This window comes from Limnohabitans sp. 2KL-3 (assembly GCF_001269405.1).
Lineage (GTDB): Bacteria > Pseudomonadota > Gammaproteobacteria > Burkholderiales > Burkholderiaceae_C > Limnohabitans_A.
Map to the genome: position 1 here is coordinate 55,211 of NZ_CXON01000002.1, position 113,799 is coordinate 169,009.

Sequence of the window (113,799 nt, forward strand, 5' to 3'; positions counted from 1 at the left end):
CTGGCCCAACTGCGCGAGTTTGCCTGGGTCCCGAATTGATGCCTTACATCATCATGCTGAGCTGAAACACCGAGTTCGGCGCACGGGGCATGACCGGGGCAGGCAGGGGTTTGAGTCGGAACTGACCCATCATCGAGGTCACACGCGCATCCCGTGGCATGAAGGGCACGGCCACATCGGACAGACTTTGCGCCTGCAGCAAGGACTGCATGGTGCTTTGAATGTCAGATTCCAGGTTTTTCATGGGATGCCCCCCTTGCGGGTAAAGCGCATCGAAGCTGTGCACCTCTTCAAAATGCTTGACCACATCCCACAAACTGATGTCTTCAGGATTGCCCCGAATCTGGTAACCGCCCCCTGGGCCTCGGTGGGCGCGGATCAAACCAGCTTCACGCAGCTCTTTCAAAATGGATTCGGTGTACGAAGACGACAAAGACAAGCCACTGGCAATCTCTTCAGTGGTCACGGGCTTGACCACCGCACGCGACGTGATGAACACAGCAATATCAAGGGCTTTGACTGTTTTCTTGAGGATCATGACGTTCTCCGTTAACGATGAGATATTCTATGACCACACAGTCACAAAACAACTCTTAATTTTCAAATCAATTGAAATTAGCCGAAAATGACTTATTTGATATTCACAAAATGGGCTGATTTTCTTTGTTACCTGCATCAAGCCCCCCTTTGCACAGCGCATTTGAGCGGGGGTGAACTCGCATGAAACGGCATGTCGGTGCTGTGCTTGTTGTGCTCACCAGCTTGTTGGTGATCGACAGCCATGTGGACTGGGTCCAACAGGACAGCCGAGGCTTGCTGGAGGTGAATGGCTTGCGCTTCGATGTGCGTGGATGGGGGGCAGATCAGATGCTGCAATGGCGTCGTGATTGCACCGACGTTCGCGCCTTGTCAACAGAGGACCCCACCGCCCATGCGGTGCTGAAAGTGATCCGGCAACACAGCCCGCCCGACTCGCAAAGTGCACGCGCTTTGCAGTTGCAACAATGGGGGGAATGGACTGTGGCCGAGGTGGCCTTTGACACGCTCCACCCCAGTCTGGTGGTCTTGCGCCTGAAGGGCGGTCAGTGGCAGGTACAAGACCAAGCGGTGTGGAGCGGATCGACCGCCCCTTGGCACAGCGGTGACCTGGTGCGCCGCTACCTGCGCCAACAAGCGCCCGATCTGCCGTCTGAATTGCTCTCGTGTGTGACTGTCGATTCAACGCGTTACGGCACGGGGCCAAGCGGACTGGGACCGGGGCATTCCATCCAGAACAGCCAGCCATGACATACCGGGTGGTCTGGTTCAAACGCGACCTGCGCCTGCACGACCATGCGGCGCTGGCGCATGCCGCCACGCAAGGGCCGGTGCTGTGCCTGTACATCGTCGAGCCGGGTCTGTGGGCGCAGCCCGATGCGGCTTTGCAGCACTTTGAATTTGTGCGCGAATCATTGACAGAGCTGCACCAAGACTTGCAGGCGCTGGGCGGCAGCTTGCAGGTGCGCGTGGGCCCTGCAGTGCAGGTGCTGGCGACCCTGCACGCACAAGCGCCGTTTGCCGAACTGGTGGCGCACCAAGAAACCGGCAACGCCTTCACCTACGAGCGCGATCTGCAGGTGGGCGCGTGGTGCCGCAGTGAGGGCGTGGGCTGGACCGAGTTGCCTCAGTTTGGCGTGGTGCGACGCCTGAAAAGCCGCAACACCTGGCAAGCCCGCTGGGAAGCGCACATGGCCGCGCCACAAGCGGTCTTGCCCAGGTTGCACTTTTTTCACGCGCCTGGAAATTTTGGCCCCGAAGTGATGACACCGCCACCCGGCCTGCAGCACAACCCCGGCCAGCGCCAGCGCGGTGGGCGTCGCCTGGGTTTGGAGACCTTGCACAGCTTTCTGGATGTGCGGGCGCTGGGTTACCGAGGTGGCATCTCATCGCCGTTGAGTTCGCCCACCGCCTGTTCACGCATTTCGGCCTATTTGGCCTGGGGCTGCATCAGCATGCGCGAGGTCGTGCAGGCCACCCGCGCGGCGCTCGATGCCTTGCCGCCGCAAGCGAGCAGGCACCGGGCGGGTCTGGTCGGGTTCATCAGCCGTTTGTATTGGCATTGCCACTTCATCCAAAAGCTCGAAAGCGAGCCCGAAATCGAATGGCGCAACATGCATCGGGGTTACGACGGCCTGCGCGAAGACGGCTGGAACGATGCGCACTTTGCGGCCCTGACCTCGGCCCGGACCGGCTGGCCCATGGTGGACGCTTGTGTGGTCATGCTGCACCAGACCGGCTGGCTGAACTTTCGCATGCGGGCCATGCTGGTGTCGGTGGCAGCCTACCCGCTGTGGCTGGACTGGCGGCCCGTGGGCCATTGGCTGGCCACGCAGTTTCTGGACTACGAACCCGGCATCCATTGGAGCCAGTTGCAAATGCAGTCGGGCACCACCGGCATCAACACCACACGGGTGTACAACCCCATCAAACAAGCGCAAGACCACGACCCCAAAGGCATTTTTGTGCGCCGCTGGCTGCCCCACATGCGCCGCGTGCCCGACACCTGGTTGTTTGAGCCTTGGCTCATGCCCCCCGAGGTGTTGCGCCACTGCGGCCTGACGGTGGGCAGCGGGCCAGACGCCGACATTCCCCTGCCCGTGGTGGATTTGGCCGAAGCCACGCGCAGCGCCAAAGCCGCACTGCACGCCCGACGGGCCGAACCCGGTGTGAAAGCGGGCAAAAAAGCCATCGTTGAAAAACACGCTTCACGCAAACACGGCAGCGGCGCTCAACGTGATGTGTTCACCCGAGACCGTGACAGCGATAGCCCCAAGACCACCCGCCGAAAAACGCGTCCGTCATCCGATGTCAACACCCCACCCAGCAAGCAGCTGGGCTTTGATTTTTAAAACCATGCACACCACCCTTTTCTGGTTTCGAAACGACTTGCGCTTGCACGACCAACATGCACTCCAGAAAGCAGTTGAGCACGCCCAGGCCCATGGTCAAGCCCTGCTGCTGGTGTATGTGCACGAACCCGTGCAAGACGCGCCCACCGCTTGGGGCTTTCGCCGCATGGGCGTGCACCGCAGGCGCTTTGTGGCCGACACACTGCAAGACCTGCAAACTTCATTACAGGCACTGAATCAGCAACTGGTCTTGCTGCATGGCCCCGTGGCCGATGTGCTGCCCGCCTGCGCCCGCCATGTTGGCGCGGACACCGTGTTTTGCGAAGACATCGCTGCGCCCGAAGAAGAAGCCCAGGTGCAGGCCCTGCTCAACGTGGGCCTCACGGTCAAAACACTGTGGCAGTCCAGCCTGATCGAACCCGACGCCCTGCCCTTTGCGGCCGAAAACATGCCGCAAGTGTTCACCGAGTTTCGCCAACGCATCGAATCGGCGCGGCTCAAGCCCTTGACACCACTGCCCTCGCCAACGCACTTGCCCGCACCACCGAGTGACAACTTGACCACCCTGACCGGCTGGACCGATAACCCCTTCACGCTGCTGCAAGCCCACACCGGGGGCGACACGCATCCACGCTCGAATTTTCCCTACACACAAGCCACCTGCCGGGGCGGCGAGGCCAGCGCCTTGGCCCACCTTCAAAGCTACTTCACCCCGCCTTGGCCCGACCGCTACAAACAAACCCGCAACGCCCTGCAAGGCCAGCACACCAGCAGCCACTGGTCACCCTGGCTGGCCACGGGCGCGGTGTCAGCCCGCCGCATCTGGGCAGCGCTGCAGGCCTACGAAAAGCAGCACGGCAGCAACGAGGGCACCTATTGGCTGTGGTTTGAGCTGCTGTGGCGTGACAACTTCCGCATGCTGCACCGGCAACACGGCCCGCAACTTTATGCGGCACGGGGCTTGTCGAACTTGCCCCAACCCTCGCACTTCCCCAAAGACTTTGCACGCTGGTGCAACGGGCAAACCGGCGAGCCCATCGTGGACGCGGGCATGCGCGAGCTGGCGGCCACGGGCTTCACCTCCAACCGCATGCGCCAGATCGTGGCGAGCTTTCTGGTGCACGACCTGTCTTGCGACTGGCGTGCGGGCGCGGCCTGGTTCGAATCGCAATTGGTGGACTTTGACGTGTGCAGCAACCAAGGCAACTGGTTGTACGTGAGCGGCCGAGGCACCGACCCGCGTGTGGGCAGACGCTTCAATCCAGCCAAACAAACCCAGGACCACGACGCGCAAGGGCGCTATCGTCAAGTGTGGCTCTAAAATTTGTCGGGGCTGAAGCCGCCGACCTACAAAAAGCCGCGTCCCTGTAGGTCGGCAGCTTCAGCTCCGACATGGCCCGATCCGGCGCAATGACATGTCGGGGCTGAAGCCGCCGACCTACAAAAGCCGCGTCCCTGTAGGTCGGCAGCTTCAGCTCCGACATGGCCAGATCCGGCGCAATGACATGTCGGGGCTGAAGCCGCCGACCTACAAAAAGCCGCGTCTCTGTAGGTCGGCACCTTCAGGTCCGACGCTTTGGGTTTCGATGCAGCAACATCGATAATCCCCAACATGTACGGAATTCAATCTTGGGGAGACACCCTTCGCCTGCTGGTCGAGCTGTCGGCCACCGCCGCCTTTGCCCTCTCGGGCCTGATGGAAGCGGCGCGTAAACGGCTGGACGCGGTGGGCGTGTGTGTGGTCGCTTTTTTGGCGGCATTTGGCGGCGGCACACTGCGCGACTTGCTGCTGGACCAACGCCCTTTCTTCTGGGTGCAACACACCGAAATGCTTTGGGGTGTGTTGGCCCTGTGTGTACTCGCCATGGCCTTCATGCGCCAGCGCCACTTTGAAGTCACCGAAAAAGCCATCCTCTGGCCTGACGCGCTGGGCCTGGGCCTGTTCACCGCCACCGGCGTACACCAAGCACTGCAGGCCCTCATGCCAACGGTGGTGGCCGTGCTCATGGGCCTGATCACCGGCGTGTTTGGCGGCGTGCTGCGCGACATGGTGTGCAACGAAATCCCTACCGCCTTCAAAGACCACCGCCCCTACGCAGTCTGCGCCTTTGCGGGCGGCTGGACTTATGTGGGTTTGTGGTTCACCGACGCGCCCGGGTGGGTGGCTTTGCTGGGCTGCCTGGTGGTCACGGTGGGTTTGCGCGCGCTGGCGCTTTGGCGCAACTGGCAACTGCCGGCTTGGCGGGCTTAAACCGTTTTACACCCAAGGTGCTCAACACAATCCAGCGTGTGCCGCCGCCCTTTGACAACACCCACTGTGCACTCTGAAACACGGCTCAAGGCCGAAATGACAAAGCACAAGGCTTGGTAGATCAAAATTTTGTGTCCAAGGTTTCCGGACCTGCGTAGATCGAGCCCCCCACGCGCAAAGCAGAATGTTCACGCTTGGACTGCAACACCGGGTAGAGCATCTGGTGGTACCAACGCTCTTGCCCAAACAACTTGTCGTCGATCAATCCAACACGCGCAGGGTATTGGCGTGTGATGTGGGCGCTGCCAAAAATGATGTCCCACAAAAACAGCAAGTTGCCAAAGTTACCTTTGTAATGACCCACACCGTCTTCATTGGTGATGGCGTGGTGTGCCCAATGCGTGGCCGGGGTCGAAATGGTGCGCTCCAACACCCACATGAGGGGGTGCAGGGCCCGCACCCGGTACAGCGGCTCGTCCCAACGCCACGCGCAGTGCGCACCCAGGATGACCAGCAACTTCACCGCGATGTAAAGCGCATACACCATGCCGCCAAAGCCCAAGTACAACAGAGCACCGGCAGCCCACAAGCCCGGCATCATCAGGTAATAGAAAAAGTTGTTGCGGAAAGTGACACGAATGCTCATGTACTCGGCCGAGTGGTGCGCCCGGTGCAAAGGCCACAACAAAGGCGAATGCGACAAACGGTGCCACCAATACTGCGTCATGTCATCGGCCACCAACAAAATACCGACCATGCCCCACCAAGGCAAATCGGCCAAAGCGTTTTTGTAGTCTGGAAACCAAGCGTGCCCCAGCTTGGACGTGACAAAAATCGCCAAGGGCTGGGTGATCGCCAGCACGCTCAGGAACATGAACACCTCCAGCTTGGTGTCGTTGCCCGTGGCGGTCACCGTATTTTTGTAACGTCGGCTCACATATTCCATCGTTGCAAAACCCATGATGGTGCACAGCACCAAGATGTTTTGCCATTGCGTTGCGGTCATTCCCTGTCTCCGTTTTTCTCAAATCCCAAACACCCAGCCACTCTCACATGGCGACATCGAAGATACCCATGCCAAGCCGCCCTCACCATGGGTGTTTTCCCCTTGTTCGGGAACAACGCTGAACAGCCCCATTGAAGTACGGGTCTTCGAGGCGATAAGCTGATCAACAAACCAGCGCCCAGGCATGCCCAGACTCAGTCCGATAATCCAAGCCATGATGAAATACCAAAGACCGATTGAAGGCTCACCCACCACGAGACACCGCCCATGCTGAGTGGCATCCTGTTTTCCTTGGCCGCTGGTCTCATGTGGGGTTTGGTGTTTGTGGGGCCGCTCATGCTGCCCGACTACCCCGCCGCCCTGCACACCTTTGGCCGGTATCTGGCCTTTGGCCTGATTGCGCTGCCCTTGGCATTCATGGACCGCACCGAGATCCGGCGACTGACACGCAGCGACTGGTTGGCCGCCCTCAAACTGGCGGCCATCGGCAACGTCTTGTATTACCTGTTTTTGGCCAGCGCCATCCAGCGTGCGGGCGGTGCCTTGCCCACCATGATCATCGGCACACTGCCGGTGGTGATCGCCGTTGCGGCCAACCTGCTCAACCACCAGCGCGACGGCCGTTTTCCTTGGCTCAAGTTGGCGCCACCGCTGGCCCTCATCTTGTTGGGCATCGCCTGCGTCAACCATGTGGAATGGACCGCACTGGTGCAGAATCCGGCAGCCGACACCACGCGCTACATCACCGGGGCCGCACTGGCCGTGGGGGCGGTGGTCTGCTGGACCTGGTACCCGCTTAAAAACGCCGATTGGCTGCGTGGCCACCCCGATCGCAATCCACGCGTCTGGGCCACAGCACAAGGCATGGCCACCTTGCCACTGGCTTTGCTGGGCTATGCCGCGTTTTGGCTCTGGACCCTCGCCACAAACGACCCCATGCCCATGCCACTGGGCCCACGCCCCCTCGAATTCATTGGCCTCATGATGGCCATCGGCCTGTTCGCCTCCTGGCTGGGCACCTTGTGCTGGAACGCCGCCAGCCAACGATTGCCCACCGCACTGGCCGGGCAGCTCATTGTGTTTGAAACCCTGGCCGCGCTCAGCTACGCGTTTATGCTGCGCGGCCAATGGCCAGAACCACTCACCCTGGCGGGCATTGCATTGCTGGTAGCGGGGGTGATTGGTGGGGTGCGGGTCAAGGCGACTTGATTCGTTTTTCGAATATTTGGAATTTATTCGATTTGCGGGTATATTGTTTTTATTCGCTTCACGGATACAAATGCCATGCCGCATACCCTCGTCACCCCCATACAAATGGGGCAAATTCTCAAAACCGCCCGCAAAACCAGCCAGCTCAGCCAAACCAAACTGGCGTCCCGGGTGGGGCTAAGTCAAAGCCGCATTTCTGCTTTTGAGCAACAGCCCGAGAACATCGGTCTGGGGCAGCTGCTGTCTGTGCTAAATGTCCTGGGTCTGGAGCTCACCATTCAACCGCGTCAGAACACCGCACCGCAAGCCCAGCTTGCGCGGGACAGCGACGCGCCGGAGTGGTGACATGGGTCGACCCGCCCAGACCCAGGCACTGTCCATCTGGACGAACGACGTGCGCGTGGGCACTTGGCGCATGGGTGGCCGCGCCGGCATGTCCTTGCAATACGACACCGACTGGATGCGTGCCCCCGCTGGCAGGCCGCTTTCACTGTCGTTGCCCTTTGGCATGGACAACAGCCCGCTCAAGGGTCCAGCGGTCGCGCATTTTTTCGACAACCTGCTGCCCGACAACGAGGCCATCCGCCGTCGGCTGGCGACACGGTTCAAAACCGCCTCGACCGATGCGTTTGATTTGCTGCGCGCCATCGGCCGCGACTGCGTGGGTGCTGTGCAATTGCTGGGAGAGGACGAAACGCCACACAACGTGACCCAAATCGAAGGCACCCGCATGAGCGAGTCCGACGTTGAACAACACCTGCTGCGCGTGGTCAACCCCTCCGGGGCTTTGGGCAGCCCCAACAGCGATGACGATCTGCGCATCTCCTTGGCTGGCGCACAGGAAAAAACAGCGCTGCTCTGGCATCAAGGCCAGTGGATGCGACCCCAAGGCACCACACCCACCACCCACATCCTCAAAATGCCACTGGGCTTGGTCGGCAACCAGAAAGTGGACCTAAGCAGCTCGGTCGACAACGAATGGCTGTGCCTGACGCTGCTGCGTGAATTCGGTCTGCCCGTGGCACGTTGCGCCGTTCTCAGCTTTGGCACGCAACGCGTGTTGGCCGTCGAGCGCTTTGACCGGCAACTGCATTCATCCGGTCAATGGTGGATGCGGCTGCCGCAAGAAGATTTTTGTCAGGCCCTAGGCCTGCCATCGCACCTCAAATACGAAGCCGATGGTGGCCCTGGTGTGCGAGACATTGCCCAAGTCCTGATGCGCTCAACACAAGCCCAGACCGATTTGCGCCACTTCATGAAAAGCCAGATTTTGTTCTGGCTGCTGGCCGCACCCGATGGCCACGCCAAAAACTTCAGCATCCAGATCTTGCCGCAAGGCCAATTTAAACTGGCTCCGCTGTACGACGTCATGTCCATCTGGCCCATTGAAGGACCCGGCCCCCACCAATGGTCCCTGCACAAGCTCAAATTGGCCATGGCTTTTTTGGGAAAAAACAAGCATTACCTGCACAAAGAAGTGCAGCCACGCCACTTGGTCAGCACCGCCAAAATCTGCGGCCTCCAAGCCGATGTGGACGCCATGATCGAAGAAATCGTGACCCAAGCACCGCAAGCCATCGCCAACACCCAAGCCCAACTGCCACACGGGTTCAAGGCAGCCGTACTTGATAAAACCTTGGCGGGCTTGCAAGCCACTTTGGCCAGACTTGGCTAAAGGCGGGCACCAAAAACGAGCGGTGCCCGTGGACTATGGCCTGCGTTCTACATCTGGGCCACACGCGCCCGCGCCGCATGCAGTTTTTTGTAGCTGTCAAGCAAGCGCTGGTGGCGGTCCAAGCCCTCCAGCTGCAAGCTGGTGGGCGTGAGGCCATGAAAGCGCACGCTGCCGTCCACACAGCCAGTGGCCGCATCCATGCGCTCGTTGCCAAACATGCGCCGGAAGTTGACGGCGTAATCTGCCAAATCCAACTCCTCGTCCAGCGTGACTTCCAGCACCACGTTCAGGGCTTGGTAAAACAAGCGGCGCTCTACGGTGTTGTCGTTGTATTGCAAGAAAGCGCCCACCAGCTCGTGGGCTTCTTCCAGCTGCTGCAACGCCAAGTGAATCAAGAGCTTGAGCTCCATCACCGTCAACTGGCCCCACACCGTGTTGTCGTCAAACTCGATGCCGATCAGGGTAGCGATGTCGAGGTAATCGTCGAGCTCGTTGTTCTCCAAGCGGTCGAGTAAGGCCTCCAAGGCTTCGTCATCCAAGCGGTGCAGATTCAGCACATCCGCGCGGAACAACAGCGCTTTGTTGGTGTTGTCCCAAATCAGGTCGTCGACCGGGTACACCTCGGAATAGCCCGGCACCAAGATGCGGCAGGCGGTGGCACCGAGTTGGTCGTGCACCGTGACATAGGCTTCTTTGCCCATGGCCTGCAAGATGCCGAACAGCGTGGCGGCTTCTTGGGCAGTGGCGTCCTCGCCCTGCGCAGAAAAGTCCCACTCCACAAAATCGTGATCGGCCTGTGCGCTGAAAAACCGCCACGACACGATGCCGCTGGAGTCAATGAAGTGCTCCACAAAGTTGTTGGGCTCGGTCACGGCGTTGGTGATGAAGGTGGGCGCGGGCAAGTCGTTCAGACCTTCAAAACTGCGGCCCTGCAGCAGCTCGGTCAGGCTGCGCTCCAGCGCCACCTCCAAACGCGGGTGTGCGCCAAACGACGCGAACACACCGCCCGTGCGCGGATTCATCAGGGTCACGCACATCACCGGGTACACCCCGCCCAGCGATGCGTCTTTGACCAAGACTGGAAAGCCCTGGGCTTCCAAAGCCTCGATGCCGGCCACGATGCCGGGGTACTTGGCGAGCACGTCCTGCGGCACATCGGGCAAGGCCATTTCGCCTTCCAGGATCTCGCGCTTCACGGCCCGCTCAAAAATTTCTGACAGGCACTGCACCTGCGCTTCGACCAGCGTGTTGCCCGCGCTCATGCCGTTGCTCACAAACAGGTTTTCCACCAGGTTGGACGGGAAGTACACCACCTCACCATCGGACTGGCGCACATAGGGCAGCGCACAAATGCCGCGCGAGGGGTTGCCCGAGTTGGTATCAAACAGGTGCGAGGCCTTGAGCTCGCCGTCGGGGTTGTAAATGGCCAAGCAATGCTTGTCCAACAAGCCTTTGGGCAGCGCGTCGCGCTTGCCAGGTTGGAACCAACGCTCGCGGGGGTCGTGCACGAAGTCGGCCTGCGCCAGGTCTTCGCCAAAAAACACGCCCGCGTAAAAGTGGTTGTTGTTCAGGCGCTCGATGTATTCACCCAAGGCTGAGGCCAAGGCGCTCTCTTTGCTCGAACCCTTGCCGTTGGTGAAACACATGGGCGAATGCGCGTCGCGGATGTGCAGCGACCACACATTGGGCACCAGGTTGCGCCACGACGCGATCTCGATCTTGATGCCCAAATTGGCCAACACCGCCGTCATGTTGGCGATGGTCTGCTCCAGCGGCAAGTCCTTGCCCGCAATCAAGGTCTGCGACTGCGCATCGGGGCTCAGGGAGAGCAAGGCCTGCGCGTCGGCGTCGAGGTTGTCCACCGCCTCAACGATGAACGTGGGGCCCGCTTGAATCGCCTTTTTGACCGTGCAACGGTCGATGGAACGCAAGATGCCTTGGCGGTCTTTGTCGGACATGTCAGCCGGCAACTCCACCTGGATCTTGATGGTCTGCAGGTAGCGGTTGTCGGGGTCCACGATGTTGTTTTGCGACAGGCGGATGTGCTCGGTAGAGATGCCCCGCGTCTCGCAATACAGCTTCACAAAATACGCCGCACACAAAGCCGAAGACGCCAAAAAATAATCAAACGGCCCCGGTGCCGAGCCATCGCCCTTGTAGCGAATCGGCTGATCGGCCAGCACAGTGAAGTCGTCAAACTTGGCCTCCAAGCGCAGTTTGTCGAGAAAGTTGACTTTAATTTCCATGCACAGCTTCCAAAAAAACAAACGCCCACAACGGGGCGAATGGTGTGTGATATGCCCAAGCCAAGACGACTGGCCCGGCGCAGGGGCCTCACCCCCAGAGCTTTTTAACCCGCGCGTCCCGCCCGCAACTCAAGCGATAGTAGCTGTAGCGCAGCTCGTTCTTCTTGTAGTAGTCCTGGTGGTACTCCTCGGCCAAATAAAACACTGAGCTGGGGGCCAGCTCAGTGTGAATGATGCTGAACCGGCCGCTGCGGATCAAGTCGTCACGGCTGGCTTCGGCGATGGCGCGTTCGGCCTCATTTTGCCAATAGATCCCGCTGCGGTATTGCGGGCCTACATCACAAAACTGCTGGTCTTTGACGGTCGGGTCGATGTGCCGCCAAAAATAGTCGACCAACTGCGCATAACCGACTTGGCTCGGGTCGTACAGCACCCGCACCGCCTCGGTGTGACCCGTGTGGCCGGCGCTGACTTGTTCGTAGGTGGGCTGGGGCGTTTGGCCGGCGGTGTAGCCCGACTCAACGGCCACCACACCGGCCAGTTTTTCAAAGTCGGCCTCGATGCACCAGAAACAACCACCGGCAAACAGGGCGTAAGCCATGGGCTTGCCGTTGACCACGGGCGCGGCCACCACCTCGGTGGGCGTGGTCTGGGCCACAGGGGCTTGGCCCGCGCTGGAAGACTGGCTGGGCGTGCAAGCCGTCAACAAGAACGCGGCAGCGGCACATGCCATGGCCAAGCAACGCAGGGGCCTCGAAACAGTCATGCGGTTCATGCTCATGTCCTCAATTCGGGAAGAGTTTGGCCTTCGGGCACAAACGCCAAAGCCACACCGTTGTTGCAAAAGCGCTTGCCCGTGGGTTTGGGCCCGTCATCAAACACATGCCCGTGGTGACCGCCACAGCGCGAACAGTGGTATTCGGTGCGCGGGTAGATGAGCTTGAAATCGGTGGTGGTGCCCAAAGCGCCCGGCAAGGCTTGGAAAAAACTGGGCCAACCCGTGCCGCTCTCGTATTTGTGGGCCGAGCTGAACAAGGGCAAGTTGCAGGCCACACACACAAAAGTCCCGGGCCGCTTCTCGGCATTGAGTGGGCTGCTGCCCGCGCGCTCGGTGCCGTGCTCAAACAGCACCGTATACGCAGCTGGCGCAAGCAACTTGCGCCACTCGGCTTTGGTTTTCTTCAGTGGAAAAGCGGCCGCCGCCGCGCTCAAGGGCAGCGTTGCGCTGGCCAGGCAGGCCGATAAGAATTTGATCATGTGGCGTCGTTTCATGGGAGTGACCTGGTGGGTTGCTGAAACACGGGGCTTCATGACCCAGTTCGTTGGGGAAGGCCAAAAGTTACAGGGTTGTCAGCATAGGCTGGTGGATTGTCATGTTTTTTGAAGCCGCAAGCTCAGCAGCCCGAATGCGGGGTATGGCCGCCCCCTAAAATGCAAACCTATGTTCGAACAAACCTTTAAAAATATCGATGACATCCTGCACAAAGACGCGGGGTGCACCAGCGAGCTGGACTACACCGAGCAAACCAGTTGGCTGCTGTTTTTAAAGTACCTCGACGCCCTCGAAGCCGACAAGGCCACCGAGGCGGTGCTGGAGGGGCGTGACTACCAGTTCATCTTGAGCGAGCCATACCGCTGGGCCGCATGGGCTGCGCCCAAAGCTGCCGACGGCAAGATCGACCACAACGCCGCCATGACGGGCGACGACCTCAAAGGCTTTGTCAACGGCAAACTGTTCCCGTATCTGGCAGGCTTCAAGCAACGCGCCAGCGGGCCGCAGACCATCGAATACAAAATCGGCGAAGTCTTTGGCGAGATCACCAACAAAATCCAGAGTGGCTACAACCTGCGCGACGTGATCGACCGCATCGACGAACTTCGCTTTGGCAGCCAGGCGCAAAAGCACGAACTGTCGCACCTGTACGAAGCCAAGATCAAAAACATGGGCAATGCCGGGCGCAACGGCGGCGAGTACTACACACCCCGCCCACTCATCCGCGCCATGATCGAGGTGATGCAGCCCCAAATTGGCGAACGCATTTACGACGCAGCCTGCGGGTCAGCCGGCTTCTTGTGCGAAGCCTTTGCGTACCTGAGCCCCAAAGCCACCAAGGCCGACGACCTAGAGACGCTGCAAAAACGCACCTTCTACGGTAAAGAGAAAAAGAGCCTTGCGTATGTGATCGGCATCATGAACATGATCCTGCACGGCATCGAGGCGCCCAACATCGTGCACACCAACACGCTGGGCGAAAACATCAACGACATCCAAGAGCGCGACCGCTACGACGTGATCCTGGCCAACCCGCCCTTTGGCGGCAAAGAGCGCAAAGAGGTGCAGCAAAACTTCCCCATCAAAACCGGGGAAACCGCCTTCTTGTTCATGCAGCACTTCATCAAAAGCCTACGTGCCGGGGGCCGTGCGGCGGTGGTCATCAAAAACACGTTTCTCAGCAACACCGACAACGCCAGCGTGGCCCTGCGCAAACAGCTGCTGACCGACTGCAACCTGCACACCGTGCTCGACTGCCCCGGCGGCACCTTTCAGGGTGCGGGTGTGAAGACTGTGGTGCTGTTCTTCACCAAAGGAGAACCGACAAGCAAGACTTGGTTCTACCAACTGGACCCCGGCCGCAACATGGGCAAAACCAACCCGCTGAACGACGCGGACCTGGTGGAGTTTGTGCAGCTGCAAAAGTCCATTGCCGACTCGCCCAAGAGCTGGAGCGTGGCCGCAGGCAGCGTAGACCTCGACACGTTTGACCTGTCGGTGAAAAACCCGAACGGCGGCGAAGCAGTGGTGCATCGCAGCCCAGCGGACATACTGGACGAAATCGCGGCGCTGGACGCTGAGGCGGCAGAGGTGTTGGGGAATATTCGGGGGTTGTTGGCGTGAAGGCGGGTTGGCAAATCAAGCCGCTAGGCGAACTCTGCGACATTCTTGACAACAGACGCAAGCCAGTCACAAAAAGTGATCGGATTGCTGGACCTTATCCATATTACGGCGCTACTGGAATCCAAGACTTCGTAAGTGACTTCATCTTTGATGAACCCTTGGTGCTTGTCGGCGAAGATGGCGCCAAATGGGAATCAGGTGAAAACACGGCATTTCCAATTGAGGGGAAGTGTTGGGTCAATAACCATGCTCATGTGCTGCGCCCAATCCGAGAACGGCTAATCGACAACTGGCTGATTTACTTCTTGAATCATTCAGATCTCACAGAGTACGTTTCTGGTCTGACGGTTCCAAAGTTGAATCAAGGCAGCCTGCGTGAAATCCGCATACCTCTAGCACCGATGGAAGAGCAACGCCGCATCGTCACCCTCCTCGACGAAGCCTTTGCCGACATTGCCACCGCCAAAGCCAACGCCGAAAAGAACCTCCAAAACGCCCGCGAGTTGTTCACACGAATCAGCGGCAGCGTGCTCGCGCAATACGCGAAAACCAGCCAAGAGATCACGCTTGAAGCCCTAGTCGAGCCAGATTGCAGTTTGTCTTACGGCATCGTTCAACCTGGTGACGAAGTGGCAGATGGACTTCACATCGTGCGCCCCGTGGACATGACCACCGATGTGGTCATGCTGGATGGATTGAAAAGAATCGATCCCGCCCTTGCCAATTCTTATGCCCGAACCACGCTCAAAGGTAACGACATTCTGCTGTGTGTTCGAGGCACGACCGGCACCGTAGCACTCGCACACAGCGAATTGGCCGGAGCGAACGTCACACGCGGCATAGTGCCCATCCGCTTTGACCCAGCGAAACTTTCACAGCAGTTTGGTTACTACTTGCTGCGATCTGAGCCCGCCCAATTGCAAATTCAAGCCAAGACCTATGGCACCGCATTGCAACAAATCAACATCCGCGATTTGAGGCAGTTGACCTTGCCTGTCCCTGCCCCACAAGATCAAGAAGTCATAGTTCAGCGCCTGAGTGCATTGGAAGAGGAAACAAAGCAGCTGACAGCGGCATACGAAAACAAACTCACCGCCCTCGACGACCTCAAAAAATCCCTGCTGCACCAAGCCTTCAGCGGGCAGTTGACGCAGTAGGTTCAAATTTACGCACACTGTCACCCGCAGAAAATCCACGCCTGTCCAAATAAATTAGGATGACGCCCATGGCCAAAAGCAATGTGTTAAGGACCCAAGACGTCACTTTTCTGGACTTGATCGCTAACGGCAAGAAATACCGCGCACCTTCGTTTCAACGCGACTACGCTTGGGAAGAGGAACAGTGGGAAGACCTGTGGAACGACCTACAAGAACTTTTGCATGCGCCCGACACAAAGCATTACATGGGCGCTTTAGTGGTCAAGTCGCTGAGCGAACGTGAATTTGAAATCATTGATGGTCAACAACGCATTGCCACACTCAGCGTCTTGGTGTTGTCGGTCATCCACAGCCTGCTCAACTTGCCTGGCGACGAAGCCACGCGAAATGCCAACACCGAACGCGCCATGGGTCTGCGCCAAGACTTCATTGGCAAAAAAGATACCGCTTCCCTGCTTCATAGCAGCAAGCTTTTTTTGAACGCCACCAACGACGGCTTTTATCAAGACTATCTGGTGCAACTGCGCAAACCCAGTAATCCACGCGGTTTGTCCAAATCCAACCAACTGTTGTGGCAATGTTTCAACTGGTTTGGCAAGCGCTTGACCGAGTCTGGGCTTGTTGGCGAGTCTCTGGCACGCTTGGTTTCCGACACCCTGGCTTGGCAACTGCAGTTCATTCGGATCACGGTTGAAGATGACTTCAGCGCTTACACCGTTTTTGAAACACTCAATGCACGCGGTCTTGAACTGTCCTCCACCGATTTGCTGAAAAACTATATGTTTTCGCTGGTGCCCACGCCGACCGACTTGGACGCGTTGCAACGTCGCTGGCAGCACTTGATGGGCACCATCAAGCACGAGCGATTTCCGGACTTTTTGCGTTACCACTTGCTGTGCCAGTCTCCACAGATTCGCAAACAGCGCCTGTTCAAGAAGGTGCGCGAAGAGGTCAAAACATCGGCAGATGTGTTTGCCTTGATGGATGCACTGGAGCAACGCGCCGACTTGTTCGCGGCCATGGACGACACCTCGCACGAGTATTGGGTGGAACGTCCTGGCGCTAAACCTTACGTGCGCGACTTGCAGTTGTTTGGGGTGCGCCAGCACATGCCCTTGGTGTTTGCCGCTTGGGAGCGAATGAGCGCGGACGACTTCACCCGCGTTCTCAAGCTGCTGTGCGTGCTGTCGGTGCGCTACACCGTGATTGGCAGCCTGAACACCAACGAGCTGGAACCTGTCTATCACCGGGCCGCCAAGGCCTTGCTGGATGGGGCTGTCCGCACGCCTGCAGAAGTGTTTGCGCAGCTGCGCAGCATGTACGTGGACGATGAAAAATTTGTCCGCGACTTTTCGCATAAAGAGATGGACACCACCGGTCGACGCAAGAAAGTGGTCAAGTACCTGCTGTGCGAACTGGAAAGCGACGCATCGGGCAAGCATCACGATTGGGAAAGCGACACCGGCACCATCGAGCACATCCTGCCCGAGAACCCCTCTGCTCAATGGGACGAACCCTTCAACCCAGATCGCCAGAAAGACTTCATCTACCGTTTGGGCAACCTGATGCTGCTGGAGCAAACCATCAACCGCCAATGCCAAAACGGCAGTTTTGATGACAAACGAACCGAGTACGGGCGAAGTAGTTATGCCACCGCCAACGCGTTGGGGCTAAGCGATCAGGTCGATTGGTCACCCGCCACCCTGGCACTGCGCCAAGAACGCATGGCCCAGCGGGCAGCGCATGTGTGGCGCTCGGACTTTATTTGAGTGTTTGTGACTCACCCGCGAGTCACAAACCCATTTGCGGCTCATCCCACTGGCTTTTTTGAGACACAAATTTCTTGATCGGGTTTTGATCAACTCCCATCCCATTGACTCCTGGAAAATTGATTTTTCATAAAAATCAATAACTTGGGACGCTCTTAAACACCCAAATTTTTTTAACTGGGTTTTGATTACCCCACCAAAATCACCGCCCTCGACGCCTTCAGACACCCCCTGCTGCACCAAGCCTTCAGCGGACAGCTTTGAACACGGCGTCTCTGGGGTCAAACTCTGTTGTTGAATTGACTACGATGATGTATATTCGACAACATCGTTGTCAATTCAACATCAAACCATGAACGAAGCCCAGCTCATCGAGGTTTTTGGCGGTCAAGCCCGATTCAAAGTGCTGCAAGCACTGTTTGCCGAACCGGGTCGGGGCTTTGGTCCGCGTGAGCTGGCTGCAGCCTCAAGCATCGACCCCGGCAACACGGCGCGGCTGCTCAAGCGCTGGACAGAGGCGGGCCTGGTACAGCGCCGCCAGCAAGATGGCCTGCCCCGCTATTACGCCAGTACAGACCCGCAGCTGGCACCACTGGTGACCCTCATGCAGCAAGACAGCGCGCTGGTCCGCACGCTGCGTGAAACCCTTGAGAAACTGGATGGGATCGAGGTGGCCTTGGTGTTTGGCTCAGTGGCCCGGGGCCAAGCCACCGCCAACAGCGATGTCGATGTGCTGATACTGGGTGCAGCTTCTGAACTCAAGGTCAACGCCGCACTCAGGCCTGCAGGTCGCCAATTGGGCCGAAAGGTGCACGCCACTGCGTGTACGATAGAAGAATTCAAAAAACAGGTGATAGACCGTGAAAGCTTTGCCCAAGAAGTCGTCCAAAGCCCTCGCATCCCGCTGATTGGACATTTTGATGCTGCGATCTTTTCAGCGCCTGGCCAGTGAACCAGATGCCCCCGTCAAACAGCAAGCGACCAACGCCAAGGACGCAGTGGCCTGGCTCCAGAGTGCGCAGGTCAAGTTGACGGATGCTCAACAAACCAGCGTGTCATCCGGCACCCGCATGGACGCGGACGGATGGCTTCAACCATGAACGAAGCCGAAACCTGCGCCGAATACATCGACCCCGGTCGGAGCGACTGCGAAACGCGCGCAACATGCAGCTATCGGTTGGGTGCCCCTATAGAGGATGTCCTCTATATGGTCCTAATCAGCATAAGCATTTGAGGGCTGGGTCATGAACATTTCAGCAGCGCAATTCGACGGCAAAGACATTCGTCGCGTTTATGACGAAGCCAGTGAAACGTGGTGGTTCTCGGTGGTAGACGTCGTGCAGGTTCTGACTGATAGCAGCAACGCTCGTCGCTACTGGTCGGATCTCAAGCGCAAACTGGCACAAGAAGCGGGTTCCGAGCAACTGTACGAGAAAATCGTACAGTTGAAATTGGCCTCAACAGACGGGCGTTTGCGTGAAACAGACTGTGCAGAAGCAACTACGCTGCTTCGCTTGGTGCAGTCCATCCCAAGTCCCAAAGCAGAACCCATCAAACTCTGGCTCGCTAAGGTGGGCTACGAGCGTATGCAGGAAATGGCCGACCCCGCCCTGTCGCTCAACCGCGCCCGCGAGACGTGGCAACAGCATGGCCGCAGCGACAAGTGGATTCAGCAGCGCATGACGGGACAGGAAACCCGCAACAAACTGACCGACTATTGGCGCGAACACGATGTAAAAAGCGGCGACGAATTCGCTTTTCTCACCAACATCATTCACCAAGAGTGGTCGGGCGTGAGTGTCAAAGAACACAAGAACATCAAGGGCCTGAAAACCCACAACCTGCGCGACCACATGAGTGAGGCCGAACTGATCTTCACAGCCTTGGCTGAACTCTCAACCCGACAAGTGGCGGAAACGCAGCAAGCCACGGGCTTACAAGAGAACAAAGGGGCTGCAGTGGTGGGTGGGCGCATTGCCAAACAGGCACGCCAACAGCTGGAGCAGAAAACAGGCCGGTCTGTGGTGACAGGAGACAACTATCTGACACCACCCGCCAAGCGCAAAGCCATTGCTGCCAAAAAGAATTCAAGCAAATGAACGAAGCCGAAACCCGCGCTGAACACATCGACCCGGCCCTGGCCGCCGCAGGCTGGGGCCAGGTGGATGGCAGCCGCGTTTTGCGGGAGCACAACATCACGGCGGGCAGACTTCAAGGCGCGGGCAAGCGGGCGCGGGCAGACATTGCCGACTATGTTCTGGTGTACCGCAACACCAAGTTGGCCGTGGTGGAGGCCAAGTCTTGGGCCAAGCCGCTGACCGAGGGCGTGGGCCAGGCCAAGAGCTACGCGGCCAAGCTGTCGATTCGCCACACCTACGCCACCAACGGCCAAGGCATTTACGGCATCGACATGCACACGGGGGCCGAAGGCGAAGTGGCTCGCTACCCCACGCCTGACGAGCTGTGGGACATGGCTTTTGGCGAGAGCGAAGCGCAAGCTGCCGCCTGGCGCAAACGCTTTGCCGCCGTGCCGCTCGAAGACAAAGGCGGCACCTGGATGGGCCGCTATTACCAAGAGAGCGCCATCACCCGCGTGCTGGAGGCGATGGCCAACGGCAAAGACCGTGTGCTGCTGACGCTGGCCACAGGCACGGGCAAGACCTTCATCGCGTTTCAGCTTGCATGGAAACTGTTTCACAGCCGCTGGAACCTCAAGGACTGGAAAGACGGCACAGAGCCCAGCCGCCGCCCACGCATCTTGTTTTTGGCAGACCGCAACATCTTGGCCGATCAGGCGTTCACCGCGTTCTCGCCCTTCCCCGAAGATGCGGTGGTGCGCATCGACCCCAGCGACATCAAGAAGAAAGGCCGCGTGCCCAAGAACGGCAGCGTGTTCTTCACGATCTTCCAGACCTTCATGAGCGGGCCGGGGGAGACCCCCTACTTTGGCGAATACCCACCGGACTTCTTTGACTTCATCATCATCGACGAGTGCCACCGGGGCGGCGCGAATGACGAAGGCAGCTGGCGGGCCATCCTTGAATACTTCAGCCCCGCCGTGCAGCTGGGCCTGACGGCCACACCCAAGCGCACGATCAACGCGGACACCTATGGTTATTTTGGTGACCCGGTTTACACCTACTCGCTCAAGGACGGCATCAACGATGGTTTTTTGACGCCGTTTCGCGTCAAGCAGATCGTGACCACGCTGGACGACTACGTCTACACCGCCGACGACATGGTGCTGGACGGCGAAGTGCAGCAAGGCAAGCGCTACGAAGAAAAAGACTTCAACCGCAGCATCGAGATCAAAGAGCGCGAGGCCTACCGCGTCAAGCTGTTCATGGACAGCATCGACCAGCGCGAAAAGAGCATTGTGTTTTGCGCCACCCAGCAACACGCCCTGTTGGTACGCGACCTGATCAACCAGATGAAAACCAGCACCGCGCCCGACTACTGCGTGCGCGTGACGGCCAACGACGGCAAGCTGGGTGAGCAGCACCTGAGCCAGTTTCAGGACAACGAAAAATCGCTGCCCACCATCCTGACCACGTCGCAAAAACTCTCCACAGGCGTGGACGCCCGCAACGTGCGCAACATCGTGCTGATGCGGCCTGTGAATTCGATGATCGAGTTCAAGCAAATCATCGGGCGCGGCACGCGCCTGTATGACGGCAAAGACTACTTCACGATTTATGACTTTGTGAAGGCGCACCACCTGTTCAGCGACCCGGAATGGGACGGCGAACCCGTGGAGCCCGAACCGCCGACCGAACAGCCTTTGCCCCCGAGCTGGCAACCGCAAGACCCGACCGAGCCACCCAAGGTGCGCGAGCCGGGCGAAGAGCGCCCGGCCAAACTGGTGGTCAAACTGGCCGATGGCAAAACCCGCACCATTCAGCACATCACCTCCACCAGCTACTGGGGGCCAGACGGCAAGCCGCTGTCACCCGCGCAGTTTTTGGAAAGCCTGTTTGGCGCCCTGCCTGAATTTTTCAAAAACGAAGACGAACTGCGCACCCTGTGGGCCGACCCGACCACGCGCAAAGCGCTACTGGGCGGCCTGGAGGGCATTGGCTTTGGCCGCGACCCACTGCGCGAAATGCAACGCATCATCGAAGCCGAAAAAAGCGATCTCTTCGACGTGCTGGCATATGTGGCCTTTGCCCTGCCCACCGAGACCCGAGCCACCCGTGCAGATCGCGCCAAGGCGCACAACGCAGTGACGTATGGGGAAAAGCAACAAGCCTTCTTGGCCTTTGTGCTCGACCAATATGTGACTCAAGGCGTAGACCAACTCGACGCCGACAAACTCACCCCGTTGCTCAAGCTGCGCTACAACGCGCTGAATGACGCGATGGCGGAATTGGGGGATGCGGTGCAGGTCAGGCAGGCGTTTGTGGGGATGCAGCGGTATTTATATACGTGAGGATTTGATGATCAGCTTGAAAAATTTGGAATTTGTCCTACTTCTTTTGGCCAACATCGGAACCATTCTTTCACTTTTGCCCTACGCAGCACTTGAGTTCAGTGTAGAAAAAGTTGTGGATCGCGCTGGAACGTTGCACAACGTCGACACAAAAAAGTATCGCTCATGGAGCAAAACTGGTCGATCTCGCACTGTCGTTGACTTTGTTATGCGACATCAATCAGTGTTCTATTTAATCACCGTCATCGGGCTAGCCGGTCAAGTGTTACTTGCACTTTTCAAGAGCAACTAAATTGAAGGCCTCAATGATTCAACTGCCCCCAAGCCTTCTTCAGCCGCTTGATGCTAAAGGGCTGCGGGGTGCGCAGCTCTTGCGCGAAGAAGCTCACACACAGTTCTTCCAGTAGCCAGCGGAACTCCAGCATGCGGGCGTCTTGGGCGCTCTGCGTTTGGCCGCCAATCAGGTCATGAGTCGACTTGAAATATTGCATATTGCTGGTATTTATTGACAACTACCAACTTTATGAAATAATTTAGCCATGTCACCAACCCCAGCCTCCCTCGCAGCTCTTGCCCAAGGCAAGGCACTGCTGCGGCCCAGTGATGCCGTGGCACAGGGTCGCTCGCGTCTGTATCTTGCGCAACTGGCCCGCCGGGGGCTGATTCTCAAGCTCAGTCGGGGGCTGTATGCACTGCCCCAGCGCCAAGCCTCCGAGTTCGCTGGCTTGGCCGAAGTGGCGAGCAAACGCCCGCAAGTGTTGGTGTGTTTGCTGTCTGCACTGGCTTTTCACGGACTGACGACGCAAGCACCCTTTGAGGTGTGGGTGGCTGTGGACAACAAAGCCCGCGCACCACAGCTGAATTACCCGCCCCTGCGCGTCGCGCGTTTCAGTGGCTCAGCGCTGACCGAGGGCGTGGCGCTACACGACATTGAAGGCGTTTCAGTCAAAGTGACGTGCGTGGCCAAAACCATCGCGGACTGCTTCAAGTTCCGAAACAAAATCGGCCTGGACGTGGCACTGGAAGCGCTGAAAGAAGCATGGCACGCCAAGCGGGTCACGATGGATGAGCTTTGGCACTTCGGGCAGATTTGCCGCGTGCAAAACGTGATGCGGCCTTACCTGGAAGGGCTGACTGCATGATCAACAAGCCTGCGTCGGTCAGGGCCAGACTGCTCAACAAGGCCAAAGCCGACCAGCTGGATTTCTCGCTGGTTTTGACCCGTTACGGCTTGGAGCGTCTGCTTTACCGTTTGAGTGTTTCATCCAACAAAGACCATTTTTTGCTCAAGGGCGCATTGCTGTTTGACATGTGGTTCGATGTTCCGCATCGGCCCACCCGTGACATTGACCTGCTGGGTTTTGGATTGGCAGAAGAACCCGTTGTGCATGAGGTGTTTCGCGAAATTTGCGGTATTGAATGCGATGACGCCATTGTGTTTGACTCAGGCAGCATTCAAGTCACCGAGATTCGCAAGGATGCCAACTACTCGGGGTTGCGCGTCACACTGCAAGGTCAGCTCGACGGTGCACGCTGCCCGGTGCAAATCGACATTGGCTATGGTGATGCCGTCACACCAGCGCCGGAGCTGGCCGACTATCCGGTGATGCTGGCGGACCTGCCTGCGCCCAGGATCAGGGTCTATCCGCGTTACACCGTGGTGGCCGAGAAGTTCGAAGCCATCGTTTCGTTGGGCATGGCCAACACCCGCCTCAAGGACTACTTTGATCTGTGGGTCTTACTCTCGACCCAAGCGCTCGATCCTGAAATGATGCAAACGGCCATCGCGGCCACGCTTGAACGGCGTCAAACACCCATGCCGACATCGACGCCCATTGGTTTTTCACCAGTCTTTGGTCACGATCCGCAGAAAAGCAAGCAATGGCATGCCTTCCTTCAAAAGAACCAGCTTCAGGCGCCACCGCTCAATTCGGTCATTGAACTGTTGCGCGAAAAGCTGGTTTCCAGATAGCCACAACCATGTTTTGACTGGCATCCAGCCTTCAATACACCGGCTGGTGCTGCTTCAAACTCGCGATCACTTCCGCCGTCAGCGCAAAGCCCGCCCCATACAACGCCGCCAGTTCAGCACAACGCTTGGCAAACGCATCCACCCCCTGGCCATAGATGAATTGCAGCGCCCCACCCGTCCAAGCCGGAAAGCCGATGCCGAAGATCGAGCCGATGTTGCCGTCGTGCACCGAGGTCAGCACGCCTTCTTGCAGGCAGCGGGCGGTCTCCACGGCTTGGCGGTACAGCAGGCGGTCTTTGATGTCTTGCTGGCTGTAGGCCACGTCGGCTTTTTCAAAGCGGGTTTTGAGTTCAGGCCACAGCACTTTTTTCTGGCCAGCGGGGTAGTCGTAAAAACCACCGCCTGCGGCGCGGCCGGGGCGTTGGAGTTCTTTGACCATGCGCTCAACCAACAGCTCGCCGGGCGTGGTGGTGTGGGTTTTGCCTTCTTTCGCAAAGTCTTCGCGGGTTTGGTCCAGCACATGCACCGACAGCGACAGCGCCGTTTCGTCCAGCACCGCCAACGGGCCGACGGGCATGCCCACTTGCATGGCCAGGTTCTCGATCACGGGGGCAGGAATGCCCTCGCCCAGCATGGCCGCGCCTTCCATGACAAAGGTGCCGAAGGTGCGGCTGGTGTAAAACCCGCGCGAGTCGTTCACCACAATCGGCAGCTTGCCCAGCGCCTGCACGTAGTCGTATGCGCGGGCAATCGTCTCGTCGTCGGTCTGTGCACCGCGAATGATCTCCACCAGCTGCATCTTGTCGACGGGGCTGAAGAAGTGGATGCCCACGAATTTCTCGGGCTTGGCGCTGGCGGTGGCCAGGCCGCTGATGGGCAAGGTGGAGGTGTTGCTGGCAAAGAAACCGCCTTCGGCCAACATAGGCTCGGCCTCTTGCGTGACACGGGCTTTGAGTTCGCGGTTTTCAAACACGGCTTCGATGATCAGGTCGCAACCCTTCATGTCTGCGGCGCTGGCCGTGGGCTGGATCAATGACAACAAAGCCGCTTGTTTATCCGCAGTCATGCGGCCTTTGTCCACGCGCTTTTGCGTGAGCTTGTGGCTGTAGGCCTTGCCTTTTTCTGCGGCTTCTTGGCTCACGTCTTTGAGCACCGTGGTAATGCCCCGGCTGGCTTGTGAATACGCAATGCCCGAGCCCATCATGCCCGCGCCCAAGATGCCTACTTTTTGCGGCTTGTAGCGCGGTGCAGCCTTGGGGCGGCTTTGGCCGCCCTTGATGCTGTTCATGTTGAAGAAGAAGGTGTTGATCATGTTGCGCGCCACCTGGCTGGTCATCAAACCTGCGAGGTAACGGCTTTCGATGCGCATGGCGGTGTCAAAGTCCACCATCGCGCCTTCGACCATGGCGGCCAGCGCCGCTTCGGGTGCGGGGTACAGACCGCGTGTTTTTTGTTTGAGCACTGCAGGGGCCACGCTCAGCATGCCCGCGATCTTGGGGTTGCTCGGCGTGCCGCCGGGCATTTTGTAGTCCTTGCGGTCCCACAGGTGTTGGGCCGCTTCGGGTTGGCCTTGGGCTGCCGCAATGTGCGCCAGAGCGCGGGGGCGTAGCTGGTCGTCGCTGGCCACAATCTCGTGCACCAGGCCCAGCTTTTGCGCTTCTTCAGGGCCAAAGAGCTTGCTCTCCAGCACATAGGGCTGCGCGGCCAGCAGGCCCAGCTGGCGCGTCATTTTGGTGATGCCGCCGCCACCGGGAATCAAGCCCAGCGTGACTTCGGGCAGACCAAACTGCGTTTTGGGGTTGGCGGTGGCGATACGGTGGTGGCCAATCAGCGCCACTTCCCAGCCGCCGCCCAGCGCCGTGCCGTTGAGGCAGCTGACCACGGGCACACCCAAAGTTTCGATGGTGCGAAAAGCTTTCTTGATGCCTTCGATCTCGACAAAGACACGCGGGCCGTCCGAGGCTTGCGAGCGCATGACGCCCTTGAGGTCGGCCCCTGCAAAAAAGGTGGACTTGGCCGAGGCCAGGATGATCCCTTTTAAAGATGCCTTGTCTTTGGCCACCTGCTCAGCCGCCTGAGTCAGGTCAGCCTGCCATTGCAGGCACATGGTGTTGACCGGCGAGCCCTGCTCGTCAAAGGTGATGGTGGCGATGCCGTCCGCCAGTTCATAGCGCAGTGTTTTCAAAATCATGATGGTGTCTCCCCAATCAAACGCGTTCAACGATGGTGGCGATGCCCATGCCGCCGCCCACACACAAAGTGGCCAAACCGTAGCGCAGTTGGCGGCGGTGCAGCTCGTCGATCAGGATGCCCAAAATCATCGCACCCGTGGCCCCGAGCGGATGGCCCATGGCGATCGCGCCACCGTTCACGTTCACTTTGTCGTGCGACACACCCATCTCTTGCATGAACTTCATCGGCACAGCGGCAAAGGCTTCGTTCACCTCGAACAAATCAATCTGGTCAATCGTCAGGCCCGCCTTGTCCAGCGCCTTGCGGGCCGCTGGCATGGGGCCAGTGAGCATGATGGTCGGATCGGCCCCCGACAAGGCCACCGACACGATGCGCGCACGCGGCGTGAGGCCGTGGGTTTTGCCTGCGGCTTCCGAGCCAATCAGCACCGCCGCTGCGCCGTCCACTATGCCCGACGAGTTGCCTGCGTGGTGCACATGGTGGATGCGCTCGACTTGCGGGTAACGCTGCAAGGCCACCGCATCAAAGCCCATCGCGCCCAGTTGCTCAAAAGAGGCTTTCAGGCCGCCCAGCGTTTCCACCGTGGTGCTGGGTTTGATGAATTCGTCTTGCGCCAGGATGACCTGGCCGAGCTTGTCTTTGACGGGCACCACCGAGCCATCGAAGTAACCCGCCGCACGCGCTGCCGTGGCGCGCTTTTGCGATTCGACCGCAAAGGCGTCCACATCGTGGCGGCTGAAGCCACTCATGGTGGCGATCAAGTCGGCGCCAATGCCTTGGGGCACAAACAGCGTGGCGCTGTTGGTTTCGGGGTCTTGCGCCCAAGCGCCGCCGTCGGAGCCAATTGGCACGCGGCTCATGCTTTCCAGGCCACCGGCCACGACCAGGTCTTCCCAGCCACTGCGCACTTTCATGGCGGCCATGTTGACCGCCTCCAGGCCCGAGGCGCAAAAGCGGTTGAGCTGCACGCCCGAACAGCGCCAGTCCCAGCCTGCGGCCAGGGCTGCCACTTTGGGGATGACCGAGCCTTGCTCGCCAATGGGCGAGACCACGCCCATGACCACATCGTCCACCGCAGCGGTGTCGAACTGGTTGCGGCTTTGCAGCTCGCGCAGCACGCCGCTCAAAAGACTGATGGGCTTGACCTCGTGCAGGCTGCCGTCTTTTTTGCCTTTGCCACGCGGGGTGCGTATGGCGTCGTAAACAAATGCTTCGCTCATGAATGTCTCCTGGGGGTCATCAAGGGGTTTGCCCTGAGTTGTGGGTTTCAGCAATCAGTATAGACTTTTACCAAGCAACCGCTTTGTATAAATAAAACCCCAAGTCCTGAAGGTGACACCATGATCGAACGCACTCTCTTTACCCCCGACCACGAAGCCTTTCGCGACAGCTTTCGCCGCTTCATGGACAAGGAAATCGCTCCCCACCACGAGGCCTGGGAAGAGCAGGGCTACGTAGACCGCGCCGTGTGGGACAAGGCCGGTGAAAACGGCTTTTTGTGCATGACCCTGCCCGAGGCCTATGGCGGCTCAGACGCGGACAAGCTCTATTCGGTGGTGCAAATGGAGGAACTCGCACGCGCCGGTTTCAGTGGCATTGGTTACGGCCTGCACAGCGAGATCGTGGCCCCTTACATCTTGCATTACGGCACCGAAGCGCAAAAGCAAAAGTACCTGCCCAAGCTGGCCAGCGGCGAGATGGTGGGTGCGATTGCCATGAGCGAACCCGCAGCGGGCTCGGACCTCCAGGGCGTCAAAACCACGGCCATGCTGCAGCCCGATGGCACTTACCTGATCAACGGCAGCAAGACCTTCATCACGAACGGCTGGCATGCCGACTTGGTGATTTTGGTGGCCAAAACCGACCCAGCAGCCGGGGCCAAGGGCACCAGCTTGTTCCTCATTGAGCGCGGCATGCCGGGCTTTGAAAAAGGCAAGCGCCTCAAAAAGCTGGGCCTCAAAGCGCAAGACACGTCCGAACTGTTTTTTGACAACGTGAAGGTCAGCGTCGACCAGTTGCTGGGTGGCACGGCCATGCAGGGCAAGGGCTTCATTTGCCTGATGGAACAGCTGCCTTGGGAGCGCCTGCAGATTGCGATTGGCGGCATCGCGGCGGCGCAAGCAGCCATCGACTGGACAGTGCAGTACGTGAAAGACCGCAAGGTGTTTGGCCAGGCCGTGGGCAACTACCAAAACACCCGCTACACCCTGGCCGAGTTGCAGACCGAGGTGCAGGTGGCGCGTGTGTTTGTGGACAAGTGCAGCGAATTGCTGCTGCAAGACAAACTCGACACGGCGACTGCCAGCATGGCCAAGTACTGGTGCTCGGATTTGCAGTGCAAGGTGATGGACGAGTGTGTGCAGCTGCATGGCGGCTACGGCTACATGTGGGAATACCCGATCACCCGCGCCTATGCCGATGCGCGTGTGCAACGCATTTATGGCGGCACCAACGAGATCATGAAAGAAGTGATCTCGCGCAGCATGGGTTTGGCGGGGCGCTGAATGCCCGCCATCCCTGCCAACTTTTGGGAGCAAAGTGCTCTGTGGGAACAATGCTCTCTGTGGGAACAAAGTGCTCTGTGGGAGCGACGCCCTCGTCGCGAAGGTTTTCTGCCATGACCGAACTGGCCGAGCCCAAACGCGCACGCGGCCGCCCCCGCAAGACCGAGGACGAGCGCGACGATGGCAATCGGCGCCAAGCGCTCATCTCGGCGGCGGCGAAGCTGTTTCACCGCAAGGGTTACGACGCCACCAGCACCCGCGAGATCGCGGCGCAAGTGGGCATGCAGCCGGGCTCGCCGTTTTATCACTTCGGCAACAAACAAGACCTGTTGTTGGCGGTGATGGTGGAAGGCATGAAGCAAGCCAGCCAACGGCAAACGGCAGCTTGTGCGGGTCTGGCCGATGACTTGCCCCCTCGCGCACAACTGCGAGCCCTGATCCGCAATCAGTTCGATGTGCTGCTGGGACCGGACAGCGACTTCATCCCGGTGATGCTTTACGAATGGCGCTCGCTGAGCGCCGAACAGCGCCAAACCATCACGAAAATCAAAGACGACTACGAAGCCGCCTGGACGCCCGTGTTGCAAGCGCTGCATGACAGCGGGCAACTGCAAGCCCCCGTGGGTTTGGCCCGGCTGATGATTTTTGGCGCTTTGAACTGGGCGGTGCAGTGGTACCAGCCAACCGGCCAGAACTTGACGCCAACTGGGGCCAAGCACTCGGTTAAACGCTCAAACCAAACAGCGGCGAAAGCGCCAGCACCCAGTGCCCCACGCGCCTCCCTGGACGATTTGACCGAGGCCGCCCTGGCCTTGTTTTTGAGAGACCCCGCATGAAACCCGCCACACCTTACCAATCCGTCTTTGCGCCCGGCATGCTCCAAGGGCAGGTCATCCTGGTCACCGGTGGCGGCTCAGGCATTGGCCGCTGCACCGCGCACGAACTGGCCAGCTTGGGCGCACACGTCGTTTTGGTGGGCCGCAACCCCGACAAGCTGAGCGCCACAGCGCAAGAGATCACGGGTGACGGCGGCCAGGCGAGCTGGCACAGCTGCGACATCCGGCGCGAGGACGATGTCAAAGCCCTGGTCGCGCAGGTGGTGCAGCAGCACGGGCGCATTCACGGCTTGGTCAACAACGCGGGCGGGCAATACATCTCGCCCTTGGCCAAGACCAGTGCCAAAGGCTGGCAAGCCGTCATCGACACCAACCTCACCGGTGGCTTTTTGGTGGCGCGTGAGTGCTTCAACCAGAGCATGCAAGCGCACGGCGGCGCGGTGGTCAATATCGTGGCCGACATGTGGGGCTCGATGCCGGGCATGGGCCACAGCGGCGCAGCGCGGGCGGGCATGGTCAGCTTTACAGAGACCGCCGCGCTCGAATGGGCGGCACAGGGCGTGCGTGTGAATGCCGTTGCCCCGGGCTACATCGCCAGCAGCGGCATGGACCACTACCCGCCCGAGGCTGGGCCCATGCTGCGCGAAATGCGCAACACGGTGCCACAAGGCCGCTTTGGCACCGAGGCCGAGACCTCGGCCGCGATTGTGTTTTTGCTCTCACCCGCCGCCAGCTTCATCAGCGGCACCGTGCTGCGTGTGGACGGTGCCCGCCCCCAGATGCGCATGGGCTGGCAGCAAGCTGTGGCCACACCCGATGTGCAACAACGCGATGCCGTCAAACCCTTTGACGGCTTTCACCGCGCCGTCACCCCCAAGGTATTCCAATGAATTTCGAATCCACCTGGAACCCGCACAGCCCTGTGGCGCAGCAAAGGCGTGAAGCTGCGCTGGCCCGCCTGGCGCAGTGGCAAGCCTTGCAAGAGCGGGCCGCAAAGGCCTCGGCCCAGTCCAAACCCGTGTTTGACAAACGCGGGCAGTTGCTGCCGCGTGAGCGCGTGGCCTTGCTGCTGGACCCTGGCGCACCTTTCTTGCCGCTGTGCGCGCTGGCGGGCTTCATGCAAGACACACCCGATCCGGCCAAGTCGGTGCCCGGCGGCGGCATGATCGCGGGCATTGGCTTCATCAGTGGTGTGCGCTGTATGGTGGTGGCGAGCGACTCGGGCATCGAGGCCGGGGCCATCCAGGCGCGGGGCCTGGAAAAGATTTTGCGCGTGCAAGAACTTGCGCTCGAAAACAAACTGCCTTTTGTGCACCTGGTCGAAAGCGCCGGGGCCAACCTGATGCAGTACAAGGTCGAGGGCTTTGTACTGGGCGGCAGCCTGTTCCGCAACCTGGCACGCATGTCAGCGGCGGGCTTGCCGGTGCTCACGGTGCAACACGGCTCAGGCACCGCAGGCGGGGCTTACATGCCGGGGCTGAGTGACACGGTGATCATGGTGCGCGGCAGGTCGCGGGCCTTTCTGGCCGGGCCGCCTTTGCTCAAAGCCGCCACAGGCGAAGTGGCCACCGAAGAAGAACTGGGCGGCGCCGAGATGCACACCAGCGTGTCAGGCTTGGGCGAGTACCTGTGCGAAGACGACCGCCACGCGCTGGGCACCGCCCGCGATGTGGTGGCGCGTTGGGACTGGGCTGCACACACCACACACCGGCAAGCCAAGCCCCCGCGCTTAGACGCCGAAGAACTGCTGGGCCTGATGCCCGCCCACCACCGCGAACCCATCGACATGCGCGAAGTCATCTTGCGGCTGGTGGACGACTCGGATTTTCTGGAATTCAAACCTTTGTTCGGTGCGGCCACCGTGTGCGCACAGGCGCGCATCGGCGGGCATGCGGTGGGCATCATCAGCAACAACGGACCGATTGATGTGGCCGGGGCCAATAAGGCCACGCACTTCATCCAGTGGATGTGCCAGCTGGGCCACCCCATCGTTTATTTGCAAAACACCACCGGCTACATGGTGGGCAAAGACAGCGAACAAGGCGGCATGATCAAACACGGCTCCAAGATGATCCAGGCCGTGACCAGCGCCACCGTGCCGCAGATCACCATCCAGTGCGGGGCCTCGTTTGGCGCGGGCAACTACGGCATGTGTGGGCGGGGTTATGCACCACGCTTTTTGTTCAGCTGGCCCGGGGCCAAAACAGCGGTGATGGGCGGCGAGCAAGCCGCCCGCACCATGCAGATCGTGGCCGAAGCCGGCATGGCCCGCAAAGGCATCACGCCCGACCCCGAGAAAATGCAGGCCCAGTTCGACAAAATCGTGGCCCTGTTTGAAGCGCAGGCCGACGCCTTCTACACCAGTGGCTTGGTGCTCGACGACGGTGTGATCGACCCGCGCGACACCCGCAGCGTGCTGAGCTTTTGCCTCGACACCTGTGCCGAGAGTGCAGCACGCCAACCCCGCGCCAGCACGTTTGGCGTGGCGCGCATGTGAAGGCCCTGTCATGGCCACCGATTTGAAGCAGATGCTCTCGCTGGACGCTGCCCACCAGTTGGGTGAGCAGCTGGCTGCAGCCGGGGCCACAGTGCATCGGGGCCAATGGCAAAAGGCCATGGGGGCCGACTTTGAGGCACTGGGTCTGATGGACCGTGGCCGCCGCCTGGCCCAAGTGATGGCGATATTTTTGCCGCCTGACTTTGTAGAGGCCGCCCCTTTGCTGGTGGGTGCCATGGGTCACCCCATGGGGCTGGACAAACACGGCGAGCCCACCGCCAGTGGCGATGTGCCCAGCAGCTTCTTTTATCTGCCGCACAGCATGTACATCGCCAGCCATGGCCTGCAGCATCTGCCCGAAGCCCTGCACGCTCAACACGCCCTGACCCAGCGCTTCACCGCCGAATTCAGTCTGCGTCCGTTTTTGCAGCAACACACCCAGGCCACCTTGGCCCATCTGGCGCAGTGGGTTCATGATGACAGTGCGCATGTGCGCCGCGCCGTCAGTGAAGCCACACGCCCACGCTTGCCTTGGGCCGCGCGTTTGCCCGATTTTTTGCGTGACCCCACGCCGGTGCTGCCTTTGTTGGCCCGCTTGCGCGACGACCCCTCGGCGTATGTGCGCCGCTCGGTGGCCAACCACCTGAACGACATCGGCAAAGACCACCCGGAGCTGCTCACTGGCTTGGCCCGCCAATGGCTGGACGATGCACCAGTGCCTGCCATGCGGCAAAGCTTGTTGCGCCATGCGCTGCGCACCGCCATCAAACGGGGTGATGCGCAGGCCCTGGCCTTGTTTGGCCACGGGCAAGTGAGCCCCTTGCAGGTTCAAAGCGCGAGCATCACACCGCCCACAGCCCGCATTGGCGACAGCGTGACTTTGCGCTGCCAATTGCACAACCCCACGGCACAGACGGCCAGCGCCTTGGCCGATTGGCGGGTGTTTTACGTCAAGGCCAACGGCACGCTCAGCCCCAAGGTTTTCAAAGGCAGCACCGTGCAGATTGATGCTCACGGCCATGGCGTGCTCGAAAAAACACTGTCGCTGCGCCAAATGAGCACCCGCACCCACCACCCGGGCCGCCACACCGTCGAGATCGTCCTCAATGGACACGCGCACAGCATTGGCCAATTCGATCTGCACCCCTGAACCCACCCCACGGAGACACACCATGCAATACACCCACGAACACCGCGAAATCCAGAACACGCTCAAGCGCTTCATCGAAGCCGAGATCAACCCCCATGTGGACGAGTGGGAAGCGGCCGAGATCTTTCCTGCGCATGAGGTCTTCAAGAAAATGGGCAACTTGGGCCTCTTGGGCCTGACCAAGCCCGAAGCCTTTGGCGGTGCGGGCTTGGATTATTCATACAGCATGGCCATGGCCGAGGCACTGGGGCACATCGACTGCGGCGGCATCCCCATGGCCATTGGCGTACAGACCGACATGGCCACACCCGCCTTGGCGCGTTTTGGCAGTGACGAATTGCGTGCCCAATTTTTGGCCCCGGCGATTGCGGGCGACATGGTGGGCTGCATTGGCGTGAGCGAGCCGGGTGCGGGCAGCGATGTGGCGGGCATCAAAACCGTGGCCCGCAAGGACGGCGACGACTACGTGATCAGCGGGCAAAAAATGTGGATCACCAACAGCCTTCAGGCCGACTGGATGTGCATGCTGGTCAACACGGGGGAAGGCCCGATCCATAAAAACAAGAGTCTCGTCATGGTGCCCATGCGCGAGAACGGCAAGCTGCTGCCCGGCATCGAGGTGGGCAAAAAGATCAAAAAGATCGGCATGAACAGCAGCGACACGGGCTTGATTTATTTCGACGAAGTGCGCGTACCCCAGCGCTACCGCATCGGGGCCGAGGGCCAGGGCTTCATCTACCAGATGCAGCAGTTTCAGGAAGAGCGCCTGTGGTGCGCAGCCAGCACGCTGCAGTCGCTCACCAACTGCATCCAGTGGACGGTGGAGTGGGCGCAAGAGCGCAAGCTGTTTGGCAGCACCTTGGCTGACCAGCAGTGGGTGCAGTTCAAGCTGGCCGAACTCAAAGCCGATGTGGAGTGTCTGCGCGCCCTGACCTACCAAGCCTGCGAACACTACATCGCGGGCGAAGACGTGACCGAGTGGGCCACCATGGCCAAGCTCAAAGCGGGCCGTTTGAACCGCACCGTGCCCGACACCTGCTTGCAGTTCTGGGGCGGCATGGGCTTCACCTGGGAGAATAAGGTCTCGCGCATGTACCGCGATGGGCGTCTGGCCTCGATCGGTGGCGGGGCGGACGAGGTGATGTTGGGCATCCTGGCCAAGATGATGGGCATTGCCAAGCGGCCTCAGAAATGAGCAGCACTTTGTTGATCGAACGCCAGGGCGCAGTCGAGACCTGGACGCTGAACGACCCGGCCACCCGCAACGCCTTGAGCGATGCGGTGGTGGACGGCATGCTGCAAGCCTGCACTCGGGCTGCAGCGGACCCCACACTGCGCATCGTGGTGCTGACCGGCGCAGGTGGTGCTTTTTGTGCGGGCGGCAGTTTGGGCGGGTTTGCCAGCCTGATCGGCCAACCCCTGCAAGACGGACAAACCGACCCGCTGCTGGCCATGAACCGGGGATTCGGTGACCTGCTGTATGCCCTTTGCGCCCTGCCCCAACTCTTGGTGTGCCGGGTCGATGGTGCGGCCATGGGCGGCGGTTTTGGCCTGGTGTGCTGTGCCGACCATGTGGTGGCCACAAAACGTTCGGTGCTGGGCACGCCCGAAGTCACGCTGGGCTTGCCGCCTGCGCAGATCGCACCTTTTGTGTGGCAACGTTTGGGCGAGAGTGCGGCACGCCAGTGTCTGTTGCAAGGCCTGAGTTACAACGCGGATCAAGCAATGCAAGTGGGGCTGGTCAACGAGGTGATTGAAGAGGACAGCGATGCAGCCTGGCAACAAACACTGACGCGCATGATGCGCGCTGCGCCCGGCGCGGTGGCCAGCACCAAACAACTGCTGCGCAGCTTGCGCAGCCCTGTGCCCGACTTGCGCGATGCCGCTGCACACGCTTTTGCTCAAGGCTTGCGCAGCGCCGAAGCCGCGCAAGGACTGGCCTCGTTTGCACGCAAAAAGCCTGCGCCCTGGACACTTTCTGGCAAGGAGCCTGCATGACATCGACCTTGCCCACACAAGTCACCCGCCTGCTGATCGCCAACCGGGGCGAAATCGCCCGCCGCGTGATCCGCACCGCCCGCCCGATGGGCATCCAGACGGTGGCCGTTTATTCAGATACCGACCGCGATGCCTTGCATGTGCACGAAGCCGATACCTCGTTCGCCTTGGGCGGGACGCTCTCGGCCGATTCGTATTTGCGCATCGACAAACTGCTGTCAGCAGCGCAAGCCACCGGGGCTGACGCTGTGCACCCGGGCTATGGCTTTTTGAGCGAGAACGCCGAATTTGCCCAAGCGGTCATCGATGCGGGCCTGACCTGGGTCGGGCCACCGCCCGGGGCCATCCGCGCCCTGGGCAGCAAGTCGGCCGCCAAAGCACTGGCCCTGCAGCACGGTGTACCTTGCTTGCCGGGCTACTTTGGCGCGGACCAGAGCGATGCCACCTTCACCGCACAAGCAGAGCAGCTGGGCTTGCCGCTCATGGTGAAAGCCGTGGCCGGGGGTGGCGGGCGCGGCATGCGCCTGGTCACCGACATGGCGCAACTGCTGCCCGCCTTGCACAGCGCCCGCTCCGAAGCGCTGGCCGGTTTTGGCAACGGCGACTTGCTGATGGAACGCGCCTTGCTGCGCCCCCGCCACATCGAGGTGCAGATCATGGCCGATGCCCAAGGCCACTGCATCCACTTGGGTGAGCGCGATTGCTCGGTGCAGCGTCGTCACCAAAAGATCATCGAAGAATCGCCCAGCCCGGCGGTGAGCGCTGCGCTGCGCAAGGAACTCGGGCAAGCGGCCATTGCCCTCGCACAATCGGCGGGCTACGTGGGCGCGGGCACGGTGGAGTTTTTGCTGGACGAGGCACAGGCCGACAAACCTTTCTATTTGATGGAGATGAACACCCGGCTGCAGGTAGAGCACCCGGTGACCGAGATGCTCACGGGGCTCGACTTGGTCGAGTGGCAGCTGCGCATCGCACGCGGTGAAGCGCTGCCCCTGGCGCAAGCCGATGTGCGCCTGCAAGGCCACGCCATCGAGGTGCGGCTGTGCGCCGAAGACGAGCACTTCACCCCGCAAACCGGCACGGTGCAAGCCTTTGCAGCGCCTGAGGGCTTGCGCTTTGACCATGCGCTGCACGCGGGCGCAGTCGTGACGCCCAACTACGACGCCATGCTGGGCAAGCTGATTGCCCACGCGCCCACCCGCGCTGAAGCCATCGACCGCCTGCGCACGGGCTTGGACCAGACCGCTGTGCTGGGCCTGCCCACCAACCGCGCCTTTTTGGCTGCGTGCTTGCAGCACCCGATGTTCCGTGCGGGTGAAGCCTTGATCCCTTTCCTGGCCGAACAGGCCGATGCGGTGCGCCAAAGCTTGCAAGCCACGAACGAAGCCCGCACCGTGGCAGCGCTGGCCGTGCTGTATGCCAACCAAGCCCCTGCAAACGCCATGCCCAACCCCTTCACGCGACCGGTGCGCTTGGGGCTGGGCGCAGACACCCTCACGCTGAACTTGCAGGAACTGGGCCAAGGCCGTGTGCGCATACAAACAGGCGAGGCCACACACGAAGCCAGAATTCAGCATATCGCCGAACAGCTGCACATCGACTTGAACGGCAGCCGCTGGCACGCCCGCGCCGTGGCATGCCGAGGCACCACCAACGCTGTGCAGTGGCATGTTCAGCTGCAAGGCCCCGAATGTTTTGAGCTGTGGCTCACCGACCAAAGCCACAGCGCGCCCAGCACAGGCGCCAGCGCCCAAGCCGCGCAGTCTTTGCGCGCTCCCTTCAACGGCAAGCTGATCGCGCTGCATCTGCAAGAAGGCCAATCGGTCCAACAAGGTGATGCCGTGCTGGTGATCGAGTCGATGAAGCTTGAACACATTTTGTGTGCTCCCCGCGATGCGGTGGTGCACAGCATTTCGGCCAGCGTAGGCCAACAAGTGAGCCCCGGCCAGGTGCTGGTGCAATGGAAGGACGCTGCATGAGCACCGCTGGATTCACCACCGATTTCACCACCGAAGATCTGCAAAGCCTGCAGGCCACGGTGGAGCGCTTTGCCCGTCAGGCCATCGCCCCGCAGGTGCCCGCTTGGGAAGAAGCCGGTCAGTTTGACCGATCGCTTTACACCCAGGCCGCACAACTGGGCCTGCTGGGCCTGGGCTACCCCGAGCATTTGGGCGGCACACCCGCACCCTGGCGTGCGCGCAACCTGCTGTCGCAAACCCTGGCGCGATACGGCGGTAGCGGCGGCGTGATGGCCAGCCTGTTTTCGCTCAACATTGGTTTGCCGCCGGTCATGGCGCATGGCAGCGCCGAGCTACAAGCCGAAGTCGTGCCCCCCGTGCTGCGTGGCGAGCGCATCGCGGCGCTGGCCATCACCGAGCCCGGCGGCGGCTCGGACGTGGCCGGCCTGCGCACCACCGCACGCGCAGACGGCGCGGACTACGTGATCGACGGCGAAAAAGTCTTCATCACCTCGGGCCTGCGCGCCGACTGGATCACGCTGGCCGTGCGCACCCACCCGGCCAGCAAAGGGGCCAGCGGCATCTCGATGGTGGTGGTGCCCGGCGACACACCCGGCATCTCGCGCACACGCCTGCACAAAATGGGCTGGCACAGCTCGGACACGGCGCAGCTGCGTTTTGACGGCGTGCGCGTGCCCCAGCATTACCGGCTGGGTGACGAAGGCGCGGGCTTCAAGATGATCATGGGCAACTTCAACGGCGAGCGCCTGGCCATGTCGGCCATGGCGCTGGGTTTTGCTGAGGCTTGTTTTGACGAAGCGCTGGACTGGGCACGCCAGCGCCAGACCTTTGGCGCGGCCTTGATCGAGCGGCAAGCGATCCGCCACAAACTGATGGACATGCAAATGCGCATCTCCTCCACCCAAGCCTGGGTGGATGCCGTGACGCAGCAAGCCGATGCGGGCCAGACCGGTGCCGAGTGGGTGGCCCAGGTGTGCCTGCTCAAAAACCACGCCACCCAAACCATGCAGTTTTGCGCCGATGCCGCCGTGCAACTGCTGGGCGGCATGGGCTACATGCGCGGCACGGTGAGCGAGCGGGTTTACCGCGAAGTGAAAGTGATGATGATCGGCGGCGGTGCCGAAGAGATCATGAAAGAGCTGGCGGCCAAGCAGTTGGGGATTTAAACCGCGTGTCCGAGGCCGGGGGACTCGCCTTATTGGATCCAGTGAAGGGCGCGTTCCACGCCCCATCGCCCACAGGGTGGGCTCCTACAAGAGTCTTCCCCTTGCCACCGCGCAGGACCTCATGCTGGGGATCGAGGCAACAGCGCTTTGAGTTTCAAACAAGGTTTTTCGACCGCATACCAGCTGAGCAAACCGGCCAGCACCGAACTGCAAAACACCAGCAGCACCAGTGCGGCCAGGTTCATTTCTGGAAAGTACCAGAGCCATATTTTGTTCAATGGCCAAGCGTAAAGGTACACGCCATAAGAAATGTCAGGCCAACGATGAAACCCTAAAACAGTGGGGCCGGACTTGGCAAAGTGCAAGATGGCGTAGCCGCCCAACAGGCACAAGGCTGGCTGCGCCGTCATCGGAAAAAACAACAGCACAGCCATCAGCAAAAGACCCCAGCCAGCCAAAGAAGAACGCCAAGGCAATGCGTTTTCATACAAGTAAAAACACCCGCCATACGCAAACGCCATGAGCAAGCGAATCGTCAAATCAGAGGGCAGATTGGCCCATCCAGAGCGGTTGATGACGTGCACCACTGTGCAAAAAATGGCCAAGGCCAGCCACACGTTTCTCTTTTTCAAGCCCCCCAGCAAGCCAAACACCAAGGCGATGAAATAGCACTTGAATTCATAAGAGATCGACCACATCGACCCATTGACTGCCGCGTAGTGGCTGCCCGCAAACACCTCCGGAATGGCCGGCTGCTTGAGGAACAACAAGGATTTGAGGTAGTCGCCCATTTTGAACTGGGCCCAGTAATCGCTGGCACCAAACACAGGCGCTATCAGCAAAGCACACACCAAAGAGGCCGCCACAAAACCCGGGTAAATGCGCAAAATTCGGTGAGTCAAAAACACCGCCACCTGTGGCCGCTCTTGCCAGCTTTTGACAATCAAATAGCCACTGATGAGCAAGAAGCATTGCACCGCCATCTCACCAAAAGAAATCGTGCCAAAAATTTGCGTCAAAACTTCACGGCTTCTGTCACCGTCCTGAAGCTCCGGCGCATGCGACAAGATCACCAGACTGGCAAACAAAAAGCGCAAGGCATTGAAGTTGTTGCTTCTACCGTGGGGATGGCTCATGGCGGGTATGAAAGGGATGCACCTGGGAGCCATGAATTGCCGACTTCATCGACAAGCGCTCCTATGCATCAAAATTATTTAAATGTTATTTTTTATTTTATTTTAAATAATTAAATTTTTTTAACTTTCACTTGGCCAAAAAAATGAAAGTTAGGCGCTTGCCACAGAGTGGAAGCACCCCAACATGTGCGTGAGCCTCGCCCTCAAAACCACGATGAGGGCTCGCTCTCTCAATCTCTCGCATCTCAAGCGAGCGATTCGACCTCAAGCCACTTGGATCACGCCAATCTGGGTTGCCCAGGTGGCAGTTCGGCCTTCAAAGCAAAGGCCATTTGCACCATGCCAGCCAACAAACCCACACACACGCCGACTTGCACGGCGCGGTTGTAAGAGCCCATGGCATCGAATACCAGACCACCACCCAATGCGCCCATGAAACTGCCCACTTGGTGACTCATGAAAGCGATCCCCCCCAGCATGGCTTGCCATTTCAAGCCGAAAGTTTCGCCAATGTAACCCGTGACCAAGGGAGCCACACCCAGCCACAGGAAACCCATGATGGCGGCAAAAACCAAGGTGTTTTCCGGCGTGGGCACCGCCAAAAAATACCATGCCAGTCCCATGGATCGCAGCACATAAATGCCGCCCAACAACAAGAGCTTGTTGTAACGCCCGCCAGCCCATCCAAAAAACAGACTGCCCAAAACGTTGAAGCCACCAATCATGCCCAAGGCTTGGGCGCTGAGCATGGGGTCCAGGCCACACAGGTCAAGGTAAGAAGGCAGGTGCGTGGTTAAAAAAACCAATTGCATGCCGCACACAAAATAGGCCACCGTCATGACTGCAAACGGCGGGTGCTTGAGCGCAAACACCGCCATGTCCCGGGCATTGTCTTTTTCTCCTGCGGGCGATGGCGGCACAGGCAAGGCATCAACTCGACCCGCAAACCATGCGGCCGGCAAAATGATCAAGGCCAACACCACAAACCCGGCCACCCCAACGCGCCAGCCATGGGCTTGCGCGAGCATTTGCCCCATGGGGGCCGCCATCAAAGCGCCCAGTGACCCGGCCGCCGAGACGATGCCCAACACCGTGCTGCGCAAGGCAGGCGAGACCGGACGCGAGGCCACAGCCATGGCGATGGCCGAACCATTGCACGCCATGGCAGCGCCAATGGCGAGCCCTGCCCCAAAGGTCACCCCCCAAAGACCTTGTGCCATCCAAAGCGTGCCCATGCCTGTGACGTACAAGGCCGCCCCCGCCATCATCAACGGTCGGTAACCTATGCGCACCGCCAAGGCCCCGGCAAAGGGCTGCAAAAAACCCCAAGCCAGGTTTTGCACCGCAATGGCCAAGGTGAACTGCGAGACCGAAATCCCCAAGTCTTTGGTCAAGGCCGGCATGAAGACCCCCAGACTTTGGCGCAGACCCATGCTGACAGACAGCATCAGCGCCGCGCCAAGCAAAATGGGAAGGGCCGGGCGAAGTGCGCTCAGGAGGTTCATGGAATGGCCTGTGAAAGTTCAATTGGCAATTTAACCGTTCACAGTCCACTTGCTTGGCTTTTGTGCGACAGGTGCAGTGGCCTGTGAATGTGCATGAAAAAACTGATAATCATTCGATCAAACCCCTGATTCATCGACCATGAGAACCACCTTCAACTACAAGCATCTGTACTATTTTTGGGTGGTCGCCAAGGAAGGGGGCATCACCCGAGCGGCCGACAAGCTGGACATGGCGGTGCAAACCGTCAGTGCCCAGGTGCGCGAGCTCGAGCGCTCTTTGGGTTACGCCTTGCTTAAACCCGCTGGCCGAGGATTGGTACTGACCGATGCAGGCGTGGCCGCCATGCAACAAGCCGACCAAATTTTTCAGCTGGGTGAAAATTTGCCCGCCAAAGTGCGCGATGCGGTGAGTTCCCCCACTGTACGTCTGGCCGTGGGCATTTCAGACGGTTTGCCCAAGCTGGTGGTGCGACGCCTGTTGCAACCCGTTTTGGCAGAACCCCATTTGCGCCTGCTGTGCCATGAAGGCGAGTTTGACGAACTCTTGGGCGACTTGGCGCTGCACCGACTGGATGTGGTGCTGTCAGACCGTCCAGCCCCAAGCAACGCCAACATCAAGCTCTACAACCATGCGCTGGGCTCATCGGCAGTGTCTTGGTACGGCAGTGCAGCACTCGTCAAATCGGCTAAAAAGAAGTTTCCAAGCAGCTTGGCCGATGTGCCGGTGCTGCTGCCCACGGGCCACACGGCCGTGCGAACCCGACTGGACCACTGGTTTGAGCACCACAGCGTCACGCCGCGCATTGTGGGTGAGTTTGAAGACAGCGCCTTGCTCAAGACCTTTGGTGAAAGCGGCATGGGCGTTTTTCCAGCGGCCGAATGGGTGCACGACGAATTGTTGGCCCACTACGAGGTGCAGCGCCTGGGGCCTTGTGAGGGCGTCAAAGAAAACTTTTTTGCCATCGGCACCGAAAAGAAAGTGCAACACCCGCTGGTGCAGCGTCTCTTGCAGGCCAGCGTTTCGGCCCATTAAAGCGCCTCAGCGGCAGACGTGAAAAAGCCCCCAGGGCTTGTGACCCTGGAGGCTTGTTCACAAACGCAGCGCGTCAGGTTTTGGCCGAGCGCACACTCAGCAGCATGGTCGCGGCCAGAATGCCCACCACCACACCCAGCGAGACACCCACCGGAATCTTGAACACATCGATCAAGCACATCTTGGTGCCAATGAACACCAGGATCACAGCCAAACCGTAGTTGAGCAAGTGGAACTTGTTGGCCACAGCGGCCAGCAGGAAGTACATGGCACGCAAACCCAAGATGGCGAACACGTTGCTGGTCAAGACAATGAACGGGTCTGAGGTGATCGCAAAAATCGCCGGGATGGAGTCCACCGCAAAGATCACATCGGTCAAGGCGATCAGGCAGATCACCATGAACAGCGGTGTGGCGATCTTCTTGCCGTTTTCCACGGTCCAGAATTTTTCACCATCGTAGTTTTTGCTGACCGGCAACACCTTGCGCAGCAACTTGAGTGCGGGGTTGTCTTCCAGATCAGGCTCTTTGCCTGCAGCCCACCACATCTTCACACCGGTGAGGATCAGGAAAACCCCGAACACATACAGCACCCAGTGGAACTCGGCCAACAACCAGCCCCCCACCAAAATCATCACCGTGCGCAGCACGATGGCACCAATGATGCCGATCATGAGCACACGTTTCTGGAAATTAGTGGGCACCGCAAAGTAGGTGAAGATCATCAGGAAGACAAAAATGTTGTCCACTGCGAGTGATTTTTCAATCAGGTAACCGGTGAGGAACTCCAAGGATTTGGTGTTGGCCATTTCCACCGAACCCGTGGTGTCCTTGATGGCCCACCAAAACAAGCCATTGAACAAAAAGCTCAGCGCGATCCAGATCAGGGACCAGTTCAGTGCCTCTTTGACGCCAATGTCATGGGCACCCTGCTTTTTGAGCACCACAAAATCCACAAACAGCGACACCAACACAATGGCCACAAACGTGGCCCAAAGCCACAGGGGGGCAATGGTTTCCATAAAACACCTCTTTGTTATTAAAGACAATTCATCAGCCAGAAAGTCCGGCCACATGGCGTGAGGATGATTCCTGACGCCGGGTCGCTTGCAACGACTGAAGGACTTTATTTTTACTGAATTATTGGAATTAACATTCCTTAAAAACAAGAGTGTTGCACTGGAATTCAGTGCTGTTTGCGGGCCCTGGCCACGGGCACAGAGGTAGAACATCTGTCGACGGCATGAGTAATTTTTTTCTTCGATCCATCCGGGGGTCTGTGCAAAAAACCATACCGCCTCGCGAATACCTTGTGCAGCACGCTGGGCCAACCCTTCTTTCAATGCCGGATGCAGCCGTGTTGACCATGCACACCCAGCCATTCATCTTGAGATTTTGGCTCTGAGTGACCAGGTCCTTGAGCCAATTTTCTCCAGGTACCAAGGTCACAACAGAAAACGTCCCTGTTGGGGGGTGGTCCAACAACGTGCAGAAATTCACTGGCCCCTTTTACAGGGTTTGGTTATTGTCAGAGCAGGTGGGCTTTTTGATCGAGTGTGCTGCACAAACGCCGCTGGCATCTGCGGGTGGTGTACAAACGGCGTCGCTCCAAGGCAGGCGTATCCAGGCACCGATTGTTCACAAAAAAACCGCCAGGCGCTTGCGAGCGCTGGCGGTTTTTGTCATGCAGCGATCGCTGCAGGCTTTACTTCTTGTCGCTGAAGTAGCCCGAGGTCACTTTCCAGCGGCCGTCGGTGATCTGCGACATGCGCGAGGCATTGCTGCCCAAACGCTTGGTGGCGGTGAAGGTCATCTCGCCTGTGCCGAAAATATCGGGTGGGATCACCATGGTGTCCATGGCCTTGATGATGCTTTCGGTGGTCACGTTGGCACCCGACTTTTCAATGGCGCGCATGAACGAGTCGATGGCGTTGTAGCCGTAAACCGAGAACACGGTGGGATCTTCGTTGAACTTGGTCTTGTACTTGTTGGCCCAGAAACGGATGGGCTGTGCCGCCTCGTCCAGGTAGGGGTGCTGGGTCGACATGGTGGCGTAGAAACCATTCATGGCGGGGCCACCGAGCTTGTGGATCAGGTCGGTGTAGGCTGCGCTTGAACCCAGGAAGGTCGGGTTGAAGCCCAAGCGGCGAGCCGTGGCAATGCCGCCAATGGTTTCACGGATGATGGTGCCCATGACCACGAAGTCGCACTTGGACGAGGCCAGCTTTTGCATCTGGGAGGCAAAGTCGGTCGCGCCGCGTTTGTAGGTAGTGACTTCGGCGAACTGCATGCCCATGGTCTTCAGACCTGCTTCGGCACCACGGAAAACTTCCAGACCGAATTCATCATCCTGGTGCATGGCACAGATTTGCTTGGCGTTCTTTTCCTTCACCAGAATCGGCACACCCAAACGCATCTGGTCGTAGTAGGTGGCAGCAAACGAATACTTGAGCTTGTGGAAGGGCTCGTACATTTCGCGCGCGGCCGTGACGGGGAAGAAGTTGATCACGTTCTTTTGGAACTGCACAGGCATCGCGGCCATGTTTTGCGCCGTGCCGATGTGGCCAATCATGGCAAAAATCTTGTCCTGGTTGACCAGCTTTTGCGCGGCCAGCACGGCGCGGCGGGGGTCATAGGCCGAGTCTTCGACCAGCAGCTTGAACTTGCGGCCATTGATGCCGCCTTGCTCGTTGGCCTCGTCCACGCGCAGCATCATGCCCAGGCGCACCTGCTTGCCAAAGCCGGCCAGTGGGCCCGACAAATCCTGGATGGAGCCGAGCGTGATTTCGGTTTTGGACACGCCTTGCGTCTGGGCCATGGCCGCGCCAGCGGTCAAGGCCATCGCAGCGGCGACGAGGCTGAGTTTGAGTTTCATGTTGCAGGTCTCCTGTGGGTGATGGGTAAAAATCAGCGGTACATCGCATCGATCTGGGGCGCGTATTTGTTCTCGACCAGTTTGCGCTTGAGCTTCATGGTCGGGGTCAGTTCTTCGTCTTCGGCCGTCAGTTGGGTGTCGAGCAGCCAGAATTTCTTGATCTGCTCCACGCGGGCAAACTTCTTGTTGACGCGGTCCACTTCGGCTTGGATCAAACCCTGCACTTCGGCGCTGTGCGTCAAGCTGGCGTAGTTGGAGAAGGGCACGTCATTGTCCTGCGCGTATTTCTCCACGTTTTCCTGGTCGATCATGATGATCACGGTCAAATAAGGTCGCTTGTCGCCAATCACCACCGCGTCGGTGACGTAGGGCGAGAATTTCAGTTCATTTTCCAGCTCGCTCGGGGTGATGTTCTTGCCCCCGGCTGTGATGATGATGTCTTTCATCCGGTCCGTGATGCGGAAAAACCCTTCCTCGTCCACCACGCCCACGTCGCCCGTGTGCAGCCAGCCGTCGGCATCGATGGTCTCGGCGGTTTTTTCGGGCAGGTTCAGGTAACCCATGAACACGTTGGGGCCACGCACCAAAATCTCGCTGGTGACCGGGTCCAGACGCATTTCGTTGTACTCGGCCGCTGGGCCGATCGAGCCGGGTTTGATGCGGTCAGCGGGCACGCCCGTGGCGGCACCGCAGGTCTCGGTCATGCCCCAGACTTCGAGCATGGGCAAGCCCAGCGCCAAATACCAGCGCACCAAATCGGGGGAAATCGGGGCTGCACCCGTGACCAAGAATCGCGCGCGGTGGATGCCGATCATCTTGCGCACATTGTTGAGGGCCAACAAACGCGCCACATGAAAGCGCAGCTTGAGGCTGGTGGGCACCGGCTTTTTCGCCAACACCAAATCGGCCACCTGCTGGCCCACGCCAATCGACCAGCCGTACACCGCTTGCTGCAAGCCGCCCGCTTCTTTCAGCGCGATCATCACGCCCGAATAGAACTTTTCCCACACACGGGGCACGGCGGTGAACACGGTGGGCGCGATTTCGCGCACGTTTTCGGGCACCGTCTCGGGGTTTTCGACAAAGTTGAGTTTGGCCCCGGTGTACATCGAGAAGTACTCGCCGCCCATGCGCTCGGCGATGTGGCACAGCGGCAAGAAGCACATGCATTCGTCACGCTCGTCGCGGGCGATCAAAGTGTTGTAGCCGCGCACGGTGTAGACCAGCCCGTGGTGGCTGTGCATGCCGCCCTTGGGCTTGCCGGTGGTGCCCGAGGTGTAGACCAAGATGGCCAAATCTTCCGGTTTGCAGGCAGCGCTGCGCTGCGTGAGCATGTCGGGGTGCTGCTGGGCATGTTCGCGGCCCAAGGCTTGCAGCTGTTTGAGGCTGATGACCATGGGGTCATGGAAGTCGCGCAAACCGTCCATGTCGAACACCACGATCTTTTGCAACAAAGGCAAGGTGTCGCGCACGGCCAGGGCCTTGTCGAGCTGCTCGTCGTCTTCGACAAACAGCACGCGGGTGCCCGAGTCTTCACACAGGTAGTGCACCTGCTCGGCCGCGTCGGTCGGGTAAATGCCGTTGGACACGCCACCGGCACTGAGCACGGCCAGGTCGCACAGCACCCATTCGATGTTGGTGTTGGACAAGATGGAGGCGGTGTGCCGAGCCTCAAAACCCAGCGCCATCAGGCCGTGGCCGATTTCGCGCACGGCTTGCGCGGTCTCATTCCAGGTCCAGCTGCGCCAGATGCCCAGGTCTTTTTGGCGCATCCAAACATTCGGCCCGCGTGCGGCCACCGCGTTCCAGAAAATGGCGGGGATGGTCTCGCCCACCATGACGACATTTTTTTGCGGCGCGATGCCGGAGGTGTCCCAGAGTTGGCTCATGTCTTATCTCCAGGTTTTCTTCTTTTTCCAGCGGCGGTCAGCGCGCACGCCTTCTTCCTTCATGCCCAAGTAGAACTCCTTGATGTCGTCCTTTTCACGCAAGCGGGCGCAGCTGTCTTCCATGACGATGCGACCGTTTTCCAGCACATAGCCGTAGTCCGAGGCATTGAGCGCCATGTTGGCGTTTTGCTCCACCAGCAAGATGGTGGTGCCGCGCTCGCGGTTGATGCGCACCACGATCTCAAAGATTTCCTTCGTCAACTTGGGACTCAGGCCCAAGCTGGGCTCGTCCAGCAAGATCAAATCGGGGTTGGCCATGAGGGCGCGGCTGATGGCCAGCATCTGCTGCTGTCCGCCCGAGAGCAAACCCGCGTCTTGCGCAGCCCGCTCGCGCAGAATGGGGAAGTAGTTGTAAACGGCTTCCATGTCTCGGGCCACGCCATCGCGGTCCTTGCGGGTGAAGGCCCCCATGAGCAGGTTGTCGCGAATCGACAGCAGCGGGAACACCTCGCGGCCTTCGGGCACATGCATCAGGCCGCGCTGCACGATGATGGCCGGGTCTTGCGCGGTGATGCTCTGGCCTTTGAACTCGATCGAGCCCTTGCGCGGGTCGATGATGCCGCTGATGGTTTTGAGGATGGTGGTCTTGCCCGCGCCATTGGAGCCAAGCACGGTGGCGATTTCGCCTTGGCGCACCTGCAGGCTCACGCCACGGATGGCCTTGATCGGGCCGTAGGCGCTCTCCACGTTGAGCAGCTTGAGCATCACGTTGTCAGAAACGGGCTCAGCGGCCGCGTTCAGAATGGGGTTGGCTGCGCTCATGCGGCACCTCCGGGCACATAGTTTTCGCGGCGCAGGCTGGACACATCGTCCACCGAGCCCAAATAGGCCTCGATCACACCCGGGTCGCTTTGCACCTGGCTGGGCGTGCCGGTGGCCAGTTCTTCGCCCTGGCTCATGGCCAACACGCGGTCGGACACTTTGGACACCAGGCTCATGTCGTGCTCGACCATGAGCACGGTGATGCCCAGCTCGTTTTTGATGTCCGAAATCCAGAACGCCATGTCTTCGGTTTCTTCGACATTCAGGCCTGACGACGGCTCGTCGAGCAAGAGCAATTTCGGCTCGGTGCACAAGGCCCGCGCCAACTCGACCACTTTGCGCACGCCGTACGGCAGGCCAGCCACCATCGAGTCGCGGTGGTGTTGCAGGTCCAGAAAATCAATCACTTCCTCGACTTTTTCACGCGCCTCGATCTCGGCCGCGCGGGTTTTGCTGCTGAAGAACATCTCGCTCCAGACGCCTGTCTTGCGGTGTGTGTGGCGGCCAATCAGCAGGTTTTGCAGCACGGTGGCGTGCTCGAACAATTCAATGTTCTGAAACGTGCGGGCAATGCCCAAGCCTGCAATCTGGTGCGGCTGCTGGTCGGTCAGGCGCAGCGTGCCTTGTGGCCCAGCGTAGTCGATCACGCCCGTGGTGGGCGTGTAGATGCGGCTGATCAGGTTGAAGACGGTGGTCTTGCCTGCGCCGTTGGGGCCGATCAGGGTGAAGACCTCGCCGCGCTTGACGTCGAAGCTGACCTTGTTCACGGCCAGCACACCGCCAAAGCGCACGCTCAGTTCTTGTGCGGATAAAAGAATGTCTGCGTTCATTTCAGGCGGTCCGATTTCTGGAACGATTTCTGGCGCTTGAACAGGCCACGGCGGTAAAACGGGAACAACTGGAACCAGGTGCGTACCTTGAGCCAGCGCCCATACAGGCCCATGGGCTCGAACAACACAAAGGCGATCAGAACCATGCCGTAGACCGTGCCCTGCAAACCGGCAGCACCACCAATCGCGGCTGGCAAAAAGTCCTTGCCCAAGGAAATCAGCTGCGGCATGACGATCAGGAAAATCGCACCCAAAAAGGCCCCGTGGATTGAGCCCAGGCCACCGATCACCACCATCAAGAGCAAGTCAATCGACTGGATGATGCTGAACTGCTCGGGCGAGAGGAACTGGATTTTGTGGGCGTACAAAGCGCCGCCAATGCCCGCCAGTGCAGCTGACAAGGCAAATGACAAGGTCTTGTAACGCGCCAGGTGGATGCCCATGCTTTGCGCCGAAATTTCGGAGTCACGGATGGCCACAAAAGCGCGGCCCGTGGACGAGCGCAGCAGGTTGACGATGGCCAGCGTGGCGCCCACCGTCACCACCAGGCAAAGGAAGTAAAACTCTTCGGTGCTGTCCAGTGTCCAGCCGCCCAGCTTGGGGTAGCTGACCATCAGGCCCGCATTGCCGCCCGTGACGCTTTCCCAGCGGGCCATGCCCTCTTCAACAATAAAGCCGAAAGCCAGTGTGGCCATGCCCAGGTAAATGCCTTTGACGCGCAGCGCAGGCAGGCCCACGATCACGCCCGCCATGGCCGAGAACACGCCCGCACACACCAGCGCCAGCGGAAACGGCACCCCGGCATTGACCATGACAGCCTGGGTGTAAGCTCCCACGCCCAAAAACGCGGCGTGACCCAGCGAGAACAGACCCGTGAAACCCGCCAGCAGCATCAGACCCAGGCCCACCACCGCGTAGATCAGCACAAAGGTCAGCTGCGCCAGCCAGTACTCGGGCACGGCCCAGGGTGCCACCACCAAAAAGATGGCGAGCAAGCTGTACCAGAACACATGGCCGCCGTGTTTGGCCAGGGTGATGTCCTGGTTGTATTCGGTTTTGAAGATGAAACGCATGCCGGAGCCTCAGACTTTCTTGCGCAGTTGCTCGCCGAACAAGCCATTGGGCTTGAGCACCAGCATGAGCAACACCACGATGTAGGGCGCGATGTCCTTGAAACCTTCGGGCAGATAAAAGCCCGAGAGCGACTCGACGATGCCAATCACCAGACCGCCCACGATGGCACCGGGCAAACTGCCAAAGCCCCCCACCACCGCAGCCGGAAAAGCTTTGAGGCCAATGAAGCCCATGTTGGCGTGCACAAAAGTGATGGGTGCCAAGAGCAGACCGGCCACCGCCGCCACACCGGCCGCCAAGCCCCAGACCAGACCATTGATACGTTTGACCGGGATGCCCATGTAATAAGCGGCCAACTGGTTTTGCGAGGCCGCCTGCATGGCGATGCCCAGCTTGCTGTACTTGAACATGGCAAACAGGCCCAGGCACAAGATGCCGGTGGCGCCGATCACCACCATTTGCTCGGCCGCGATCACCAAGCCACCCAGGCGCAACACCTCACCCGCATAGGGCACGGGCATGGTGTGGGTGTCGGTGCCCACGTCGGGGATCATGGTGATCAGGCCGCGCAGCACATAGCCCACACCAATGGTCAGCATGACGATGGAAAAAGCCGGTTGTCCGAGGATGGGGCGAATGACCAGGCGCTCGACCAAGACACCAAAAATGCCCATGGCCACGATGGCTGCGGGCACCGCAATCCAAAAGGGAAAGCCCAGCAGCGTCATGGCAGCCAGGCCCGAAAAAGCCCCCACCATCATCAGGTCGCCCTGGGCAAAGCTCACCGTTTCGGTGGCCTTGTAAATCAGCACGAAACCCAGGGCAATGAGTCCGTAAATACAGCCCTGGGCCACACCGCTGATCAGCAGTTGCAGCAATTGCACGCCTGTCTCCTCTTGGTTCTGTCTGGCCATGTTCACGCGCTGATTGGACACTCTTGAAGTGCCGAAAAAGCATTTGCGAACGATCGTGCGATTGTGCATGTCTTACACGAGACTTTCCCTAGGGGTTGTCCCCCATTCGAACTCACACACAAGGCTTCAATATCCCTTCATGACAAATGCCATACGCATCGGATCCGGGCTCGGGTTCTACGGGGACAACTGGGAGCCCGTGGTCGCCAGTATCGAACGCGGCCAGGTGCAATTCATCGCCAGTGACCACCTGGCCGAATTGACGCTGGCCATCTTGCAAAAAGACCGACAACGCGACCCCACACTGGGTTACGCCCGCGATGTGTTGCCCATGCTTTTGCGCCTGTGGCCCCTGATGCAGCCGCGTGGTGTGCGCTTCGTTTGCAACGCGGGCGGCCTCAACCCCATGGGCGCGGCGCAGGCGGTGCAAAAAGCCTTGGCCGCCGCAGGCTGGCACCCGCGCATTGCGGTGGTGAGCGGCGACGATGTGCTGGCCCAACTGCAAGCACCCAGCGAAGGCTTTGACCACATGATGAACGGCGCCGACGTGGCCAGCGTGCGCGAGCGGCTGGTGTTTGGCAATGCCTATTTGGGCGCACAACCCATCGTGGACGCACTGGACCAAGGGGCCGACATTGTGATCACCGGGCGCGTGGCCGATGCCGCGCTGTTTCTGGGGCCGCTGGTGCACGCGCTGGGCTGGAAGCTCGCCGATGCGGCCACCCCTGAAGACTTTCACCGACTGGCGCAGGGCCTGACGGTGGGGCATTTGCTCGAATGCTCTGGCCAAGGCAGCGGCGGCAACTTTGGCAGCCAAGGCAGCTGGCAAAACATCCCGGACTTGGCGCACATTGGCTACCCGATTGCCGAGGTCTGGCCGGACGGTACGGCTTTCATCACCAAAGCACCCGATACGGGTGGCCTGGTCAACTTTGACACCGTGCGCCAACAACTGCTGTACGAGGTGCACAACCCGCATGCGTATTTTTCGCCCGATGTGGTGCTCGACATGGGTCAGATTCAGTTGCACGACGAGGGCCAGCACCGCGTGCGCTTGACCGGGGCCCAGGGCAGCGCCCCCACCGATCAGCTCAAAGTGGTGGCCGGTTTTCAGGACGGCTTCAAGGCCGAGGTCAGCTGGGGCTTTTCATGGCCCGATGCGTGGGACAAGGTGCAGGCAGCCGAGGCCATGGTCCGCAGCCAACTCAAAGAGCGCCAAATGCCTTTTGACGAGCTGTTTGTGGAATACCCGGGGCTGAATTCGGCGCACGGCCCACTGGCACCTTTGCCGCCAGCGGCCGAGTTAAACGAGCGCGCCGAGATCTGGGTGCGCATTGTGCTTCGCACCCGCTCCAAAGCCGTGGCCGATGGCTTTGGCCGATTGTTCCCCTGGATGGCGTTGAGTGGCCCGGCTTACACCTGCGGCTTTCAAGGCATGAACAGCGCCAGCGCCTTGCTGGGCATTTGGCCCACCTTGATTGCGCGTGACCGTGTTCAAGCCCGTGTTGAGATTCTGGAGCCCGGCGCATGACCTCACCCCTTGTGAAAATTCCCTTGGCCCGCATCGCCCACGCCCGCAGCGGCGACAAAGCCGACTGGGTGGACTTTGGCCTGTTTGCCTGGAACGAGGCGGGCTATCGCCTCTTGGAACGCGAAGTCACGGCCGCCAAAGTGCAGGCCCACTTTGCGCCATGGCTACCGGGCCAAGTGGACGCCTGGCCTTTGCCCAACATTTTGGCCATGAAGTTCGTTCTGCACGGCGCTTTGCAAGGCGGCGGTGCACGCAACCTGCGCCTCGACAACCTGGGCAAAGCCATGGGCGCGGCGCTGCTGCGCCTTGAAATCGAAGTCAGTGCCGAGGAGCTTGAGCAGGCAGAAAAAAGCCCCCGAAGGGGCTGGTGGCAAAACGGCAACCCATCAACGAGCACCATGTAATTTGAGCGTGGCCGGTCAGACAGCTTTCTTGTAGGTCGGACCTTCAGGTCCAACAGCCACTCTCTCGCGAGGCGACATTTTCAAACGGCAACTGCCCACCACGCTTCATGTCGGACCTGAAGGTGCCGACCTACGAACTGCGAGCTAAACGAGGATCACACCCGCTCGATGATCAACGCAATGCCTTGGCCCACGCCGATGCACATGGTGCACAGTGCGTAGCGGCCAGCGGTTTGCTGCAGGCGGTTGATGGCGGTGGTGGCCAAGCGGGCACCCGAAGCACCCAGCGGGTGACCCAAGGCAATCGCGCCGCCCCAGGCGTTCACGCGGGCGTCGTCGTCTTTGAGGCCCAGCATGCGCATCACGGCCAGACCTTGCGCTGCAAAGGCTTCGTTCAGCTCGATCACGTCCATGTGGTCGATGGTCAAACCCGTTTGGGCCAGCACTTTGAGCGTGGCGGGCGCAGGGCCAATGCCCATCACGCGTGGGGCCACACCGGCCGTGGCCATGCCCACGATGCGGGCTTTGGGGGTCAGGCCGTTTTTGGCAGCGGTGGCTTCGTCGGCCAGCAACAAAGCGCAAGCGCCGTCGTTCACACCCGAGGCGTTGCCTGCGGTCACGGTGCCGTCCGGGCGCACCACGCCTTTGAGTTTGGCCAGCGCTTCGAGGCTGGTTTCACGCGGGTGTTCGTCGGTGTCGACGATGATCGCGTCACCCTTTTTCTGGGGAATGCTCACGCCCACAATCTCGCGAGCCAGATGACCTGCCTTGATGGCGGCCACAGCGCGCAGTTGGCTGTTGTAGGCCATCAGGTCTTGCGCTTCGCGCTCGATCTTGTAGTCGGTGGCCACGTTCTCGGCGGTCTCTGGCATGGAGTCCACGCCGTACTGGGCTTTCATCAGCTTGTTGATGAAGCGCCAGCCAATGGTGGTGTCGTACACCGCGTTGTTGCGGCTGAAGGCCGTTTCGGCCTTGGGCATCACAAACGGGGCGCGGCTCATGCTTTCCACACCACCGGCGATCATCAAACCGGCTTCGCCGGCCTTGATGGCGCGGGCGGCGGTGCCAATGGCGTCCAGACCCGAGCCGCACAGGCGGTTGATGGTGGCACCGGGCACGTCAATCGGCAAACCCGCCAGCAAGCTGGCCATGTGGGCCACGTTGCGGTTGTCTTCACCCGCCTGGTTGGCGCAGCCGTACAGCACGTCGGTCACTGCGGCCCAGTCCACGTTGGGGTTGCGGGCCATCAAGGCACGCAGGGGCACTGCACCCAGGTCGTCGGTGCGCACGCTGCTCAGGGCACCGCCATAGCGGCCAAAGGGGGTACGGATCGCGTCGCAAATAAAGGCTTGATTCATGTTTGTCTCTGGAAGGTGATGGAAGTGTCTGCGTTTAACATGCAGTATTGTGCTGACTTTCAGATTTTATGTCATTAACCGACCGATCGGTCGGTTTTACTGCTTTTTTGAACCATGTTGATTCAACCTTCTCAAGCCGATGTCCGGCGCTTTTTTTGTGGTGTTTACGCCAAAGCCCGCACGACTGCAACGCTCGAACCCATGGAAATGCTGGTCAGCCAGTGGATCGATGAGCACCCCGAATACCATGCCGAACTCGCCGACGTCGATGCCGCCCTGGCCAACATGCTGAGCGACGACCCGAACCGGACCAACCCGTTTTTGCACCTCTCAATGCACCTGTCGATCAGCGAACAATCCAGCATCGACCAACCCCGGGGTATCCGGCAGGCCGTGGAATTGCTGACGCATCGGCTCAACTCGCTGCACGACGCGCACCACCGGGCCATGGAATGCCTCGGAAGCATGATCTTTGAAAGTCAGCGCTCAGGCCGCATGCCAGACGGCGAGTCCTACATCGCCTGTGTGCAGCGCAACGCCACCCAAGACTGAGGCCAGGGCCCACGAACCCAGGCGAACAGACAACAAAAAACCCGCAGCAGCGGGTTTTTTGTTGGGTATCAGGTTCAGACAGTTCAGCGGAATTTGGACTGCGGCACCACTTTCATGTCGCCTTCCAAAGAACCAATGTATGAGGCCATGGCTTTGAGTTCTGCATTGGAGAACTGCTTGGCAATGCCGCCCATCACACCATTGTTGCGGCCCCATGTGGCCTGGTTTTCAACCTTGTAGGACTTGAGCGCCACAAACAGAAAATCTTTGTGCTGGCCTGCAATTTTGGGGTAGCTCGGGTCAATGGGCTTGGCGAAGTTGTCACCGTGGCAAGAAATGCAGGCACCTTTTTGCAACAAAGCAGCGACTTTGGCATCGGGCGCCTTGGGTGCCTTGGTCACAGGCTCGGTTTTGCCATGCAATTCATAGTAGGCACCCAGATCGGCCATGTCCTGGTCTGTCAAAGTGTCGGCAATGCCGCGCATGGTGGGGTGCTTGCGCTCGCCTTTTTTGTAGGCATTGAGCGCGGAAACGATGTACTTGGCGTTTTGACCAGAAATCATCGGAACGCGATAGACCTCAGGAAAGCTGGCTTGGTAGCCTTGAATACCGTGGCAGCCAATGCACATGGCAATTTTTTGCTCTGCAGCTTTGGCATCGCCCTTGATTTCCTGGGCATGGGCGGAAACGGCGGTCACAGAAGCGACAGCCAAGGCAAACATCGAGGTCAACAGCTTGTTCATTTTGCTCACACAATCCAAATGATTGATAAAAATCAACTGCGGATTATATCGGGCTGGCCCTCATAATCCTGACAAGCTTCATTCCTGTTTTTGAGAACTGTCCACCATGAAATTCCAAGGTACCGAAAACTACGTCGCCACACCCGACCTGATGCTGGCGGTGAACGCCGCCATCACCCTCAAACGCCCCCTTTTGGTCAAAGGTGAGCCTGGGACTGGCAAAACCATGTTGGCCGAAGAAGTGGCCGAGGCCTTGGGTTTGCCCCTGCTGCAGTGGCACATCAAATCCACCACCAAGGCCCAGCAAGGCCTGTACGAATACGACGCCGTGAGCCGTCTGCGTGACAGCCAACTGGGTGAAGAAAAGGTCAAGGACATCGAGAACTACATCATCAAGGGTGTTCTGTGGCAGGCCTTCACCTCCGAGACGCCTGTGGCCATCCTGATCGACGAGATCGACAAGGCCGACATCGAGTTCCCGAACGATCTGCTGCGTGAGATCGACCGCATGGAGTTTTATTGCTACGAGACACGCCAATTGATCAAGGCCAAGACCCGCCCGCTGGTCTTCATCACTTCGAACAACGAAAAAGAGCTGCCTGACGCCTTCTTGCGCCGCTGCTTCTTCCACTACATCAAGTTCCCCGAAGCGGACACCATGCGCCAGATCGTGGATGTGCACTTCCCCACGCTCAAAAAAGACCTGCTGGCCCTGGCCCTCAAGACTTTTTACGACGTGCGCAACTTGCCCGGTTTGAAGAAAAAGCCATCAACCAGCGAACTGCTCGATTGGCTCAAGCTGCTGGTGGCCGAAGACATTCCACTCGAAGCCCTGCAAAGCGCAGACCAAAAATTGTCAGTGCCTCCGCTGGTGGGTGCCTTGCTCAAAAACGAGCAGGACGTGACCTTGTTTGAAAAGCTGGTCTTCATGAACCAGCGCAACCGTTGAACGAGATCCCATGACCACTCCCAACCCTTTCATGGAAGGCATCTCGGACGCTGTTGGTTTTGTCGGCGGTGCTTTGGCCGGTTACTGGGCAGGCCAATGGTTGGGGCTGAATATTTTCAGCGCCGGTTACGACAACGCCAGCATTGGCGGCATTTTGCTGGTGGGCTTAGGCGGTGGAGCGGGTTTGCACTTGGCCCGCTATTGGCGCGGCAAACAAAAAGCCAAACACCACGACAGCGACCCATCATGAATCCTTGGACCTCACCCATCAGTCTCTCGGCTCGGCACGTGCAGCTTGTGCAACTGTCGCACGCACACCATGACGCCCTGGTGGAAGCCGTGCGCGACGGTGAGCTGTGGAACCACTGGTACACCGCCATCCCCACACCCGAAGGCATGGCGGCTGAAATCAGCCGCCGCCTGGACTTGCAGGCCAAGGGCAGCATGTGCCCGTTTGCCGTCATCGACCCGGCCACTGGCCAGGCCGTGGGCATGACCACTTACATGAACATCGACGCGGCCAACCGCCGGGTCGAAATCGGCTCGACCTGGTACCGCCAAAGCGTGCAGCGCAGCCCGCTCAACACGGAGGCCAAGCGCCTGCTGCTGGCTCACGCTTTTGAGCAACTGAACTGCATCGCGGTGGAGTTCCGCACGCATTTTTTCAACCAACAAAGCCGCCGCGCCATCGAGCGTTTGGGTGCCAAACTGGACGGCGTGCTGCGCAGCCACCAGATCAACCCGCACCCTTTGGGCGCTGGCGCACTGCGCGACACCTGCGTTTACAGCATCATTGCCAGTGAATGGCCCAATGTGAAAACGCACTTGGACTACCAACTCGCACGCCTGCGAGCCTGAGGACAGAAAGACGTCATGCTGATCGATTTTTTCTACACCCTTCGCGCTGCCAAATTGCCTGTGTCTGTGCGCGAATACCTGACGCTGCTCGAAGCACTGCAGGCCAATGTGGTGGGCCCGGCGTCTGATGCCTGCAGCATCGACGATTTTTACCACCTGGCCCGCACCGTGATGGTCAAGGACGAAAAGCACTTCGACAAGTTCGACAAGGCTTTCGGCGCTTACTTCAAGGGCGTGGAGATGCTGACCGACTTCACCAAGGACGTGCCGCTCGACTGGCTGGAAAAAATCCTGCAAAAGGAACTCACGCCCGAGCAAAAAGCCGCCATCGAGAAGATGGGCTGGGACGAGTTGATGGAGACCCTCAAGAAGCGCCTCGAAGAACAAAAGGAACGCCACGAGGGCGGCAACAAGTGGATCGGCACCGGCGGCACCTCGCCCTTTGGCAACGGCGGCTACAACCCACAAGGCATCCGCATCGGCGGCAAGGGCGGCAACAAAAGCGCGGTCAAGGTCTGGGACCAGCGGGCCTACAAAGACTATGACGACAGCCAAGAGCTGGGTACGCGCAACATCAAAGTGGCGCTGCGCCGCCTGCGCCGCTTTGCGCGTGAAGGCTCGGTGGAAGAACTCGATCTGGACGGTACCATCCGCAAAACCGCGGCCAACGCGGGTTACCTCGACATCTTGATGCGGCCAGAGCGCCACAACAATGTGAAAGTGCTGCTGCTCATGGACGTGGGCGGCACCATGGACGAACACATTGCCCGCGTCGAAGAAATGTTCTCGGCCGTCAAGGCCGAGTTCAAGCACCTGGATTTTTATTACTTCCACAACTGCGTCTATGACTTCATGTGGAAGAACAACAAGCGCCGTTACGCCGAGAAGTTTCCAACCTGGGACATCTTGCGCAAGTACAACAAGGACTACAAGCTGATTTTCATTGGGGACGCCACCATGAGCCCCTATGAGATTTTGCAAAAAGGCGGCAGCGTTGAATACAACAACGAAGAAGCCGGGGCCGAATGGCTGCAACGCCTGACCCACACTTTCCCCAAGTTCGCCTGGATCAACCCCGAGCCGCAAGGCGTGTGGCAATACCGCCAAAGCATCTCCATCATCCAGCAGCTGATGAGCAACCGCATGTTTCCACTGACCCTCAAGGGCCTGGAAGATGCGATGCGCATGCTGAGCAAATGAAACGGCCAGCGTTGCTGGCCATCTTTTCAATGACCCCACGAGGTGGCCAGGCCTTTGGGCCGCGCAAGACAGGCCTCAGTCGTGCCGCCTGCACCTTGCTGTTTGGCCTGACATTGGCCACAGCCTGCGTGGCCGACACGCCACCCTCTCCTTCCCCCCCAGCCTTTGATTTGGTGGTGAGTACCGAAGACAAAAGCATCCGCCTTTGGCTGGAGCAACATTTGGCCTTGCAACGCTATGCCAGTCTGAATGACTTGGATGACACCGAGTTGTCCCGTTTGCTCCTGGATGCCGATGTGCAGGTGCGTGACTTGCTGGCGACTTTGGGTTTTTTCAACCCGCAAATCGCCTGGACACAAACACCTGCAGAAGGTGCCACAGCGGCCAGACGGGTGCACTTGTCCGTGGTCACAGGTCCCGTTGCCCGCATCGCCCAAGTGCAGTGGCAGTGGCAAGGCGATATTGCTCAAAACGAGCAAGCCTTGACACAAAAACAAGAGATCGTTCAAGGATGGACTTTGCCTGAAGGGGAGCCCTTTACACAGGCCGACTGGACCCGTGCCAAAACGCAGGCACTGCGCCAACTGTTGGCCCAACGCTACCCATGGGGCCGCATGGTGGGCAGTCAGGCCTTGGTGGATGCCACCAGCAACCAAGTCCAGCTGAGCCTGAGTTTCGATTCAGGGCCCTCGGTTTTGTTGGGGCCAACGAACATCAGCGGCACAGCACACTATGGCAGCGAACAGGTCCAACGATTGGCCCGCTTGCCCCTGGGCACCCTCTACAGCCAGAGCGCATTGCTCGAAGCGCAGCAGCGCTTGGTGACCAGCGGTTTCTATGACTCGGTGTTTGTCAGTCTTGACTCGGAAGGGCCTGCGCAAGCGGCCCCGGTGAAAATTGAACTGAAAGAGGCCATGCGACAAAAATGGGTCTTGGGTGTGGGCGTGCGAAGTGACAGTGGTGCACGCCTCACCGCGGAACACACCCACCACCAAGTTCCGGGTCTGGGCTGGCGCTCGGTCAGCAAATTGGCTTGGGACAAGCAGCTGCAAAGCGCAGGCCTGGACCTGTTGGCCCCCCCCGACAGCAGCCTTTGGCGTTGGAACACCTCACTCAAACTGGAGCAAGAAAAACTGACCGGTTTTCTGGTCAACAGCCAGCGCTGGCGTGCGGGTCGCACCCAATTGGGTGAGCGCATCGACCGCTCGTACTATGCCCAATACGATGCGGCAGAAATCAATCTAGATGGACTTGGGGGACAACAAGAGTCCATCAGCGGCAATTACGCCTGGACTTGGCGCAACTTTGACAGCCTGCCTTTTCCCAATCAGGGGCTGGGCTGGGGCGTTGAGTTGGGGGCTGGTTTCACCTTGGGCAACCAAAAAATTCCCTACGTTCGCTGGTTGTCCAAGGGATTGTTTTTGCAGCCCTTGGGGGACAAGGCGGGGCGCTTGTCGTTGAGGGCCGAACTGGGCGGTGTGGTGAGCAAGAACTCCAACGAGTTGCCATCGACCCAGCTGTTTTTGGCCGGTGGTGACCACAGTGTGCGGGGCTATGCGCCTGGCAGCATTGGCATCGAACAGGCCAATGGTTTGGTGCTGGCCGGTCGCTACTTGGCCACGGGCAGTCTGGAGTGGCAAAGGCCCATCACGGTGAATCACCAACGCAGCGAATGGGAGAGCGCTGTGTTTATCGATGCGGGCACCGTGACCAATGCCACCCAGCAGCTCAAAGCCCGAGTGGGCATGGGCGTGGGGGCCCGCTGGCGCAGCCCGGTGGGGCCTGTTCGCATTGATTTGGCTTATGGTCAATCCGTGCACAAACTGCGCTTGCACATGAATGTGGGATTCACATTTTGACGCCTCCTCCCACGCCCTCCCCGGCCCCACCGACCTTGCGACGGTTCGCCTTTTGGCGTGCGGGCTCAGCCATGGCCTTGTCGGCTTTGCTGGGCCCTTTGGTTTTGATGGGTTTGGCATGGGCTTTGTGGCTGTGGTCAGGCACTTCAGGCTCTTTGGGCGCTGTGATCAAAGGGGTGAACTGGGCGCTGCCCGCAGGTCAGCGCTTGCAAGCACTGGAAGTTTCGGGCAATTTGCAACAAGGCGGCCCGATTGGCCAACTCGTGTGGGAAAAAAATGGCTTGCGCATCGAGCTGAACCAAGCCCATGTGCAACTTGATTGGTCCCGTTTTTGGCATCAACCTTGGCCCATCCAGTCCTTGCGTGTGGGCGCATTGCACCTCGACGACCAAAGCCCCGCGTCCTCCACTTCCGCCCTGAGTTCACTGACCTTGCCCATGCCTGTGCAATTGGACTGGCAAATCGACCGCATCACTTGGCACAACAAAGCACAAGCCGTGGCCACCGGTCTGCGCGGCCACTATGGCTACGACCAGCGCTTGCACACGCTCACCCTGGACGAAGGCCAAGTGGCCAAGGGGCAGTACAGCGGGACCGCGCAATTGCAAGCGGTGGCCCCCATGGCTTTGGACATGCGCATCCAAGGACAGATCCAACTAGCGGACCCGTGGGCTCAAAAGGCCGGTGTGCTGTCACTGGAGGCCTCGGTGCAAGGTCCGCTTTCTGGTGACAAGGCCGAGCTGACCGCGCAAGCCCAACTCGCCCCCTCCAAGCCCACCACCCGAAAAAATGCAAACGCGCCTCTCGAGGCCATGGCACTGCAAATGCAAGCCCGCCTTCAGCCCTGGCAAGCGCAACCTGTCGTGCAGGCGCTGCTGCAAGCCCAAGCCTTGGACTTGGCCCTCTTGTGGCCTGGTGCCCCCCAAACCCGACTGAGCGGACAAACCCAACTCACGCCCGATGGCCAGGGCTGGCACTTGGACACCGAATGGCAAAACACGCATGCAGGCCCCTGGGACCAGCAACGCTTGCCCGCGTCGCAACTCACGCTCCAAGCCGATTACCAACAAGGTCTTTGGACCGTGTCACAGGCCAAAGCACAGTTGGCGGGGGGGCAGTTGGCAGGTGCTGGACAACAAACCGCCAAAGGCTGGACTGGCCACATTGAGCTCCAAGCACTGACACCGGCCCAGTTGCACACCGCCTTGGCCGGCCCGCCCGTGCAAGGCCAGCTCAAAGCCAGCGACACGGGCATTGGCCCCATCGCCTTGTCGGCAGACCTGAGTGTGGTGCCCTCTTCACGGTCGGGCACACCCACCGCGCCCCCAAACAGCAGCAACCCACTGCAATGGCAGCATCTGCAACTTCAAGGTCAGTGGTCCCCGCAAGAATGGGACATCCGCAGCTTGAACTTGGAGGCCGCTCAAGCGCGGCTCAACGGCCAATTCAAATACCACCCCCAGCAACAATCCTTGCAAGGCCAGGCACAGTTGAGCTTGCCTGGACTTCAAGCCCAAGTGCAGGGCCTTGGTGCGCCCAACCAGGGCCAAGGCCGACTGGAGGTCGATGTCCAAGATGCCCAACAAAGCCTGGCCTGGCTGTTGCGTTTTCCTTTTTTGGCCCCCGCAATACAAGGCCTGCAGGCGTCCGGACGGGGTCAAATCAAAGCCGATTGGCAAGGTGGATTTGACCAGGCTGACACAGCCATCCAAGTCACCATGTCCGCGCCGCGCCTGCAGTACAGCCCAGCCAAAGCGACGCCTTGGTTGCTACGATCAGGGCAAATTCAAATCCAAGGCCATTTGAAAGAACTGCAGGCCCAAGCCGACTTGGGCTTGGCACATGGCAACGACACGCTCAACCTGAAAACCCAGATGTCGGCCAACCGCAACGACCCCACGAGCCCAGATTGGCGTGGTCAGGTACAAAGTTTTCGCCTGGAGGCGGCGGTGCCATCGGGTTCTCGCCCATGGCGAGTGGAATTGCAAAAACCCTGGCTTTGGCAAGCCCGACTCGCCATGCCCCCAAGCCGTGTGCAGTGGGATGCAGCGCAATGGCTGGTGCAAGGCCCATCACCAGGCTTGGCCAAGCTGTTCCTGGAAGCGGGCTTGTGGCAATCGATGGGCTCAGGCGCAGCGGCGCAAACCCAAGCTGCAGCCCGATGGGAGGACGTGCCTTTGGCATGGCTACCAGGACTGCTTGGGGCTGACATGCAAAGTGATGTGCTGCTGCAAGGTCAATGGCAAATGCGCACCCAACCCCAATTGAGCATGAGCGCCCAAATTCAACGCAGCCGGGGTGACTTGCGCATCCTGACCGACAGCATGCCAGGCCAACGGCTGCCTGCGGGCCTGCGTGACGCCCGCTTGCAACTGAACCTCCATGGCTCGGCACTGGACACCACGCTGAACTGGGACAGTGAACACATGGGCACTGTCAAAGCCCAAGCCAGCACGCAATTGAATTGGTCGGATGCAGGTGTGCAGTGGTCAGCACAAGCGCCCGTGCAGGGCTGGATCGAGGCCAATTTGCCACAAGTCGGGGCTTGGTCTTTGCTGGCCCCACCGGGCTGGCGCGTTCAAGGCACTTTGGCTTCCCGCGTCGAGCTGTCGGGCACGCGCAGCCAGCCTCAGTGGCAGGGCCGTTTGCAAGCCGACAACCTGGCCGTTCGCTCAGCGGTGCAAGGCATCGAATTCAGCCAAGGCCAACTGATCGCACATTTGCAAGGGCAGCAACTGATTTTGGAGCGATTGAATCTGCGCGGTGCGGGCACTCAAGGTGGTGAGTTGCAGGCCCAAGGGCAGCTGGGTTGGCAAGCCAGCAACGCGGCTTTTGAGCTGGCCAACCCCATGGGCAGTGCCAAACTGCTGCTGAAAATGCAAGCCAAGGGCCTGCGCGTGAGTAACCGGGCCGATCGGCGCTTGGCCGTCTCGGGTGAGGTCACAGCCGAAATGGACAAAGGGCAATGGCGCATGTCGGGTCTGGTGCAAGCAGACCAGGCCCTGTTCATCTTGCCCGAAGAAAGCACACCCAGCCTGAGCAGTGATGTGAAGGTGGTGCGAACCGAAATCACCCCTCCTGCCAAAATCCCTCACACCAGCGCCACATCCTGGTTGGGCACACCCGATGTCCAAATTCGCTTGGACTTGGGATCGGACTTTCAGGTGCAAGGCCAAGGACTTCAAACGCGTCTGGCCGGGCAAGTCCTTCTGGTCAGCAACAGCGCCACACGGGGACTGCCCAGGTTGACAGGCCAAGTGCGCACAGAAGGTGGCCGTTACAAAGCGTATGGCCAACAACTGGACATCGACACCGGGGTGCTGCGGTTCAATGGGGCCTATGACAACCCCGATCTGGACATCATTGCCCTGCGCCCCAACCTCTCTCAGCGTGTCGGGGTGCAGGTGTCTGGCACCGCCTTGCTGCCACGCATACGCCTTTACGCCGACCCCGAGATGCCCGATGCCGACAAGCTCGCTTGGCTTGTTTTAGGTCGCTCGGCGGCCAGCGGCGGGGCCGAATCGGCCGTTCTGCAACAAGCCGCTTTGGTCCTGTTGAGCGGCAACGGCAAGAGCCTGAGTGGTGAATTGGCCAACAGTCTGGGCCTGGACGAAATCTCACTGGCCAGCGGCAGCCGCTCAGACATCAACGCCACAGGCGCGGCTGTCACCCTGGGCAAGCGCCTGTCCAAAGACTTTTACATGGCGTATGAAAGCAGCCTGAGCGGCACGTTTGGCAGTCTGTACATTTTTTACGACCTTTCGCGGCGTCTGACACTGCGAGCGCAAGCGGGGCAGCAAAGTGCGCTGGACTTGATCTTTACTGTGCGCAAGGACTGATCTCCACCCCGCCATCAGGGGCAGCCATACCCCTGGGACTCCAGGGCAGCGCCATGGGCTCGGCAGTTTTGAAACACGACGACCATCTCTGGGGTGGGTGGCCTTAAGGGGGCTTGAGTATTTCAAAAAAGTAACTCTAAAATCCTCTTTATTACTCCCTGAAAGAGATCACGCCATGGGCCCAAGCGCAACACTCCTTGCCATCATGACAAACGACAAGCCATGAACTGTGCCGACGCCGTGACATTCAATCATTGGGAACATGCTCGATTCGAAGAGGGTGCACCATGAATACAAACCTGATTTGGCGAACAGAGGAAGCCCAGCTTCTTCAGCAACTGAGAGAAAAAGCAAAAACCGACAGCTTGGTCTTTGCTCGACTCAACGCCCTGTCATTGGCCCAACTCCAAGAACTGGAAGGCCACGGTACAGGCAGCTTCTACAACCCGCAGATCAAAGCCAATACCGGCATCAAATTGCTCAAAAAATTAGGCCATGAATGGGTTCCCCCTGATGAACCGCAGAACATTGAGCAGACTCTGGGCACTTCAACAGTTGCCAGCTTGGGCCCCGTTACACCACCAAGCCACAGGCCAAGCTTTCGTTTCATCACCCCTCGTCAAGCCAGCGCCTTGCTGCTGATGGGTGGCCTGACTTGGATGACTTGGCAGCTGTGGGGGCCGCGTTTGGCATTCACCCCAAACGCGCAGCCCTTGTTCAATCTGAGCAAGCCACAAACCGAGCCGGGCCATGCAGCAAAGCCTCATTCAGACCCGAGTGACGACATCGCCATCTCCTCGCTGAATTTGAACGCCCTGCAGCCAATGCCCAGCTCAGCCGCCGTAGGCACCGCCTGGACCCACTCCCCCAAGCCAGAAGTCAGTGCCTGCGATGGCCAACTTCGGCACGCCAGCTTTGCTTACGAACCCGCCCATCCGATCAAGGCGGGCAATTACATCCACTTTTTAGCCTCGCAAGATGTCAGCCTGTGCGTTCGTGACCAACAAAATCAGCTGACCAGCCTTGAACTCAAGGCAGGGGCATCGCGCAGCGTCTATGGCGATCCGCCATTTTTGGTGCACAGCCCCAAGTGGTCCAGCTTGCAGGTATTTTTTCAAGGTCGACCCGTCAGTGGCATTCCCGATGGCGCGGCCCATTGGCTTTTCAAGACAAGATCACTCTGAAGCCGCCCGACGATCGGGTCATGCATTCAATTTGGCGAATCGACTTTTTTGGCCGACAAGTGTCGCTGCACAACGGACCACAATCGCTCAGAGTCAAAAGGTTTGACCAAATGGTCCGTGATGCCCTCAGACTTCCACCGCTCAAGCTCATCGTCATCACCTGAAGCTGACAAAGCCACAATGGGCAAATTTTGAAACCGGGCTTGCTTTCGAATATGGCGGGTGGCATCCATCCCCCCCATCACAGGCATTTGCAAATCCATCAACACCAGGTCATAAGAGAGGCTTTCCATCATCTGCAGCGCCATCCAACCATTTTCGGCCGCATCCACCGTGACCTGTGACATTTCCAAAACGTGTTTGACAATATCCCGAATGGAACGGTGATCGTCCACCACCAGGATGCGGGTGCCAGGCCAAGACCGCGCCAAGGCCTCTGGCGTCCGATGGACCCCAGCGTTGCACGCTTGAAGCCGAAGCTTCAAACCCCAGACGGTTCTGCCATCCTCATCGGGCTGGGCTTGCAGATCGCCTCCCATCAGCAAAGCCAGCTGCTTGCAAAGGGCCACATGCCAGTCCATCGACCTTTGTTGCTCGACAACACCACATGTAGCTTGCGTCTGGCGCTCATCGCTGGTTGGCCCATGACAATTTGGGTCAACCGCTTGCGATCGAACGGTCAACAGCAGATTTTCAAAATCCCGATCCCGCTCCAAATGCACCACCTGCAACACCAAAGAACCCGAGTCTGAACTTTGAACAGCAACCCACAGCAAGTTGAACAAGGCTTGCACCAATCGCGAGGCATCACCCGAATAATGATCGGACACACCCGAGGCCACATGGATGGTGATGGTGGGTCTGGACACTGGCCCATCTTGGGCCCACAAACGATTCAAGGTCTCCAACACATCGGACAATTGAAATCGCTCACGCACCAACACCAATTCCCGGTTTTCAAGACGAGAGAAATCCAAAATATCCTGGGCCATGCTCAATAAAAAGGCGGCAGACTTTTGCGCCTTTTGAAGCGACTTTGAATTCAACTCGCCCTCCCCGCCAGAACCCGGCTCGGTGGCGCTCAGGTGCGGTAGAAAATCCTTGACCGCTGTTTGCACAGCAAGGCCGATTTGAGAGAGAAATCGGGTTTTGACCGTGTTGGCCATTTCAGCCTGCTGACGGGCCTGAAGAAGGCAGTCTTCGTAGTGTTTTCTCTCACTGATGTCACGGGTCACACCCACGATTTCAACCAAATTGCCATGGGTATCCATCAATGGAAAAGACAGGCACTCGGTCCAAAACGTGGAACCATCCTTGCGAAAATACTCCAACTCGCCTTGAAAACTATCGGGTGTTTTTCCGCACTGCACCGCCTTGGCCACTTGCTGAAAATAGGCAATGCTGACCTCAGCCGATGGAGGCGTCAGTGTTTCATGGAGGGGCATTTGCATGGCTTCTGCAGGCGTCACACCCCGAAGCTTTTCAACCGCAGGGCTGACATAGGTGATTTCACCCAAGGTACTCATGCTCCAAATGACATCGCGTGCACTGTCGGCCACCACGCGGTGGCGCTGTTCACTGACCCGCAATTGAGTTTGTGCATCGATTTTGTCAGCAAGGTCTTTGACGATGTAAATCCACAAAAGCTCATCTTGCGAATCTTTCATGGACGTCAAGCACGAGACCTCTGCCACGACGGATTTGCCGGGTTCCGTTAAAAAAGATTGCACCCAGGTATCGGGTGATGGCCGCGAATGATCTGGCCCTTGTTCCGCATAAACAGGTGTTTTTTGCAGCGCCAAAGGCGACAAGTCAGGCCATCGCACACCCAGCAATTGATCGGCCGAACGCCCCATCAAGTTGGCAAAAACACCATTCACACGCTTGAAACGGCCTGTTTTTGCTTCGACAAACACCACACCAAAAGGTGAATCTTCAAAATCCAGATCGCAGCGCTGTGGAGACCGTTCAATGCGATTTTGCAAAAAAGGAAGGACAAACTTGATCATTTTGAATTCTTTCTCAAGGAGAATTTCATCGCATCTGATAATGGGCCACGCCTTTGTCGTCCAAGGTTTGACGGACCAAGCCTTGAGACACCAGATAGTTCAAACAAGCCACACTTTCACCCGTGGCCAAATTCAGCAGACCCGCATCGGACTCGTCAATCCGCCGTCCAAACAAAGTCGTAAAAACGTCCACCACCCGCCGAGGCTCTTTCAAGGTTTTGTGCAAGCGGTCTAGGGAACGCTTTTGAGAGGCCATCAAATAATCCAGCCGAGCGTGCAGCCCCCGAAAGCATTCATTGTGCGATGGCAAGACCAAGACATCGTCGGGCACTTCACGCCGCAATTTGGCCAGCGAAGCCAACCAATCTTGCATGGGATTGGCATCGGGCTCTGTGGGGTGCACCGACACATTGGAGGAAATGCGGGGGAGCACTTGATCACCTGAAATCAAGAGTTTGAGATCGGGACAATACAAACAAGCATGCTCCGGCGAGTGCCCCGTCCCCACAATCACGCGCCACACATGTTCACCAATGCGAATTTCTTCACCGTCTTGCATGCGCCGATAACTGTCAGGCATGGGGTGGATGTACTTTCCAAAATGACCAAACCGTGCCCGATAATTTTGAATGGCCACTTCGCCCCAACCGGCCCGTTGCAAAAACGAAATGGCATCGTCGGGAGCTTGCCGCCCCGTATCGGCCGCTAACACACGGCAATGCAGGTACTCCTGACGCGTCATCCACAAGCGACAATGGAATTGACGGGTCAAAGCGCCCGCCATGCCCACATGGTCAGGGTGCATGTGGGTCACCAGGACCCGCGTCAAGGGCTGTGGCTGCGGCAAACCAGTCAACAACCCCTGCCAAGCCGCGATGGTGGTTTCGTTGCGCATGCCAGTGTCCACCACTGCCCATCCCCCCTCGTCTTGTAAAGCCCAGACATTGATGTGGTCCAAGGCGATCGGCAAAGACAACCGCATCCAAAGCACCCCCGGCACGACCTCCAGGGACTGTCCCGGCTGCGGTGCAGATTCAAAAGGGTAGATCAGCGTCGGTTTTTCAACGCGATCAGGAATGGGCGTGTCCAAATTCATGGTCAACAGGCAAGGTGGAAATGTGACAAAACAAGCCTTGTGAAAGGCCACTGACTCAATGGATCATATCCACCCACCACGCCCCGACTGAGTCGTGCACTGTACAGCCGATCTTTGCCCATCCACAGCCTGACCAGCCGACTTCGGCTTTCGCCGATTCAAACACCCTCTTTCGCCCGTAAAATAGACAACTTGCCACCGTAGTTCAATGGATAGAACTCTCCCCTCCTAAGGGAGTGATACAGGTTCGATTCCTGTCGGGGGCACCATCAGGCCCTCATGGGGCCCACGGTCACCAGCCGCTCAATGGCTCGGCGCAAAGGTGCAGACTTGGCATCTTGAGCCATCGAACCCAATGTGTAGCGATGCCCCGCCGGCAGCATGTGCAACTGCACACCCAGCATTTCAATCGACTCCAGCGCTTCAATCTCGTCCACGTTCGACCGCATTTGTGTCGGATCAACCAAGGTCACACTGCCTTGACCCATCACTTCAATGCCTTGGCCTGGCTCAATCACCAAAGCAGTGTCCTCGTCAATGCCCACGCCCAGCAAATCCGGTCGAATCGCCAGTGTGGACAAGAGACGTGGCAAGCGTCTGCGTTCGGAAAAATGCTGGTCTATCACCGCCTGAGACAACAACCCCAATCCCATGTCGGTGTCCACCGCCTCTTTGCTGGGACGCAACACGGCCGGACCTTGCGCAATCATGTGACGCGACATGACCGCTGCACCCGCACTGGTACCCCCAATACAACACCCGTTGGCATGAAACGCCTGATGCAGGGATTGGTACGCCAAAGTACCCCACAAAATGGCCATGAGTTTGGACTGGTCACCACCGCTGATGAACAGGCCATCGGCTTGCAAAATTCCCGCCTGCACCTCGGGTGACTGGGCACTGTCCCGGTCATACAAATCCAGTGGCTGCACATCGTGCACACCCAAGGCATTGAAGGCCTGTTGGTAACTTTGCCAAACCCCTTGGGGGTCACCACTGGCGGCGGTGATCAGGCGAATTTTGGCCATAGGGCCGCCGCAATATTCTGTGAATTTGCGCAAAATAAGGCGATCTCTCAATCGATCTTCGGCCCCTCCCACGATGACCAAGCGGGAAACTCTGGGCCTTTGCGCCAAGGCAGGCTTGGCCCACAGCGCCGACAGGCTCGCCAGGGACAGGCCCTTCAATAAATAGCGTCTGTTCATCAGGACACTCTACCCCAGAAAACCGTCGGACTGAACGAGACAAAAAGCCATGGGGCGGATTCACAAAAGAGAGGGTGAACCCCAGCAAAACGCCTCACCACAAAGCTCAATGGGCAAGGCTTTTAAGAAGAAGGCCCAAAGTCCAAGTTATGACAGGCTTCGCATTCTTGTGTGAACAGGCCCACCTTGACCAACAGGGCATGTAACTCACAGCCAAGGCAATACCCGAGCACAGCCTCCAGCCACATGAAGCCCAAGCAAACCCAAACCATCACCAAGGGCAACCATCGAGCCAGGTATTGCTCGGTGGTGGGCAGCACTGGCGTTCGAAGCACAAAATTCACGGCGGCGGCGAACTTTTCTGGATGGAAGAAAATCAAACAAAAACCGATCATGCATGTGCCGATGGTCCATGCAAAGCGTTTAGGGGCCAAGGGCTTCCAAACCGCTTTCGACCTTCTGGCCAGCCAGCTGGACAGCCAAATGGTTGGCGACAGATAAGCCGTTTTGACACTCATGCCCGCCAGCATTTCAAACAAAGCATAAAACAAAATACCTGTCTGCAAGGTGTAGTCATAAGTGCGTCTGACCGCCTCAACCATGTACAAAATGCGTCCGTCGAAATCGGTCTCAAACGTGTCAGTGATGACCTCACCCGTCACCACCCAGCGAGTGCCAAAAACAATGTCCAACAAGGTGAACACCATGAACACAGGCACCGCCATCATGATCCCCGCTCGAATGCGAACCGCTGTGTCATTGATGAAGGGCGTCACATCATCGCGACTTCTGAACCAGAGCAAACCCATGGCTTGAACAGGCTGTTTTGCATTGAAATTTGTCATCCCCACCCCCCGAATTTTTATTTTGAATCACGGGACCTGGCCGTGCCCAGTCCATGCACAACGGTCATGACATCCGTGCTGATCGGCTCAAAACGCTTCTTTTTCAGCCTCTAGATACGCCAGGCTGATGTATTTGCCAATGTTGCCCTCAAACCCCTGCATGGACTTGGCTCGTGCCTGCACCCGAGCATCTTTGAGAACCATGCTGCGGGCATCTGCTTCACTCTTGCCGTCTTTGACGGCTTGCAAACAAGGCTCCCAAATGCCCGCCATGAACTCGCCATATGACTTGAGCAAATCCTTGCTGCCCAGGCCATGGCCGGGCACCCACATTTGTTCACCCGTGGCCGCCATCAAGGCCTTGTAATACTTGAAAGTGCCCACGTACGAACCTTCGTCCATGTTGGCAATGCGGTTGGCCATGGCGATATCACCCACCGCTGTGAGTTTGTCTTGCACAACCTCGACACACAGGTCAGACGGTGTATGGGCCGTGCCATAGTGGTGCATGCGAAAGCTCACGTCTCCGATCTGGATGACTTGGCCCTGCTGCACCGGCGTGTTGGGCAAGACCACCTGCGTGCCCAAGGTGGACTGGTTGGTCCAGCGTTCCATCAGACTGCGCCACAAATTGCCTTCGGCGCCTTTGAGTTTTTCAATGGTGCTGGGCAGTGCGTAAATGGGCAGTTTGTTGCCATAGGTTTTGACAAAAGCGTGGTTGCCCAACCAATGGTCACCGTGGTAGTGGCTGTTGAACACGGCCACCACGGGTTTGTCGGTCACCTTGCGGATCATGCGAATGGCCATTTGACCAATTTGCAGTGAAGCACCCGAATCGATCACCACCACGCCTGCGGAGGTCACGACAAAGATCACATTGGACATCATGCCCCGGTTTTCAACGGTTGGAAAACCATCCGGAGAAAACACCATCCAGACATGCGGCGAGAGTTGCCTGGCCGGAATATCGGCCACAGGCGGACCCTCAATGAATTCCTGCGCTTGCTGCGCCAGCAATCGGGCCTCTGGCCACATGGCCGCACCACCGATGGCAGCGCCGACCCACAACAGTTGTCTTCTTTTCATGGTGATCCCTCCTCCAACGATGCAGCGCCAGCTGGCGCTGCCATTGCGCATCAAACGGCGTAGCCCTTGTTGGGCAATGCGCCCATGATTTTGGGGGCGTTGAGTTGGCGAGGCTTGATGCGCCCGCCTTGTGCCTTGAGCCAAGTCTCAACCACATCCCAGACTTGCTTGTTGCCTTGGGTACGGGCTTCTTCGGCCACCGGGGCCCAGCCCGCCACCTTGTACTTTTTACCCGATTCAATGAGCTGGCCTTTCAGGCGAAGATCACCAATGCGCTTGCCTGCGGTGGCCACCGGGTTGCAGCTGTAGCTCAAACCACCCACACGCACCATGTCACCGCCTTGCTGGTAATAGGGGTCCGGGTTGAACAGGTTGTCGGCCACGTCTTCCAGCACCGTCTTGATGGTCTCACCCGTCATCTCGGTCACAGTGGCGTACGAGTAGGTGGTGGCGGTCATGTCGAGCAGCCACTCGCGCGTGATGGCTTGACCCGGCAAAAGTGTTGTCCCCCAACGGAAGCCTGGCGAAAACGCAATCTCGGCACCTTGCACGTCCAGCAGCGCGTCGACCAACAACTGGTCACCCGTGCCGTTGAAGTTGCCACGGCGGTACAACAGACCATCTGTTACGGCCAGTTTTTCGGCCAGCTTGCTTTCGTAGGGCGCACGGATCTTGGTGATCAAGGCGTCCATCTCTTTGTCGGCGGGCAGCATGTTGGAGAACACGGGCAGCAGCTTGTAGCGGAAATCGCTGACTTTTTTGTCCTTGACCTCGAAGTCCAGCACGCCCAAAAACTTGCCATTCGAGCCGGCATTGGTCACCAGCGTCTTGCCGCCCTTGTTGGACACAATAGAGGCCACGGGCATCCCGTCGTGTGTGTGACCACCCATGATGGCGTCGATGCCACTCACGCGGCTGGCCATCTTCAGGTCCACGTCCATGCCGTTGTGGCTGATGACGACCACCACCTGGGCACCTTTGCCACGGGCTTCATCGACCATCTTTTGCATGTTCTCATCCTGGATGCCGAACTCCCAGTCGGCCACCATGTACCGCGGGTTGGCAATCGGGGTGTACGGGAAGGCCTGGCCGATGATGGCGCAAGGCACACCATTGATCTCGCGGATCACGTAGGGCTTGAACACCGGGTCGCCAAAGTCGCTGGTCTTGATGTTTTGCGCCACAAAGTCGACCTTGCCTGCAAAGTCTTTTTCGACGATTTCCTTGACGCGCTCCATGCCCAGGGTGAATTCCCAGTGGCCGGTCATCACGTCCACGCCCAAGAGTTTGCAGGCATCGACCATGTCTTGGCCGTTGGTCCACAAACTGGTGCCCGAGCCTTGCCAGGTGTCACCACCGTCGAGCAGCAAAGCGCCGGGGCGGCTGGCCTTCATGCGCTTGACCAGTGTGGCCAGGTGCGCAAAACCACCCACCTTGCCGTAGCGCTTGGCGGCTTTTTCGTAGTCCAGATAGGTCAGCGCATGGGCCTCCGCCGTGCCCGGGCGGATCTTGGCCACTTGCAACAAATACTCACCGACCAAATGCGGCAGGTTGCCCTGCATGGAGCCAATGCCCAAGTTGATGCTGGGCTCACGGAAATAAATCGGCTTGAGCTGCGCATGGCAATCGGTCATGTGCAGGAAAGACACATTGCCGAACTTGGGGATGTCATACAAACCATTGGCGGCTGTGCTCGCGCTGGATTGGGCGTAAGCGCCCATGCTCATGCCAGCCATCGTGCCGGCACCCATGACCTGGATAAATTCGCGTTTGGAGAGATTCATATTTGCAATCACTGATATATAGGGAGCTAAAAAACCCGGCGAACCGGGTTTTTCAGAGCTTATTGATTCACGGGCGATTTGGGATCGAGCAACAAGCCGACGATGTGGCGGACCTGTGTTTCGTTCAAGATGCCCATGTGGCCAGCGCGAGGCATGTTGGAGCAAGCGTTGTAGGCCTTGGCGTTCCAGATCTTGCCCCAGGTGTACTCCACGATGGCTTTGCTGGCCGGATCGTTGGGGTTGGTCACGCCACGAATCTTGCCGTAGTTGTACAGGCTCGGTCCAATGGTGCCGTAAGAAATTTCTTTCTTGTCCATCTGGTGGCAGTTGTAGCAATTGCCACCGTTCACGGCCGTGGCCGAGTCGGTCCATGTCAAGCCACGACCACTTTGCGCAATGGCTTCACCTTGCTTCCAGTCACCGATGAAATTGCCGTCCGATGGCCATTTGATGGCTTTGAGGTTGGCTTCTTCGATGCGTTTGGCGGTTTTTTCGTCCAAGGGCTTGCCTGCCACGTCGGCTTCACTGCACACGCGGTTGGTTTCGTCGGTGGCGGTGATGCGTTCCACTTTTACATGACTCTGGTCACGAAAAGAAGCCTTGACGATCTTGTCGGTCAGGGCGTTGAGCTCGGCAACCGAGGGGGCGGAGGCGCAGCCTGCCGCCACCAAAGCGGCCGCCAAGCAGGCCAAAACGAGTTGGGTCTTTTTGTTCATGTGTTTCTCCTGCTCAGATCAGCGTTTGATGGCCGGTGCAACCGATGCAGCACCCTTGGCGTTCACACCCAAATAGGTCGACAAAGCGATGGTGGCATCGCTGGCAAAACCTGGATAGGGAAACCGCTGCTGGCGATAGCAGTCGTTCAGGCGCAATTGCATGCTCCACATCTGGCCGTTCGACACGCGGTACGCAGGCCAGGCAGCAAAGCCCACGCCATCACCGGGGTTCTTGGTCAGGATGGGCAGGTCTTGCAAGCGGATGCGCTTGCCTTCTTCACCGTGGCATGACGCGCACGAGAAGTCATGTGGACCGCCACGCTGGAAGAACAGGCGCTTGCCCACTTCATAAAACGTTTTTTCCTGGGCATGTGATTGCGACAGGTTGAACTTCAAGCCTTTGGATTCGGCAGCGATCCAGGTGGCCAAGGCGGTCACATTGGCCATCTCGCCTCGACCAAATGCGGTCTTGTTGATGTCGGCGGCATTGAAGCCCTGCAAAGTTTCCATGCAGGTGACCAAGCGCGACTCCAAATCTTGCATGCGTTGCGTGTCTGCAAAATAACGTGGCAAGGTCACAAATGCCCCCTTGACCACACCCGGTCCTTGACCCAGATCGCATTTTTCAAGCGATGCATTTTTGGGACCACGGGCTTTTTTCCAGAGGTCTTCGCCTTTGGCTTCGAAGAGATCGGCAGGGTTGCCGTCTTGCAGCATGGCACGGTATTCGTCGATGCCTTGGCTTGCAGTTTTTTGGGCCAGGGCTGGCAAGACGGACATGGCCAAGGCCGCTGCCACCGAAAGAGTCGCTACTTTTTTCATTGTCACCTCTTGGGATTGTTCAAACGCAAAAAGGGTGAAGTTATAGCTTCACCCTTTTTCAACTCAACGGTCGATCACGACACAGTGGCTTCGTCGGTGCGGGTATCGCCTTTGTTGTCTTTCCAAGTGACCGCAATTTTGTCGCCCGCTTTGGCGCCTTTGACGGCAAATTGCAAAAACGGGTTTTTAGAAACTGCAGGGCCCCACTCAGCGGCCATCACTTGTTTGCCATTGAGGCTGGCTGTGACTTCCTGGATGAACCAGGCAGGCACGGTTTTACCGGAAGCGTCTTTGCGCTGACCGGACTCCATTTCGTGGCTCATGAGCACACGAACGGTTGCTTTGTCACCAGAGGCCTGGGCACGAATGCGCATTGGATCTGCCATGTTTTTCTCCTAAATCTTTCAGTGAATCAATGTAAGAACGTTGTGTGGACAGTGGCTTAGCCGCCGCAACCACCCAAAGTGACTTTGACTTCTTTTTTGGCCCACAAGGCCTTGCCGTCGTTCATGATGGCCACAGCGTAGACATCGGAGGACTGGCCCATCTTGGCGCGGGTGGTGAAGTTGGTTTCCACTGCATCGGATGCGTGGAACATGGCGACCAGAGCCGCTGGGTTCTTCTCAACCAAAATCAACATGTGCTTGACGCCAGCCAACGCGGTGCTCGCACCCAAAGGCACAACAGCGCCGTTTTCAGCGATGTCCGGACCAGTGATGGTCACGTCTTTGCTCTCTGCCATGCTGGCAGCGCCTGCCGCTTTGGCAGCGTCTTGCACTGATTTGGCCTCAAAAGCGGCTTTATTAAAAGCTGCTTGGGCGAACTGAGGAAAGCCTGCAGTGGCCAAGAGGCCAGCCACAACAGCGGTTTGCTTGAGTGTCTCGCGACGGTTTTGCATCTGATATCTCCTTGATGATTGAGTGATGCTATAGAAACAGGTTCAGCAGCGCATCGGGTTGAGCCCGAATTACTTGCTGGCCCCCTTGGAAATCCATTCGGCAATTTGCTTGGCATCAGCATCTGGCAAAGCTTGCGCAGGCATGGGGATTTGACCATAAACACCCACACCACCGGCCTTGATTTTGCCGACCAAATAGTCGGTTTTACCCGCTTGCTTTTTGGCAATCTCATTGAAACCAGGGCCCACGATTTTCTTGTCCACACCATGGCACGCCGTGCAACTGTGTTTGTTCAAGAGTGCAATGGCCGCTTTGGCTTCATTGTTTTCAGGCTTGGCGGCGACCACTGGAGCTGCAGCAGCAACTGGCATGCCGGCTTTGGCTTCAGGTTTGGTGGTATCTGCTCCGCGCTGCGGTCCAACAATGCGGTTTTGCTCTTGCAAATTGCCATGGGCATTGCGTGCAAAATCAGGCAAAAAGGAAGCGACCTTAGGCTCAGGTGTGCAATCTTTCATGCACACTTTGTTGTCTGTGTCAGGCTTTTTCACACCACCAAACTCATTGCCTGGCCACATCGCATGCGCTGTGGTCATGCCATTGCGGTTGGGCATGCGGGCTTGAACTTCGGCAATGTTCTTGTCAGACAACACATAGTTGTCCGGCACGATGTTGGCCAAGTTCAGCAAAAACGCAGTCACAGAATACACCTCTTCCGTGGTCAAGGTCTTGGGGTTGGTCCAAGGCATGGCACGGTTGATGTAATCCCAAAGTGTTGAAACCGTGGCCACCTTCATGATGGTGGTGCGACCAGGGTAGTCGGCACGGTTCAAATTGGCCACGCGCCCTGTCTTGATGTCTTCGGCCGTGGTGCCACCAATCAAAGGACTGAACACTTCACCCGACTCACCAAACACGCCGTGGCAGTGGGCGCACTTGCCCTCCCAGACGTCTTGGCCTTTGGCGACCGAGCCCGACCCTGGAGGCAAGCCCTTGAAGTCAGGACGCACATCAATGTCCCACTTGGCAACTTCTTTGGGCGTGGCTGTTCGACCCACACCTGGGTATTGTGTATTTTGAGCAGCCGCCACCGTGGCCACTGCCAACAACGCAACCGTCAAAACGGCATTACGAAACCTGGACATTTTTCACCTCACCGTTTTCCTGCACCAACCACGACTGGATGGCGTTGTTGTGATAAATAGAACGTGTGCTGCGAACACCGCGCACTTGCTGGTATGTGGGTTGCACATGGCCCGTGTCATCTTGTGCACGGCTTTGAATAATGGCTGGCTTGCCATCCCAAACCCAATCGAGGTTGAAACGAGACAGGGCTTTGGACAAAACAGGGGTTTCCAAACGCGCTTGTCGCCAGTTGCGACCACCGTCGGTGGACACGTCCACACGCTTGATCTTGCCTTTGCCCGACCAAGCCAGTCCGGTGATGTTGTAAAACCCTTTGTCCAACAGCACTTGACCACCAGAAGGTGTGGTCACCACGCTCTTGACTTCCTGCAAGTTGGTGTATTGACGGTGCAGGCCACCGGGCTGCAAGTCAATGTAGTGAATCGCTTCGTCTTTGGCAGCGTAAGGCTTGTCACCCACTTCAACGCGGCGCAGGTACTTGACCCAGCTCACACCTTGCACGCCGGGCACCACCAAGCGCAGAGGGTAGCCGTTTTCGGGGCGCAGCATTTCACCGTTTTGACCATAGGCCACGATGACTTCACCTGAAGTGATCAGGCTCATCGGAATGGTGCGGGTCATGGAAGAACCGTCACCGCCTTCGGCCAGCACAAACTTGCCGTTTTTCAGGTCCGCGCCGGCGAGCTCCAACAACGTGATCAAAGGCACACCCGTGAACTCGCTGCAGGACAACATGCCATGGGTGTATTGCACGGTGGGCACCGCGACGTTGCCCCATTCGGTGGCGCTGTTGGCACCACATTCAATGAAGTGGAAACGCGAGACGGATGGCAAGCGCATGATCTCGTCCATGGTGAAGACCATGTTTCTTTTGACCATGCCGTTGATCATGAAGCGGTGCTTGGACGGATCAATGTCCCACCAGCCTTGGTGGTGACGCTCGAAATGCAAACCGCTGGGTGTGACAATGCCGAACAAGGACTGCAAGGGCGCGAACGACACCGAGGCTTGGGTGGTTTGTGTCAGGCCTGGGCTTTGACGGCGCTGCAAGTTCGCTTCGAACTTGGAGGGCTTGCCATAACCTTCCACGGCCACACCTTGACCCAAGCCCACAGCGTGCTCAGGCAAAGTCAGAATATTGGGGTCACCGCCTTCGACGGGAACAGGGTTGCCCTGGGCCATGGCCATGGGGGCAGCTGCACCTGCTGCAGCTGCAGCAAAGGCATTGCGGATGAAATCTCGGCGGCCTTTTTTGCCTTCGGTAAAAACCTCCTTGATGCCACTTTGGGTCAGGAAGTTTTCAGGTGCTTTTTGCACCCTTCCTGAGTTGATGCTGTCTTCTTTCACACGAACTCCTCGTTTTGAGTTGTCAATTTACGGCTGTATCGATGGCCACTTGTGTGCACACTGCACGGCAAACCTTCGCTGCAGTTTCGTCTGCAATCCGATAAAACATTTGGGCACCGTCACGGCGCTTTCCCAAAATGCCCGATCTGTACATGATGTTCAAATGCTGTGACATGTTCGGTTGCGCAACACCAATGTTGCTCAAGAGCTGTCCTACATTTTTCTCACCCTGACACAGTTCACTGATGATGCGTAAACGAATCGGTGTTGAAAGTACAGCAAACAGTTCTGCTGCCTTGTCGTAGACCTGATCGCTTTCATCGCTCATGCACTACCTGCCATTAAGTTCTTATATTCGGATATGCGAATATATAGGATAAACAATGATCCTGAATCAAAGATTACAGAATCAGCACCATCAGATCCGGACAAACCCTGATCTGATGGTTTTTTCAAGGCTCAGAACTTCCAGCCGTACTGCACACCCAACGATTGTTGGGACATGCGGACGGTTTCGGTGATGCCAGATGCACCGGGCATCATGCCGTTGTACATCGATGGTCCAGTCACCGTGTTTTTAGGGGCGTACATGTACGCCCATGTCAACTCGGAATCTTTGGACAAGGCATAAGTACCACCCACGGTGACATGCTGGGTGATCACACCGGGTGCCAGGATGTTGAAGGTGATGTTTTCAGCCTTGACCGGGTTGGTCGACTGGTTGTAACCCGCACGCAAAACCATGGTCGATGTCGCCTGCCACTGAACGCCCAACTTCAACACGTTGACGTCAGACCAGCCAAATCCAGGACCATTGGCAGAACCCATCGGGTTACCCAGCATCAGGTTGCTCATCGGATTGCCAATGGACGGAACACCGCTGTAGTTGATGCGGCTGTAGTCCGCTGCCACTGACACGGCGGGGGTGACCTGCACGTTGATGCCCAAGGCGTAGTTTTCAGGAATGTCGAACGAACCCTCACCTGCAAACAAACCCGCGTACTTGTCGAATTTGCTCATCTTGATTTTGGGCGAATAGGTCGCACCAAATTTCAAGGTATCGGACAACTGACCCAGATAGCCCAAACGCATACCCACGCCTGTTGAACGGTCAGTGCCAGTGTCACTCACTTTGGTGGGGGCCATTGAAAAACCAGTGAACGCATCCAAACCTGTGGCCTTGAACTGTTGCATCACCAGCAAAGGCGAGACACCCACAGAGTGTTGTGCATCAAGCTTGTACGCGAAAGTGGGCGCAACGATGAGTTGCATCAAATCCACACCCAATTTGCCCTGACCACACAAGAGGTTGCCTTGATATGGGTCGCCGGTGTTCGGATTCATGCACATCACGTTGGCACCGGGCATTTCTGTGTTCATGCCACCGTTGCCATAAACTGTGAGCCCCCAACTCATCCGATCATCGATCTTCTTGTTGTAGGCAAATTCCGGCACGGCAAAGGCGCTGCCATCACTTTTTACATCGCCTTCAAGCATGCCGCCAAAGCCGGGAGCTGTGCGTGCCGCACTGCGCTTGGGCATAAAAATGTCCACCCCAATCTCGGCACGGTTGCCTGCCCACACCGAAGCGGCCGGGTTGTTGATGCCCGAAAACGCGTTGTCGGTGACGGCCACGGCTGCCCCGCCCATGCCTTTGGATTTCATGCCAAAGCCATGCGGAAAATAACCGTCAGTCGCCCAAGCTGCAGAGCCTGTGGCCAAAACAGCTGCCACCACGGTGGCACGCAAAGTGTTGATTTTTTTCATGGATGTCTCCTCGTGATGACCGGTCAAAACTCACCCTTGCTGCCGCGTTCCATCATTTCCCAGATGGTGTCGCGAACGGCTTTGGCTTCTTCTTTCAAGGGCGATGGCAGCTTGCGGCCCATCTTGACCATCATGTCCATGTTGAGGGTGTAAAGCCACAGGCCGTCTTCTTTTTCAACCATGGACACACGGCAAGGCAGGTAAGCGGCCATGTGTGGGCTGAAATCCACCATGCGGCGGGCCGTGGCAGGCGAGCAGAACGAGTAAACGGTCAACAGCTTTTCTTTTTTGCCCGAACGGGCTTCGAGTTCTTTGGACAAGGGCAGCGTGCCCACATCACGCATGTTGCGCTCGGTGGCCACTTGTTTGAGGACTTGCTCCACCTCTTGGGCAGTCACGCCCGCCTTGACCTTGCGCTCCCAGGTAGTGGCTACAGCAATGTCGCCTTCACCCTCGACCCAACGGTCCCACATGCGGCTGGCTTCTGAACCAGCGCCCGATTCAAGTTTGCCCAAAGTGCTGATGGTGCCGCAACCGGTCAACCAAATTGAGCTGGCCAAAACGGCCCATTTCAGCCATGTGAAAGATTTCTGCATTGTTTTCTCCTTTGGACATGCATTGATGAACTCCAAGCGAAGACAGTGTGTCTTGCCGGATTGACGTTGATCATCCATGACAGGAGAAAGTTTGGGTATTGGCAGATACCCTATACCCTATGGGGTAAGGTATGTGCAAGCTTGGCTGATCTGCAGCGTCCAAACAATCATTTGAACTTGTAGTGGTCGCGGTTGAGCACGGCAGCCACTGATGACACATCCTCCGGAAACATGCCCAAGTTCAGTTCAGTATTGCACTGCTCCACCATGCCGCGCAGCAAAGAAGCGTTGTTGATGCGACCTTGTGGTTTGTAAATGGCGCTGCCGTTACCGCCCACCTTGGTCACATGGCAAGCGACGCATTTGCTTTCGGCGATCAATTTTTCGCCCAATTTGTAATCGGCATCCTTGAAGATTGCAGGCTGAGCCTGTGCTCCAAGGTAAAACCATGTACCCACCATCAAACCAAGCATCTTTGTGTGCAATTTCATAGGAATTACCCATTAAAAAAGCCGCTCAAGGGCGAACCCCTGAGCGGCAAACAAAAGCCACGAGTACCAATCGAGCTTCTAAAACAATCCAATTTTTGAACAAGCCTCTGGAGGCCTGGAATTATTTGGCACCCGCCATGATCCAAGTCGCCAAAGTCAAAGCATCCGCGTCACTCAAAGCAGCTTGGGCGGGCATGGGCACTGGGCCCCACTTGCCTGAACCACCGGCCTTGATGCTCTTGGCCAATGTGGCAGCACCGTCTTTTTGACCGCCATATTTCTTGGCAACGTCTTGGTAAGAGGGACCCACCAATTTCTTGTCCACCGCGTGGCAGGCCATGCAAGCATTTTTCTTGGCCATGTCCATGTTGGCGAAAGCAGGAGAAGAAGCCAGCGCAGCGACAGCGGCAACAGCAAAAATCAATTTCATAAGAGCTCCAAATGGGGGATTTAAATATAACCAGACGCTAATTTAACCGAAATCAACTCGTCTTGGTGCGCACCGTCACAGGTTTTGCGTTGGGGATTTTACTGAGTGTCAGTAGATACAAGCCCTAAATCCTTGCCACCCAAGCGGCCATCCATCTCAGCCAAAGTTGGGTTGTTCGGGCTTGACCACCGTTTTGCCTGAGGCAGCCCAGGCATCAAAACCACCCGCAATGGAGCTGACATTCAGGTAACCCATGGCTTGCATGGTTTGCGCGGCCAATGCAGCGCGGCCACTGGTTTTGCAGTAAAGCACCACCTTCAAGTCGCGCCCAGACAAGGCGGGCGTGCCGCTGAGCTTGAACTCCAGCAAGCCCCTGGGGACCAGCACTGCGCCGGGCAAATGGCCTGCGGCAAACTCATCCGCTTCCCGCACGTCGATCAGCACATCGGCTTGGCGAATGGCCTCTTCGGCATCGGCCAAGCTGACTTCGTGGACAGTGGCTTTGGCCTGCATGACCAGATCTTGGGCATTTTTCATGTTGTGTCTCCTTCGTTAAAAACTGGATATCAAGGCTGCAATTGTGCGTTCAGGGTTTGCAGGCTTTGCACCGACAGGCTCCCGGTCAAGGCATCGAGTTGCATGCGGGTGCTGAGCAAGTCGGTTTGTGCACGCAACCAAGCCAATTCGGCTTGGGCCGCGTCATTTTCAGCTTGCAACAGTTCGAGCGTGGTGCGGTCACCCACTTGCCGTCCCAAACGGGTCGCGTCCAGACGCGCTGTGCTGGCTTTCCACGCCGCTTGCATGGCCGACAAACGGGACGGGCCTGTTTGCAGTGCCAGCCAGACAGAGCGGGCTTGTTGCTGCGCTTGTTGCAGGGCCATGTCAGCTTCAGCCGCCGCTTGGGCCTGCGCACTCAGCGCCTCTTGCAGTTTGGCACTGCGCCAACCGCCTGTGTACAAAGGCACATTCAGGCTCAAGCCCAGCATTTGCTGGCTTTGCGTGTTGGACGATGTGCCAAAGTCACCCTCGCCGCTCAAACGGTCGCGTCCGACAGAAGCGACCAAGTCCAGCGTGACGCCGCCACTGCGCGCGTGCTTTTGGAGCTCTTGGCGCGCCACATCGTGTTGGGCTTTTTTCAGCAGCACGCCTGTGTTGGCTTGTTGCACTTGGGCCAGCACCTGCTCCAAAGAAGGCACAGCAGACGCTGGCGTCTCGGTTTTGGGCGCTTGCAGCTTCAAAGCATCTGCACTCAAGCGCGTGGAGTCGGCCAGCACGCTGCGGGCCATGTGCACTTCGTTGTCTGCGGCCAACAGTTGCGCTTGCAAACCGGCGGCACGGGCCGTGGCCTCGTGCGTGTCGGTGACCGGCAAGTCACCCAAGGCAAAACGGTCTTGCACTTCGGTCAGCGATCGGCGCACAGCCGCATGTTGGCTTTTCAACACCTGCTGCTGACGCTCGGCCAGCAGCAGATTGAAATACCGTTGCACCGTGAGCAGCATGAACTGTTGCTGGGCCAGATCGGCACGCAACTCAGCCACGCCCGCTGCAGTGTGCAATTGGGCTTGTTGGGCCTGGCGCTCGGGGCTGTACAGCGGCTGCTTGGCCTGCAATGACCAACGGGTGGAAGTGGCGGCGTTGGCAGAGGTGGCAAAGTTCCCCGACATGGGTGATCCACCCATCGAAAACTGCGCACCCTGCGTGCTGGAATCCGCCGACATGCCACCCACCGTGGCGCTGCCCATCAGCACAGGTCGCCACAGGGCTTTGGCCTGATCTTCAAAGGCTTGAACCGATGAGCGTGTGGCGGCGACCACCTGCATTTGGGGGTCGTGCTGGCGCGCTTGTTCCCAAGTTTGCAGCAGATCCAGGGCTTGCGCGGATGGAGCGGCCAGCAGGGCCGCCAGCACCCAGCCGCTCAGGGGCCGGGGTTTGAACAAGGGCGAACGCATGGCGGGCATGACGGTCAGATCAGCAGCCGCACTCGACGCCGAATTTGCGCAAGATGGTCTCCATCAAGCACCACTGGGTCAGGGCGCTTTGCAGCAGGTTAACGCCCACAAAAGCTGTGAAAGCCAACCACCACTCATTCACAAAAACGGGGCTGGCCTGCACGCCCAAAGCCAAAGACAACAAGACAAAAAAGCCTGCGACCAAACGAACGATTTGCCAAGATTTCATGATGATTTACTCCAGTTGATGAAAGAAAGAAACAAGTCAAGCGCCGTACTTTTTGCGGTACGCCACGTAATACAAAGTCGGGATGACGACCAGCGTCAGCACCGTGGACACAAAGATGCCAAAGATCAGCGAAATGGCCAGGCCGTTGAAGATCGGGTCATCCACAATGAAGAAGGCCCCGATCATGGCCGCCAGGCCCGTGAGCATGATGGGCTGGGCACGGGTGATGGCCGACTGGACAATGGCCCGCTTGAATTCCATGCCGCTTTGCACCTGCAGGTTGATGAAGTCCACCAACAAGATCGAGTTGCGCACGATGATGCCGGCCAACGCGATCATGCCGATCATGCTGGTGGCGGTGTATTGGGCATTCAGCAAGGCGTGGCCTGGCATCACGCCAATGATGGTCAGCGGAATGGGCGCCATGATGATCAGCGGCGTGAGGTAAGAGCCAAACTGCGCCACCACCAGCAAATAGATCAGGATCAGGCCCACACCGTAGGCTGCGCCCATATCGCGGAAGGTCTCGTAGGTGATTTGCGACTCGCCATCCCACTTGATGCTGTAGCCGCGCCAGGCGTCGTCGGGCTGGCTGATGAAGTACTCTTCAATCCGCTCACCGTCCGGGCCAATGATCTGGGCCACGTCACCGCGCATCTTGAACAAACCATACAAGGGGCTGTCCACTTTACCGGCCATGTCGGCGTTGACAAAGTTCACGGGCAGCATGTCTTTGTGGATGACGGGCTGCTCACGCAGGGTGTCGCTCACAGTGACCAGTTCACGCATGGCCACCACCTTGCCTGTGGCGCTTTTCACGCCCAACTGCAGCAAGGCGTCCAGATCGCCATGCAGCTGCTCGGGCAGCTGAATCAAGGCGGGCACCGGGTACTTGCTGCCGTCGTGCAAATAGGTCACCGACTCGCCCGCCAAACCGGCACGCAAGGTGGTCACGATGGCTTGTTGTGACACACCCAACACGGCTGCTTTGCGGCGGTCCACCAGCAGCAGTTTGCGCGGTGCATCGGCAATCGAGCTGTCGTCGATGTCCACCACACCTTCGGTCTTTTCAAACACGGCGCGCACCGACTGGGCGACTTGGCGGCGACCTTCGGCGTCAGGCCCATAAATTTCGGCCACGATGGGCGACATCACGGGCGGGCCCGGTGGCACTTCAACCACCTTGACATTGGCACCGTGCTTGCGGCCAATCTCTTGCAAGGCCGGACGCACACGCGTGGCAATCACATGACTCTTGTCGCTGCGCTCGGACTTGCGCACCAGATTCACCTGGATATCGCCCAGCTCAGCGCCTGCACGCAGGTAGTACTGGCGCACCAGACCGTTGAAGTTGATCGGCGAGGCGGTCCCCACATAGGCTTGGTAATGCGTGACCTCAGGCACGGTGGCCAGGTGGCCGCCCAGCTCGCGCATCACGGCAGCGGTTTTCTCAAGCGGTGTGCCCGCAGGCATGTCCACCACGACCTGGAATTCCGACTTGTCGTCAAAGGGCAGCATCTTGAGCATGACCAGTCCGGTGACCGGCAGCACCAAAGACAAGGCAATCAAACCCGCAATGCCCAGACCCAACAGTTTGCGGTTGCGCCCACCCGATTGGGTGTCGAGCAAAGGCTTGAAGATTTTTTCAAACAGAGGTTCGAGCTTGGCACTCAGACCGGTGTGCCCCCCACCCGTTGCATTCTCGTCGTGCGTATGGCCAGACGGCTTCATCCACATGCCCGACAACCAAGGCGTGATGACAAAGGCAATGGCCAGCGACAGCAACATGCCCAAGCTGGCATTGATCGGGATCGGGCTCATGTAGGGGCCCATCAGGCCGCTCACAAAAGCCATGGGCAACAAGGCCGCGATCACAGTGAAGGTGGCCAAGATGGTGGGGCCTCCGACTTCGTCCACCGCACCGGGGATGATCTCGCGGATGCTCTTGCCTGGGTAGAGCTGCTGGTGACGGTGGATGTTCTCCACCACCACAATCGCGTCGTCCACCAAAATGCCGATCGAGAAGATCAGGGCAAACAGCGACACGCGGTTGAGCGTGAAACCCCAAGCCCAAGATGCGAACAAGGTCGCGGTCAACGTCAAGATGACCGCCACGCCGACGATGGCAGCTTCGCGGCGACCCAGCGCCATGAACACCAGCGCCACCACCGAAGCGGTGGCAAACAGCAACTTCTGAATCAGTTTTTGCGCCTTGTCGTTGGCGGTTTCACCGTAGTTGCGGGTCTCCACCACCTGCACGTTGTCAGGGATCACCGTGCCCTGCAGCTTCTCGACGCGGCTCTTGACGCCATTGGCCACATCGATGGCGTTTTCGCCTGATTTTTTGGTGATCGACAGCGTCACGGCGGCAAACTCTTCGCCGCCATTTTTGTCGTTGTTGCCGTGCCAGACATAACGCTCAGCCGGCATGGGGCCGTCTTTCACGCTGGCCACGTCTTTCAAAAAGACAGGCTTGCCCTGCACCACTTGCACGACCAGATCGGCCACGTCGCTGGCTTGCGCGAGGTGTGGACCGGCTTCGACGGCCACGCTCTGGTTGGCCCCCAACAACTCACCCACGGGCAAGCCGAGGTTGGCCGATTGCAAGGCCATGCGCAAGTCGTGCACCGTGACGCCCGAACCGTTCATGCGCTGCGGGTCGATCTGGACCAGCACCGCGCGGCGCGGGCCGCCAATGGTGACCACATCGCGCGTGCCGGGCACGCGCTTGATGTCGGCCTCGATGCTGTGCGCCACGCGCTCCAGATCAAAGGCGCTCACGTCTGCGGTTTTGCCGTGCAAGGTCAGGGACACGATGGGCACATCGTCGATGCCCTTGGGTTTGATCAAAGGCTCAGGCAGCCCCAGGTTGCGGGGCAACCAGTCGGCGTTTTCGCGGATCGTGTCGTGCAACTTGACCAGCGCCTCGGTGCGCGGCACGCCCACCTTGAACTGCACGGTCAAGATGGCCACGCCGGGGCGAGAGACCGAATACACATGCTCGACACCCGCGATCTTGGAGAGCACCTGCTCGGCCGGGATCGCCACCATTTGCTCCACATCGCGCACCGACGCGCCCGGGAAAGGCGCGATCACGTTGGCCATGGTCACGTTGATTTGTGGCTCTTCTTCGCGGGGCGTCACCATCACGGCAAACACGCCCAGCAAAAACGCCACCAGCGCCAGCAAAGGCGTGATTTGTGCGCTCTGAAACATCGCCGCAATGCGGCCCGAAATGCCCATTTTTTGCTCGCTCATGGGGTTTGCTTTCAGAGTTTCTTGCCAAGGCTGGCGGGCTCGGTCACCACCTGCTCACCCGCGCTCACACCCGACAACACCTCGACGGTCTGACCCGTGGTGCGCCCCAAGCGCACTTGGCGCAAACGCGGCTGGCCTTTTGCATCCATCACGTAAACACCGGTCATTTCGGCGCGGCGCACGATGGCTGTGAGCGGCAAGAAGACGCGGCCCGCTTGGGCTGCATCCTTGGTCCCGTTTTGGGCCGCAGCGTTGGCTGAGCTGCCAGGCACCCAAACCCGGGCGAACATGCCGGGCACCAAGCCCTCAACGCCCGCAGGCAAAGCCACGCGCAACTGCGCGGTGTGCGTCACCGGATCCACAGCGGGCAGCAGTTGTACGCTGGCCGCTGGCACGCTGGCATGGCCCGCGATCTCGTAGCGCACCGCTTTGACTTGCTGACGCACGCCTTCAATCATCGACTGCGGCACGGCTGCACTCACGCGCAAAGCCGAGGGGTCATGCAAAGTCACCAAGGGGCGGCCCGGCATGGCCATGTCGCCCAAGGTGACGGGCACATCGGACACCACGCCGTTAAAAGGGGCACGCACACTGAAGAAACCGGTTTGGGTTTGGGCTGCGCGGGTTTGGGCTTGCTGGGCCTGCACCTGGGCCTGAGCGGCTTCGTACTGGGCTTGGGCGCGTTCAAGTGCGCCCTGGCTGATGTATTGCTTCTGGAAGAGTTGCTTTTGGCGCTCCAGCTCTTTGCTGGCCACGCGCAAATTGGCCTGCGCGGCTTCGAGCTGGGCGCTGCTGCCGGCCACATTTTGCTGGGCAGCGCTGGCATCGATGCGCAGCAACTCTTGGCCGGCACGCACCCGGTCACCGGGTTTCACGTTCAAACTGACAATGGCCCCAGGGACCTGAGCCGACAAAGTGGCCTGGCGCACCGCCTCGACCACGGCATCCAGGCTGACTTCTTGAGCACCTGCCGAACTGGCTTGGGCGGCCACACTTTTGACCGCTGCCGCATCGGCATTGGCCCAAATCGGGGTGCTGGTCAAACCAGCCAGTGCCATGGCCGAGGCCAATATCAATCGTCTGTTCATCAAAGCTTCTCCGTCAAACCGTTGGTTTTGCACATTTGGTTGTTTGCGTATATGCGCAATGATACAATCAATCACAGCACCACGTCAAACACTGTCTTGGATTGTTTGAATTTGTTGTGTAATGGAGCGCTCATGAAAGATTTGCCAGCCAAAGCCCTCGAACAGATAGCCGCTTATTTCCAGGCGTTGTCGGAGCCCACACGCCTGAAAATCCTGAATCTGCTGCGCGACGCCGAGCACAACGTGGGTGAATTGGCCCAACTGTCGGGTTATTCGTCGGCCAACGTGTCTCGCCACCTGTCTTACTTGGCGCAACACGGCATCGTCGCCCGCGAAAGCCGGGGTGCCAGCGTCTTTTACAAAGTGAGCGATCCCTCCATCTACGCCCTGTGCGATCTGGTCTGCGCCAACATCGCGCGGCAATACGAACAAACCTCCAGCGACCGGGCCTTGTTCACGCCGGGTTGAAATTCACGGCCGATCGAGTTTTGATCACTTGCCCCTTCTCCAGTGGCACCCGATCAATTGCGTCAACTTCAAGCCCCATCGCAAATGGCTATCATGGCGCTCCAATGGCCCCACCCTTCGTCCAGGGGCCCCTCAGGAGACCTGCATGAGCCGCATCGTGAACGCCGAGAAGAAGAAAAACCTGTGTGCCCGCCTGGCCCGCATTGAAGGTCAGCTGCGCGGTTTGCAAAAACTGATCGAAGCCGATGCCGATTGCGAAAAAATCGCCCAGCAAATGGCCGCTGCCCGCAAGGCGCTGGACAAATCCTTTTTCTCCATGGTCGGCTGCATGATCGAACAAGGGGACCAGTCGCCCGAGCACGTCGCAGAAATGCTGACCAAGTTCGCCTGAGTTCCAAGCTCAGCCTGTTTTGAGGCTACTCAGGACTTGAGCACCACCCCATCGGCGTCGAGCACACGCACTTGGATCGGGATGCCCTGCCCCACGCTTTGGGTGACGGTGCAAAAGCCTTCAAACTGGCCCAATACACGTTCGAGCTGCTCAAGTTTGGCGGCGCTCACCCCCAAGTGCAAAGTGGCCACCATCTCCAGCACGCGCATGCGACCGTCTGCGTTGCGGCCCACTTGGGCCTGCACCTCGCAGCGCAAAGGCTCGGGCGCTTGCTTGAATTTGCGCAAGGCAAACAGCAACGAATCGCTCAGGCAATTGCCCACCGCCGCACACAGCAACTGCACGGGCGACGGCCCCAAACCCGTGCCCAAGGGCGCGGGCTCGTCGCTGGTCAGCACGGGCATGTTGTCGTCAAAACGGATGTCAAAACGGTAATCGTGCTGCTGGGTCAGCGTGACAGAGATCAGTTTTTCGCTCATGGCTTTGGTGTGATCAAGCGGCACCCATGGGTGTCTTGCATCAAGCCGGGGTGATCAGTCGAGCTCATGGGACTTGGCTTTTCTATGGGGTTGAACAACTGAACACAGGCCCAGTGCGTTGGAACGCACAACACAACCTGCTGTTGGCTTCAGTTTATGCCCGTCAATCAAACCCCAATTTGCCCTACATCAAGGCTTGGACGGTCCTACCAAATCTTGTGGCTTGACCATGGGCCAGCCGCGTTTGGCCCACTCGCTCATGCCGCCGTTGACATAACGGATGTTGGTGAAGCCCTGCTCTTGCAGTGCCTCGGTCACGGCGCGTGAGCGGTTTTGGGTGTTGCAGATCAACAAAACCGGTTGATCGGCTTGCTTGGGGATCTCGGCCACGCGCTGCGCCACCTGGCTCATGGGCAGCAAAACCACGCCCTGCGCCACGCCCGTGGCGTGCTCTTGGGACTCGCGGATGTCAATCATCACCACTTTGCCCGCCTCGTGCTCGGCGCGGGCTTGCTCCAAGGTCACGTTGGGCAGTGCCACTTCAGGGCTGCAGGCTTGCAAACTCAGCGCCATCACCAAGGCACCCAAGCATCGGGCAAAAACAACAGACATGGCATCACTCCTTTGTGTATCAGCTTTTGCTTATATTTAACCATGATTCAGACACTCCCCCCGGGAGCGCATGCAATGGAAAAAAACCAAGTTGCCTGCAAGGACCTGCAAGAACACCGATGCACCCCGGCAGCTCAGGGACAAGGTTTGACCGATAGGATGCACCTCCGGGTCGAAACTCGACCGCCATGCCATCCCTGCCGTGAAAAACCCTGCACCTCCTGAACATCCTTCAAACAAGCTGTCGAGGCACATGGTGCGCGAACTGCGCTCAGACCATGCAGGCGAGACCGGCGCGGTCTACATTTACAAAGGCATCACGGCCGTGGCCCGCTGGCGGCAAGACGCTCAATTGCTGGCCTTTGCCAAAGAACACGGCGACACCGAGGCCGAACATTTGCGACTGCTCGAAGCCTGGTTGCCCGCTTACTCCCCCAGCCGCTTGCTGCTGCCCTGGCGCATGGCGGGTTGGCTGACCGGGGCGCTGCCTGCGCTGTTTGGCCGCCGCGCCGTCTACGGCACCATCGCCGCGGTCGAGACCTTTGTGGACGTGCATTACCAACAGCAAATAGACCACCTGCAGGTGCACGGCGGCCCCGAAGGCCTGCTGCCTTTGCTGCTGCGCTGCCAAGCCGACGAACAACACCACCGCGACGAAGCCGCTGCCCTGGCAGGCCCACGCACTCACTGGCTTTTGCAACTGTGGTGTTCGGTGGTCGGATCGGGATCTGCCTTTGCTGTGGTGCTGGCGCGGCGCATTTGAAACTTCTGTCGCCTGATCAACAAGACCCACACACCAACCCATGCCATGGCCATCAGCGTGCGTCGTCCTGAACAAAACCAAGCCGCCAGGTGTTGTGCGAACCCTTCGACGACATGGACCAACCTGCGGGTTAGAGGCTGCGCTGGCCTGATCCATCAGCCGTGACCAATATACTTAAGCCCTCTCAGGCACCCTGCGCCTCTTCATTTTCAGGACACACCGATGAGCCATTTTCAAAACCCCCAACAGACCTGGAACGAACGCTTTGCCGCTGAGCACTATGTGTTTGGCGAAGCACCCAACGCCTATTTGCAATCACAAGCGGCGCACCTGTCGCCCGGCAATGCGCTGGCCGTGGCCGATGGCGAGGGCCGCAACGGCGTCTGGCTGGCCCAGCAAGGCCTGCAAGTCGATGCCTTTGATTTTTCGGACAACGCCATCCGCAAAGCCCAGACCCTGGCCCAAAGCCGACAAGTGCAGATCCGTTGCGTCTGCAGCGACTGGCAGTCATTCGATTGGCGGCCTGCGCATTACGACAACGTGGTGGGCATCTTTTTCCAGTTCGCCACGCCCGAAGAGCGCGGCCCCCTGTTTGCACGCATGCTGGACAGCCTCAAACCCGGTGGCACCTTGATCATCCAGGGCTACACGCCGCGTCAACTGGACTTCAACACGGGCGGCCCCGGCAAACTGGCGCACCTCTACGACGAAGCCCTGATGCTGGACGCCTTCGGCGAGCTGGACATCCTGGACCTGCGCACCTACGAGGCGGAGATTGCCGAAGGCACGGGCCACCAAGGCATGTCTGGCTTGTTGGGCCTGACGGCACGCAAGCCGGGTTGAGCGTTGCGCGTTTGACGTTGAGCGTCTTCCAGCCTTTGCGCACCCAGCAACTGGCGCAGGCTGATGCCTTGCAGTTCTTGGTGTATTTTTTGGTTCAATTGTTGCCACAAACGGTCACTCACCAAAAAATTTGGTGTCGCGCTCAAGCCCGCCTCTGCCGGCTCCATGGCCAAAACAATGTCAGCCACACTGATTTTTTCTGAAGCCATGGCCAGGCAATAGCCACCGCCTGGGCCTCGTGTACTGTCCACCAAATGAGATCGGCGCAACTTGCTGAACACTTGCTCCAGCCGCGTGGTCGATATGTCGTGTCGTGACTGGATGGCCGCCAAAGATACGGGGCCCTCGTGCTCATGCAGACCGACTTCCATCAACACGGTCACCGCCAACTGGCTGTCTTTGCTCATCCGCATCACCAGCCACCTTGTGTGCGGGTGGACAGGCTTGTGTTGCCGGGCAGATGCTCAGCCAGCTCACGAGTGCGCATGAATGATCTCCTGTTCAGGGGGAAGTAGAAGTGTTCAAAAAAGGGGGGCTCCTGTGAAGAAGCCCCCAAATCAGGGCGTGTGTACCAAACACACCCTTAACCACAACCCTCAACTATATAAGAAATCACTTAATTAGTCTTGATCTACCTCAATTACGGTAACGCGTGGCCATGACATCCAGACTCACGGGACGAATTTTGTGGGCTTGTCCGGCGCAACCAAAGGCTTCAAAACGGGCCTTCACAATGCCCGCTGCCGCCTTTTTGGCCGCCGCCAAGGCTTTGCGTGGATCGAACTCCGAAGGCTGCTGGGCAAACAACTGGCGCATGGCACCGGTCATGGCCAAGCGGATGTCGGTGTCGATGTTGACCTTGCGCACACCACTTTGGATGCCGCGCACGATCTCTTCAACCGGCACACCATAGGTTTCCTTGATGTCGCCACCGTATTGGCGAATGATCTGCAACCACTCTTGCGGCACACTGGAGCTGCCGTGCATCACCAGGTGCGTGTTGGGAATGGCGGCATGGATAGCAGCAATGCGGTCCATGGCCAGGATGTCGCCTGTGGGCGGACGCGTGAACTTGTAGGCACCGTGGCTCGTGCCAATGGCAATGGCCAGGGCGTCCACACCGGTTTGGGCCACAAAATCCTTGGCCTGCACGGGGTCGGTCAGCATCTGGTCATGGCTGAGTTTGCCCTCAGCACCCACACCGTCTTCCTCGCCAGCTTCGCCGGTTTCCAGCGAGCCCAGGCATCCCAATTCACCCTCAACCGACACGCCCACGGCATGGGCCATCTCGCAGACCTTTTGCGTCACGTCCACGTTGTACTCGTAGCTGGCGGGCGTCTTGGCATCGGCCATGAGCGAGCCGTCCATCATCACGCTCGAAAAGCCCGAACGGATGGACTGCTGGCACTGCGCGGGCGTGGCCCCGTGGTCTTGGTGCAAAACCACCGGAATGTCGGGGTGCGTCTCGATGGCGGCCAGCACCAGGTGGCGCAAATACGCCTCACCCGCGTATTTGCGGGCCCCGGCCGAAGCTTGCAAGATGACCGGGCTGCCGGTGGCTTGCGCCGCCTCCATGATGGCCTGCACTTGTTCGAGGTTGTTGACGTTGAAAGCGGGAATGCCATAGCCGAATTCGGCCGCGTGGTCGAGGACCTGGCGCAATGAAACCAATGCCATGAGGGGGCTCCTTGAAAAGTAAAAAATGAAAAAGAGGTCAGTCCGCCGCTGCGCGTCGGCTCAGAATTTCGATGGCGGGCAAGGTCTTGCCTTCCAGAATTTCCAGGAAAGCGCCCCCGCCCGTCGAGATGTAGCCCACTTGCTTTTCGATGCCGTACTTGGCAATCGCGGCCAGCGTGTCACCACCACCTGCGATGCTGAAGGCGCTGGACTCGGCAATCGCCTGGGCGATGACCTTGGTGCCATTTTCGAAGGCCGCAAACTCGAACACGCCCACTGGGCCGTTCCACACGATGGTGCCTGCTTGCTTGAGTTGCGCGGCCAGTTTCGCCGCCGTCTCGGGGCCAATGTCCAAAATCATGTCGTCGTCGGCCACCTCAGTGGCTTTTTTAACGGTGGCTACCGCGTCAGCAGCGAAGGTCTTGGCAGTCACCACATCGGTCGGGATCGGCACTTCAGCGCCACGGGCTTTCATGGCCTCAATGACCGCTTTGGCCTCACCCACCAAGTCGGCTTCGGCCAAGCTCTTGCCGATCTTCAGACCCGCCGCCAGCATGAAGGTGTTGGCAATGCCACCGCCCACGATGAGCTGGTCCACGTTTTGCGACAGGCTCTTCAAGATGGTCAGTTTGGTGCTGACTTTGCTGCCCGCCACGATGGCGGCGAGCGGGCGCTTCGGCGCGGCCAGGGCCTGCGTGATGGCATCGATCTCGGCAGCCAACAAGGGGCCTGCACAAGCAATCGGCGCAAACTGGGCGATGCCATAGGTCGTACCTTCGGCGCGGTGCGCAGTACCAAAGGCGTCGTTCACGTAGATGTCGCACAGCTGGGCCATTTGGCGGGCCAGCGCTTCGTTGTTTTTTTTCTCGCCTTGGTTGACGCGGCAGTTTTCGAGCAACACGACCTGGCCGGGCTGCACATCTACACCACCGACCCAGTTGGCAAGCAGCGGCACATCACGGCCGAGCAACTCGGCCAGGCGCTTGGCCACCGGGGCCAGAGAGTCTTCGGGCTTGAACTCACCCTCGGTCGGACGCCCCAAGTGCGATGTCACCATCACGGCTGCTCCGGCGTCCAGCGCCATCTGGATGCAGGGCACGCTGGCGCGGATGCGGGTGTCTTCTGTGATGCTGCCGTCATCGGCTTGTGGCACGTTCAGGTCGGCGCGGATGAACACGCGGCGGTTTTCGGCAAAGCCGCTTTTGACCACATCGGAAAAACGCAAGACTTTCATCGCGCACCTCCTGCTTGACCGGACACCACGCGGGCCATTTCCAGGCACTTGTTGGAGTAACCCCATTCGTTGTCGTACCAGGCCATCAGCTTCACAAAGGTGCTGTCCAGCGCCATGCCCGCTTCGGCGTCGAACACGGAGGTGCAGACCTCGCCCCGGAAATCAGTTGACACCACTTTGGCTTCTGTGTAACCCAATACGCGCTTCAAAGCCCCTTGGCTTTGCGCCTTCATTTCGGCGCAAATTTCGGCATACGTGGCAGGCGTAGCCAACTCCACCGTCAAGTCGACCAGCGACACATCGCTGGTGGGCACCCGCACCGACACGCCCGTGAGCTTGCCCTTGATCTCGGGAATCACCACACCCACGGCCTTGGCTGCGCCCGTGCTGCTGGGGATGATGTTTTCCAGAATACCGCGACCGCCACGCCAATCTTTGTTGCTCGGGCCGTCCACGGTTTTTTGGGTGGCGGTGGCCGCGTGCACGGTGGTCATCAGACCGCGCCGGATGCCCCATTTGTCGTTGAGCACCTTGGCCAAAGGGGCCAATGCGTTGGTGGTGCAACTGGCATTGCTGATGATGGCTTGACCGGCATAGCTGGCGTGGTTCACGCCAAACACAAACATGGGCGTGTCGTCTTTCGATGGGGCCGAAATCACCACCTTTTGGGCGCCTGCTGCCAAGTGCTTGCCCGCGCCTTCTTTGTCGAGGAACAAGCCTGTGGCTTCGATCACCACTTCGGCACCCACTTCGTTCCACTTCAGATTCGCGGGATCGCGTTCTTGTGTCAGGCGGATGCGTTTACCGTTCACGACCAGGGTGTTGCCTTCAACGCTCACGTCGCCGTCAAAACGTCCGTGCACGCTGTCGTATTGCAGCATGTAGGCCAGGTACTCGGGCTCCAGCAGGTCATTGATGGCGACAATCTCGACGTCGTCAAAATTTTGCACCGCCGCGCGGAACACCATGCGGCCAATGCGGCCAAAACCATTGATGCCAATTTTTGTGCTCATGTCAGTCTCTTTCATTGTTCAAACAGTAATTTCGAATGTGCAGGCAGTGCGATTTCTGTAGGCGCTCGCCTTGTGTGTGATGGTTTAAAGGGCGTGTGCCACGCCCATCGCCCACGGGGTGGGCTCCTACAAAATCACAGCAGTGCCGAAAAATCCTCGATCACGCGGTCGGGCGCACAGGCGTGCACCGACTCGCCCATGTTGTAGCCATAGGGCAGCAACCAGACCGGCACCCCTGCATTGCGTGCGGTGGCCGCGTCGATCGAAGAATCCCCCACAAACAACGCTTGTGTGGCCTTCAGGTCCCAACGCTTCAAGCAGTCCACCACGCTGGTGGGGTCGGGTTTTTTGACCGGAAAGGAATCGCCACTGACCACCACGTCGAAAGCTTCATGCAGCCCGTGCACCCGCAGCACGGTGTCGGTGTAGCGGCCTTCCTTGTTGGTCACCACCGCCAGCTTGCAGCCGCGCCCGCGCAGCGCCGCGAGCACTTCGCGCACCTGTGGGTACAGGTGGCTGCGTGTGCCGCAACGGGCTTGGTAGTAGCGGTCAAAGATCGGCAGCGCCTGCTTCAGGTCGGCCCCTTGCCGCACCGCGGCCACTGGGGTCTGCGTGACGCTGGCCAGCGCCTGGATCAGCAGCTCTTTGGTGCCGTGTCCGATCCAGTCGTTGACTTGCTGCTGCGACACCTCGGGCCAATCGAAATAGCGCAAGGTGTCGTTCACCGCGTCGGCGATTTCGGGCGCGGTTTCGACCAAGGTGCCGTCGAGGTCAAAGAAATAGGCTTGTGGAGTTGGCATTTTTTTCACGCTTTGCAAGGGGCTCGCGGCTCAATTGTCGGAAGGCACGATGTGCTCGGGCAGGGCTTGGGCCTGGCGGTGGGTGTGGCGGTGCACCAGGGTGCGCACCGCTTCACACACCCGTTCGGTGGTGATGCCAAAGTGTGCGTACAAAGCAGGTGCCGGGGCCGATTCGCCAAAGCTGGCGATGCCGATCACCATGCCGGTGCGGCCCACGTATTTGCGCCAGAAGTCGGGGTGCGCAGCTTCCACCGCCACGGTGGGCAAACCCAGCGGCAAGACCATGTCCTGGTAGGCCTCGCTTTGCCGGTCAAACACATTGGTGCAGGGCATGGACACCACCCGTGTGGCCACGCCTTGCGTGGCCAAATCGGCTTGCGCTTTCATGGCCAAAGAGGTCTCGGAACCTGTGGCCACGATGATGGCTTGGGCGCCCGGCATATCGCTCAGGATGTAGCCGCCCTGGCGCACCTTGGCCGCATCGGCGGCGTCGGTCAGCAACTGCGGCAGGTTCTGGCGCGACAGCGCCAAGGCGCTCGGGCCGTCGTGGCGCTCCACCGCACAGGCCCAGGCCACGGCGGTTTCCAGGCCATCGGCGGGCCGCCACACATCCAGCCCCGGGATGATGCGCAAGCTGGGTACATGCTCCACGCTTTGGTGCGTGGGGCCATCTTCGCCCAAGCCAATCGAGTCGTGCGTGAAGACATGGATCACGCGCTTTTTCATGAGCGCTGCCATGCGGATGGCATTGCGTGAATAGTCTGAGAACGTCAGGAACGTGCCGCCATATGGGATGTAGCCGCCATGCAGCGCCATGCCGTTCATGATGGCGGCCATACCAAATTCGCGCACGCCATACGAGAGGTGGTTGCCCCAGGTGTCGCGGCCTGCTTTGGTGCAGCTTTTGAAATTGGTCAGGTTGGAGCCCGTCAGGTCGGCGCTGCCGCCAAAAAACTCGGGCAACAAGGGGGCCAGCACATCGAGCGCGTTCTGGCTGGCTTTGCGGGTGGCCACGGCATCGGGTTTGGCCACGATGGCGGCCAGGGCTTTTGCCAAGCCTTGGGCATAGGCCTCGCTCAAATCGCCTTTCATACGACGCTCAAACTCAGCCGCCTCTTGCGGGTAGCGGCTTTGGTAGGCGGCAAAGCGCTCGCGCCATTGGCTTTCGGCCTTCGATCCACTTTCGCGGGCATCCCAAGCACTGGCCACATCGGCAGGCACTTCAAAGGGGGCATAGGGCCAGTTCAGCGCTTCGCGGGTGGCGGCAATTTCGGCAGCGCCCAGCGCTGCGCCGTGCACATCGTGGGTGCCCGCCTTGTTGGGCGAGCCCATGCCGATCACGGTTTGGCAGCAGATCAGTGTGGGTTTGCCATTGGGGCTGTGGGCTTGCGCCTTGGCCGCTTCGATGGCGGCGTTCACTGCTTGCGGGTCATGCCCGTCCACCTTGGCGATCACGTTCCAGCCATAGGCCTCAAAGCGCTTGGGCGTGTCGTCGGTGAACCAGCCTTCCACATGGCCGTCGATCGAGATGCCGTTGTCGTCGTACAGCGCCACCAGTTTGGACAAGCGCAAGGTGCCCGCCAGCGAACAGGCCTCGTGGCTGATGCCTTCCATCAGGCAGCCATCGCCCAGGAACACATAAGTCATGTGGTCCACGATGTCCAGGCGCTGGCCACCCTCCTCCCGGTTGAATTCATCGGCCAACATCTTTTCGGCCAAGGCCATGCCCACGGCGTTGGTGATGCCCTGGCCCAAGGGGCCGGTGGTGGTTTCCACGCCAGGAGTGATGTCTACTTCCGGGTGGCCCGGGGTTTTGCTGTGCAGTTGGCGGAACTTTTTCAGCTCGTCCATGGGCAGGTCGTAGCCTGTCAGGTGCAGCAAGGCATAAATCAGCATCGAGCCGTGGCCGTTGGAAAGCACAAAACGGTCACGGTCGGCCCACTGCGGGTTGAGCGGGTTGTGTTTCAAATGCCGGTTCCACAGCACTTCGGCGATGTCGGCCATGCCCATGGGGGCACCCGGGTGGCCAGACTTGGCGGCTTCGACCGCGTCCACAGCCAGCATGCGCACGGCGTTGGCCATGCGGCGGGCCATCTCGGGGCTGGGGTGGGCGGATGTGTTGATAGAGGTGTTCATGGGCTTGTTCCTCCGCTTCAAGCCTGGCCCAGCGCGCGTTTGCGGCGCTCCATCATTCGCCACACAAAAGGCGTGAATATGAGTTGCATGGCGATTTCCATCTTGCCGCCGGGCACCACGATGGTGTTGGCACGGCTCATCCAAGAGTCGTGGATCATGTTCAACAGGTACTGAAAGTCGATGCCTTTGGGGTTGGCAAATCGGATCACCACCATGCTCTCGTCGGCAGATGGGATATCGCGCGAGATGAAGGGGTTGGAGGTGTCCACCATGGGCACGCGCTGGAAGTTGACATGCGTGTGGGCAAACTGCGGCACGATGTAGTTCACATAGTCGGGCATGCGGCGCAAGATGGTGTCGGTGACCGCCTCGGTGCTGTAGCCCCTCTGGTGCTTGTCGCGCCAGAGTTTCTGAATCCACTCCAAGTTGATGACCGGCACCACGCCCACGCGCAAGTCGGGGTATTGGGCGATGTTGTGTTCGGGCGTGACCACCGCGCCGTGCAGACCTTCGTAAAACAGCATGTCGGTGTCCTGGGGCAAGGCTTCCCAAGGCGTGAAGGTGCCCGGTTCCTGGCTGTAAGGCGCGGCTTCTTCGGCGTTGTGCAGGTATTTGCGTGCCTGGCCCTGCCCCGTCTCACCATAGGTGCGAAACAGGTTTTCGATGTCACCAAACAGGTTGTTGTCCGAACCAAAGTGGCTGAAGTTCTTGTTGCCTTCTTGCTCGGCTTGCGCCTGGCGCACCTTCATTTCCTTGCGGTCGAAGCGGTGAAAGCTGTCGCCTTCGATGATGGCCGCATTCACGCCTTCGCGGCGAAAGATGTTGGAAAACGTGCGTGTCACCGTCGAGGTGCCTGCGCCCGAAGAACCGGTGATGGCGATGATGGGGTGGCGTTCAGACATGGGAATCTCCTTGTAATTTTGTCAATCGTTTGGCGAACGGACTCGGCCGCTCAGTCGCGAAACAGGCTGCGCTCGGCAAACAGCGGGGCAAAGCTGTCTTGCTTGGGCGGTTCGGCGTGGTAACGCTCGATGCGCTCGACTTCGTTTTTGGAGCCAAACACCAGGCCAATGCGCTGGTGCAAGCTGGTGGGCTGCACGCTCAGCATGGGCACCTGGCCCGTGCTGGCACGGCCCCCGGCTTGCTCCATGATGAAGCCGACCGGGTTGGCCTCGTACAGCAGGCGCAGGCGACCGGGTTTGCTCGGGTCTTTGGTGTCTCGCGGGTACATGAACACGCCACCACGCATCAAAATGCGATGCGCTTCGGCCACCATGGAGGCGATCCAGCGCATGTTGAAGTCCTTGCCACGCGGGCCGGTTTTGCCGGCCAGGCATTCGTCCACATAGCGCTTGACCGGGGCTTCCCAAAAGCGGCTGTTGGAGGCGTTGATGGCGAATTCCTGGGTGTCTTCGGGCACGCGCAACTCGGGGTGGGTCAGCATGAACTCACCCATCACCGGGTCGAGTGTGAAACCGGCCACGCCATTGCCCACGCTCAGCACCAGCATGGTGGTGGGGCCATACAGGGCGTAGCCAGCGGCCACTTGCTTTGTTCCGGGCTGAAAGAAATCGGCCTCGGTCAAGGGCCCGCCTTCTGCGGTGGCGTCAGGCGCACGCAGCACACTGAAAATGCTGCCCACCGACACGTTCACGTCGATGTTGCTGGAGCCATCCAGCGGATCAAACACCAGCAGGTATTTGCCCCGAGGGTGTTGCGGTGGAATGTCATACGGCCCATCCATCTCTTCAGAGGCCATGCCGGCCAAATGGCCACCCCATTCGTTCATGCGGATGAACAACTCGTTGCTCACCACGTCCAGCTTTTTCTGGGTCTCGCCTTGCACGTTGATGCTGCCGCCCGCGTCAGCCGCGTGGTTGCCGTACATGTCGGCCAAAGCGCCATAGGCCACCGATTTGGCGATGGCTTTGCAGGCCATGGCCACATCCAGAATCAAGGCGTTGAAGTCACCACTGGCATCGGGAAAACGACGACGCTCTTCGATCAGGTACTGCGTCAGGGTGGGCGTGGTGCGGGGGCTCAAGGACATGGGGCAAACACTCTCTGAAGTTTTAAAAATTCGGGAATTCGGCAGTTCTTAATTTGGCTCAAGCCACAGCGGCTTGCTTGAGGGCTTGCATCACCCCCCGGTAGCCCCCATCGGCATCGGGCGCACCGAACACGGCGCTGCCTGCCACACAGGTGTCGGCACCGGCCGCCACGATCTGGGCGATGTTGTCGGTCTTCACGCCGCCGTCCACCTCCAGCACGATGGACTGACCACCGCGGGCCACATGGGTGTTGATGCGCTGGCGGGCCGCTTGCAACTTGGGCAAGGTAGAGGGGATGAATTTCTGGCCACCAAAACCGGGGTTCACGCTCATGAGCAAGACCACGTCCAGGCGGTCCATCACATGGTCCATCCACTCCAGCGGCGTGGCTGGGTTGAACACCAGGCCCGCTTTGCAGCCGTGGTCACGGATCATTTGCAAAGTGCGGTCCACATGGCGGCTGGCTTCGGGGTGAAAGGTGATGATGTTGGCCCCGGCCTTGGCGAACAAGGGCACCAGCGCATCTACGGGCTCGACCATCAAATGCACATCGATCGGGATCTGGACATGCGGGCGGATCGCCTCGCACACCAGCGGGCCAATGGTGAGGTTGGGCACGTAATGGTTGTCCATCACGTCAAAGTGCACCCAGTCCGCGCCTGCGGCTTCGATGGCGCGGACCTCTTCGCCCAAACGGGCAAAGTCGGCGGACAAGATGGAGGGGGCGATGCGGACGTGGTTCATGCTGGGGCCTTGAAAGCGGTGTGGTGCCATTCACGCAACTGCGCCAAGCCCACGCCCTGCAGGCTGGGGCAGATGCGCAATGCGCCTTTGAAATCGTGTTCGGTGGTGAAATCGTTGGGCGTGATGACCGTGGGCAAACCTGCGGCCATGGCGGCACGCAGGCCGTTCTCGGAATCTTCAAACGCCAGGCAATCCCCGGGTGCCAAACCCAGGCGGGCCAGGGTTTGCTGGTAAACCATCGGGTCGGGTTTTTTCCGCGGCGCGGTCGAGGCGTCCTCGATCACCGAAAAATGCAGCCGCCAGTCCGGCCCGATGGCTTGGCGCAGCAAGGCCGCGATGTTGACAGGCGAGGTGGTGGTGGCGATGGCCAGCTTGAGCCCCGCCGTACTGGCGGCCGACAGCAGCGCCAGCACCCCCGGGCGCATCTGTACCGCGCCGTCTTGCACGGCTTGCTCGTAAGCGGCAGTCTTGATCTCGTGCAGATGGTCAATCGTCTCCTGCATGCCCGCGCCCGTGATGTCCTTGGGCTGGGTCTCCAGCGTTTGCCAATACGCCTTGATGCGCTCTTTGCCACCCGACACCGCCAACAAGCGGGTGTACAGCGGGACATCCCAACGCCAGTCCAGCCCCATCTCGGCAAAGGCGTGGTTGAACGCCGCCAAGTGGGCCATTTCGGTGTCGGCCAAGGTGCCGTCAACGTCAAAAATCAGTGCTTGCAACATGGGATGGAGCCCTTCGTGAGGAAGAAGGGCTCCACTTTAAAAAGGTCTGAGGCTCAGGACAATTCAATATTGGCGATAAGTTAATTAATAAATTGCTTAACTACACTCGCCATTCGAGCACCGATCCCTCAATTTTGAGCCAACTTGACGGTTGCTGAGCGCTGCCGCAATGGGCTGGCGCTCAAGCGCTGAAGACTTCCGATGTCAAAGCCTGCACCGCCTGGTGGTGCGTCAGGAACACCTGGCCGCTCAACTCAGCCAACAAATGGCTGCGCTGCAAACGGTCATGCACCGGGCCCTTGACCTCGGACAGGTGCAGCTGCACACCCGAGGCCTGCAAACGGGCGTTGATGGTTTCGAGGCTTTCGAGTGCGCTGGCGTCAATGTCGTTGACCGCCGAGCATTGCAGCACCACATGCCGCACACCTGAGCGCATGGCCACCTGGGCCGCGATGGTGTCTTCGAGGAAACGGGCGTTGGCAAAGTACAGGCTTTCGTCAATGCGCAGGCCCAAAATGCCCGGCTGCTTCAGCACGGCGTGACGCAGCACATTGCGGTAATGCTCCGTGCCCGGCACCTGCCCCACCACTGCGATGTGCGGGCGGCTGGTGCGGTACAGCAGCAACAGCACCGAGGCGCTCACGCCCGCGATCAACCCGGCCTCTACACCCACCGCCAAGGTCAGGCCAAAGGTCAGGAGCAAGGCAATGAAATCGGCCTTGGCGTAATGCCAGGTGCGGGCAAACACCCCGACATCGACCAAAGTGAGCACGGCCACCATGATGGTGGCGGCCAAGGTGGCTTGTGGCAAATGAAAGAGCCAAGGCGTCAAGAACAAAGCCGCCAGCGCCAGCCCCACAGCGGTGTAAATGCCTGCGGCAGGCGTGCGTGCACCCGCATCAAAATTGACCACCGAGCGCGAAAACCCGCCCGTGACCGGAAAACCGCCGGAGAGGCCCGCGCCCAAATTGCTCAGGCCCAGCGCACGCAGCTCGGCATCGGGGTCGATGCGTTCGCGGCGCTTGGCCGCCAAGGACTGGCCCACCGACACCGACTCCACAAAGCCCACCAAGGAAATCAACAAAGCAGGCACCCACAAAGCCTGGGCCAGCGCCCATGGGGCGGCCCACCCACCTGTCGCCCAAGCACCTGATGACACGCCCGGCAGCGTGAGCGGCGGCAAGCCTTGTGGCACCGTGCCCACCACCCGCACGCCCTGCTCGGCCAACTGCCATGCGGCCGACAAGGCAATGCTCATGAGCAGCACCGCCACCGGGGCCGCCTTGGCCGCCAAATCGGCCGCGCCCGCAGACACCCCCAAGCACTTGAGCCCAGGCTTGAGCTGACGGCGCACCAGCAGCAACAGACCCAAAGCACCCAGTCCCATTGCACTGGTCGGCACATGCAGACTGGGCAAGTTGTGCCACAGCTGCGGCAGCAGCTGCAAGAGGTTCTCGCCATGCAGCGGCACACCCAACAAATGCTTGAGCTGGCTGGCCGCGATCAGCAAACCCGACGCCGAGACAAAGCCCGAGATGACCGGGTGACTCAAAAAATTGGCCAAAAAGCCCAACCGCGCCGCGCCCATCACCAGCATGATGGCCCCGCTGAGCAAGGCCAGCATCAAAGCCGCCTCGGTGTAAGCCACGCTGCCTTGCGCCGCCACCGCGCCCACACTGGCCGCCGTCATGAGCGAGGTCACCGCCGCAGGCCCCACGGCCAAGGTGCCGCTGCTGCCCATCAAGGCGTACAGAACCAAGGGAGCCATGCTGGCGTACAAACCCGCCTGTGCAGGCAATCCCGCCAACAGCGCATAGGCCAGGCTTTGTGGGATCAGCATCAGCGTCACCACGGCAGCGGCCACGCCATCGGCGGTGAGCAGCGAGCGGTTGTAACGTCGCCCCCAATCCAGAATGGGAAACCAGCGCTGCAGTGCGGTGGGTATGGACACGGCGCTCATGTTTCAAGCCTTTGAACGAAACAAGGGGCCCACAAAAAAGGCGCCAAAGGGCACAAAGGCTGCGATTGTCAGTAAGGGCACGGCATGCGCACGCAAATGCCCTTTCCAGGCATAAAACAAGACCATCAGCACATAGGCCACAAAGGCCGCCCCGTGGATCGGCCCCATGAGGCTCACCGCCTCGGGCATGTCGGCCAAACGTTTGAGCGGCACGGCCACCAGCATCAAGAGCAGCAAGGTGGCCCCTTCGGCCCAGGAAGCCACGCGCAAAGGACGCAAGACCGCCTTCACAGTGCGTCCACCGGGATCTTCAGGTAACGCTGGCCGTTGTCTTCGGGTGGCGGCATGTGGCCAGCGCGCATGTTGATTTGCACAGAAGGCAAGATCAACACGGGCATGGACAAAGTGGCATCGCGCTTTTCGCGCATGGCCACGAACTCGGCCTCGCTCACGCCTTGGTGCACATGCACATTGGCCTTTTTCTGCTCGGCCACGGTGGTCAGGCACTGGGGCTGGCGGGTCTCGGGCGGGTAGTCATGGCACATGAACAGCTCGGTGTTGTCCGGCAAGCTGAGCACTTTTTGGATCGACTGGAACAACACGCTGGCACTGCCCCCAGGGAAGTCGCAGCGCGCCGTGCCGTAGTCGGGCATGAACAAGGTGTCGCCCACAAAGGCCACCTGCCGAGCAGGATCGACGCTGGTATCTGTGACCACATAGGTCATGCACGCCGGGGTGTGGCCGGGGGTGTGCAGGGCCTGGGCCTGCAAAGCACCAATCTGAAATGTTTCGCCGTCATTCAGCAAACGGTCGAATTGGCTGCCGTCGCGGGCAAATTCGGTGCCCGCGTTGAACAGCTTGCCAAACACGTTTTGCACCGTGGTGATGTGCGAACCAATGGCCAATTGGCCGCCCAGCTGCTTTTGCAAATAGGGCGCTGCCGACAAATGGTCAGCGTGCACATGCGTCTCCAAAATCCACTGCACACGCAGGTCCAGCGCCTTCACACGCGCCACCAATTTGTCGGCGCTGGCGGTGTGGGTGCGGCCCGACTTGGGGTCGTAATCCAGCACGCTGTCGATCAGGGCGCACTGCCGGGTGCTCAGGTCGGCCAGGATGTGGCTGAAGGTGAACGTGGCCGGATCAAAAAACGATTCAATGTGCATGTGGGCTGAACTCATGGTGACTTCCTTGGCAGTGGAACAACAAAGGTCCTTGGCACCCCTTGCCGCTGTGCGGCAGGGGGGCAAGCCTTCAACTTAGAGGGACTTGGTCGAGAAATACCAGTCCTTCATGGCGTAACCCTCGCCTTTGCGCTTGGCAATGGCTTCGGGTGTTTTGGGCGGTGGCACGATCACGTCGCAACCGGGCGTCCAGCCCTCGGGGGTGGCGATCTTGTGGGCATCGCTGGTCTGCATGGCTTGCAACAAACGCACAAACTCTTCGATCGAGCGGCCGTTGCTCATGGGGTAGTACACCATGGCGCGCAGCTTGCCTTCGGGGTCAATGAAGAAGGTGGCACGCACGGCCTGGGTGTCGGCAGCGCCGGGGTGGATCATGCCGTAGGCTTGGGCCACGTCCATCTTGATGTCGTCGATGATGGGGAAGGGAATCTCCACACCAAAGTTGTTCTGAATGCTTTGCATCCAGGCCAAGTGCGAGTAGATGCTGTCGATCGACAAGCCGAGCAATTCGCAGTTCATGCTCTTGAACAACTCGGCACGCTTGGCAAAACCGATGAATTCGGTGGTGCACACAGGCGTGAAGTCGGCAGGGTGCGAGAACAAGATGAGCCACTTGCCTTTGTAATCGGCGAGGCTTCGGGGGCCGTGGGTGGTGTTGGCGCTGAAGGCGGGAGCGGCTTCGTTGATGAGGGGCATGGACATGACGGGTTTCCTTTGGGGTTAGCTATCGGTTTTCGAAATCGAGAGATTTACTCAATCGACAGGGTCAACTGTACATACCCCAACAGGTATTTGGCATGAGTTATCGCAATGAATGGCATAGTGACAATTGCGGTCGTGAAATCGACAAAATTGATCCATCGCAAGCCCTCAAGGTCTTGTCCATGCATGGCCCCAAAACCACAGGCCTCAATGCTTGGCTGGCCCTGCGGCTTTGGCCGCTGCGTCAAAACCGCCTTTGGCCTGCCACTCTGTCATGCCGCCTTGCAAGATGCGCACGTTCTCCCAGCCCGCCACGCGCAGCGCAAAACCGGCTTGGGCCGACAGCGACCCGGTGTTGCAATAAATGAGCACAGGCTTGTTTTTGGGGATGGTGTTGCGCTTGGCCAGCACCTGACGCCAGTCCAAGTTGACGGCGCCAGGAATGTGCCCCTTGGCAAATTGCGCCGGATCACGCGCATCGATCACCACCATCTTGGACCACTCGTCTTTGGGAATTTGCTCGGCAAAAATCACACCGCCGCCATAGTCCACAAACTCCAGATAGGCCTCCATCTCGTCGGTGGCAATGGCTTTGTTGTCGGCGTGGGCCGCTGGGGCCAACAGCAAGCTGCCAGCAGTAGCGACAGTCAGAGCGAGGATGCGAAAGCGCATGGGTGTCTCCACTTCATCAGGTAATATCAGTCAAAACGAATATTGTCGCTGAACAGCAGCAAGAACTCCAACAAACGCCTCGGCGCACATGTCCAGAGACAAAAACTTCATCGCGCTGTTGCTCACGCTGGCTTTGCACGCAGTCGTGTGGCTGCTGGTCAGTGGCTACCCGTTCCAACACGTCAGCCCACCGCAAGCGCCGCAAGCCGTTGAAAAAATCGTCTTTTTGGAACTGATCCCGCCGCCGCGCCAGCCGCTGCCTGAACCGCCATCAGCGCCTCCCGCAAAACTCCCCTCAACACCCATCACGACGCCCCCGCCCGACACAGCCTTGGCGGCTCCGACCCCAGCGCCCTTACCCGATCGCCCCCGCGCCAGCATGGCCGCGCCCCCGCCACCCACCGCCGAAGAATGGGCTTTTGCCGCGAACTACACGAACAAAAACAGCAAGGGCTACCGCTACAGCTGGGGCCAGCAAGTGCGCAGCATGATGGGTACCGCTGTTGAGGGCCCCGACCAGGGTGTGGTGCGTTTTCGCATCGAGATCGCCCCGGATGGCCGCTTGACGCAGCTGCAAACGCTGTGGACCACCTCGGCCAAGGCCGAACAACTCGCCCGCCAAGCCATTCAAAACATGCCACCGCTGCCGCCCACCCCCACGGGCCAACCGCTGATTTTTGACAAGACGATTTCGTTTTCACCTTTTGCCAACGACGGGCCGCCCATTTACAGAGACGACTGCCTGCCCGAGCCGCCCGTGTTCCGCAACCCTTTTGCTTGGGACGGGACATCGCCCCAAGTGGTGGCTGCGCCCACCCCGACCGCTCCACTGGAGCCGCAAGCGCTGGCCGACTGTCTGCGCCAGCTGCCCCAAGACAGCGTCGAAGCCGAAAGCGCCCAAGACCAAAGGCTGATGGACCAATGGGGTTCGAGCAAAACAGGGCGCTGAGCGCTTCGCGCAAAAGGGCCCTGTCGACACACGACCTCAGTCGTCGTCGCCCAACTCGGCGTCCCAGCCCATGCCTTTGGCACGTTTCATGGCCTCGTCGTGGATACGGGCGTGCTTAGCGGCCAGCTCGGGCGGCAAGCGGCTGGGAAGCTGACCGTAAGGTTCCCAAGCGGTGTGCACCGCTTCAAACAGGTTTTGCAACTCGCCCGCGTGTTTGCCGGCAAAGCCATCGCCTTCGGGCAACAAACCAAACACCCAAGCGTCGCGGATGATGCGCCCGGTCATGCTCATGCCGTGGTGTTCTTCGTGGTCGATGCCGGCGTAGGTTTGCTGGCGGCTGTGGATCATGCTCATGGGGGTGTCCTGGTTAACGGGTCAGTCCAGCATACAGGACGGGGAGTTTTTCGGGCAGGCGCTCGACCTTGTCGACTACCAGGTAATGGCGTTCGCCAAAAATGCGGCTGACGTATTGATCAGCACGGGGGTCCAAGCTCATGCAGTAGGTGGTCACACCATTGCGAGCGGCCGCCTCAACGGCTTTTTTGGTGTCGTGGCGCAGGTACTGTGGGTCGCGCACATCCACATCGGCGGGCTCGCCGTCGGTGATGACCAGCAACAGCTTTTTGCTGCTGCGCTGGGCTTTGAGCGCGGCCGTGGCGTGCCGAATGGCCGCACCCATGCGGGTGGACAACTGGCCTTGCATGCCTGCCAAGCGGGCCTTGGCCAGCTCATCGTAGGGCTGATCAAAATCTTTGAAGCGCCAGTAGTTCACATCGTGGCGGCCGTCCGAACAAAAGCCATGGATCGCAAATGGGTCGCCCACCTTCTGGATGGCATCGGCCAGCAAAGCGCAGGCCGAGCGGGTCAGGTCCAACACCGTGTGCTCTTGCCCCGCCACTTTGTCGTTGGTGGAGTGCGACAGGTCAAGCAAGACCAGCACCGAAATATCGCGGGTTTTGCGCACGCTGCGCATCATGATGCGCGGGTCGGGCTGACGGCCCATGCGCATCTCGATCACCGAAGCCAAAGCAGCGTTGAGGTCGATCTCGTCGCCGTCTTCGAGCTTGCGGATGCGCTGCACCCCTTGGGGCTGCATGGCATCCAAAATGAATTTCATGCGGCCGATCAAACGGCGGTGCTCGCTCAAGATGCCATCGATCAGCGTTGGGTCGCCCGCTTTGGGTCGACGCTCTTGCACCGTGGCCCAAGCGGGACGCTCGAGCTGGATCATGTGGTCCCACTCGCCGTAATGCACGGGCGGCAGAACCGGTTCGCGACCTTCGCTGTCATTGAAGGACACGCCCAGGTCTTCATAAGGAAACAACTCGGTGCCCAGCACCCAGACCTCTTGCGCGTCGTCGCCCGCGCCCTCCACTTCCAGCTCGTTGACGAACGCCATCAGGTTGACTTGCTTGCGCACCTGTTGAGGCGGCTCGTAACCCGCAGCGAACGAACGCTCAAAGTCGTAGCCATCAAACGCCCAGAAATAGTGGTTGTCGTCGCGGTAGACGGCGGCTTGACCATCGGTTCGGGGAGCGAAGGCGGGGCCTTGCGTGAGCTCGCGGTAGCTGTGCGCCAACTGCACACCCATGGCCCACGATTCGCTGTTGTCGTGGGGCTGTGCCAGCAGGCGTGGCATGGCTTCGGCCATCAAGGCACGGCCTTGGGCAATCCAAGGGTGATTGTCTTCATACGTGGGGTCGATCCATGCCCGCGCCATGCGGGCCAACCAATCGCCTGCTGTGGCTTGCTGTGTGGCGGGGGTGGTGTGCAACTGTGCCCACAAAGGCCGCATGCCGGGAAAGCGAGCCACCGCCAAGGCTTCCACCCGCGCGTCTTCGGCCAAGGCCACCATGGCCATCTGCCACGGGTTGAGCGATTCGGCCGAGATTGCTTGGCGTGTGAACACCACATGGGCCGCGGCGTGGGCGCAAGCCGCACGGTAGAGCTGGGTGGCGTCCACCAGCCCATCGTTGCCCTGCACGGCGTCCAAGGCGTCGGGCAAGTGGATGAAATAGTCCTCGATAAAGGGGCGCAAGCCTTCCCGGTTTTCGAAGTCACCGGCGGTGGGGCGCATGAAAAAGTCGCGGCCCCACAAGGCGCGCAGGTACATGTTGATGCGCCGCTGCACATCGACCAACAAAGTACCTTTGCGCTCTTGTTGCAGCATGGCCAAAGACTCTTTGGACTGCAAACCGAAATAAGCGATCTGAGCCTCGTATTCCGTGCGGTGGGCTTGTGCACCCCAGGTGGCCCAGCGGCGCAAGCCCCCCAAAGTCAGCTGGCCCAACAGCGCATCGAGTTGCCCCAACATGGGCCGTAAACCACGCGGGGCTTGCGCCACCAAGGTGTTGAGAAACTGCAGGTACTGCATGAACAGCGCCGCGTCGGCCAATCGCTTGGCCGCGGTCGGTGCGGTGGCCAGCACCAACTCGATCACTGCCCCAGAGGTTTTGGAGGCCAACACCAAAGCGGTGGTGGCCAATTCGCCGACCACATCCTCGCCAATTTCTTTGGCCACTTGGGGTGCGCCATCGATCCAAGCGTTGACCAAGGCATGGCCACGGCCCAAACCGCGCAAAGCCGCAGCGCCCTTGACGTAGTTGTCGAGCCCACGGGCAGAAAACACCTTGGTGGCCTCGGGCCAGGTGTGTGTGAGCCTATCCATCGAAGCTGGGTCGAGTTGCTCGACCCACTCGGCGTGGTCTTGAAGCTGCACCGACATGGGGGTGTCTGCGTCAGAAGAAAGTGGCGACCGCGGCGTCCAAGGCGTCGCGCATGTCGGGGTCGTCCGTGATCGGGCGCACCAAGGCCACACGGCAAGCGGCTTGTGCGGCCACGCCTTGGGCGATCAGGCTGCCCGCGTAGATCAACATGCGGGTGGAAATGCCTTCGTCCAAACCATGGCCTTTGAGGTTGCGCGCCCGCTCGGCAATGCCCACCAGCTTGGCCGCGACGTCGGCGCTGACACAGGTTTCGTGCGCGACGATTTCGGTTTCGATGTCGTGTTCGGGGTAGTTGAAGTCCAGCGCGCCAAAACGTTGTTTGGTCGACTGCTTGAGGTCTTTCATCAGGCTTTGGTAGCCGGGGTTGTACGAGATGACAATCTGAAAATCGGGGTGGGCTTGCACCAGCTCGCCCTTCTTTTCCAAAGGCAAAACACGGCGGTTGTCGGTCAAGGGGTGGATGACCACGGTGGTGTCTTGACGCGCCTCGACGACCTCATCGAGGTAACAAATCGCACCATGGCGGGCGGCCACGGCCAAAGGACCGTCTTGCCAGCGGGTGCCGTTGGCGTCCAACAAGAAGCGGCCCACCAGGTCGCTGGCGGTCATGTCCTCGTTGCAAGCCACGGTGATCAGCGGCTTGTTCAGCTTCCAGGCCATGTGCTCGACAAAGCGGGTTTTGCCGCAGCCGGTGGGGCCTTTGAGCATCATGGGCATGCGCACCGAATAGGCGGCTTCGAACAGCTCGACCTCGTCGGCCACAGGGCGGTAATAAGGTTCTTGGGCGACGCGGTAGGCGTCCAATGCTTCGCTCATGTTGATCTCCACAGGTCAGGGCTGACAGTGCCCGATGCCATTCAATGGCAAGGCGCGCTTGTTTCAGCGGCACCTTGACATTGAACCCTGCACCACGGATGTCGGTGCAGGCTCCAAAGGGGGGGGACTTACACGGTTTTTCCGCGGAAGATCACCATCGACGCGCCTTGCGACTGCGTGAAGTTGTTGTAGCCGATCAAACGGATGTGGTTGTCCGGGTTGGCTTGGCGGCAGGCTTCGCATTCGGCCAGCACCTTGTCCACGTCGGTTTCACCGAACATGGGCAGCTTCCACATGTACCAGTAAGAGTCCATCAGGTACTGGGGTTCGGTGTGTTCGATGGCGGGGTTCAGGCCTTTTTTGACCAAGTATTCCACCTGTTTGCGAATCTCTTCCTTGGTCATCGCGGGCAGGTAAGAGAAGGTCTCGAACTTGCGGCTGGCCGGATCGGACAAGCGGGAGTTGTAGTCTTGCATGCTCATGGTGTGTGTCCTTGACTGTGTTTCGGGGATTACTTGTGGGCGATGTCGAGCTTGTCGACGGTGTCGAATTCGAACTTGATCTCTTTCCAGGTTTCCATGGCGATCTTCAGTTCGGGCGAATGCTTGGCGGCATCGCTGAGCACAGCCTTGCCTTCTTTTTCGACGGCCACGCCTTCGTTGCGTGCTTTGACGCAAGCTTCCAAGGCCACGCGGTTGGCGGCAGCACCGGCAGCGTTGCCCCATGGGTGACCCAAAGTGCCACCGCCGAACTGCAAGACCGAGTCGTCACCAAAGATGTTGACCAGTGCGGGCATGTGCCAGACGTGGATACCGCCAGAGGCCACGGGCAAGACGCCGGGCATGGAGCCGAAGTCTTGGTCAAAAAAGATGCCGCGGCTGCGGTCTTCCTTGATGAAGTCGTCGCGCATGATGTCGATCCAGCCCAAGGTGGAGGCGCGGTCGCCTTCGAGCTTGCCCACCACGGTGCCGGAGTGCAGGTGGTCACCACCCGACAAGCGCAGCACTTTGGTCAGCACGCGGAAGTGGATGCCGTGGTGCGGGTTGCGGTCGAGCACGGCGTGCATGGCGCGGTGGATGTGCAGCAGCATGCCATTGTCGCGGCACCAGTTGGCCAAGCCGGTGTTGGCGGTCAAACCCCCGGTGAGATAGTCGTGCATGATGATCGGCGAGCCGATTTCTTTGGCGTACTCGGCGCGCTTGTACATCTCTTCCGGGGTGGGCGCGGTCACGTTGAGGTAGTGGCCTTTGCGCTCACCGGTTTCGCGCTCGGCTTTTTCAATGGCCTCTTGCACGAAGTCAAAGCGCTGACGCCACCGCATGAAGGGCTGTGAGTTGACGTTCTCGTCGTCTTTGGTGAAGTCCAAACCACCGCGCAGGCATTCGTACACGGCGCGGCCGTAGTTCTTGCCGGACAGACCCAGCTTGGGCTTGATGGTGCAACCCAAGAGGGGGCGACCGTATTTGTTCATGATGTCGCGCTCGACCTGGATGCCGTGGGGTGGGCCGCCACAGGTCTTGACGTAGGCGATGGGGAAGCGGATGTCTTCCAGACGCAGTGCACGCAAAGCCTTGAAGCCGAACACGTTACCGACCAAGGAGGTCAACACATTGACGACCGAGCCCTCTTCGAACAGGTCGATGGGGTAGGCCACAAAGGCGTAAAAACAGGTGTCGTCACCAGGCACGTCTTCGATGGCGTAGGCACGGCCTTTGTAGTAGTCCAGGTCGGTGAGCAAGTCGGTCCATACCGTGGTCCAGGTGCCGGTCGACGATTCAGCCGCCACTGCAGCGGCCAGTTCCTCGCGGTCCACACCGGCTTGGGGCGTGATCTTGAAACAGGCCAGGATGTCGGTGTCCTTGGGCGTGTAATGGGGTTCCCAGTAAGTGCTGCGGTATTCCTTGACACCGGCGTTGTAGGTTTTGGTGGCCATGCGTTGTGCTCCTGTTGAAAGTTGAATGTCTGGCGGATGGGCCCAAAGTGACCGAGGCTTTGCGGAGGGCAAGTGGGACCGTGGTGCTCTGAACTGATGCGAATTTTTAGACAGATTGACAATAAGTAAAAGTAAAATGTTTAGACCATCATCATTTACTTTAATAAAACAATGAACCTGAGGCACGCCACCTTGCACCAGCTGCGGATTTTTCAGGCCGTGGCCGAACACAACAGCTTTGCCCGGGCGGCCGAGGCTTTGCACCTCTCGCCCCCGACCTTGTCGCTGCAGGTCAAGCAACTGGCTGAAACCGTGGGGCAACCCTTGTTTGAGCAATTGGGCAAAAAGATTTTTCTGACGGCCGCAGGCAAGATCCTGGCCGAGGCCTGTCAGGACATCGCCCGGCGCATGGACCTGCTCAGCGACGACCTGGCCGCGCTGCAAGGCGTGGAGCGCGGCAGCCTGAAAATTGCCATCCTCACCACCGTGAAGTACACCGTGCCCAAACTGCTGGGCGGTTTTTGCGCAGCGCATCCTGGCATCGACGTGGCCATGGTGGTGGGCAACCGCGAAAACCTGCTGCAGCGCCTGTCGCAAAACCAGGACGACCTCTACATCATGGGCCAACCACCTGAGCACATGGACGTGTTTTGTGAAGCCTTTGCCGACAACCCCTTGGTCATGGTGGCACCACCCACCCACCCGCTGGCGGGCAAACGCCGTGTCCGCCCCGAGCGGCTGCGCCACGAGCCCTTCATCATGCGCGAGCCAGGTTCGGGCACGCGCTTGACCATGGAGCGGTTTTTCAATGAACACGGCGTGACGCCCATCAACCGGCTGGAGCTGGGCAGCAACGAGGCGATCAAAAAAACCGTCTCCGGGGGTTTGGGGCTGGCCGTGTTGTCGGCCTCCACACTCGACGCCGAATTGGCCTTGGGCGAGCTGGTTCAGCTCGACGTCGTGGGCTTTCCCCTCATCCGGCGCTGGCACTTGGTCTACCCCCGGGGCAAGCGCCAGTCGCCAGCGGCCCTGGCCTTCAAGGCCTGGTTGTTTGAGCACCGTCCATAATTTGCACTTGCCCTGCCCCGCTTGATCCAGGACCTGCCCGATGAAAAACGCCACCTTCCGCCAACTTCGCGTGTTCAACGAGGTGGCCCGTCACCTGAGCTTTGTGCGTGCCGCCGAAAACCTGCACCTGACCCCACCCGCCGTGACCATGCAGATCAAGGAACTCGAAGGCCATGTGGGCATGCCCCTGTTTGACCGGCGCGGCAAGCAGGTGAGCCTGACCACCACGGGCGAGTACATGCTGGTTTATGCCCGCAAAATTCTGGCCACCGTGAAAGACGCCGAAGACGCCGCGGCCCGTTTGCAGCGGGCCGAAACCGGGGTGCTGACGATTGGCTTTGTCAGCACAGCCAAGTATTTCCTGATGCGCTTGCTGGCCGAGTTTCGCATCCTGCACCCGGGTGTGGACATCCAGATCTCGATCGGCAACCGCGACCAACTCGTCAGCATGCTGCAAAACAGCGAGGTCGACATCGCCGTGATGGGCCGCCCCCCCAAAGAGCTGCAAACCCGGGCCGAGCCGTTTGCGGCGCACCCGCATGTGTTTGTCTCAGCCGTGGACCACCCACTGGCCCAGCGCGACCATTTGCGTGTGGAAGACCTGCGGCCCTATGACTTCATCGTGCGCGAAAAAGGCGCGGGCACCCGCGCCGCCATGGAAAAGTTCTTTGAAGACACACACGTCGAGCCGCGCATGAAGATCCAGTTGAACAGCAACGAG

General features: G+C 59.2%; 108 protein-coding genes and 1 tRNA gene (2 of these 109 only partly in view). 46 read left to right on the forward strand and 63 right to left on the reverse strand.

From position 1 onward, the window contains the following. Window positions 1-39 carry the end of a DUF2237 family protein gene (locus tag AMM41_RS02595; protein WP_089952765.1) on the forward strand. Its footprint begins 336 nt before the window's first position, so the window shows 39 of its 375 coding nt (coding positions 337-375); the start codon falls outside the window, past its left edge; it ends in the stop codon at window positions 37-39. Between the two features lie 4 nt (window positions 40-43). Here AMM41_RS02595 and AMM41_RS02600 read toward each other — a convergent pair whose 3' ends face one another. Continuing rightward, window positions 44-538: an RrF2 family transcriptional regulator gene (locus AMM41_RS02600; protein WP_089952767.1), complete on the reverse strand. Its 495-nt coding sequence runs from the start codon at window positions 536-538 to the stop codon at window positions 44-46. Window positions 539-720: 182 nt separating this feature from the next. Between AMM41_RS02600 and AMM41_RS02605 the strand changes: the two genes are divergently transcribed. From AMM41_RS02605 to AMM41_RS02620, 4 genes are all read left to right on the forward strand, one after another. Further along, entirely contained in the window at window positions 721-1,287 is a 567-nt protein-coding gene (locus AMM41_RS02605) for a hypothetical protein (RefSeq protein WP_089952769.1), read from the forward strand. Further along, window positions 1,284-2,888 carry a cryptochrome/deoxyribodipyrimidine photo-lyase family protein gene (locus tag AMM41_RS02610; protein WP_089952771.1) on the forward strand — a complete coding sequence of 535 codons (1,605 nt, stop codon included), beginning with the start codon at window positions 1,284-1,286 and terminating at the stop codon, window positions 2,886-2,888. Before AMM41_RS02605 ends, AMM41_RS02610 begins: the two co-directional genes overlap by 4 nt. A gap of 4 nt (window positions 2,889-2,892) precedes the next feature. Beyond that, window positions 2,893-4,209 (forward strand): DASH family cryptochrome, encoded by a 1,317-nt coding sequence (locus tag AMM41_RS02615; protein WP_089952773.1) that lies wholly within the window; start codon window positions 2,893-2,895, stop codon window positions 4,207-4,209. A 291-nt stretch (window positions 4,210-4,500) separates the two neighbouring features. Further along, window positions 4,501-5,139 (forward strand): trimeric intracellular cation channel family protein, encoded by a 639-nt coding sequence (locus AMM41_RS02620; protein ID WP_089952775.1) that lies wholly within the window; start codon window positions 4,501-4,503, stop codon window positions 5,137-5,139. A 121-nt stretch (window positions 5,140-5,260) separates the two neighbouring features. On the opposite strand, the gene AMM41_RS02625 is transcribed toward AMM41_RS02620, so the two are convergent. Then, on the reverse strand, window positions 5,261-6,145 hold the full coding sequence (locus AMM41_RS02625) for a sterol desaturase family protein (RefSeq protein WP_089952776.1): 885 nt from the start codon (window positions 6,143-6,145) through the stop codon (window positions 5,261-5,263). A 267-nt stretch (window positions 6,146-6,412) separates the two neighbouring features. Here AMM41_RS02625 and AMM41_RS02635 point away from each other — a divergent pair, with 267 nt between their 5' ends. From AMM41_RS02635 to AMM41_RS02645, 3 genes are all read left to right on the forward strand, one after another. Beyond that, the gene (locus AMM41_RS02635) at window positions 6,413-7,354 is read left to right on the forward strand and encodes a DMT family transporter (protein ID WP_089952780.1); all 942 of its coding nucleotides are present in this window, start codon (window positions 6,413-6,415) and stop codon (window positions 7,352-7,354) included. 75 nt (window positions 7,355-7,429) lie between these two features. Further along, complete coding sequence (locus tag AMM41_RS02640; RefSeq protein ID WP_089952782.1) at window positions 7,430-7,699, forward strand: helix-turn-helix domain-containing protein; 270 nt, start codon at window positions 7,430-7,432, stop codon at window positions 7,697-7,699. A 1-nt stretch (window position 7,700) separates the two neighbouring features. Continuing rightward, window positions 7,701-9,029, forward strand: coding sequence for a type II toxin-antitoxin system HipA family toxin (locus tag AMM41_RS02645; protein WP_089952784.1), 1,329 nt, complete (start codon window positions 7,701-7,703; stop codon window positions 9,027-9,029). A gap of 47 nt (window positions 9,030-9,076) precedes the next feature. Here the strand turns inward: AMM41_RS02645 and AMM41_RS02650 are convergent, their stop codons facing one another. The 3 genes from AMM41_RS02650 to msrB all read right to left on the reverse strand — a co-directional run bounded on the left by AMM41_RS02650 (window position 9,077) and on the right by msrB (window position 12,547). After that, the gene (locus tag AMM41_RS02650) at window positions 9,077-11,275 is read right to left on the reverse strand and encodes an OsmC domain/YcaO domain-containing protein (RefSeq protein ID WP_089952786.1); all 2,199 of its coding nucleotides are present in this window, start codon (window positions 11,273-11,275) and stop codon (window positions 9,077-9,079) included. Between the two features lie 88 nt (window positions 11,276-11,363). After that, window positions 11,364-12,050, reverse strand: a complete 687-nt coding sequence (msrA, locus tag AMM41_RS02655; RefSeq protein ID WP_228769066.1) for a peptide-methionine (S)-S-oxide reductase MsrA — start codon at window positions 12,048-12,050, stop codon at window positions 11,364-11,366. A gap of 2 nt (window positions 12,051-12,052) precedes the next feature. Next, entirely contained in the window at window positions 12,053-12,547 is a 495-nt protein-coding gene (gene msrB / locus AMM41_RS02660) for a peptide-methionine (R)-S-oxide reductase MsrB (RefSeq protein ID WP_089952789.1), read from the reverse strand. A gap of 169 nt (window positions 12,548-12,716) precedes the next feature. Between msrB and AMM41_RS02665 the strand changes: the two genes are divergently transcribed. The 8 genes from AMM41_RS02665 to AMM41_RS22165 all read left to right on the forward strand — a co-directional run bounded on the left by AMM41_RS02665 (window position 12,717) and on the right by AMM41_RS22165 (window position 21,818). Further along, on the forward strand, window positions 12,717-14,171 hold the full coding sequence (locus AMM41_RS02665; RefSeq protein ID WP_089952791.1) for a class I SAM-dependent DNA methyltransferase: 1,455 nt from the start codon (window positions 12,717-12,719) through the stop codon (window positions 14,169-14,171). After that, window positions 14,168-15,328 carry a restriction endonuclease subunit S gene (locus AMM41_RS21730; RefSeq protein WP_194944584.1) on the forward strand — a complete coding sequence of 387 codons (1,161 nt, stop codon included), beginning with the start codon at window positions 14,168-14,170 and terminating at the stop codon, window positions 15,326-15,328. Before AMM41_RS02665 ends, AMM41_RS21730 begins: the two co-directional genes overlap by 4 nt. Window positions 15,329-15,396: 68 nt before the next feature. After that, window positions 15,397-17,097: a DUF262 domain-containing protein gene (locus tag AMM41_RS02675; protein WP_089953558.1), complete on the forward strand. Its 1,701-nt coding sequence runs from the start codon at window positions 15,397-15,399 to the stop codon at window positions 17,095-17,097. 352 nt (window positions 17,098-17,449) lie between these two features. After that, complete coding sequence (locus AMM41_RS02680) at window positions 17,450-18,049, forward strand: nucleotidyltransferase domain-containing protein (protein WP_089952793.1); 600 nt, start codon at window positions 17,450-17,452, stop codon at window positions 18,047-18,049. Further along, window positions 18,018-18,197: a hypothetical protein gene (locus AMM41_RS02685; protein WP_089952795.1), complete on the forward strand. Its 180-nt coding sequence runs from the start codon at window positions 18,018-18,020 to the stop codon at window positions 18,195-18,197. Before AMM41_RS02680 ends, AMM41_RS02685 begins: the two co-directional genes overlap by 32 nt. Before the next feature lie 144 nt (window positions 18,198-18,341). After that, entirely contained in the window at window positions 18,342-19,196 is an 855-nt protein-coding gene (locus AMM41_RS02690) for a BRO-N domain-containing protein (protein WP_089952798.1), read from the forward strand. Next, the gene (gene hsdR / locus AMM41_RS02695) at window positions 19,193-21,526 is read left to right on the forward strand and encodes an EcoAI/FtnUII family type I restriction enzme subunit R (protein ID WP_089952800.1); all 2,334 of its coding nucleotides are present in this window, start codon (window positions 19,193-19,195) and stop codon (window positions 21,524-21,526) included. Before AMM41_RS02690 ends, hsdR begins: the two co-directional genes overlap by 4 nt. Window positions 21,527-21,533: 7 nt before the next feature. Further along, window positions 21,534-21,818 carry a hypothetical protein gene (locus tag AMM41_RS22165; protein WP_089952802.1) on the forward strand — a complete coding sequence of 95 codons (285 nt, stop codon included), beginning with the start codon at window positions 21,534-21,536 and terminating at the stop codon, window positions 21,816-21,818. Between the two features lie 10 nt (window positions 21,819-21,828). Here the strand turns inward: AMM41_RS22165 and AMM41_RS02705 are convergent, their stop codons facing one another. Beyond that, complete coding sequence (locus AMM41_RS02705) at window positions 21,829-22,017, reverse strand: DUF3418 domain-containing protein (RefSeq protein WP_089952804.1); 189 nt, start codon at window positions 22,015-22,017, stop codon at window positions 21,829-21,831. Window positions 22,018-22,065: 48 nt separating this feature from the next. Here AMM41_RS02705 and AMM41_RS02710 point away from each other — a divergent pair, with 48 nt between their 5' ends. Beyond that, on the forward strand, window positions 22,066-22,668 hold the full coding sequence (locus AMM41_RS02710; RefSeq protein WP_089952806.1) for a type IV toxin-antitoxin system AbiEi family antitoxin domain-containing protein: 603 nt from the start codon (window positions 22,066-22,068) through the stop codon (window positions 22,666-22,668). Beyond that, on the forward strand, window positions 22,665-23,498 hold the full coding sequence (locus AMM41_RS02715; RefSeq protein ID WP_089952808.1) for a nucleotidyl transferase AbiEii/AbiGii toxin family protein: 834 nt from the start codon (window positions 22,665-22,667) through the stop codon (window positions 23,496-23,498). Before AMM41_RS02710 ends, AMM41_RS02715 begins: the two co-directional genes overlap by 4 nt. Before the next feature lie 31 nt (window positions 23,499-23,529). Here the strand turns inward: AMM41_RS02715 and AMM41_RS02720 are convergent, their stop codons facing one another. Next, window positions 23,530-25,683 (reverse strand): 3-hydroxyacyl-CoA dehydrogenase NAD-binding domain-containing protein, encoded by a 2,154-nt coding sequence (locus AMM41_RS02720; RefSeq protein WP_089953563.1) that lies wholly within the window; start codon window positions 25,681-25,683, stop codon window positions 23,530-23,532. Window positions 25,684-25,705: 22 nt separating this feature from the next. Further along, entirely contained in the window at window positions 25,706-26,911 is a 1,206-nt protein-coding gene (locus AMM41_RS02725; RefSeq protein WP_089952810.1) for an acetyl-CoA C-acetyltransferase, read from the reverse strand. Window positions 26,912-27,031: 120 nt separating this feature from the next. Between AMM41_RS02725 and AMM41_RS02730 the strand changes: the two genes are divergently transcribed. The 9 genes from AMM41_RS02730 (at window position 27,032) to AMM41_RS02770 (ending at window position 37,821) form a co-directional block, all read left to right on the forward strand. After that, a complete protein-coding gene (locus AMM41_RS02730; protein WP_089952811.1) occupies window positions 27,032-28,195 on the forward strand; it encodes an acyl-CoA dehydrogenase family protein in 1,164 nt (387 codons plus the stop codon). A gap of 113 nt (window positions 28,196-28,308) precedes the next feature. Then, window positions 28,309-29,031: a TetR/AcrR family transcriptional regulator gene (locus tag AMM41_RS02735; protein ID WP_089952814.1), complete on the forward strand. Its 723-nt coding sequence runs from the start codon at window positions 28,309-28,311 to the stop codon at window positions 29,029-29,031. Then, the gene (locus AMM41_RS02740; RefSeq protein WP_089952816.1) at window positions 29,028-29,921 is read left to right on the forward strand and encodes an SDR family oxidoreductase; all 894 of its coding nucleotides are present in this window, start codon (window positions 29,028-29,030) and stop codon (window positions 29,919-29,921) included. Before AMM41_RS02735 ends, AMM41_RS02740 begins: the two co-directional genes overlap by 4 nt. Continuing rightward, window positions 29,918-31,528 carry an acyl-CoA carboxylase subunit beta gene (locus AMM41_RS02745; RefSeq protein ID WP_194944585.1) on the forward strand — a complete coding sequence of 537 codons (1,611 nt, stop codon included), beginning with the start codon at window positions 29,918-29,920 and terminating at the stop codon, window positions 31,526-31,528. The genes AMM41_RS02740 and AMM41_RS02745 overlap by 4 nt, the downstream gene beginning before the upstream one ends. Window positions 31,529-31,538: 10 nt before the next feature. Further along, window positions 31,539-32,678: a DNA alkylation repair protein gene (locus tag AMM41_RS02750; RefSeq protein ID WP_194944586.1), complete on the forward strand. Its 1,140-nt coding sequence runs from the start codon at window positions 31,539-31,541 to the stop codon at window positions 32,676-32,678. Window positions 32,679-32,700: 22 nt separating this feature from the next. Continuing rightward, the gene (locus AMM41_RS02755) at window positions 32,701-33,873 is read left to right on the forward strand and encodes an acyl-CoA dehydrogenase family protein (RefSeq protein WP_089952823.1); all 1,173 of its coding nucleotides are present in this window, start codon (window positions 32,701-32,703) and stop codon (window positions 33,871-33,873) included. After that, window positions 33,870-34,676 (forward strand): enoyl-CoA hydratase/isomerase family protein, encoded by an 807-nt coding sequence (locus tag AMM41_RS02760; RefSeq protein ID WP_089952825.1) that lies wholly within the window; start codon window positions 33,870-33,872, stop codon window positions 34,674-34,676. The genes AMM41_RS02755 and AMM41_RS02760 overlap by 4 nt, the downstream gene beginning before the upstream one ends. After that, the gene (locus AMM41_RS02765; protein WP_089952827.1) at window positions 34,673-36,655 is read left to right on the forward strand and encodes an ATP-binding protein; all 1,983 of its coding nucleotides are present in this window, start codon (window positions 34,673-34,675) and stop codon (window positions 36,653-36,655) included. Before AMM41_RS02760 ends, AMM41_RS02765 begins: the two co-directional genes overlap by 4 nt. Further along, window positions 36,652-37,821, forward strand: coding sequence for an acyl-CoA dehydrogenase family protein (locus AMM41_RS02770; protein WP_089953566.1), 1,170 nt, complete (start codon window positions 36,652-36,654; stop codon window positions 37,819-37,821). The genes AMM41_RS02765 and AMM41_RS02770 overlap by 4 nt, the downstream gene beginning before the upstream one ends. Before the next feature lie 119 nt (window positions 37,822-37,940). On the opposite strand, the gene AMM41_RS02775 is transcribed toward AMM41_RS02770, so the two are convergent. Further along, the gene (locus AMM41_RS02775; protein WP_194944587.1) at window positions 37,941-38,957 is read right to left on the reverse strand and encodes an acyltransferase family protein; all 1,017 of its coding nucleotides are present in this window, start codon (window positions 38,955-38,957) and stop codon (window positions 37,941-37,943) included. 278 nt (window positions 38,958-39,235) lie between these two features. Then, window positions 39,236-40,462, reverse strand: a complete 1,227-nt coding sequence (locus AMM41_RS02780) for an MFS transporter (protein ID WP_089952831.1) — start codon at window positions 40,460-40,462, stop codon at window positions 39,236-39,238. Window positions 40,463-40,601: 139 nt separating this feature from the next. On the opposite strand from AMM41_RS02780, the gene AMM41_RS02785 reads away from it, so the two are divergent. Beyond that, the gene (locus AMM41_RS02785) at window positions 40,602-41,495 is read left to right on the forward strand and encodes a LysR family transcriptional regulator (protein WP_089952833.1); all 894 of its coding nucleotides are present in this window, start codon (window positions 40,602-40,604) and stop codon (window positions 41,493-41,495) included. Between the two features lie 73 nt (window positions 41,496-41,568). Here the strand turns inward: AMM41_RS02785 and AMM41_RS02790 are convergent, their stop codons facing one another. The 7 genes from AMM41_RS02790 to AMM41_RS02820 all read right to left on the reverse strand — a co-directional run bounded on the left by AMM41_RS02790 (window position 41,569) and on the right by AMM41_RS02820 (window position 49,868). Beyond that, the gene (locus AMM41_RS02790; RefSeq protein WP_089952835.1) at window positions 41,569-42,516 is read right to left on the reverse strand and encodes a TerC family protein; all 948 of its coding nucleotides are present in this window, start codon (window positions 42,514-42,516) and stop codon (window positions 41,569-41,571) included. 683 nt (window positions 42,517-43,199) lie between these two features. Next, window positions 43,200-44,369, reverse strand: a complete 1,170-nt coding sequence (locus tag AMM41_RS02795) for an ABC transporter substrate-binding protein (RefSeq protein ID WP_089952837.1) — start codon at window positions 44,367-44,369, stop codon at window positions 43,200-43,202. A 32-nt stretch (window positions 44,370-44,401) separates the two neighbouring features. After that, on the reverse strand, window positions 44,402-46,258 hold the full coding sequence (locus AMM41_RS02800) for an AMP-dependent synthetase/ligase (protein WP_089952839.1): 1,857 nt from the start codon (window positions 46,256-46,258) through the stop codon (window positions 44,402-44,404). 3 nt (window positions 46,259-46,261) lie between these two features. After that, window positions 46,262-47,080, reverse strand: a complete 819-nt coding sequence (locus AMM41_RS02805; RefSeq protein ID WP_089952841.1) for an ABC transporter ATP-binding protein — start codon at window positions 47,078-47,080, stop codon at window positions 46,262-46,264. Further along, complete coding sequence (locus AMM41_RS02810; protein ID WP_089952844.1) at window positions 47,077-47,910, reverse strand: ABC transporter ATP-binding protein; 834 nt, start codon at window positions 47,908-47,910, stop codon at window positions 47,077-47,079. The genes AMM41_RS02805 and AMM41_RS02810 overlap by 4 nt, the downstream gene beginning before the upstream one ends. Then, window positions 47,907-48,983 (reverse strand): branched-chain amino acid ABC transporter permease, encoded by a 1,077-nt coding sequence (locus AMM41_RS02815; RefSeq protein ID WP_089952846.1) that lies wholly within the window; start codon window positions 48,981-48,983, stop codon window positions 47,907-47,909. Before AMM41_RS02815 ends, AMM41_RS02810 begins: the two co-directional genes overlap by 4 nt. A 9-nt stretch (window positions 48,984-48,992) precedes the next feature. Next, the gene (locus AMM41_RS02820) at window positions 48,993-49,868 is read right to left on the reverse strand and encodes a branched-chain amino acid ABC transporter permease (RefSeq protein WP_062407557.1); all 876 of its coding nucleotides are present in this window, start codon (window positions 49,866-49,868) and stop codon (window positions 48,993-48,995) included. 169 nt (window positions 49,869-50,037) lie between these two features. Here AMM41_RS02820 and AMM41_RS02825 point away from each other — a divergent pair, with 169 nt between their 5' ends. Continuing rightward, window positions 50,038-51,429 (forward strand): acyclic terpene utilization AtuA family protein, encoded by a 1,392-nt coding sequence (locus tag AMM41_RS02825; protein WP_089952847.1) that lies wholly within the window; start codon window positions 50,038-50,040, stop codon window positions 51,427-51,429. Next, window positions 51,426-51,833: an AtuA-related protein gene (locus AMM41_RS02830; protein ID WP_089952849.1), complete on the forward strand. Its 408-nt coding sequence runs from the start codon at window positions 51,426-51,428 to the stop codon at window positions 51,831-51,833. The genes AMM41_RS02825 and AMM41_RS02830 overlap by 4 nt, the downstream gene beginning before the upstream one ends. A 155-nt stretch (window positions 51,834-51,988) precedes the next feature. Here AMM41_RS02830 and pcaF read toward each other — a convergent pair whose 3' ends face one another. Beyond that, window positions 51,989-53,191 (reverse strand): 3-oxoadipyl-CoA thiolase, encoded by a 1,203-nt coding sequence (gene pcaF / locus AMM41_RS02835; protein ID WP_089952851.1) that lies wholly within the window; start codon window positions 53,189-53,191, stop codon window positions 51,989-51,991. Between the two features lie 117 nt (window positions 53,192-53,308). On the opposite strand from pcaF, the gene AMM41_RS02840 reads away from it, so the two are divergent. After that, window positions 53,309-53,743, forward strand: coding sequence for a DUF1841 family protein (locus tag AMM41_RS02840; RefSeq protein WP_194944606.1), 435 nt, complete (start codon window positions 53,309-53,311; stop codon window positions 53,741-53,743). Window positions 53,744-53,826: 83 nt separating this feature from the next. Here the strand turns inward: AMM41_RS02840 and AMM41_RS02845 are convergent, their stop codons facing one another. Then, on the reverse strand, window positions 53,827-54,486 hold the full coding sequence (locus tag AMM41_RS02845; protein ID WP_089952855.1) for a c-type cytochrome: 660 nt from the start codon (window positions 54,484-54,486) through the stop codon (window positions 53,827-53,829). 106 nt (window positions 54,487-54,592) lie between these two features. Here AMM41_RS02845 and AMM41_RS02850 point away from each other — a divergent pair, with 106 nt between their 5' ends. The 7 genes from AMM41_RS02850 to AMM41_RS02880 all read left to right on the forward strand — a co-directional run bounded on the left by AMM41_RS02850 (window position 54,593) and on the right by AMM41_RS02880 (window position 64,375). Then, window positions 54,593-55,435, forward strand: a complete 843-nt coding sequence (locus tag AMM41_RS02850; protein WP_089952857.1) for an AAA family ATPase — start codon at window positions 54,593-54,595, stop codon at window positions 55,433-55,435. A 10-nt stretch (window positions 55,436-55,445) separates the two neighbouring features. After that, on the forward strand, window positions 55,446-55,685 hold the full coding sequence (locus AMM41_RS02855; protein ID WP_089952859.1) for a hypothetical protein: 240 nt from the start codon (window positions 55,446-55,448) through the stop codon (window positions 55,683-55,685). Continuing rightward, entirely contained in the window at window positions 55,682-56,293 is a 612-nt protein-coding gene (locus tag AMM41_RS02860; RefSeq protein ID WP_089952862.1) for a GNAT family N-acetyltransferase, read from the forward strand. Before AMM41_RS02855 ends, AMM41_RS02860 begins: the two co-directional genes overlap by 4 nt. A 15-nt stretch (window positions 56,294-56,308) precedes the next feature. Further along, window positions 56,309-57,493, forward strand: a complete 1,185-nt coding sequence (locus tag AMM41_RS02865) for a vWA domain-containing protein (protein WP_089952864.1) — start codon at window positions 56,309-56,311, stop codon at window positions 57,491-57,493. A 29-nt stretch (window positions 57,494-57,522) separates the two neighbouring features. Further along, window positions 57,523-59,352: an autotransporter assembly complex protein TamA gene (locus tag AMM41_RS02870; protein WP_194944588.1), complete on the forward strand. Its 1,830-nt coding sequence runs from the start codon at window positions 57,523-57,525 to the stop codon at window positions 59,350-59,352. A 35-nt stretch (window positions 59,353-59,387) separates the two neighbouring features. After that, window positions 59,388-63,191 (forward strand): translocation/assembly module TamB domain-containing protein, encoded by a 3,804-nt coding sequence (locus AMM41_RS02875; RefSeq protein WP_194944589.1) that lies wholly within the window; start codon window positions 59,388-59,390, stop codon window positions 63,189-63,191. Window positions 63,192-63,478: 287 nt separating this feature from the next. After that, window positions 63,479-64,375, forward strand: coding sequence for a hypothetical protein (locus tag AMM41_RS02880; protein WP_089952870.1), 897 nt, complete (start codon window positions 63,479-63,481; stop codon window positions 64,373-64,375). 26 nt (window positions 64,376-64,401) lie between these two features. Here the strand turns inward: AMM41_RS02880 and AMM41_RS02885 are convergent, their stop codons facing one another. Both AMM41_RS02885 and AMM41_RS02890 read right to left on the reverse strand, forming a co-directional pair. Next, window positions 64,402-66,384, reverse strand: coding sequence for a response regulator (locus AMM41_RS02885; RefSeq protein WP_089952871.1), 1,983 nt, complete (start codon window positions 66,382-66,384; stop codon window positions 64,402-64,404). 25 nt (window positions 66,385-66,409) lie between these two features. After that, a complete protein-coding gene (locus tag AMM41_RS02890; RefSeq protein ID WP_089953568.1) occupies window positions 66,410-67,480 on the reverse strand; it encodes an MBL fold metallo-hydrolase in 1,071 nt (356 codons plus the stop codon). Window positions 67,481-67,674: 194 nt separating this feature from the next. Here AMM41_RS02890 and AMM41_RS02895 point away from each other — a divergent pair. After that, window positions 67,675-67,749: transfer RNA gene (locus AMM41_RS02895), tRNA-Arg, on the forward strand. On the opposite strand, the gene AMM41_RS02900 is transcribed toward AMM41_RS02895, so the two are convergent. The 20 genes from AMM41_RS02900 to AMM41_RS02995 all read right to left on the reverse strand — a co-directional run bounded on the left by AMM41_RS02900 (window position 67,750) and on the right by AMM41_RS02995 (window position 87,135). Continuing rightward, window positions 67,750-68,685: a cyanophycinase gene (locus AMM41_RS02900; RefSeq protein WP_089952873.1), complete on the reverse strand. Its 936-nt coding sequence runs from the start codon at window positions 68,683-68,685 to the stop codon at window positions 67,750-67,752. Window positions 68,686-68,807: 122 nt separating this feature from the next. Continuing rightward, the gene (locus tag AMM41_RS02905) at window positions 68,808-69,530 is read right to left on the reverse strand and encodes a DUF4395 family protein (protein ID WP_089952875.1); all 723 of its coding nucleotides are present in this window, start codon (window positions 69,528-69,530) and stop codon (window positions 68,808-68,810) included. Between the two features lie 87 nt (window positions 69,531-69,617). Beyond that, entirely contained in the window at window positions 69,618-70,616 is a 999-nt protein-coding gene (locus AMM41_RS02910; protein ID WP_089953571.1) for an MBL fold metallo-hydrolase, read from the reverse strand. A gap of 50 nt (window positions 70,617-70,666) precedes the next feature. Further along, the gene (gene soxB / locus AMM41_RS02915; protein ID WP_089952878.1) at window positions 70,667-72,400 is read right to left on the reverse strand and encodes a thiosulfohydrolase SoxB; all 1,734 of its coding nucleotides are present in this window, start codon (window positions 72,398-72,400) and stop codon (window positions 70,667-70,669) included. Window positions 72,401-72,459: 59 nt separating this feature from the next. Continuing rightward, window positions 72,460-73,116 carry a sulfur oxidation c-type cytochrome SoxX gene (gene soxX / locus AMM41_RS02920; protein ID WP_089952879.1) on the reverse strand — a complete coding sequence of 219 codons (657 nt, stop codon included), beginning with the start codon at window positions 73,114-73,116 and terminating at the stop codon, window positions 72,460-72,462. Between the two features lie 18 nt (window positions 73,117-73,134). After that, on the reverse strand, window positions 73,135-73,938 hold the full coding sequence (gene soxA / locus AMM41_RS02925) for a sulfur oxidation c-type cytochrome SoxA (protein WP_089952881.1): 804 nt from the start codon (window positions 73,936-73,938) through the stop codon (window positions 73,135-73,137). 74 nt (window positions 73,939-74,012) lie between these two features. Next, window positions 74,013-74,324, reverse strand: coding sequence for a thiosulfate oxidation carrier complex protein SoxZ (gene soxZ / locus AMM41_RS02930; protein WP_194944590.1), 312 nt, complete (start codon window positions 74,322-74,324; stop codon window positions 74,013-74,015). Window positions 74,325-74,380: 56 nt separating this feature from the next. Then, entirely contained in the window at window positions 74,381-74,836 is a 456-nt protein-coding gene (gene soxY / locus AMM41_RS02935) for a thiosulfate oxidation carrier protein SoxY (protein WP_089952885.1), read from the reverse strand. Between the two features lie 69 nt (window positions 74,837-74,905). Next, window positions 74,906-75,979 (reverse strand): c-type cytochrome, encoded by a 1,074-nt coding sequence (locus AMM41_RS02940; protein WP_089952887.1) that lies wholly within the window; start codon window positions 75,977-75,979, stop codon window positions 74,906-74,908. Continuing rightward, window positions 75,963-77,327, reverse strand: a complete 1,365-nt coding sequence (soxC, locus tag AMM41_RS02945) for a sulfite dehydrogenase (RefSeq protein ID WP_228769067.1) — start codon at window positions 77,325-77,327, stop codon at window positions 75,963-75,965. Before soxC ends, AMM41_RS02940 begins: the two co-directional genes overlap by 17 nt. Before the next feature lie 22 nt (window positions 77,328-77,349). Next, complete coding sequence (locus AMM41_RS02950; protein WP_089952890.1) at window positions 77,350-77,655, reverse strand: ArsR/SmtB family transcription factor; 306 nt, start codon at window positions 77,653-77,655, stop codon at window positions 77,350-77,352. A gap of 131 nt (window positions 77,656-77,786) precedes the next feature. Next, window positions 77,787-79,094, reverse strand: coding sequence for an OmpP1/FadL family transporter (locus AMM41_RS02955; RefSeq protein WP_089952892.1), 1,308 nt, complete (start codon window positions 79,092-79,094; stop codon window positions 77,787-77,789). Window positions 79,095-79,117: 23 nt separating this feature from the next. Then, window positions 79,118-79,690: a DUF302 domain-containing protein gene (locus AMM41_RS02960; protein WP_089952894.1), complete on the reverse strand. Its 573-nt coding sequence runs from the start codon at window positions 79,688-79,690 to the stop codon at window positions 79,118-79,120. Between the two features lie 167 nt (window positions 79,691-79,857). Then, window positions 79,858-80,181, reverse strand: a complete 324-nt coding sequence (locus AMM41_RS02965) for a hypothetical protein (RefSeq protein ID WP_089952896.1) — start codon at window positions 80,179-80,181, stop codon at window positions 79,858-79,860. 121 nt (window positions 80,182-80,302) lie between these two features. Continuing rightward, window positions 80,303-80,611: a c-type cytochrome gene (locus AMM41_RS02970; protein WP_089952898.1), complete on the reverse strand. Its 309-nt coding sequence runs from the start codon at window positions 80,609-80,611 to the stop codon at window positions 80,303-80,305. A 156-nt stretch (window positions 80,612-80,767) separates the two neighbouring features. Further along, window positions 80,768-81,148, reverse strand: coding sequence for a rhodanese-like domain-containing protein (locus AMM41_RS02975; protein WP_089952901.1), 381 nt, complete (start codon window positions 81,146-81,148; stop codon window positions 80,768-80,770). Between the two features lie 29 nt (window positions 81,149-81,177). Continuing rightward, window positions 81,178-82,569 carry a TolC family protein gene (locus AMM41_RS02980; RefSeq protein ID WP_228769068.1) on the reverse strand — a complete coding sequence of 464 codons (1,392 nt, stop codon included), beginning with the start codon at window positions 82,567-82,569 and terminating at the stop codon, window positions 81,178-81,180. 10 nt (window positions 82,570-82,579) lie between these two features. Further along, on the reverse strand, window positions 82,580-82,789 hold the full coding sequence (locus tag AMM41_RS02985) for a YgaP family membrane protein (protein WP_089952903.1): 210 nt from the start codon (window positions 82,787-82,789) through the stop codon (window positions 82,580-82,582). Between the two features lie 36 nt (window positions 82,790-82,825). Beyond that, window positions 82,826-86,047 (reverse strand): efflux RND transporter permease subunit, encoded by a 3,222-nt coding sequence (locus AMM41_RS02990; protein ID WP_089952905.1) that lies wholly within the window; start codon window positions 86,045-86,047, stop codon window positions 82,826-82,828. Window positions 86,048-86,058: 11 nt separating this feature from the next. Beyond that, window positions 86,059-87,135: an efflux RND transporter periplasmic adaptor subunit gene (locus AMM41_RS02995; RefSeq protein ID WP_089952907.1), complete on the reverse strand. Its 1,077-nt coding sequence runs from the start codon at window positions 87,133-87,135 to the stop codon at window positions 86,059-86,061. A 132-nt stretch (window positions 87,136-87,267) separates the two neighbouring features. On the opposite strand from AMM41_RS02995, the gene AMM41_RS03000 reads away from it, so the two are divergent. Further along, window positions 87,268-87,603 (forward strand): ArsR/SmtB family transcription factor, encoded by a 336-nt coding sequence (locus AMM41_RS03000; RefSeq protein ID WP_089952909.1) that lies wholly within the window; start codon window positions 87,268-87,270, stop codon window positions 87,601-87,603. A 145-nt stretch (window positions 87,604-87,748) separates the two neighbouring features. Further along, a complete protein-coding gene (locus tag AMM41_RS03005; protein WP_019430145.1) occupies window positions 87,749-87,994 on the forward strand; it encodes a metal-sensitive transcriptional regulator in 246 nt (81 codons plus the stop codon). Window positions 87,995-88,023: 29 nt separating this feature from the next. On the opposite strand, the gene AMM41_RS03010 is transcribed toward AMM41_RS03005, so the two are convergent. Then, on the reverse strand, window positions 88,024-88,473 hold the full coding sequence (locus tag AMM41_RS03010; RefSeq protein ID WP_089953579.1) for an OsmC family protein: 450 nt from the start codon (window positions 88,471-88,473) through the stop codon (window positions 88,024-88,026). 189 nt (window positions 88,474-88,662) lie between these two features. Next, complete coding sequence (locus AMM41_RS03015; RefSeq protein ID WP_194944591.1) at window positions 88,663-89,085, reverse strand: rhodanese-like domain-containing protein; 423 nt, start codon at window positions 89,083-89,085, stop codon at window positions 88,663-88,665. 253 nt (window positions 89,086-89,338) lie between these two features. Here AMM41_RS03015 and AMM41_RS03020 point away from each other — a divergent pair, with 253 nt between their 5' ends. Both AMM41_RS03020 and AMM41_RS03025 read left to right on the forward strand, forming a co-directional pair. Then, entirely contained in the window at window positions 89,339-89,848 is a 510-nt protein-coding gene (locus AMM41_RS03020; protein WP_089952911.1) for a demethoxyubiquinone hydroxylase family protein, read from the forward strand. Between the two features lie 222 nt (window positions 89,849-90,070). Beyond that, entirely contained in the window at window positions 90,071-90,691 is a 621-nt protein-coding gene (locus AMM41_RS03025; RefSeq protein ID WP_089952913.1) for a class I SAM-dependent methyltransferase, read from the forward strand. Here AMM41_RS03025 and AMM41_RS03030 read toward each other — a convergent pair. The 15 genes from AMM41_RS03030 to AMM41_RS03100 all read right to left on the reverse strand — a co-directional run bounded on the left by AMM41_RS03030 (window position 90,610) and on the right by AMM41_RS03100 (window position 105,586). Next, the gene (locus tag AMM41_RS03030; RefSeq protein ID WP_158273191.1) at window positions 90,610-91,098 is read right to left on the reverse strand and encodes an RrF2 family transcriptional regulator; all 489 of its coding nucleotides are present in this window, start codon (window positions 91,096-91,098) and stop codon (window positions 90,610-90,612) included. The two genes, AMM41_RS03025 and AMM41_RS03030, sit on opposite strands and share 82 nt — an antisense overlap. 229 nt (window positions 91,099-91,327) lie before the next feature. After that, on the reverse strand, window positions 91,328-92,368 hold the full coding sequence (gene fba / locus AMM41_RS03035; protein WP_089952917.1) for a class II fructose-bisphosphate aldolase: 1,041 nt from the start codon (window positions 92,366-92,368) through the stop codon (window positions 91,328-91,330). A 37-nt stretch (window positions 92,369-92,405) separates the two neighbouring features. Next, window positions 92,406-93,602, reverse strand: coding sequence for a phosphoglycerate kinase (locus AMM41_RS03040; protein ID WP_089952919.1), 1,197 nt, complete (start codon window positions 93,600-93,602; stop codon window positions 92,406-92,408). After that, a complete protein-coding gene (gene gap / locus AMM41_RS03045) occupies window positions 93,599-94,615 on the reverse strand; it encodes a type I glyceraldehyde-3-phosphate dehydrogenase (RefSeq protein ID WP_089953584.1) in 1,017 nt (338 codons plus the stop codon). Before gap ends, AMM41_RS03040 begins: the two co-directional genes overlap by 4 nt. A gap of 134 nt (window positions 94,616-94,749) precedes the next feature. Then, window positions 94,750-95,415, reverse strand: coding sequence for a phosphoglycolate phosphatase (gene gph, locus AMM41_RS03050; RefSeq protein WP_089953586.1), 666 nt, complete (start codon window positions 95,413-95,415; stop codon window positions 94,750-94,752). 30 nt (window positions 95,416-95,445) lie between these two features. Beyond that, on the reverse strand, window positions 95,446-97,551 hold the full coding sequence (tkt, locus tag AMM41_RS03055) for a transketolase (protein ID WP_228769069.1): 2,106 nt from the start codon (window positions 97,549-97,551) through the stop codon (window positions 95,446-95,448). 17 nt (window positions 97,552-97,568) lie between these two features. After that, window positions 97,569-98,453, reverse strand: coding sequence for a phosphoribulokinase (locus AMM41_RS03060; protein WP_089952921.1), 885 nt, complete (start codon window positions 98,451-98,453; stop codon window positions 97,569-97,571). 50 nt (window positions 98,454-98,503) lie between these two features. Then, on the reverse strand, window positions 98,504-99,601 hold the full coding sequence (locus AMM41_RS03065) for a class 1 fructose-bisphosphatase (protein ID WP_089952923.1): 1,098 nt from the start codon (window positions 99,599-99,601) through the stop codon (window positions 98,504-98,506). Between the two features lie 58 nt (window positions 99,602-99,659). Continuing rightward, complete coding sequence (rpe, locus tag AMM41_RS03070; RefSeq protein WP_089952925.1) at window positions 99,660-100,346, reverse strand: ribulose-phosphate 3-epimerase; 687 nt, start codon at window positions 100,344-100,346, stop codon at window positions 99,660-99,662. Then, complete coding sequence (locus tag AMM41_RS03075) at window positions 100,343-101,068, reverse strand: HAD-IA family hydrolase (RefSeq protein ID WP_089952926.1); 726 nt, start codon at window positions 101,066-101,068, stop codon at window positions 100,343-100,345. Before AMM41_RS03075 ends, rpe begins: the two co-directional genes overlap by 4 nt. A gap of 181 nt (window positions 101,069-101,249) precedes the next feature. Further along, window positions 101,250-103,028: a SulP family inorganic anion transporter gene (locus tag AMM41_RS03080; RefSeq protein WP_089952929.1), complete on the reverse strand. Its 1,779-nt coding sequence runs from the start codon at window positions 103,026-103,028 to the stop codon at window positions 101,250-101,252. 3 nt (window positions 103,029-103,031) lie between these two features. Then, window positions 103,032-103,307, reverse strand: a complete 276-nt coding sequence (locus AMM41_RS03085) for a DUF3817 domain-containing protein (protein WP_089953592.1) — start codon at window positions 103,305-103,307, stop codon at window positions 103,032-103,034. An 8-nt stretch (window positions 103,308-103,315) separates the two neighbouring features. Beyond that, window positions 103,316-104,209, reverse strand: a complete 894-nt coding sequence (locus AMM41_RS03090; RefSeq protein WP_089952932.1) for an MBL fold metallo-hydrolase — start codon at window positions 104,207-104,209, stop codon at window positions 103,316-103,318. A 78-nt stretch (window positions 104,210-104,287) separates the two neighbouring features. Continuing rightward, window positions 104,288-104,914 carry a peroxiredoxin gene (locus tag AMM41_RS03095; RefSeq protein WP_089952934.1) on the reverse strand — a complete coding sequence of 209 codons (627 nt, stop codon included), beginning with the start codon at window positions 104,912-104,914 and terminating at the stop codon, window positions 104,288-104,290. A gap of 207 nt (window positions 104,915-105,121) precedes the next feature. Then, window positions 105,122-105,586, reverse strand: a complete 465-nt coding sequence (locus AMM41_RS03100; RefSeq protein ID WP_089952936.1) for a rhodanese-like domain-containing protein — start codon at window positions 105,584-105,586, stop codon at window positions 105,122-105,124. A gap of 88 nt (window positions 105,587-105,674) precedes the next feature. Between AMM41_RS03100 and AMM41_RS03105 the strand changes: the two genes are divergently transcribed. After that, entirely contained in the window at window positions 105,675-106,535 is an 861-nt protein-coding gene (locus tag AMM41_RS03105; protein WP_089952938.1) for an energy transducer TonB family protein, read from the forward strand. Between the two features lie 36 nt (window positions 106,536-106,571). Here AMM41_RS03105 and AMM41_RS03110 read toward each other — a convergent pair whose 3' ends face one another. From AMM41_RS03110 to AMM41_RS03130, 5 genes are all read right to left on the reverse strand, one after another. Continuing rightward, window positions 106,572-106,889, reverse strand: a complete 318-nt coding sequence (locus AMM41_RS03110; protein WP_228769070.1) for a hypothetical protein — start codon at window positions 106,887-106,889, stop codon at window positions 106,572-106,574. A 13-nt stretch (window positions 106,890-106,902) separates the two neighbouring features. Continuing rightward, on the reverse strand, window positions 106,903-109,260 hold the full coding sequence (locus tag AMM41_RS03115) for a nitric oxide reductase activation protein NorD (protein WP_089952940.1): 2,358 nt from the start codon (window positions 109,258-109,260) through the stop codon (window positions 106,903-106,905). Between the two features lie 13 nt (window positions 109,261-109,273). After that, window positions 109,274-110,077 (reverse strand): CbbQ/NirQ/NorQ/GpvN family protein, encoded by an 804-nt coding sequence (locus AMM41_RS03120; protein ID WP_089953596.1) that lies wholly within the window; start codon window positions 110,075-110,077, stop codon window positions 109,274-109,276. A gap of 128 nt (window positions 110,078-110,205) precedes the next feature. After that, a complete protein-coding gene (locus tag AMM41_RS03125) occupies window positions 110,206-110,559 on the reverse strand; it encodes a ribulose bisphosphate carboxylase small subunit (protein WP_062402883.1) in 354 nt (117 codons plus the stop codon). A gap of 29 nt (window positions 110,560-110,588) precedes the next feature. Then, window positions 110,589-112,010 carry a form I ribulose bisphosphate carboxylase large subunit gene (locus AMM41_RS03130; RefSeq protein ID WP_089952944.1) on the reverse strand — a complete coding sequence of 474 codons (1,422 nt, stop codon included), beginning with the start codon at window positions 112,008-112,010 and terminating at the stop codon, window positions 110,589-110,591. Between the two features lie 171 nt (window positions 112,011-112,181). On the opposite strand from AMM41_RS03130, the gene AMM41_RS03135 reads away from it, so the two are divergent. Together AMM41_RS03135 and AMM41_RS03140 are read left to right on the forward strand one after the other, a co-directional pair. Continuing rightward, entirely contained in the window at window positions 112,182-113,078 is an 897-nt protein-coding gene (locus AMM41_RS03135; RefSeq protein ID WP_089952946.1) for a LysR family transcriptional regulator, read from the forward strand. 40 nt (window positions 113,079-113,118) lie between these two features. Continuing rightward, on the forward strand, window positions 113,119-113,799 hold the 5' portion of the coding sequence (locus AMM41_RS03140; RefSeq protein ID WP_089952948.1) for a LysR family transcriptional regulator. Its footprint extends 252 nt past the window's final position; 681 of the gene's 933 nt are visible here — the first part of the coding sequence; the start codon lies at window positions 113,119-113,121; its stop codon lies off the right edge, out of view.

Bases quoted from the DNA above. Each gene is read 5' to 3' on its own strand.
- AMM41_RS02850 (WP_089952857.1), top strand. From the start codon at position 54,593: ATGAAATTCCAAGGTACCGAAAACTACGTCGCCACACCCGACCTGATG.
- AMM41_RS03115 (WP_089952940.1), bottom strand. From the start codon at position 109,260: ATGTCGGTGCAGCTTCAAGACCACGCCGAGTGGGTCGAGCAACTCGAC.
- AMM41_RS03010 (WP_089953579.1), bottom strand. From the start codon at position 88,473: ATGAGCGAAAAACTGATCTCTGTCACGCTGACCCAGCAGCACGATTAC.
- AMM41_RS02795 (WP_089952837.1), bottom strand. From the start codon at position 44,369: ATGAAACTCAAACTCAGCCTCGTCGCCGCTGCGATGGCCTTGACCGCT.
- AMM41_RS03080 (WP_089952929.1), bottom strand. From the start codon at position 103,028: ATGAGCGCCGTGTCCATACCCACCGCACTGCAGCGCTGGTTTCCCATT.
- AMM41_RS02885 (WP_089952871.1), bottom strand. From the start codon at position 66,384: ATGATCAAGTTTGTCCTTCCTTTTTTGCAAAATCGCATTGAACGGTCT.
- AMM41_RS03090 (WP_089952932.1), bottom strand. From the start codon at position 104,209: ATGAGTTCAGCCCACATGCACATTGAATCGTTTTTTGATCCGGCCACG.
- AMM41_RS02760 (WP_089952825.1), top strand. From the start codon at position 33,870: ATGAGCAGCACTTTGTTGATCGAACGCCAGGGCGCAGTCGAGACCTGG.
- AMM41_RS02740 (WP_089952816.1), top strand. From the start codon at position 29,028: ATGAAACCCGCCACACCTTACCAATCCGTCTTTGCGCCCGGCATGCTC.
- AMM41_RS02745 (WP_194944585.1), top strand. From the start codon at position 29,918: ATGAATTTCGAATCCACCTGGAACCCGCACAGCCCTGTGGCGCAGCAA.
- AMM41_RS03130 (WP_089952944.1), bottom strand. From the start codon at position 112,010: ATGGCCACCAAAACCTACAACGCCGGTGTCAAGGAATACCGCAGCACT.
- AMM41_RS03120 (WP_089953596.1), bottom strand. From the start codon at position 110,077: ATGAGCGAAGCATTGGACGCCTACCGCGTCGCCCAAGAACCTTATTAC.
- AMM41_RS02880 (WP_089952870.1), top strand. From the start codon at position 63,479: ATGAATACAAACCTGATTTGGCGAACAGAGGAAGCCCAGCTTCTTCAG.
- AMM41_RS02755 (WP_089952823.1), top strand. From the start codon at position 32,701: ATGCAATACACCCACGAACACCGCGAAATCCAGAACACGCTCAAGCGC.
- AMM41_RS02735 (WP_089952814.1), top strand. From the start codon at position 28,309: ATGACCGAACTGGCCGAGCCCAAACGCGCACGCGGCCGCCCCCGCAAG.
- msrB (WP_089952789.1), bottom strand. From the start codon at position 12,547: ATGAAACGACGCCACATGATCAAATTCTTATCGGCCTGCCTGGCCAGC.
- AMM41_RS02980 (WP_228769068.1), bottom strand. From the start codon at position 82,569: ATGCCCGCCATGCGTTCGCCCTTGTTCAAACCCCGGCCCCTGAGCGGC.
- AMM41_RS02790 (WP_089952835.1), bottom strand. From the start codon at position 42,516: ATGGAAACCATTGCCCCCCTGTGGCTTTGGGCCACGTTTGTGGCCATT.
- AMM41_RS02770 (WP_089953566.1), top strand. From the start codon at position 36,652: ATGAGCACCGCTGGATTCACCACCGATTTCACCACCGAAGATCTGCAA.
- AMM41_RS02870 (WP_194944588.1), top strand. From the start codon at position 57,523: ATGACCCCACGAGGTGGCCAGGCCTTTGGGCCGCGCAAGACAGGCCTC.
- AMM41_RS02990 (WP_089952905.1), bottom strand. From the start codon at position 86,047: ATGAGCGAGCAAAAAATGGGCATTTCGGGCCGCATTGCGGCGATGTTT.
- AMM41_RS02715 (WP_089952808.1), top strand. From the start codon at position 22,665: ATGATCAACAAGCCTGCGTCGGTCAGGGCCAGACTGCTCAACAAGGCC.
- AMM41_RS22165 (WP_089952802.1), top strand. From the start codon at position 21,534: ATGATCAGCTTGAAAAATTTGGAATTTGTCCTACTTCTTTTGGCCAAC.
- AMM41_RS02860 (WP_089952862.1), top strand. From the start codon at position 55,682: ATGAATCCTTGGACCTCACCCATCAGTCTCTCGGCTCGGCACGTGCAG.
- AMM41_RS03065 (WP_089952923.1), bottom strand. From the start codon at position 99,601: ATGTCCTTGAGCCCCCGCACCACGCCCACCCTGACGCAGTACCTGATC.
- AMM41_RS02685 (WP_089952795.1), top strand. From the start codon at position 18,018: ATGCTGCGATCTTTTCAGCGCCTGGCCAGTGAACCAGATGCCCCCGTC.
- AMM41_RS02730 (WP_089952811.1), top strand. From the start codon at position 27,032: ATGATCGAACGCACTCTCTTTACCCCCGACCACGAAGCCTTTCGCGAC.
- AMM41_RS02890 (WP_089953568.1), bottom strand. From the start codon at position 67,480: ATGAATTTGGACACGCCCATTCCTGATCGCGTTGAAAAACCGACGCTG.
- AMM41_RS02725 (WP_089952810.1), bottom strand. From the start codon at position 26,911: ATGAGCGAAGCATTTGTTTACGACGCCATACGCACCCCGCGTGGCAAA.
- soxA (WP_089952881.1), bottom strand. From the start codon at position 73,938: ATGAAAAAAGTAGCGACTCTTTCGGTGGCAGCGGCCTTGGCCATGTCC.
- AMM41_RS02615 (WP_089952773.1), top strand. From the start codon at position 2,893: ATGCACACCACCCTTTTCTGGTTTCGAAACGACTTGCGCTTGCACGAC.
- AMM41_RS02975 (WP_089952901.1), bottom strand. From the start codon at position 81,148: ATGAAAAATGCCCAAGATCTGGTCATGCAGGCCAAAGCCACTGTCCAC.
- AMM41_RS03020 (WP_089952911.1), top strand. From the start codon at position 89,339: ATGGTGCGCGAACTGCGCTCAGACCATGCAGGCGAGACCGGCGCGGTC.
- hsdR (WP_089952800.1), top strand. From the start codon at position 19,193: ATGAACGAAGCCGAAACCCGCGCTGAACACATCGACCCGGCCCTGGCC.
- AMM41_RS03005 (WP_019430145.1), top strand. From the start codon at position 87,749: ATGAGCCGCATCGTGAACGCCGAGAAGAAGAAAAACCTGTGTGCCCGC.
- AMM41_RS03060 (WP_089952921.1), bottom strand. From the start codon at position 98,453: ATGTCTGAACGCCACCCCATCATCGCCATCACCGGTTCTTCGGGCGCA.
- AMM41_RS02680 (WP_089952793.1), top strand. From the start codon at position 17,450: ATGAACGAAGCCCAGCTCATCGAGGTTTTTGGCGGTCAAGCCCGATTC.
- AMM41_RS02750 (WP_194944586.1), top strand. From the start codon at position 31,539: ATGGCCACCGATTTGAAGCAGATGCTCTCGCTGGACGCTGCCCACCAG.
- AMM41_RS03135 (WP_089952946.1), top strand. From the start codon at position 112,182: ATGAACCTGAGGCACGCCACCTTGCACCAGCTGCGGATTTTTCAGGCC.
- AMM41_RS02845 (WP_089952855.1), bottom strand. From the start codon at position 54,486: ATGAACAAGCTGTTGACCTCGATGTTTGCCTTGGCTGTCGCTTCTGTG.
- AMM41_RS02865 (WP_089952864.1), top strand. From the start codon at position 56,309: ATGCTGATCGATTTTTTCTACACCCTTCGCGCTGCCAAATTGCCTGTG.
- tkt (WP_228769069.1), bottom strand. From the start codon at position 97,551: ATGAACACCTCTATCAACACATCCGCCCACCCCAGCCCCGAGATGGCC.
- fba (WP_089952917.1), bottom strand. From the start codon at position 92,368: ATGGCATTGGTTTCATTGCGCCAGGTCCTCGACCACGCGGCCGAATTC.
- AMM41_RS03015 (WP_194944591.1), bottom strand. From the start codon at position 89,085: ATGTCTGTTGTTTTTGCCCGATGCTTGGGTGCCTTGGTGATGGCGCTG.
- AMM41_RS02620 (WP_089952775.1), top strand. From the start codon at position 4,501: ATGTACGGAATTCAATCTTGGGGAGACACCCTTCGCCTGCTGGTCGAG.
- AMM41_RS03000 (WP_089952909.1), top strand. From the start codon at position 87,268: ATGAAAGATTTGCCAGCCAAAGCCCTCGAACAGATAGCCGCTTATTTC.
- AMM41_RS02665 (WP_089952791.1), top strand. From the start codon at position 12,717: ATGTTCGAACAAACCTTTAAAAATATCGATGACATCCTGCACAAAGAC.
- AMM41_RS02805 (WP_089952841.1), bottom strand. From the start codon at position 47,080: ATGAGCGCAGCCAACCCCATTCTGAACGCGGCCGCTGAGCCCGTTTCT.
- AMM41_RS02775 (WP_194944587.1), bottom strand. From the start codon at position 38,957: ATGAGCCATCCCCACGGTAGAAGCAACAACTTCAATGCCTTGCGCTTT.
- AMM41_RS02610 (WP_089952771.1), top strand. From the start codon at position 1,284: ATGACATACCGGGTGGTCTGGTTCAAACGCGACCTGCGCCTGCACGAC.
- soxZ (WP_194944590.1), bottom strand. From the start codon at position 74,324: ATGGCAGATCCAATGCGCATTCGTGCCCAGGCCTCTGGTGACAAAGCA.
- AMM41_RS02800 (WP_089952839.1), bottom strand. From the start codon at position 46,258: ATGAGCCAACTCTGGGACACCTCCGGCATCGCGCCGCAAAAAAATGTC.
- AMM41_RS02855 (WP_089952859.1), top strand. From the start codon at position 55,446: ATGACCACTCCCAACCCTTTCATGGAAGGCATCTCGGACGCTGTTGGT.
- AMM41_RS03110 (WP_228769070.1), bottom strand. From the start codon at position 106,889: ATGAGCATGATCCACAGCCGCCAGCAAACCTACGCCGGCATCGACCAC.
- AMM41_RS02605 (WP_089952769.1), top strand. From the start codon at position 721: ATGAAACGGCATGTCGGTGCTGTGCTTGTTGTGCTCACCAGCTTGTTG.
- AMM41_RS02810 (WP_089952844.1), bottom strand. From the start codon at position 47,910: ATGAACGCAGACATTCTTTTATCCGCACAAGAACTGAGCGTGCGCTTT.
- AMM41_RS02825 (WP_089952847.1), top strand. From the start codon at position 50,038: ATGACAAATGCCATACGCATCGGATCCGGGCTCGGGTTCTACGGGGAC.
- AMM41_RS02765 (WP_089952827.1), top strand. From the start codon at position 34,673: ATGACATCGACCTTGCCCACACAAGTCACCCGCCTGCTGATCGCCAAC.
- AMM41_RS02815 (WP_089952846.1), bottom strand. From the start codon at position 48,983: ATGCGTTTCATCTTCAAAACCGAATACAACCAGGACATCACCCTGGCC.
- AMM41_RS02625 (WP_089952776.1), bottom strand. From the start codon at position 6,145: ATGACCGCAACGCAATGGCAAAACATCTTGGTGCTGTGCACCATCATG.
- AMM41_RS02985 (WP_089952903.1), bottom strand. From the start codon at position 82,789: ATGAAATCTTGGCAAATCGTTCGTTTGGTCGCAGGCTTTTTTGTCTTG.
- AMM41_RS02955 (WP_089952892.1), bottom strand. From the start codon at position 79,094: ATGAAAAAAATCAACACTTTGCGTGCCACCGTGGTGGCAGCTGTTTTG.
- AMM41_RS02830 (WP_089952849.1), top strand. From the start codon at position 51,426: ATGACCTCACCCCTTGTGAAAATTCCCTTGGCCCGCATCGCCCACGCC.
- AMM41_RS02785 (WP_089952833.1), top strand. From the start codon at position 40,602: ATGAGAACCACCTTCAACTACAAGCATCTGTACTATTTTTGGGTGGTC.
- AMM41_RS02705 (WP_089952804.1), bottom strand. From the start codon at position 22,017: ATGCAATATTTCAAGTCGACTCATGACCTGATTGGCGGCCAAACGCAG.
- AMM41_RS02970 (WP_089952898.1), bottom strand. From the start codon at position 80,611: ATGAAATTGATTTTTGCTGTTGCCGCTGTCGCTGCGCTGGCTTCTTCT.
- AMM41_RS02675 (WP_089953558.1), top strand. From the start codon at position 15,397: ATGGCCAAAAGCAATGTGTTAAGGACCCAAGACGTCACTTTTCTGGAC.
- AMM41_RS02600 (WP_089952767.1), bottom strand. From the start codon at position 538: ATGATCCTCAAGAAAACAGTCAAAGCCCTTGATATTGCTGTGTTCATC.
- AMM41_RS03125 (WP_062402883.1), bottom strand. From the start codon at position 110,559: ATGAGCATGCAAGACTACAACTCCCGCTTGTCCGATCCGGCCAGCCGC.
- gph (WP_089953586.1), bottom strand. From the start codon at position 95,415: ATGCCAACTCCACAAGCCTATTTCTTTGACCTCGACGGCACCTTGGTC.
- AMM41_RS03100 (WP_089952936.1), bottom strand. From the start codon at position 105,586: ATGCGCTTTCGCATCCTCGCTCTGACTGTCGCTACTGCTGGCAGCTTG.
- AMM41_RS02905 (WP_089952875.1), bottom strand. From the start codon at position 69,530: ATGACAAATTTCAATGCAAAACAGCCTGTTCAAGCCATGGGTTTGCTC.
- AMM41_RS02780 (WP_089952831.1), bottom strand. From the start codon at position 40,462: ATGAACCTCCTGAGCGCACTTCGCCCGGCCCTTCCCATTTTGCTTGGC.
- AMM41_RS02950 (WP_089952890.1), bottom strand. From the start codon at position 77,655: ATGAGCGATGAAAGCGATCAGGTCTACGACAAGGCAGCAGAACTGTTT.
- AMM41_RS03075 (WP_089952926.1), bottom strand. From the start codon at position 101,068: ATGTTGCAAGCACTGATTTTTGACGTTGACGGCACCTTGGCCGACACC.
- gap (WP_089953584.1), bottom strand. From the start codon at position 94,615: ATGAGCACAAAAATTGGCATCAATGGTTTTGGCCGCATTGGCCGCATG.
- AMM41_RS02640 (WP_089952782.1), top strand. From the start codon at position 7,430: ATGCCGCATACCCTCGTCACCCCCATACAAATGGGGCAAATTCTCAAA.
- AMM41_RS02645 (WP_089952784.1), top strand. From the start codon at position 7,701: ATGGGTCGACCCGCCCAGACCCAGGCACTGTCCATCTGGACGAACGAC.
- AMM41_RS03040 (WP_089952919.1), bottom strand. From the start codon at position 93,602: ATGAAAGTCTTGCGTTTTTCCGATGTGGTCAAAAGCGGCTTTGCCGAA.
- pcaF (WP_089952851.1), bottom strand. From the start codon at position 53,191: ATGAATCAAGCCTTTATTTGCGACGCGATCCGTACCCCCTTTGGCCGC.
- AMM41_RS02690 (WP_089952798.1), top strand. From the start codon at position 18,342: ATGAACATTTCAGCAGCGCAATTCGACGGCAAAGACATTCGTCGCGTT.
- AMM41_RS02995 (WP_089952907.1), bottom strand. From the start codon at position 87,135: ATGAACAGACGATTGATATTGGCCTCGGCCATGGCACTGGCTGGTTTG.
- msrA (WP_228769066.1), bottom strand. From the start codon at position 12,050: ATGAACCGCATGACTGTTTCGAGGCCCCTGCGTTGCTTGGCCATGGCA.
- AMM41_RS02910 (WP_089953571.1), bottom strand. From the start codon at position 70,616: ATGAAAAGAAGACAACTGTTGTGGGTCGGCGCTGCCATCGGTGGTGCG.
- AMM41_RS02900 (WP_089952873.1), bottom strand. From the start codon at position 68,685: ATGAACAGACGCTATTTATTGAAGGGCCTGTCCCTGGCGAGCCTGTCG.
- AMM41_RS02965 (WP_089952896.1), bottom strand. From the start codon at position 80,181: ATGAAATTGCACACAAAGATGCTTGGTTTGATGGTGGGTACATGGTTT.
- soxY (WP_089952885.1), bottom strand. From the start codon at position 74,836: ATGCAAAACCGTCGCGAGACACTCAAGCAAACCGCTGTTGTGGCTGGC.
- soxB (WP_089952878.1), bottom strand. From the start codon at position 72,400: ATGAATCTCTCCAAACGCGAATTTATCCAGGTCATGGGTGCCGGCACG.
- AMM41_RS03105 (WP_089952938.1), top strand. From the start codon at position 105,675: ATGTCCAGAGACAAAAACTTCATCGCGCTGTTGCTCACGCTGGCTTTG.
- AMM41_RS02710 (WP_089952806.1), top strand. From the start codon at position 22,066: ATGTCACCAACCCCAGCCTCCCTCGCAGCTCTTGCCCAAGGCAAGGCA.
- AMM41_RS02940 (WP_089952887.1), bottom strand. From the start codon at position 75,979: ATGTCCAGGTTTCGTAATGCCGTTTTGACGGTTGCGTTGTTGGCAGTG.
- AMM41_RS02635 (WP_089952780.1), top strand. From the start codon at position 6,413: ATGCTGAGTGGCATCCTGTTTTCCTTGGCCGCTGGTCTCATGTGGGGT.
- AMM41_RS03095 (WP_089952934.1), bottom strand. From the start codon at position 104,914: ATGTCCATGCCCCTCATCAACGAAGCCGCTCCCGCCTTCAGCGCCAAC.
- rpe (WP_089952925.1), bottom strand. From the start codon at position 100,346: ATGAACCACGTCCGCATCGCCCCCTCCATCTTGTCCGCCGACTTTGCC.
- AMM41_RS03030 (WP_158273191.1), bottom strand. From the start codon at position 91,098: ATGAGCAAAGACAGCCAGTTGGCGGTGACCGTGTTGATGGAAGTCGGT.
- soxX (WP_089952879.1), bottom strand. From the start codon at position 73,116: ATGAACAAAAAGACCCAACTCGTTTTGGCCTGCTTGGCGGCCGCTTTG.
- AMM41_RS02650 (WP_089952786.1), bottom strand. From the start codon at position 11,275: ATGGAAATTAAAGTCAACTTTCTCGACAAACTGCGCTTGGAGGCCAAG.
- AMM41_RS02960 (WP_089952894.1), bottom strand. From the start codon at position 79,690: ATGCAGAAATCTTTCACATGGCTGAAATGGGCCGTTTTGGCCAGCTCA.
- AMM41_RS03025 (WP_089952913.1), top strand. From the start codon at position 90,071: ATGAGCCATTTTCAAAACCCCCAACAGACCTGGAACGAACGCTTTGCC.